Source organism: Zobellia galactanivorans (assembly GCF_000973105.1).
In the GTDB taxonomy this organism is placed as follows: domain Bacteria; phylum Bacteroidota; class Bacteroidia; order Flavobacteriales; family Flavobacteriaceae; genus Zobellia; species Zobellia galactanivorans.
The window spans coordinates 1,400,640-1,515,982 of sequence record NC_015844.1 but is presented as its reverse complement, the minus strand read 5'-3'; the positions used below and the strand labels follow the sequence as shown (position 1 = coordinate 1,515,982).

Genomic DNA, 115,343 nt, shown 5'->3' with positions numbered 1-115,343 from the left:
GTGAAGCTGACCGATGATTACAACACCAATAATTACTTGCCCTTACAAATTCGCAATTCGGTTAATCAAATTATCCCGACTATCGGTTATAATCCTGATGATGGGGTTAAGATCGGGATAAGCGATACGTATACCTTTAACGGTTTTAGGCAGAATCCGTTTTCGCAACGGCATAAGCTAGATGCTTCTTTTTACTTTGCCACAAGCGGGGTGGAATTGGGGTACAGCGGTGAATTTGCCCATATTTTTGAAAATTGGAACCTGCTATTGAACGCACGCTTTACGAGCCCGAATTTTGCGATCAATTTTTTTGATTTTGGAAACAGCACCGAGAATTTTGACGATGATTTGGGAATGGACTACAACCGGGTACGCCTTCAGACCTTAAAGTTCGCACCTGCCTTGGTTTGGCGTGGCCAGTTGGGTGGAAAGTTCAGGGCGGGCGTGTCGTATGAGTCTATAGAGGTAGAGGAGACCGATAATAGGTTTATCAATACGTATTACCAAGCGAACGGAGAGGAGACCGCGAATAAATTCGTTGGTGTAGATGCCGAGTATTCATATGCCAATACCGACAACGAGGCATTCCCTACCATGGGTATGTCGACATCGTTGGTGGCCGGTTATAAGCGTAGTGTCGATAATGGGAATACGTTTGGGTATGTAGTGCCCAGCCTAGGCTTCGATTATAAATTAATACCTAGCGGTAGATTGGTCTTGGCCACGAAATGGAAGGCGCATTTTAATATTGGAGATGATTATGAGTTTTATCAAGCGGCCAGTATAGGTGGTGTAGATGGATTGCGAGGTTTCAGAAACCAGCGTTTTACCGGTAAAAAAGCCTACTACCAAAATACCGATATCCGTTATAGCCTCAGAAAAATAAAAACTCAGTTACTACCCTTGTCAATGGGGCTCTATGGAGGTTTTGACTACGGAAGGGTATGGTTGCCCAAAGAAAATTCCAAAGATTGGCATACCTCCTATGGAGGCGGTTTTTTCCTGAACGGTGCTGACATCGTAACGGCACGTTTGGCACTGTTCAACAGTGATGACGGATTGCGCTTTTCCTTTGGGGTAGGTTTTGGTTTCTGACCCTAACTTATTTGAGAACGTATTTATATAAATTTCTGCCCTGTTTGTTGCTTTGCTCATCGGAAAGCAATAGGGTAACGTTGTCTATAAAACTGACCGATTCCAACTGGGTGCGAACCATTAGGTCGGTTTCTTTTAAACGGCTTTCCGGAAGGTTTTCCAAATCGAAATCAGTGATGGTCCAAATTTTCCCGGAACCCAATAGCACTATGGTCTTTCCGTCAGGTGAAATATCCGCGGAGGTGACCTTACAGCTGTCCCAATCGTCGCAGGTCGTTAACTTGCCCAAATACTCGGCATCGTAATCTCCTTTCCTGTCGGGTACCCGGTAAATGAGTGATTCGCCAGTGAAGGGGTCTGCCCTGTTCTTTGTGAAAATATAGAGGTAATTATTGTAATGGAAAAAGGCCTCGGCGTCGTAAAGGCGTTCGCTTTTTTTGGCAGGAAAGTGTTTTTGTTCAGGATACCTGAAGTTTATTTTTTCTGCGGTGATATGGTCGCCCGACTCCGTTTCCGGATTGGGCAACTTGTAGATGACCAGATTTTTTCGGTCACTATCGTTGTTTCCAAAATCGCCGATATACAGATGGCCCTTTTTGTCTTCGGTCAAATCTTCCCAATCGTGGTTTTTGGCATTTTTGACCTTCAGTTCCCTTAAGATATTTCCTTGGTAATCTACCTTGGTAATGTCGTCGTCGTTGCCGCTATCTTCTATAAACCAGGCCGAATCGTTGTTATAGAGGGCTATTCCGGAGTTTTCCTTTAGGCTTTTTGGCAGTTTGGTCACATAGGTCAGTTGACCGTGGTTGGAGCAGCTATAGAAAAGGAAAACAAATATGAAATGAATCGATAGGTTCTGCCGGCGTATTTTCATCAGGTAAATTTTATTACCTGCAAAGGTAGGCACTATTCCTATTTTTGCTCTTTTATAGGCATGAAAATTTCCGTTTTCCAGTCCAACTCGTTTCCGCCCATATTGGGATTGGAGTGGAAGACTTCCAAAGGCGTTTTTACAAGGGGTATGTCGTTCCGTTCGGCATAATCTAGCAAAGCGTACCAAGCACGATCGGAAGTCAGGTAATTACCGTTATAAATGGCCTTTAGGGCCTTTCTTTCCTTGATTTGTTTATAGATGATACCCTTTTCTTGGGGTAGACTGTCGGTTTTGATGATGGGAAAACAAAAGTTGTAGACGATACTGTCGTTTTCGGTATTCCAGTTTTCGACCTCTACCATGGGGCGGCCATTTGGTTCCATACCGTTCTTGGCCACAAAGTTGCTCAATTTTGAGTAGTACTGCATCATGCCGGTCACCTTCTTTAGCTGGGTGTTCTCCAAGGGCACACAGAGGCAGTATTTTTCAGGGATGACCGCTTCGCCCACAACTTTGGTCTTAAACTCGGAAAGATGTTCCTGTAAAAGCGTGTATACTTCCTTAACGGTGCTTTTGCTCCGCTTTTCAAAATCGGTGTCGGAGAAGGGAAGCCCTATTCTGTTCTTTAAGCTGTGCGCATGGTCGGAAATCTTGACTTTTACAAGGGAAGTCGAGTCGTTTTCCCGGCTTATTTCCCAACGAAAGGTCAGCGTGGTATCCGCCTGGGTAAGTGTACTGGTGAAGTCCCCCAGGCTTTTTTGCTGCACAAAGGAAGCATTCCCCTTTTGGCCGGCCCAGAATTTTACGATCTGGTTTACCGTGCCGGGCAAGGCCTTTGTGTGAAAGCGGACCAGATAATCTTGGGGCATGATAAAAAGATACCAGAGGAGTCCCGCTACCAAAAGGGCGGTTGCGGTCAGAGCTATTTTTTTCGCCATAATACCCTAGTTTTGGGCTACTTTCTTATCGGATAGCATATGTAGTTTGTTTACGACAAAGGTACCTAGGTCCCTGCCTTGTTTTACCCCTACTTCAATAGCTGCACGGTAGTGTATGCCTCCGTACATGCGACTGATCGCTGCTTCGTCGGCAGCTTGCTTAAAGGATTTAAAGCTTCGGATAGGTAGGCCGTAAGGTACTTCCGTATCGTCGTCAAAGGAGAAATTGTCACCAAAGACCTCGGTCAGTACAACCGATGCCGCCCCTGAGACTACACTATGTCCGCTGGTGTACTCTGGAAACGGAGGGGTTTGTAGCACTGGTTTCCAGCTGTCGTCTATATGTTGGTTGATTACGGTTTCCGGACGGATGAGGTTGCTTCTGTACTTTTCGTCCCAACAACTGATAAAGGCATCCGCCATGGCTACCGAGGCCTTGGTATAGGCGAAAAGGGTTTTGGCAAAATCACTGTTGGTTTTACGTGCGGCAATTTTGGCAATTCCCATCCAATGCGCACCTGGGGTTATTTTCTTGGTGGCGAACATCAAGTGGCCACGGGTAACCGATACATAAGGGTTACAATCCCAAAAGCGGGCAATCTGAATTTCTTCGGAACTATCGCCTTCCTCGGTGATTTTGTTCCTTACGTCATAGACTTCTTTTAATTCTTTATAAAACGCGGAGTCTTCTTCAAGGGAATATGCCGGAGGTGGAACGGGCTTGAACTGTGCTGCCGAATCCAATACAAATGGCCTGATTTTATTCCAGTGGGGTTCAATACCGTCCATGTAGGCAGGTGGGGTGGGTTGCCAGCGGCCGGGGTCGTCCGCATCTACCGTAAATTTCGGCATGGTGCGGGTTTGGGCGTAATTGTCCTTGTTCATCCATTCGCCTATATGGTCGGCCACTTGTAGGCCGTAGGCTTTGGAATCGGAGAATAGAACAGGATTTTTCCCTTCCCAAACCATGTATAGGCTATCGCGCAGGGATTCCATTCGGTCTTCTGAGAAAATCAACCTTTTGCTAAGCTCCATATGGGCGACGACGGCTGCAAGCTCGTAGTTGATGGTCTTAGTGGTATCGGGTTCCGGTATGGCGGTCAGCCCGTTCAATTGGCCGGCCAAGGAGTTGTAGTTGTCATTGGTGGCGGCTACAATTTCGTAGGCGGCAACGTTGGGATAGGCAAAGATCCTACTCGCAACGGGAGGGGAAAAGATATCGTGGATCATAATTTCCGTCACCCTGTCTATTGAAGCGTCAAGCTCTTCGGGGGTAATGTTAATAGGTTCTTCTTTTTGTGGAGCTTTGCACGAAACCGCAAAAGCAAACGATATTAGTGCGATAAGAATCTTCTTCATTGATCTTTTATTTTCTTTTTAGCCGATAAATCTGCGCGTTGGAATTATTTAGGGTAATCAAGAGATAATTTTCTCCGTTTATAGGTAAAAGGTTTAAATGTCTAACAGATTTTTGGCTAAGGTCTAAACCGATCCGGGCGCTTAAAATTACATTATTTTCCCCTTTTATCAAGGCGCCGCCAAAAGAATCAAACCTTCCATGATAGGGTTTAACGCCAAAATAGTTTCCGGCCGCCAGCACTTCTTCTTTTCCGTCCCCGTCAAAATCATGGCGAAGCATGGCCATAAGGGGAGAAACTTGTAGTTCGTTCGGAAAAGGGACAAAACTAAATCGTCCGTTTTCGTTTTTTAGGAAGCCGGAACGTAGCTCATGTACTTCCAGTATTTTTGCATTTTTTAGGGCTTCCTTATCAAGGATCGATTCAATGGGGGAACCTGCGAAGGACTTATAGGTGTTGAATTTCTTTTTAAGGGAAACCAACTGGGATGAAAGTCCGTCTAAGCCTTCCAAAGGATAATATTTTCCATCTTTTTCTATGGTCGTGATGGTTTCGGTCTGTCTGTTCTTGTCGAAATCGCCATAGTACATTTTCATCGGGTGTTCTGCCGAGGCCTTGAACTTGGTGTTGCTTCCCCAGTTGCCGAGCAGGTAATCGGTATCTCCATCGTTATCAATATCAAAAGGGACGATACTTTGCCAGAGACCGCTCAGGTTTTTTTGAACCACATCGATCTTGGTAAGTTGTCCTTTGGTATTCTTGAAAAAAGTAGGGGACATCCATTCGCCTACCACAATCAGGTCTTTGGTACCGTCGGCATCAAAATCGTGCCAAATGGCATTGGTGACCATCCCTATGTTCTTAAGGTCGTCTGGGGTTTGGTCTATAAGGCTTCCATTGTCGTTTAAGAGTAGGGCGGACTCTGGAACCTTTCCGAAGTCGTTCGAGATCGCTTGGCTTCCTAGGAACAGGTCAAGGTCTCCATCGCCATCCATATCGTAAGGGGCGAGTACAGAGGTGTTTTGAAAGCTTTCCGGTAGGTTGGCGGCATTGAAACCGGCGTCGTTTTGAACGTAATACGAGTTGAGCAAAGGCTTCATTTTATTGTAAAAGTCCCCTCCGCCGGTGCCTAGGATCAAATCGTTTTTTCCATCCGAATTAAAATCCCCGATTACGGCCGCTACATCTTCCTTGATAGAATCATTGGCAATAGTACTGATGTGCCAAGGGGAAAATGTGGTATCGTTTTGTACAAAGACTTGTGAAGGAATATATTTTGAGCCTCCGAAGAAAATATCCTTCTTTCCGTCACCGTTCAGGTCACCAATGGCAGTAGCGGGGCCACGGTCGGATATTTGGTAGGGAATAAGTTTTTGGCGATTAAAATCAGTGTAGTTGTCTTCAATATGCAGAAAATCGATTCCCAGGTTATTCTCGACCTTTTCAAAAAGAGGCGCTTGCTGTGGCCGTAAATTGGAATAGTTAAACTTTTTGGTGTTTTCGGGTCGTATTTCCAAGCTTTGGTTGGTAGCAATGTCGGTCAGGGTCTGATAGCTTCCATCGGGCCATACTATTCGTAGGGAATCTATTTTTTCAGTCTTTCCATATCCGAAATGGAGTATGGGTTCCGAGGACGCCTGAAATCCTCTCACCGTGTAGAGTTCTTTGTATTGTAATTGGCCTTGGGTATATGAAAAAACCTTGGTTCCCAAACCGAAGTGATTGTGCTGTCCGTACTTTAAACTTATTTTGAGAAAGTTGGCATTTTGGTCGGTTTTGTTAATGTAGAGTGCCGGGGTGCCGTTCAGGTTGTTGGTTATCAGGTCGAGGTCACCGTCGTTGTCAAGGTCGCCCATGGCCGTGGCGCCTGAGACCAAGGTATCTTTTGATATCCATTGGCCCGATTTGTCTTTAAAGGTCAAGTTGTCGGAGCCTTTGAATACGTAATTGTGAATTTTTCCGGCCGGCATTTTGTCCAAGGCTTGCTGATCCATAAGCTTGGTGTTGTTCATCTTGTTCCGGATTTGTTCACTGCTGACAAAATTGATGAAGTCTAGGTCGTTGGGGCGCTTGGGTATCCCGTTGGAGATAAACAGGTCTTGTTCCCCATCTTGGTCATAGTCGCCGAAAAGCGCGCTCCAGCTCCAGTCCGTGGCGGCTACCCCGCTCATTAGGGCCGTTTCTAGAAAGCTGCTGTTTTGTTGGTTGATGTTTAGCATGTTTCGGGTGAACTGATACCCGTATCCATAGCGTTCGGTGCGTAATTTTTGAGTCTGTACGTTATCGTCGCCCTCGGAAGATTTGAGCGTATGTTCGTCTTGCGGAAGCATATCTAGGGAAATAAGGTCGGGCCAACCATCATGGTTGATGTCGGCCACATCGTTACCCATCGAAAAGCGCGAGGTGTGTGCGAAAAATTGCTTTGAGCTTTCGGTAAACGTGCCATCCCCATTGTTGAGATAGTAGTAATCGTCTTCATGAAAATCGTTGCCCACATAAATGTCGGGATAGCCGTCTTGGTTGAAATCTGAAATGGCCAATCCGAGTCCGTAACCGTTTACGCCCCCGTATATACCGGCAGATTCACTGACATCTACAAATTTGTTTCCATCGTTGCGAAGAAGTTTGTCCCCCGTTTGGTAGTTCCGCTTTAGGCGTAGATCTGCCTTGCCAAAAGATTCTTGGGTATGTACCGCATGGTTCAGGAGATAAATGTCTAGATCGCCGTCGAGGTCAAAATCGAGAAAGGCCGCATTGGAGCTGTACGAGTCGAAATCAAGTCCGTATTTGGCGGCGCTTTCGGTAAAGGTGCCGTCACCGTTGTTCAGGAACAGTTCGTTATGTCCGTTGAAACCGTTGATGCCTACAACGGCACACACGTAAATATCCAAAAGCCCGTCTCCGTTTACATCGCCCATTACCGAGCCGGTGTTCCAGGTGCTGTTGCCTTCAATGCCCGCACTTTTACTGATATCCTCAAATTGGAGGTTGCCCTTGTTTCGGTAGAGTTTGTTCTTTACTTGGTTGCCCGAAAAGAAAATATCGGCTAGGCCGTCGTTATCAATATCACCTACGGCCACACCGCCCCCGTTGTAGAAGTAGAGGTAGTCCAAAATATTGAGGTCGTCGGTCTCGGTAAGGGTATTCTCAAAGGTAATGCCCGTTTCCGATGCGGGAAGAAACTGAAATAGCGAACCCTGCTTGTCACCGCAAGCCGTAAGGGTCGATAGGGCAAGGCAAAGCGTAATATACGTGTTCTTTAAATGCACGGGACTATAGGTTTTTCTTGTGGATTCTTGCTTTGGTAATGACATCTAATCTAGCGCATAAATTTTTGGTGTGCCGTTGTTTATGGCGGCAATGAGGTAGCTTTTGCCGTTCTTGTCCTTAAACTGCTTCAGGTGTTTTACTTCCTCTTTAATGAAAAAGCCACTGGTATTGTAGTCTTGCCATTTGAAGTTTAGGTTTCCGTCACCTAAGAGCACATTGCCGTAGCTAGCGTCTAAACGGGAGTATTGTGGCTTGAACTCAAAATTGTTCCCGGCCATAATAAGGTCTAGGTTGCCGTCTTTATCGATGTCGGCACAACTGATGCCGCATACGCAGGAGAGCTGCACCCGTGAGGGCAATTTCTTGATGGTGAACTTGCCACCGCCCTCGTTTATGGCGATTACCGATGCCATGGTATTGGCCTGCTTAACGATACTCCTGTCGAAAATTTCCTTGGGGAAGAGTTCGTCGATGGTCTTTTTTGCGTATTCGGAAGCTTTGAGGCTTTGTTTTTTGAGCGATACAATTTGCTCGGTCAATTCTTTTTTCTGGTGGATGGGATAATCTTTTCCGTCAAATCCACGGGTAGTGATCTGCTCCAAGGTGCCGTTGTTGTCATAATCGTTGATCCATAGCTTCATAGGATGCTCTTCGGAAGCCTCGTAAGGTACGTTGGTGCCTTGGTTGCCCAATACCAAGTCCATGTCGCCATCGTTATCTAGGTCGACGGCTTCTATGGCGTTCCACCAGCCGAATAGGCTATCGAGGTCGGTCGGTAGCCTGCTCAGGCGTCTGCCCGAATTCTTGTAGATATTCGGTCGGCCCCATTCCGATACGGTCAGTAGGTCTTTTTTGTTATCACCGTCAATATCGGCCCAAACGGCACCGGTTATCATACCGGCATCTTTAAGGTCGTAGGCTAATTTTTCGGTGGCATTGACGAATTTTCCATCACCTTTGTTCTCTAAAAACAGATGGTCAGGGTCTATGCCGTAAGTACCCACAACGCTTCTGGAACCGACAAACAAATCAATGTCTCCGTCTTGGTCGAAGTCATAGGGGGAAATAACCGAAATGTTTTTGAATACGGATGGTAGGTCTTCGGTGGTTTTACTGAAGTTCCCCCTGCCATCATTAAGATATAATCGGGGTTTATAAGAGTTTTCTTTGTTGATCCGGTTGCCTCCCGTGCCTACGACCAGGTCTTGGTCTCCATCACCGTCGGCATCAAAGAATGCGGCTGCCGTATCTTCTAGGTCGATATCGAAATCCAATGTTTTTTTCGAAAGCCTTCCATTGCCCGAATGGACGTAGACTATTCCGGGATGGCCGCTGGCTCCTCCTAAAAAGATATCCTCGTTGCCGTCACCGTTTATATCACCCACGGCCAAGGCTGGTCCTTCTTGTGAAACAAGTTTGGAAATTAGGCTTTCGTAATCGAAGTCGGTATAGGTGTCCTCTTTATGGGCCACTAATTTTCCAGCCTCTATTTCCTTGAGTAAGGTTTTGGTATTGGACGGTTTTTTCGGGATGTATTTTTCTGTGGCATCCGACCGTTTTAGGGTCAAAAGTTGATCGGCGGAAACCTTTTCTAGCTTTTGGGTATAGTCATCGGGCCAAATCACCCTAAGGGAATCGATAGTGGTGGTCTGGCCCAGGCCTATGTCCATAATGTAATCGACCGACGATTGAAAGCCCCGAGAAGGAATCAGTTCTTGAAACACGACTTGGTCGTTATAGTACATTTTGATGCTGGCACCCACGGCAAACGGATTCTTTCCTTCTCCTATGAACTTTAATTTGATGTAATGGTTGTCGGTAAGTTCATTGGTCTTGTTTTTGTACACGAAGGATTGCATGTTTACATTGTTTACCACGAGGTCTAGATCGCCGTCATTGTCAAGGTCGCCATAAGCCGCCCCGTTTGAGAGGCTGGGTATTTCAAACCCCCAGTCCACCGCGGCATTGTCGAAAGTGATATCGCCATTGTTGCGGTAGGCGTAGTTGGGTTGTGGTACCACTGGCATTTTGTTGATAATGGAATCAATGGATTCCTTTTTACCCGTAAGGGCCATTTTTTGAATGATTTCATTGGCAAAGAAGTCGACGAAATCAAGGTCGGTAAGGTCGTGGTTTATACCGTTGGTAATATAAATATCACGTAGTCCGTCATTGTCCATGTCGAATAACAGACCGGCCCAGCTCCAGTCGGTTTTTGCCACACCGCTATGGTATGCGATTTCAGAGAAGGAACCATTACCGTTGTTGAGTTGTAGCGTGTTTTGAATGTACTGTTGGTAAAAATCTTTGCTTTGTTTGAGCTTAAAAACATTGTAACCTTCAAATTCCATTACCGATTTTACACGTTGGTCGCCCTCGGGAAGCATATCGGTAATGAAAATATCGGCATTACCGTCATTGTTGATATCGGCCATATCTATACCCATGGCCGAAAGTGATAGGTGGGAGGTCCATTCCTCTATTTCCTCTTTGAAAGTACCGTCTTTTTGATTGATGTAGAGGTAATCGCGCTCATAAAAATCGTTGGAAACATAAATATCGGGCCAGAGGTCGCCGTTAATGTCACTGACCATAACCCCAAGGCCAAAGCCTATCAAACTTCCATAGATACCTGCCTCTTCACTGACATCGGTGAATTTGCCGTTGTCGTTTCGCAAAAGTATATCGCCTACGCCCCTAAAAATATGGGGAACGCCCTCCCAATCTTGGGCCCTAACGCTCCGTTGTTCGGCGTATCCCAAGCTACTGACCGGGATGTTGCTGTTGTTCAAGATGTAGGCATCGAGATCGCCATCTTTGTCGTAATCGAAAAAGGAGGCATGGGTAGAGAAACCGGTCTCGGCAAGGTTGAATTCTTTTGCCCTTTCGGTAAAGGTAAGGTCGCCATTGTTGATGTAAAGGTCGTTGTCATGGTTGTTGCCTTCCATGTTTCCGGCGTTACTAACATAGATGTCCAAGAGTCCGTCGGCATTGATATCGGCCATGACGACCCCGGTAGACCATGGTTTATTGCCCGTAACGCCTGCTTTTTCGGAGATGTCCTCAAACTTAAAATCCCCTTTGTTCAGGTAGAGTTTGTTGGGTCCCATATTGGCGGAAAGATAAATGTCCGCTAGACCATCATTGTTGATGTCCCCTATGGCTACGCCCCCACCGTTATAAAAATTACGGTACTTGAATATGTTGAAATTCTTTTGGTTCTGTACCGAGTTGATAAAATCTATACCGGTTTCTTCCGGAGGAAGCATGCTAAATAGCGTTTCTTTTTTAGGTTCTTTGGAAACTTCTTCCTTAGTTTCGGAATGGCACGAAATCATAAGAATCATCACGGGAAGGAATGCCCGAACCGGGGCAAAAAAAACCTTTTTGACTGTTGATTGCATATTAGTTGTTGCTTTTTCTTGATAAGAAAACCGGAACATCGTTGTTTATACCAACGATATAGACCGGGTGGTTGTTAATTCTAATTTTGGCAATGCTTCTTGCTGACCCTTCAATATTGAAATCTTGGCCGTCTGACCACTCGAAATCGCCCTTGCCATTGTTGCGTAAAATGATACCGTGGGAAGCATCCATTCGGCCTAGTTGGGTACTTATTTCGGTAGAGTTGCCTACAATTAATAGGTCTTTAAAGCCGTCATTGTCAAAGTCATCTACTGCAATATCATGAATTGTGGAGGCTTGTGCAATAGTTGGGAGCGCTTTTATATTAAAATTGCCAACTCCATCGTTTTCGTAAAACGAACTTTGTAATTCGTATACCTTTTTTTGGTCAGATTTTATCAATTTCTCTTTTGAGAAGAGGTCGAAAACCGAAGCTTGGGCAAAGTCTTTATAAGATAAAAACCGTTTGTTCAAATAGGGCAATTGTTTGACGAGTTCGTCTTTTGAGGCAAAGGGGGTTTCTTTGTGGTGATGAAAATAGGTGACTATAGGGTCTATGTTTCCGTTTTCGTCAAAATCGGCATTGTAAAGGGTGATCGCTTCGGTGGCAGATGCCCTGAACTTGCTGTTGAGTCCCCAATTTCCTGCAACAAAATCGATATCGCCGTCATTGTCAAAGTCATCGGCCACAACTACGTTCCACCAGCCATTGGTGTTTTTGAGTGCAGGGTCTTTCCGGGGCTGTAAACTTTTTCCATCATTGTAAAAGATGCTGACCGGCATCCAATGCCCTACGGCTATAAGGTCTTGAAACCCATTTCCGTCCAAATCCGTCCAAATAAAATCTTTTACGTTGCCTACGCCTTTAAACGGCTTTCCGAAGGTGTCGGATACGTCGGTAAAGTTTCCTGAACCATCGTTTTCAAATATATATTGCGAAGGCGTGGTACCGAACTGGTGCGGGACCTGGTCGGAGGCTATGATGAGGTCGAGGTCGCCGTCATTGTCAAAATCTACGGAGCCTACCTTTGAAGCATTGGGAGAAATATTGGAGAACTGCTGGTCTTCTTTTTTGAATTGCCCCTCGTGGTTTCGATAAAACCTTGGCTGTAGGGGCTTTCCCGATTGAAATTCGTTACCGCCACTGACAATGATGAGATCTTGGTCGCCATCGCCGTCGGCGTCAAAAATGAGCTGTGATAGGTCTTCGTTAATGGCGTCTTCCTCAAAGAGCCCCGTTTGCTCTTCTTTGAATACACCGTTCGGTCGTTGCACGAACAAAGCCGTAGCTTGGCCCTTTCCACCACCGATTAAAATATCGTCGAGACCATCTGCATTGATGTCGGCCACTGAAATTTCGGGACCTTCATTGGTATTGGCAAAAGGAACCAAGGGACTTCGGTTGAATTCAAGGGTAGGGCTGTCTTTATGGTAGAAACCAAGGAAGTCGTTTTTGTTGTGTAGTAAGGTGGCCGCAGATGTTTTAGGCGTTTCGTAATAATTTCCACGGGCCTCTGAAATGCTCAGTTCTATTTTTTGGTCGGCCTGCAGGTTTTTTAGGGTTTGAAATTTTCCGCCCGGCCATATCACTTTTACCGAATCGAGAACTGAATCTTTACCTATGCCCAAATGCAGTCGGGGCGGTACCGATGATAAGTATCCCCTGCTGACGAAATTTTCAGCGCTTATGGCCTTATTCTTGCTATAGGCGATGACTTTTGTCCCAATACCGAACAAGTTGCTCGGGGCTCCTTTAAAACCGATATTTAAAAAATGGTTTTCCGCAGTCGTTTCGCTGGTGTTTTCCAGAACAAAGGCCTCTTGGTCGACATTGTTCACTACAATATCTAAGTCGCCGTCATTATCAAGGTCGGCATAAACACTGCCGTTGCTGTAACTTTTTTCTAGGTCGGACCATGTTTTGGATACGTTTTCAAAAGTCAGGTCACCTTTGTTCCTGAAAAAGTAATTCGGTTCTTTTTTATGGGGCATTTCATCAATAAAGGCCATGTCTTCTTCGGTCATGCCTTCTTCAATACGTTTTTGAATATTGTCGTTGGCAATAAAGTTGATGAAGTCCATATCGTTGGTGGCCCCTTTGATTCCGTTTGAAACAAAAAGGTCTTTTAGCCCGTCGTTATCATAGTCCGCCAGCAGGGCTCCCCATGACCATTCGGTAGCGGAAATACCGGCTAAATGGGCTATTTCGCTAAAGTTGCCGTGGCCGAGGTTGAGGTGCAGGGTATTCTGCATGTATTGGGGGGCATAACCGTTCCGTAAGTAGTTTTGATAGGTGGGATAGGGATATTCCAGTCCTGATGTTTTGTAGGTTTCCAGGTTTTCGGGAAGCATATCTAGGGAAACAATATCCGTGAGACCGTCGTTATTGATATCGGCCAGGTCATTGCCCATTGAAAAGTGGGTGGTATGCCCTAACTTCTTGTCGTTTTCAGAGATGATTTCTTTAAAAATGCCGTCTTTTTGATTGATGTAGAGGTAGTCGTTCTCAAAAAAATCATTACCTACGTATACATCGGGATAGCCATCATTGTTGACGTCGCTTATGCCAAGGCCAAGGCCGTATCCGATTTCACCTTGAAAAATATGGGCTTCGGAAGAAACATCTACAAATTTTCCGTTTTCATTTTTGTAAAGTCGATCGCCGGATAAGGGGGCGGTCTTTTTTCTTTTGCTTCCCTTGCCATAGGTGCGGTTGGGGTGTACCGAGTGGTTGAGGAGAAACAGGTCTAGGTCACCATCAAGATCGTAATCGAAAAATGCGGCTTGGGTCGAAAATCCCGAGAAATCAAGTCCGTATTTCTTTGCTTCCTCCTTAAAAACAGGGTTTCCGTCTTTGTCATTACCTTGGTTTACATAGAGCAGGTTCGAGCCTTCCATATGTTTGTACTTGCCGACTTTACAGATGTAGAGGTCTAGCAGTCCGTCATTGTTGATGTCGACATGGGTGACTCCGGTGGTCCATCCCTCGGTATTGTTGATGCCCGCTTTTTGGCTTATTTCCTTGAATTTGAGGCCGCCCTGGTTCAGGTAAAAATGGTCTGCCGCCTCATTGGCCGTAAAGTAGAGGTCTACGCTTCCGTCATTATTAAAATCCGCTGCCGCTATTCCAGCCCCGTTGTAATAGTAGAGATAGTTAAGTATGTTAAGCTCGGGGGTGTTCTTGAGGGCGTTTTTAAAGGTGATTCCCGTCTGGGAATTCTTACGTTTTTGAAATAGGAATGGGGGTTCCTGCTTTTTTTCTGAGCAGGAAAGTATAAAAAAGGACAGCGTCCCGACCCAAATTAAAACCAGTGCTTTTTTCATAGTAAAAATCATCTGCAAGATAATCAAAGCCCAGAGGTATAGAAAATTACAGGCCTGTGAAATTTTATCTTAATTTATGAGGCATATGTGATATCGCATATATTGTCTGTTAAACCTTGAGTTTTTCGCAAATAATCCAATATATTTAGCCGAAATATCAAACCAGTTTATAATGATAGGAATTTTGTCTTTTGTTGGCTTTACCGCTTTGGTGGCCATAATATCTTACTTTGCTACACGAACGACGGATGAGAAATCTTCTGATGGTTATTTTTTGGGAGGAAGGAGCCTTACGGCCGGTGTTATCGCCGGATCCTTATTGTTGACCAACCTTTCTACCGAACAAATTGTAGGTCTTAACGGGCAGGCATATACCGAGGGAATCGTTGTGATGGCCTGGGAAACCTTGGCGGCCATAGCCATGGTAATAACGGCGATTTTTTTGTTGCCCAGATATTTAAAAGGGGGGATTACTACGGTTCCCCAATTTCTAAAAGATCGCTATGATGTTACTACAAAGACCCTTACTTCGGTTTTGTTCCTTACAGGCTATGTGGTGGTATTATTGCCGACCATTCTTTATTCGGGTGCGCTTGCTATTAGCACCATGTTCGATTTGCCCACTATGCTGGGAGTTTCCGATAGTACGGCCCTAAACCTCAGTATTTGGGGAATAGGCATTATCGGTTCTATCTATGCGGTGTTTGGTGGACTTAAGGCGGTTGCCGTTTCAGATACGATAAATGCGGTAGGGTTGTTGATAGGTGGGCTTTTAATACCCGTTTTCGGGCTTATGGCCATTGGGGATGGAAGTGTATTCGGCGGTTTAGACGTACTATATCAGTCCAATCCCGATAAATTCGATTCTACCGGGGAGATTACCAATAGTGTGCCGTTTTCTACCCTTTTTACCGGTATGATGCTGATCAATCTGTTTTATTGGGGTACCAACCAGCAGATTATACAAAGGGCACTGGGGGCGAAGAACCTGGCCGAAGGGCAGAAAGGACTGTTATTGGCCTCCTTTATTAAAATTTTAGGGCCCTTGATCGTAGTGCTTCCGGGTATTATCGCCTTCCATTATTTTCAGGGCGGATTGGAAATGCCGGATCAAGCCTATCCTGCATTGGTAAATGCCGTATTGCCAAAATATTTGGTCGGTTTCTTTGTGGCCGTTCTTTTCGGGGCGATCCTGAGTTCTTTCAACAGTGTATTGAACAGCTCGGTAACCCTTTTCGGTCTTGATGTTTACAAACAACATATCAATCCTGACGCAACGGAGCAAACGGTGGTGCAATACGGTAAGATTTTTGGTATCGTACTGGCCATTGGGGCAATGCTCATCGCTCCTTTGATCTCTAATGCCGGCAGCCTTTTTGCTTACTTGCAAGAGTTGAACGGTATTTATACCATTCCGATATTTACCATAATCGTTGTGGGCTATTTGACCAAGCGTGTACCTGCCATTGCGGCAAAGATCGGTATCATTGCCGGTGTGGTCCTGTATTGTTTCAGCCAGTTCTACTTACAGCCGATGTTCGTTGATGGTGCTTTGGAAGAGGCCGCCGCTGCCGGAATAACCGACCCTGAGGCCTTGGCCTTGATAAAGGCGGAAGCTTACCCTCACTTTATACATATCATGGCCATTCTGTTTGTACTGAATGCGACTATTATGTTGGTTATCGGTAAAATATGGCCGAACGAAAAACCATTTGAACTCGAGTACACGGAACAGGTATCGATTGAGCCTTATAAATATGTAAAACAGATAGGTATCGTTATCTGTTTGATCGTTGTGGCACTGTACGTGTATTTTGCCAAGTAGGATATATTTTTAAAAAGAAAAGGCCTTGCATTAGTTTTAGACGGTGCAAGGCCTTTTTGTTTTAGGAAGATTTTGTTTGCGAAGGAGGGGTATGGCCGACAGGAATAGCTATAAATTACCTTCTTCTATTCGGTAAGAGGGGAGGGGGCTCCCCGGAAAAAGGATTCCATCGGCTGATGCTTTTGGCTTCCATTCCAGCGGCACTGATAACGGAGCGGTCTCCGTAGCGCTCGCGCATTTTGTCTATGGCAAGGCTAAGGCGTATCAGTTTTTCGTTGTCTTCAAATAGGTTGATCTGATGCCCGCCCTCTACCAAATGACTGAACCGAACACCGATTAAACGAACCAGCAGGCGCCTGTTGTAGAGTTTTTCGAACAAGTTCAGAACAACGGGCAATATGCTGCTGTCGAGGGAGCTGTAAGGTATTTTCTGTTGTTGTGTATAGGTTTGAAAATCGGAATAGCGTATTTTAAAGGTGATGCAGGCCGTTAGTTTATTGCCCCTTCTTAACTGATAGGCTAAATTTTCGGCCATGGCTATAGTGATGCTTTTTAGCTTTTTAATGTCTGTGGTGTCTTTGTCGAAGGTGCGTTCCGTAGATATCGATTTTCGTTCGTGATATTGGATTACGGGGCTGTTGTCTATGCCGTTGGCTTTCTTCCAAATACTCAATCCGTTTTTACCCAGTACCTTATGCATTAATTGCATGGGCATTTGTTGTACGGTGACAATTTTTTTGATTCCCAGATCGCATAGCGATTTATAGGTGACCTCGCCGACCATGGGTATTTTTCGTACGGATAGGGGGGCCAAGAAGGGTTTTTCCGTACCCTTGAAAACCCTGATTTGGTTATTGGGCTTGGCCTGTCCCGTGGCTATTTTGGATACGGTCTTATTGGTCGATAGCCCAAAGGAAATCGGCAATCCCGTCTCCCTGATGATCCGTTGCCTAAGTTCGATGGCCATTTGATGGCATCCGAAAAATTTGTCCATTCCCGTTAGGTCTATAAAAAATTCATCTATCGAACTTTTCTCATATAGGGGCACACTGTCTTTGATTACCTCGGTAACCAGGTTTGAATATTTGCTGTAGGTTGTGGCATTGCCTCTTAGCACAATGGCTTCGGGGCAGAGTTGTTTGGCCATACGCATGGGCATGGCCGAATGAATACCGAACTTTCGGGCTTCGTAACTGCATGAGGCTACTACCCCTCGGTCTGATGTGCCCCCTATCAATATGGGCTTGTGGTTTAGACGACTGTCTTGCAAGCGCTCGCATGACACGAAAAACGTATCGAGGTCCATGTGTACTATAGCTCTTTCTTCAGACATGGGACAAGGTTGTATTATGGTTATCCGAATATCTTGGGTCTTCAATAATGGCCTGGCGGTACATGGTCGTTACTTCAATATTGACGCACTCAAATTCTTCCGTTACTTTTCCGGTGATGGAGTAGATGCCCTTTCCCCTAAATGGAAATTTGGCCGCTACGGGAGGAAAGTGAACGGTATCGATAAAGTCGCCGCTTCGGTCTAAAAATGTACCGAAGTACATGGGTTTTCCGTTTGAGGTAGCGGTATTTTTTGTGGCTACCAAATAGCCTTCAATAGTAACGATCTTGCCTTTATAAGAAAGTAGCTCGCTAACCCTCAAAGCATTCTTTTTTGGGGAGGCGAGTAAATCGAACGGATTGCACAATGGAAAGCCTAAAAGTTCATATTCGTCAAAGGCGTTTTCTAGTTCGCTACTTTTTAGTTCAGGGGTTTTATACGATATTTTTTCTGAACGGAACAAGGTGTTGACATGCTCTTCTTTGGGAATCTTGCTTGTTTGTAGGTAGGCAGACCAAAGAAGTTCCCTTTTATTGCTTCCGGTAAAACGAAATGCATTGATTTTAATGAGTATGGCCATCTGTTCTGTTGAAATGGAGACCCTATCGATAAAATCGTCAAGGTTTTTGTAGGTCCCATGTTGTGCCCTGTCGGCAAGTATTTTTTCTACCGTACGGGTTTCCAAATCTTTTAGAAGGCTAAAGCCGAGATAGATTTTTTTCCCTTGTACCCGGGTTAGGTATTCACTATGGTTGATACAGGGCGCTTCAATAAGGGCCCCGTGCATCTTGGCCTCGTGTATGTACAGTTCCCGATTGTAAAAGCCACCGCCATTGTTGAGCGTGGCCACCATGTATTCTATAGGGTAGTATGCCTTTAAGAAAAGGCTCTGATAGCTTTCAACGGCATATGAGGCAGAATGTCCCTTGGCAAAGGCATAGCCGGCAAAACTTTCGATTTGCCTCCAGATATCACGGGTTACCGCATCGGGCTTGCCATCAGCCTTGCAATTGTCGAAAAACCGTTGTTTTACTTTTAGGAACTCGTCTCGGGAGCGAAATTTTCCCGACATCCCCCGACGTAGCATATCGGCCTCGCCCAGTGTTAGCCCGCCAAAGTGGTGTGCCACTTTAATGACGTCTTCTTGGTAGACCATAACGCCAAAAGTTTCGGGCATAATGTGCAATAGAACAGGGTGGGCCTCTTTTCGGCGTTCGGGGTAACGGTAGCGTAAAATATACTCCCGCATCATTCCTGACTTTGCCACTCCCGGTCGAATGACCGAACTTGCGGCGACCAGGCCTAAGTAGTTGTCGACCTGTAATTTTTTTAAAAGCATACGCATGGCGGGCGATTCTACGTAAAAGCAGCCTATGGCCTTGGCATTTTTCAATAAGTGTTTAATACGTTGGTCTTCCTTGAACCGTTTGATGTCATGAATATCTATCGACTTTATGTTCCTGTGGTTTTTTGTTATGATTTCAACGGCGTCCTTAATCTTTCCTAGGCCGCGTTGACTTAGAATGTCGAATTTGTACAGACCGATATCTTCGGCGACCACCATGTCGATTTGTGTGGTGGCGAAGCCTTTGGGAGGCATAAAAGTGGCGCAATAATGGTGTATAGGCTTTTCCGAAATTAAAACACCTCCGGCATGAATGCCCAAGTAATTTGGGAAGCCTTGTATATACCGACTGTATTTTATGACCAGTTGTGAAAGTCTATCGAGCTGGTTGATGTCATATTTGCCTTTGCTAAGTATATCTATCTCTGACTTGGGCAGGCCAAAAACCTTTCCCAGTTCACGTACCGATGCCCTAAACTTAAAAGTATTGTAAACGGTAATGAGGGCGGTATTCTTAAACCGTTCGAACATAAACCGGGTGATGTCATCCCTGTCCGACCAAGAAAAATCAATGTCGAAGTCAGGGGGATTTTGGCGGTATAGGTTGATGAAGCGCTCAAAATACAGGTCAAGCTCTATGGGGTCTACATCGGTTATCCGCAGTAAATAGGCAATGATGCTATTGGCCCCGCTGCCGCGACCTACATAAAAGTAACCTTTGCTTCTTGCGTATTTTAAAATTTTCCAATTGATCAAAAAGTAAGAAACGAAGCCTTTCTCTTTTATAATGTTTAATTCTTTTGACACCCGACTGTATATGGTTTCGTCTACTTTTTTATAACGATAGGGTATGCCTTGATAAGCAAGCTTTTGAAGCAAACGAAAATCCAGTTCTTCGTTTTGGGTATACGAACGCTGGTTGTTGGGCGTGGTTTTTGAAAAATCAAATTTAATATGGCAACTATCGAGTAATCGTTTTGTGTTTTCTGTCAATTCAGGAAAATCGACGGCAATCCGCTCCCTTGCTTCAGCAGTTAAGAAACGGTCGGTTTCACTACCTTGTTCGTGCTCAGGTAATTTGCTCAACAAGGTGTTGTTGTCGATGGCCCGCAAAAGGCGATGGGTGTTGAAGCCTCTTTTGTCGCGAAACGATACTGTGTGCAATAGCACCAATTTATCCGTTTCAAAAGTGCTTTTCGAAAATTTTAAATGGCGTAATTTTTTTGGTGCGACCCCTAGGTATTCGTTTTTGTTCAGAATACGGTCTTTTCCTTTTTCAAAGGGATAGATCACAAAACAGTCCTCCATTTCAATAGGGCTTTCCGGTATGATCGCCCCTGGTCGGTGCAAAAAGGAAGATAGATAGGCATTGATGCGCCTAAAGCCATCATTGTTCTTGGCTAGGATTACAAATTGCTGGTCGACCCCGTTTCTGAAGTCTACACCTAAAACCGGTTTGATACCATAATTCGGGGCCAGACGTACAAAATCGAGGCAGGCTGAGGTATTGTTAATATCGGTCAATGCCAAAACCCCATTGTTGTTCTCGGCCGCCAAAGCCAAAAGTTCTTCTGGTTTTAATGTGCCATAGCGAAGGCTGTAATAAGTATGACAGTTCAAATACATGCGCAAGGGATTTTGAGAAAGGCGGTTGTATCTGTGCTTATGGTAACGGGCAGGTTTGCAGTTGTTTCTGCAGATCTGCTAAAGTGTAAAAGGACGGGCGGTGAGAGTATCTTTTGCATAACTATCCTTTAAAAAATTGGATAGCTAAATTATGGAATAATTCCTAATATATGGATTATATCCAATAAATGATAGTGTTAAAATTGAAAAGCCCTGCGTTACACAGGGCTCTCGGTTATAGATATGTTTTTTTGGTCTTAATGAAGGGGTATATATCTAAAATTCAAAGCTCAGATGTATAGTTATGGGTTCATCGTCGTTTCCAAAGTAGTTTTCCGAATTTCCTTGAGGTCCCATTTTGTCTCCTGTTTGAAATTTGGTTCCAATTGCGGGAATGTTTTTTACGAAGGAAATATCGCCTTCCGGAAAATCTACCGAAACCCTATGGTTGGGATCTTCTTTAGGATGCTGGGGGGTAAGCATGCGCAAAAAGGTATTTTCGGAATTACAATATACCGTAAAACCGTTGTTGTTTTTCCCTTTTACTTTTACCCAATACAGGCTCGAAAAGAATCCTTTAAATTCTGGGTATACAAAACCGGATTCACCGGTGACGGTATTGTTGTAATCGTTTTCCCAAACTTGAAATTTGGTGCCCTTCATTCTGTTCCGCCATACGCGATAGGGGCCATCACCCAGCCATTTCATACCGCTAACTTCAGATTCGGGAAAAGAAAAGGTAATGCCCTTAAACCCCTTTACTATTTTTTTGCCTTTAATTTCTACATGTAGGTCCAACAGGCCGTTGGAGTGTACGGTCCATTTGATGACATCGGAACTATACTCTTTATGGCTGGCCCAACTGGGCGACTTATCCGATGCTTCGAAAACGGTAAGAATCTCTACCTTGCCTTTAAGTTTGTTGATCTTTACGGATTCGATTTTGTCTTTATGGTCAAAAATTATCGGGCCATTATTGAAAGGAATTATTTTACCTGCCTTCTTCACCTCTTCTAACAAAGTTGTTTTTTCTGAAAAGCTATACTGAATCCCATTCGCTACAACCTTTATTCGTCCGGCTTCGGTATGGGTTGAAATTTCCCCTTCTTCCGATAGGTCGATGTAGGTTTCGTTTATTTTCTTAGGAATTTTTATGGGGTAGGACCATGTAAATATTTCGGAGCCATTAGGGGCCGTTGCCGTTAAGTACAAGGCATCTGCGGTTTGCCAGTTATTGGGGAGGTCGACTTTAAACTCGCCTTTTATAACAGGGGCCAGATTTGGTAATGCAACTGTGGTTTCGGATATGGTCTTAATCTTACCCGTTCCTTTGGGGCCGTCGAACCGTACCCATTTAGCCGCCATTTTGATTTCGTTTAAATGGGTAAAGTGATACCTGTTCTCTATTCTAAAAACACCGTTGAAGTCCGGTTTTATATAGCGGTCTTCTATGTATATCGGAGACCAGATTTCCTTAATACTAAAGTAACTGGCCTCTTTTTCGCCATAGGGTCCGACGATACCATCGGCTGCATGGTTGCCATCGGTATCTAGTATTCCTTTTTTATCTGTTCGAACCACGGCCTCATCTGCAAAGTCCCATAAAAACCCTCCGGCAGCTAGGGGCATATTCCACATCTGTTTCCAATAATCGTCTAAGCCCGCGCCGTGTCCACCGTCGTATAGGCCGTGCAAAAACTCGGTAGGGAAGTATATTTTGTCTTTTGCATAGGTGTCGTATGCAAAAACGTGATAGCTGGGGTAGTGCATTGTATTCGTCTTTCTGAAGATGTTCCATGGGTGGATGACTTCCCGTTGTTGGATGTCCCATTTGGCATAATCATCATCGAGGGCGGTGTTCCATCCGGTTTCATTGCCATTGGCCCAAAGGAGAATGGAGGGGTGGTTGACGTCTCGAACCACGGTTTCCTTAACAATTTTTCGGCCCACTTTGGTATCTAGATGGGGCGAATGCCAAGTGCACACTTCATCTATAACAAAAAGGCCTAGTGAATCGGCAACGTCTAAAAAGTGGGTGTCTGGTGGGTAGTGCGACATACGAACGGCATTCATGTTCATGTCTTTCATCATTTTTACATGTTCTATACTTAGTTCTTTAGATGTGGTTCTGCCGGAGGACGGATAGAACGAATGCCTGTTCACCCCTTTGAACTTAATGCGTTGCCCGTTTACGTATATCCCGTCGCCTTCAAGAACTTCAACGGTTCTAAAACCTATGCGTTCTAGGGTCTTGTGTAGAATCTCCCCTTTTTTGTTCAAAAGTTCAATATTCAAGAAGTACAGTTGTGGTGATTCTGGGTTCCATGATTTGATATCATGGGCTTTTGTTGAAACGTGCCATTTTCCTTGTTCCTTGCTGATATCGGTAAGGGGGAGTTCTTGCAGTTTGTTATGGTCGAGGTCTGATAGGGAAAGGCGTAGCGATTGCGCCTTTTTAGATGTTGTAAAGATATCGGCTTCTAGACTTCCGTCGGCTTTGGCGTTGATGGCGACACGTTCTATGTTTTCTTTTGGAAAAGCTTGTAGGTAGACCGGTCTAAAAATTCCACCGAAAATCCAGAAATCGGCTTCACGCTCGGCGTGATTGATGGAGGAGTTGGAAGAAGCCTTGTTGACCTTGACTTCCAACATGTTTTTTTCACCGTATTTCAAAAGGTGTGAAATAGAGTACTTGAATTCATAGAAGGCCCCTTGGTGCACCTCGCCGGCCAATTTTCCGTTGATCTTGACCTCGGCATCGGTCATAACGCCTTCAAATACGATTTTTATTTCCTTGTTCCTCCATTTTTTAGGAAGGTCGAACTGGTATTTGTAGCGTCCGTACTCGTTCTTGCGTACCTTGAAATCGTCCTTGCCGTAGTTGTAGTAACCAAAACCCTGTAATTCCCAACAAGACGGAACACCGATGGTCGTCCATTTGCCGCTGTTCATTCCATCGGAACAGAAGAACTCCCAGTCTACCATATCGTCCTTTCCCGTGCCGGAAAGGTACATTTTTTCGGTTTCGACCTCGTTGGGTTCCGTATTCGATTGCATGGCATTCGCGCCGAACATGCAGAGCAGGGTGAATAGTAATACGCTAGAGCTTATATTCATTTTCATGGCTAGGATGTATTAATGGCATGAATGCCGTGTCGGTTTGTTTTATCGATTGCCTATGCCCTTGCCAAAAGTGTATTGGGGTAGGGAATGGCGTTGAAATCAATGGGGTAAATGTATATTTTACGCTTTATTCTTAGTACTTTAACCCTTCTTTAACGGTAGCTATAACGGTTAAAGCAGATTTGAAACTACCTATTTTATTGTATTCTTCATGCATTTGAGCGAAAAACTTGAACAAGAGATTGTTTCTAAAATTAAGGAAAGTGAAACCTTTAAAAACGCCCCGACCAGCAGAGGGCTACTTCAGTATTTGTACGAGGCGACCAAGAAAGGAACCCATTTAAAGGAAGCCGTAATAGAACTCGAATTCTTTAAGGATAATCAGGTCGAAGAAAAGAACAATCCGAGGGTCAGGGTCAATATATACAACTTGAGAAAAAAGTTACTGGCCTATTACGAGAGCGAGGGCAGTGCCGAAGCTTGGCAGTTAAAAATCGATAAAGGGCAGTATAAAGTGCGGTTTGTCAAGAAACAGGTGTCGGTAGGATGGGCAAAAAAAATAGGCTGGAGGCAAGTACTCCCGTACGGATTGTTGCTTCTTGCGTTGGTAGCCTTGTTGGTGGCCTACATGCCTCCTAAAACACCATCGCTATGGAGGTCTTTTCTCGGTTCCGGTGCTTCTACCAACCTTGTTCTTGGAGATCACTTTGGGGCTATGGGACAAACCTTGACCGGGGGGAAGGGGTGGACCCGTGATTTTGAGATCAACAATATTGATGAATTCTACGATTTATTGGAAAGAAAACCCGAGTTGAAGGGGATGCTCCATCCTGCGAAGTACAGTTACACTACCCGTATGGCGGCAATGGCCTCGCAACGGTTTCAGCAGTTTTTTCAGCGCTATGACAAAGGGTTTTCCATCAGGTTCTCTACCCAGACTACCTTGCCTGAAATCAAAGAGGGAAATGCCATTTATGCCGGGCCTTTGAAAAACGAGAACCAATTCATAGGTTTTTTTAACGATGCTAACCCGTTTTTTACCTTAACATCGCGAACATTGGTGCTTTCGGGGCATCCTAGCCTAGAGGATACCTCGTGGAGCATGGGGTCTACCTTGGTAGATGAAGAATATGCGATTGTCTCAAAATACCCGAGTATTGGCAATACCGAACACTTTGTGTTTTTCTCCCAACACGATATCGGTGTGAGTGCTACTGCGGAATATTTTACGGATAAGGATAGTCTTCAGAAGTTCGAGGCCGATCATCTGAAGGGGAAAAAGTATTTTACGGCCCTGTTCAAGGTCAAAGGACAGCATAGGGTCGACACAGATTTAAAATTGGAAATGGTCGTTGGCTTTTAATAGTTGTGAAAGGCTGTTTTTGAAGTAGGATATATTTGCCTCTGTTATAAAAAAAAAGGCCCCGACTGTTAAGTCGGAGCCTTTTTAAACACTTAAATCGTAAACTCTAGTATCCTGGATTTTGAACTAGGTTGGGATTGGATAGAAGAGCGGTTTCGGGTATCGGAAACAAGTTCGTCGTTTCATCTCCACTAACTTCTTTCAGACTCCATGGAGCGGTGAATTGACCAAAACGAATCAAATCGTTTCTTCTCCAATATTCTAAAAACAATTCTCTTCCGCGTTCGTCTAAAAGTTCTTGTTCATCTACCGAAGTTAAATCAGGAGTATCGGCTCTCTTCTGTCGTAATTCATTGACGGTAGCAGTGGGATCTTGCCCCATGCGCATCATTGCTTCCGCTTTCATCAAATGGGCATCTGCAAATCTGAACATGATTTGATGTTTTCGGAATGAATTGATTTGATCTTCCTCATCGGTAGGGTCGTATGGGTGGTATTTGATGACCCTTACGCCTTCTACCTCGGTGTTACCCACTAGGGCAGGAATTTCTTTGGTAAAGACCAAGGGATCGCCTTGACGATTGGTAAGAGGGTTGCCGTTTTGATCGTATTGCTGACCAATCAGGAAGCCATATCCTATGCCCAAGTTTTGATTGTTGGCGTTATTGGCGTCAGGTACAAAACCTCGTCGTTCTTCTTGTCCATCACCTACGTAGTTTGTATTTGGGGCTCCTTCAAAGCTGTTGTAAAAATCGGAAAGGGTGGTAAACCCGTTCCAACCACCACCATCATTATCAGGTGAATTTTGGCTGTAGTGTAGGGTGTTCCAAATACGTGATGCTACCTCACTGTTCAGATGCCAGATTGTTTCGGTGTCATCTGTGGGTTCAAAAATCTGGAAATATCCTTCTTGCAATGCAAAACCTTTTGCCTGAATCGCATCTACGGCATCGATTACTTTTTGCATATCCGCATTGTCAAATGTTCCGCTACCATTGTATATGGCCGCGTTAAGATAGAGTTTAGCCAATAAGAAATTAGCGGCTTCTTGAGAAGCTTTACCCGTATTTTCGGTGCCGGGCGTAATTGATTCTAGATTGGGTAGGGCTTCGAGTAAATCGGTTTCAACAAAACTGTAAGCTTCGCTTCTACTCATTACTTTTGGATTTACATCCGGACCTTCATCAACACCTCGGAAAGGTACTGACCCGAACAAATCCATAACAAAGAACATGTTAAAGGCACGAAGAAACTTGGCTTCTGCCAATACGGAATTAGAGGGGTTACTTTCTATAATTTCCGTTGCCCTAAAAATATTCTGGTTCAAATTGTTCCAAGAGTTCTTAACGAACAGGTGGGCAGGTGTCCAGGTATGGGTGTGCAACTGTCTCCAGATTCCGTTATCTCCCCAATCCGTTCCCCTTGTAGGTACAAGAAGCTCGTCAGTGGAAACCTCGGATAGGGCATACATGTTTTCTTGGGTTTGAAAATCTCCTCCTACTTTGTTGTAAAGGTCGTTAAGTGAAGACTCCGTGTTGGTTAGTCCTGTAAAGCCGGTGGCTCCCGAATCTTTACTGATTAAAGAGTCCGTCTCCTCTATTTCCAAGTCGGTACAAGAGACCAGCAGGGCGACTGTTAAAGCCGAAAGTAATACGGGCTTGAGTTTTATATATAGTTTCATATCTGTTTTTTTAAAAAGTTACGTTAATTCCAACCGTCAATGTTCTTGGTCTTGGAAAAGAACTGTAATCGATGCCGGCAATAGGCAATCCGTTAAGAAGGTCTGCGCCTGCAGGGCTAACGCTAACTTCAGGGTCAAGACCACTATAACCGGTAATTACGAATAGGTTTTGAGCGTTTAGGCTCAATCTCATAGTGTCGAAACAACCCTCTCCTGATAGAGGTACGTTATAGCCGATAGATGCATTTTGCAGTCTTACGAAATCTCCTTTCTCTAAAAATCGGGTAGAGACCGATGCTTCGGCAAATCGACCTTCTTCGCCTGCAAGTCCTACAACATCTTGGGTTACATTATTTCCACTACCAATAGCCCCACCGGTAAAGAAGGCGTTTGCTGTATTGTTGTAGATATAATTTCCAAACTGACCGTTGAAGTATAAGGAGGCATCCCAGTTTTTATAATTCAAGCTTGTTGAAAAACCACCGGTAAAATCGGGAAGGGCACTTTTACCTACAAATTTTTGATTGTCATTTCCGCCTTCGTGAATAGGGTTTCCATTTTCATCAAAACCTATGAATTCACGTAAATAGAATGAGAACAAAGGTTGACCGGAGGCCAAACGTTGTGCAAAGGCGTTTGAAAGACCTGCACCGCGAATGGTTCCTGCGGCAATCTGTCCATCAAAATCCTGTATCTCATTTTTGTTATATGCTATGTTGAAACCGGCAGACCAATTAAAATCTTCGGATTGTACAAAGTCGTAATTCAAGGAGAATTCAACCCCTTGGTTCAACACCAGTGCATCTAAGTTCTGAAAGAAAGTAGGCTGTGGCGATGGTTGCGCTGCTTCTATGTTCAAGAGCAAATCTTTGGTTTCCTTACGATAGAAATCAAGACTACCGTTTAATCTGTCATTTGCAAAACCGAAGTCGAGACCAACACCATATTGTGTCGTTTCTTCCCATTTTAAATCGGGATTGGCAAATTCAACGGTTGTAATTCCCGGAACATTAATTTCTCCTGCGTCGTTTATGCTGCCAGTCGAATATCTCTCCCTTCGTACGAATCGGCCATAACCAAGACCATCTTGGTTACCGGTAATACCGTAATTCAGTCTAAGTTTTAAGGTAGAGACCGCATCGCCAATGAAATCTTCCTCATTGATTTTCCAGGCAAAGGCTCCGGAAGGGAATATACCGTACTGGTTATTATCTCCGAATTTAGAAGAGCCATCCGCCCTTACTGTGGCGGTAAATAAATACTTATCCGCTATAGTGTAATTGACCCGGGCGAAAAATGATTGCAATTCGTCGGTATTATCAAAGGTGTCGGTAAAAATAGAGCTAACCGGAATGGAAGCGTCCCCTAAAAATTCGGTTTGGGCCGAAGGGAATAAGCGGTTGACAAAAAGACCGTCCGGTACATCGTCGCCTCCTACATCAGCCGCGTAGCCATATTGCTGATAAGAACCTGAAAGTTGCGACTCTAGAATGTCTGAAGCATTCGATAGGTCTCGGGCCATGGAATTCAAATCGGTTGTCGAGTAGCCCCAACCTTCAACATTTCTTCCTCTTACATTAAAGTCTTGGAATGAAAAACCACCCAGTACATCTAAAGTCGAGTTTTCAAACTCCGTTTTGTAGTTTACCGTAAATTCGAACAAACGGTTTTCATTGATAAGGTCGTTTAAAGCGCCACGGCCATTGCCGGCGGCACCTCTTGCTACATTGAAGGAGTTAGCGTTCAATGACGCTTCTCTTGTCGCGTCCGCCTTATCATAACCGAAGGTTGCCTTGGCGGTCAGGTTGTCAAGAATGTCGTACGAGGCGGAGAAGTTGACCAAGTAACGGTTTGTGTTGTTTAAACTTTGCCAGTTTTCAAGTAAGTTCAAGGGGTTGATTCTATCCCCAGGGTTAAAGCTTGAGCTCGCTGGCCAAGTCGGGTTCGCCGAATATGCAGAACCTAAAAGGTCACCGGTAGAGCCGGCACTACCACTTAATGGAGGGGCTTCATCGTTAACCCTTGATATGGTACCTTGTAAATCTAATCTCAATTTATCGTCTAGAAGTCTTTGAGAGATATTCAATCTACCCGTAATACGCTCTTGCGATGATTTTTTGATAACACCGAATTGCTTTCCGTAATTGAAGGTGGCCCTTACGTTACCTGAGCCATAATTTTGGGAATAGGCCAAGTTGTTATTGGTAGAGGCTGCGCTTCTGGTAACCAAATCCTGCCAATCGGTATCATTGCCGTAATCGGTAGCCGATCCGCCGAAAGCGTCTACGGCAGAAAGAAACTGTCTTCTGTTAAGCAGGTCATATTCTTCTGCAGGTTCTGAAAAACTTAGGTCGGAAGAAAATTCCCAAGTTCCACCTTCGGCGCCTCCTTTTCCACTCTTGGTCGTGATAATTACAACACCGTTGGCACCCCTTGAACCATAAATGGCTGTAGCAGAGGCATCTTTCAATACACTCATACTTTCAATATCGTTGGGGTTAAGGAAGCTTAATGGGTTTCTGGCCGAACTGGAACCTACACCAATATTGGTTCCTTCCGAAGAGGTATCCCCAGAGGGCAAGGGAACACCGTCAACAACGAATAATGGGTTGTTGTTCGATCGTACCGAAGAAGTACCTCGAATACGAATCGAGACACCCGAACCAGGTTCACCACTTCCTTGTGAGATTTGTACACCGGCAGTTTTACCTTGGATCAATTGTTCCGGGGAAGAAATAACCCCCTTGTTAAAGTCTTCGGAGGTTACTGAGGCAACCGATCCCGTTGCATCCTTTACGGTTGTTGAACCGTATCCTATAATGACCACTTCGTCCAAAGCTTGGGCGTCTTCCTGTAAAGTTACGTTGATCGTAGATTGGCCGTTTACAGGTATTTCTTGAGAAGCATAACCAATATAGCTGAAAACCAAAGTAGCGTCTTCGGGCACTCCGCTCAAGGTGTAATTTCCATCAAAGTCCGTTTGTGCCCCAGTGGTGGTGCCTTTTACCACAATACTTGCTCCCGGTAAAGGGCCACTGGCATCGGAAACGGTTCCCGATACGTCTTGGGCCTGTGCTATGCCAAAGCTTAAAAAAGCCGCAAGCATAACCAGGTTTTTTAGTAGCGTAATCTTCATAAATGAATTGTTTTAAGTTGAGTTAATTAGAGTCTTAAAAGTTAAATATATGTAAAAACGAGGTTAATTTTCGTACAGGGCGACTCGTCCAGACTACGAAAACGGTTTCGTGTTGATAACTTTTTTATTATTCGATACTAATAATAATTGTATCGAATAAATATCAAATTAATAATAAGTGAAGGTTGAAAACGGGGAGTCGGTATGTGAATCAAAGATACATTTTTCTTTTGAATAGAAAAATGGCCCAAATTAGAGCGTAAATAGTTAAGATTGTTAAAAATTATGGAACATTCTTGTTTGCCCATATTATAGTTTAATTTCACTACATAAAAGTTATTAAGATTTGAAGCGAAAAATCACTCTAAAACAAATAGCAAGAGAATTAGAGGTATCTATCTCCACGGTTTCAAAAGCGTTAAAGGACAGTAACGAGATAAGTAAAGATACCAAACAGAAGATACAGGCCTTTGCCAAACTGTATAATTATAGACCAAACAACATAGCCTTAAGCTTAAAAAATAGAAGGACGAAGAATATAGGGGTCATAATTCCCGATATTGTGCATCACTTTTTTACCACTGTGTTCAGGGGCATAGAAAAGTATGCCAATGCGCGGGGTTACAACGTCATCGTCTGTGTGTCGGACGAATCTTATGATAAGGAGGTGGTAAATATGGAGCTGCTCGCCAATGGGAGTATCGATGGTTTTATAATGTCGATCTCTGCCGGAACACAACAGAAAAACGACTTCCATCATTTAAGGGAGGTCATGGATCAGGGCTTTCCCTTGGTGCTGTTCGATCGGGTCATAGATGGGGTAGAATGCGATAAGGTGGTGATGAACGATGAGGAAATAGCATATGAAGCTACCTGTAAATTTTTGGAAGAAGGAAAAAAGAAAGTAGCTTTGGTGACTACCGAGAGTTATTTTAATGTAAGCGAAAAAAGGGCGGAAGGCTATAGGCGGGCCCTAATTGAACAAGGTGCCCATTACGACCCCAAACTCACTCTTGTGGTGCCTTTTAGGGGCGGGGAAGAATCGTGTATCGAGGCCTTTTTTGTAGAGGAAGAGTTCGATGCCGTATTATGTGTAAACGAGGTCTTTGCGGTTCAGGTTATGGGTATAGCACAAGAAAAAGGATATAGGGTGCCGGAAGATATTTCGGTTATTGGTTTTACCAATGGCCTTTTATCGCGATATTCCTCCCCAACATTGACCACCATAGCGCAGCACGGTGAGCGAATGGGGGAAGTTGCCGCGGAAATGTTGATCGAAAAACTTGAAAATGAAATCGGGTTTGAGGAAGAGGAAACCTATAGGACCGAGATTATAGAGGCTACCCTAATAGAACGAAACTCTACGGGCAAGAAAAAGTAAAATGGCCAGACACCTAACAGTGGCTGGGTCGGGTTGATGTCGGTTGATTTATAATTAAAAACATTAAAATTATATGGGAGCATCAGCGTTTATATTTGATCTTGACGGAGTCATTGTCGACACCGCAAAATATCATTATTTGGCTTGGAAAAAACTGGCCAATGAACTTGGATTTGAATTTACAAAAGAACAGAACGAACTCTTCAAAGGGGTAAGTCGTAAACGATGTCTTGAGATTCTTCTTGATATAGGGGGGATTACCGCTACCCAAGAACAGTTTGATCGATGGATGGTCGAAAAAAATGAGGACTATCTTGAGTATATAGAAAAAATGGACGCTTCGGAAATTTTGCCCGATGTGCCCAAGGTCATAGGTTTTCTGAAGGATAGAAATATTCCCATTGCCCTAGGTTCGGCAAGTAAAAATGCACGCCCTATTTTGGAAAAGGTCAAACTTTTACCTTCTTTTGATGCCATTGTTGATGGTAACGATGTAAGCAAGGCAAAACCGGACCCCGAAGTGTTTTTGATCGCGGCCCGAAAATTGAATGTGGCCCCCGAAAACTGTGTCGTATTTGAAGATGCGGTTGCGGGCATACAGGCGGCCAACAATGCCGATATGATAAGCATTGGTATCGGCGATGCCCAGATTCTTTCTGAGGCGGATTATAATTTCAACGACTTTACCGAAATGAGCCTTGCTTTTCTTGAAAGCTTGACATCGGTTCAAGCTTAAGTTCATCATCTTTTTACCCTTAAAACTTTAATCATATGCAAGAGTATATAAAAGCCGACCCCTGGTCGATAATCGAAGAGGGGTTTGATAAGGAATTGGTCAAGTCTTCCGAAAGTATTTTTAGCATCGGCAACGGGGCTATGGGGCAACGGGCCAACTTTGAGGAACAGTATTCGGGAGAAACCTTTCAAGGTAGTTATATCGCTGGGGTTTACTATCCCGACAAGACCCGTGTCGGGTGGTGGAAAAATGGCTATCCCGAATATTTTGCAAAGGTTTTAAATGCGCCTAGTTGGATTGGTATAGATGTTTATATCAATGGCGAAGCCCTAGATCTGAACACTTGTAAAAAAGTAGACCGATTTAGTCGGGAACTGAATATGAAAGAAGGTTGGTACCTCCGTGTTTTTACCGCTGTGCTGCCCAATGGCACGCAGGTGTCGGTAAAGGTTACCCGTTTCTTGTCACTTGATTTAGATGAGGTAGGGGCCATCAATTATGAAATCACCCCCGAAAATGCCGATGCGGAAATTAAGTTTGTTCCCTATTTAGATAGCGGTATTACCAACGAGGATTCCAATTGGGACGATAAGTTCTGGAACACCACCTCGGTCAGATCCGAAGCGGGTCAGGCCTTCATAGAGGCCCATACAATGAAAACCCATTTCGAGACCTGTACGTTTATGGAAAACAGATTGTTCCTCAATGGCCAGGCCTTGATCGCTAAGCCTGCGGAACATACGGCCGATATGCGCGTGGCCCATGAGTATGTTCAAATGGCCAAGCAAGGTGAGACTTTGTCGCTCCATAAATTCGGAGGGTATACCGTGTCGAGAAATCACCAGGCCTCTGCTTTGGTAGAAGCCTCAAGAACAGCCTTGGGCAAAGCTTTCGAATTGGGTTTCGATACGCTTCTCGAAAAGCAAAAACAGGCATGGGCCAAAATTTGGGAAATGAGCGATATCACGATTGCAGGCGATATTAAGGCGCAACAAGGTATCCGTTTTAATATTTTTCAGTTGAACCAAACCTATCTGGGAAAAGATTCCCGGTTGAATATTGGCCCTAAAGGGTTTACCGGGGAAAAATACGGAGGTAGCACCTATTGGGATACCGAAGCTTATTGTATCCCTTTCTATATGGCCACCAAAGACCAGAACGTTGCCCGGAGTTTGTTGAAATACCGGTACAACCACCTTGAAAAGGCTATCGAGAACGCTCAAAAATTAGGTTTTTCCAATGGCGCCGCCCTTTATCCCATGGTTACCATGAACGGGGAGGAGTGCCATAACGAATGGGAGATTACTTTTGAGGAAATCCACCGTAACGGGGCCATAGCTTTTGCTATTTACAACTACTATCGGTTTACGGGCGACTATTCGTATATCCCTGAAATGGGACTTGAAGTGCTTATTGGCATCGCGCGTTTCTGGCACCAGCGGGCGAGCTTTTCAACCGCAAAGAACAAATACGTTATCTTGGGGGTTACCGGACCCAACGAATACGAGAACAATGTCAACAATAACTGGTATACCAACTATTTGGCCAAGTGGTGCATCGACTTCGCCGTAGAGCAGTTGCAGAAAGTCGAAGACGGCTATAACGATGACTACCGTAGGGTAATAGGAAAGACCAAATTGACCGATAGCGAAGTTTCACAATGGAAGAAGGTGGCCGGTAATATATACTTTCCATATTCCGAGGAAAAAGGCGTGTTTTTGCAACAGGATGGCTTTTTGGACAAGGAGTTGATTACGGTCGACCAGCTTCCTAAAAACCAGAGGCCTATCAATCAAAAATGGAGTTGGGACCGCATTCTTCGCTCCCCATACATCAAACAGGCCGATGTACTTCAAGGCTTCTATTTCTTTGAAGACCATTTTACGGAAGAAGAACTCGAAAAGCATTTTGATTTCTACGAACCTTTTACGGTACACGAATCTTCATTGTCGCCCTGTGTGCATAGTATACAGGCGGCAAAGCTCAATCGTATGCAACAGGCCTATATGTTTTACTTAAGAACATCGCGCCTAGACCTTGATGATTACAACAAAGAAGTGGAAGAAGGCCTGCATATTACCTCTATGGCCGGTACTTGGATGAGTATCGTAGAAGGTTTTGGGGGCATGCGGATCGTAGACGATAAACTTTCGTTTGAGCCGAAAATACCGGAACAGTGGGAAGCCTATTCCTTCAAGATCAACTTTAGAAACCGAATCCTTAAAGTGACGGTAAAAAAGAATAGTACCGAATTCTTATTGAACGGCCAAGATGATATGTCCATTCGCTTAAACGGCGAGCGCGTCGTTCTGAAGCCGAACAAGCTAAAAGTCGTTTAATCCATGGGCGGAAGTAAAAAAAAGGTCGTTTATCAGGTGTTTGCCAGGTTGTTCGGTAATACAAATACCAACAATAAACCATGGGGTACCATTGAAGAGAACGGGGTGGGTAAATTTTCGGATTTCTCAAAAAAGGCCCTGCAAGAGATCAAAAACCTGGGCGTGACGCACATATGGTACACCGGTGTACCCCATCATGCCGTTATCAATGACTATACGGCCTATGGTATTTCAAACGACGACCCCGATGTGGTCAAGGGAAGGGCGGGTTCGCCCTATGCCGTAAAAGATTACTACAACGTCAATCCCGATTTGGCCGATCGGCCTGAAAACAGGTTACAGGAGTTTGTCGATTTGATCGACCGTACGCATAAATCGCAACTTAAAGTGATTATTGATATTGTGCCCAATCACGTGGCGCGAAATTATGAGGGAAAATCTACACCTGAAGGGCAAGAACCCTTTGGGGCCTCCGACGATACTTCGGTAGAATACCACCGGGATAACAATTTTTACTACATCCCCAGCACGCCTTTTCAAGTGCCCGAATGGCGTGATGGTTATTTGCCCTTGGGCGGGGAAAAACATAAGGGGGTCGACCATAAATTTTATGAAAACCCGGCAAAATGGACCGGTAACGGTTCGCGTTTGGCGCAACCCGATTTTAATGATTGGTACGAAACGGTCAAAATAAATTATGGCGTACGACCCGATGGTTCTTACGATTTTGAAGTCTTGGCCGATGATTTTGGGGCAAAAGACCATAAGGCTCATTATGAGTTTTGGCAAAAAAGGTCGGTACCCGATTCTTGGGTGAAATTTAAGGATATAGCGCTGTATTGGATAGATATGGGCGTAGACGGATTTCGTTATGACATGGCGGAAATGGTGCCGGTAGAGTTTTGGAGCTATATGAACTCGAACATCAAGATGAAAAATCCGGAGGCCTTTTTAATGGCTGAGGTCTACAACCCCAACGAATACCGAAATTATATTTTTAAGGGTAAGATGGACTACCTCTACGACAAGGTGGAGATGTACGATTCCCTAAAGCACATCATGCAGGGCAACGGATGGACAGACCATATCCCCGTAGTTAAAAACGGAACCAAGGATATTGAACATCACTTGTTGCATTTCTTGGAAAACCACGATGAGCAGCGTATTGCTTCCCCAGAGTTTGCCGGTGATGCCAGAAAGGGAAAACCGGCCATGGTGGTGTCGGCAACGATGACCACGGCGCCTATCATGGTTTATTTCGGGCAGGAAGTAGGCGAGCCCGCCGCGGAAAAAGCGGGTTTCGGTGGGCCTAGCCGAACGTCCATCTTCGATTATATCGGCGTACCCCACCATCAAAGGTGGTTGAACGATAAAAAGTTCGACGGTGGGCAGCTTTCTGGAAATGAGGCGGAATTACGCGATTTCTATCAACGTTTGTTGACGTTTACGGTCAAGAGTGATGCCTTGATGGGGGCGTACCAAGACATTCATTTTTATAATAAAGACCATACCGAATATTATAACCACCATGTACTTTCCTATGTACGGTGGTCCGAAAACGAGAAGTTGATCATTATCTCTAATTTTGATGCCAACGATTGGTTCGGTTTTGAACTGAAGCTTCCTGAAAATATAGTTCGCGAATGGCAATTGTCAGATGGCGAACATACTATCGTAGATGCGCTTTACGGCGTAGAAAAAATTTTAAGGGTAGAGAATGCCTCCGCCCAGGTGCGTATCGATATCGATCCGTTGGAATCCTTTATTTTCATTGTAAAATAATATATCATGAATAAGTTGTCCGTTCTGGCTATCTTTTGTGTTTTAGTTGTATCGAGTTGTATGGAAAATAAAAAACCGCTTGTTATTGGTCACCGTGGGGCCATGGGGCATGAAACCGAGAATACCATAGCCTCTATTGAAAAAGCCATGGAAATGGGGGTAGATATGTTGGAAATTGATGTTTTCAAGATCAAAAGCGGTGAAATCGTAGTGTTTCACGACGATAGCGTAGAACGCTTGACCGATGGGGAGGGGGCAATAGAGAGCTATAGCCTGGCCGAACTGAAGGCTTTGACCCTAGAAGGTGGGCATAAGATACCCACGCTTCAAGAAGTCTTGGAGGTTATGGGGGGAAGGACCCAGCTCAATATCGAGCTAAAAGGAAGAAACACCGCGGCCGATGTAAATACCATGATGGAAGCCGCTGTAAAGACGGGGAAATGGAAGCTGGACGATTTTATCATTTCCAGTTTTGAGTGGGAGGAACTGCGGGACATGCGCGCTCTGAATACCGATGTCCGTATCGCCATATTGACGGAAGGGAATCCCTTAGGGGGGCTTGTCATTGGTGAGGACTTGAATGCAGAGGCCGTCAACCCTAATTTTAAACGGCTCACGGCTAAGAATACCCAAAAGATAAAGGAAGCAGGCTTCAAGATCTACCCTTGGACGGTAAACGACCCCCAAGATATACTGCAAATGAAACGATTGGGCGTAGATGGTATCATTACCAATTATCCTGAACGCATAGAATAATGTTCGATGTAATAGTCATAGGTGGTGGTGCGGCCGGGTTTTATACAGCAATACATATTGCGGAGGCAAGGCCCCATTTGAAAATTGCGATTCTCGAGCGTGGTAAGGACGTTTTGGGCAAGGTGAAGGTTTCCGGGGGCGGCCGGTGCAATGTAACCCATGCCGAATTTGACCCAAGGGAACTGGTAAAGAACTACCCGAGGGGAGAGAAAGAACTTTTAGGCCCCTTCCATACCTATTGTAGTGGCGATACCGTAGCCTTTTTTGAGGAAAGGGGAATAAACCTAAAAATAGAACCGGACGGGCGTATGTTTCCTACCTCCGATTCATCGCAGACCATTATTGATTGTTTTTTAGGGGAAGCGGCCCGTTTGGGTATTAAGGTTTTAAAACATAGTGCCGTTTCCGCAATTGAGTCCCTTCCCATGGAAAATCATGAAACGGCCTGGCAGATTACCACTATCAAGCATCAATATCAATGTAAAAAAGTTGTGGTCGCTACCGGAAGCAATCCCAAGATATGGAAACTTTTAAAAGATCTTGGCCACTCCCTAGTTCCTGCCGTACCTTCATTGTTCACTTTCAATTGTAAGGACAAGCGTATTTCCGGTATACCCGGGGTAAGTACTATGGCCGAGGTCGAGGTATTCGAAAATCGGGTGTATCAGTCAAAGGTCACCACAAAACTGAAAAGTAACAACGGCAAATCGGCTATTTTAACTTCCGATGGCCCCTTGCTTATAACCCATTGGGGTTTGAGCGGGCCTGCTATTTTAAAACTGTCGGCATGGGGAGCCCGTGTATTGAACGAGATGGAGTACCGCTTTAAGATTCGGGTAAATTGGTTGCCCGAATACAATTTTGAAGGTTTAATGGGGCTCTTCTCTGAAATCAAGGAAATAGAGGCAAAAAAAACTGTGCTACGAACCAAGGCGGTGGAAGTGCCCCGTCGTTTATGGACGAACCTAGTTAGGGCTTCCGATATTTCCGAAACCGATAAATGGGCCGATATCACCAAGAGCCAATTGGAGAAGTTGGCCCGTCAACTTACGGAATGTGAGTTGAAAATTGATGGGAAAAGCACCTTTAAAGAGGAGTTTGTTACGGCCGGGGGAATCGATTTAAAGGAAATCAATTTTAAAACCTACGAGAGTAAAAAATTACCTGGAATGTACTTTGCAGGCGAGGTTATCGATGTAGATGCTATAACAGGGGGCTTCAATTTTCAAAATGCATGGACCGGGGGCTATATTGCCGCACAGGCCATCGCAAATGCTTTTAAATGAAAGTATATATCGCTCTTTTAAGGGGAATAAACGTCGGTGGAAAAAAAAGGCTTCCTATGGCCGACTTGCGCACCATGTTGAATGATATGGGTTTTTTGAATGTAAAAACCTATATACAAAGCGGCAATGTGGTCTTCCAAAGTCATAAAGACGATACAGGCGGCCTTGAAGCTTCAATTACGGAACACATCAAAAGTAGCTTTGGGTTTGAAGTACCCGTTCTCGTGAAAACGAAAAAGGAATTCGAAAACCTTGTTATGGGCAATCCATTTACCGATGCAGGGGCCATTTCAAGGAAACAAGTGTATTTCGTATTGTTGAAAAACCCACCTGAAAAAGAACGGTCGGCGACTTTTGGTAGGGAAACCTATGCCAATGAAGATTTTACAATTACCGATTTTTGTGTATACTTACTTTGTAAAGCCGGGTACGGTAAGGCAAAATTGAATAACAATCGTATCGAAGGAAAATTAAAGGTTGAGGCTACTGCCCGTAATTACGGTACCATGGTCAAGTTACTGGAAATGGCCTCGTAGGGCGATGCTAGTTGAGTTCCCAAAGCTTATAGTTCAGAACGGTGGCAAAGCACACCCACAAGAGGTAGGGTACGAGCAGCCAAGCGGCGGTTTTGCTCACTACCTTGAACCATTTTATGGTCAAGGATAGCACAATGACCAGGGCAATAATTACGAAAAGGGCCCAAAGCGGTTCCTTTAATCCGAAGAAAACAATGCTCCAAGCGGCGTTGAGCAATAGCTGAAACCCGAAATGGTACAATGCCGTCTTTACCCAAAGGTGGTAAAGCCCCTTGGCCCAGACAATGCCGGCGGCCACTCCCATCATGATATAAAGTACCGTCCATACGGGGGCAAAAAGCCAGCTAGGTGGGTTGAAACTCGGTTTGTTGAGCGTAGTGAACCAATCGTTTACCGAACTTTGGGTAGCGAAACTTGATAAAAAGCCAATGGCCAGACAAATACTTATGGCAAAGGTGATATAGAGGGCTTTCTTTTTCAAAACGGGAAGCTTTAAGCTCTAAATTAGTGATTTATTCTTTTGGCTATTACAACATTTGTTGTAAAAACTATCTTTGCACAAAATATTTCCCGATGACCGTAAAAGAATTTATTCCTTCGCCCTATACTAAGCCCGTTGCATCTGGAAACACAAGGTACAAGTCTCCCAGTAACATTGCTTTGGTGAAATATTGGGGAAAAAAGGAAAACCAAATACCCGCTAACCCGTCCATCAGCTTTACATTGAACGAGTGTGCCACGGTAACGACCCTTTCATATAGAAAAGCCGATAGGCCAAACGATGCTTTTTCCTTTGAGATTTCTTTGGACGGTAAGAAAGAGGAAGGCTTCAAGCCAAAAATCAAAACGTTTTTTGAACGGGTATACCCATATCTTCCGTTTTTGAAGGAATATCATTTTGAAATAGAAACGTCCAATTCGTTTCCGCATAGCAGTGGTATTGCATCATCGGCTTCAGGTATGAGCGCCTTGGCGCTGTGCCTTATGGAAATAGAACGGAATTTGGACCCTGGCATGTCGGCCGATTTTTTCAATCGGAAGGCTTCGTTTTTGGCGCGATTGGGTTCGGGAAGTGCCGCCCGCAGTATCAAGGGTAGTTTGGTGCAATGGGGCGAACACGCGGGAACCGAGGGTAGTTCCGATCTGTACGGTATTGAATATCCTTATAAAGTCCATTCGGTTTTTAATGACTATTGCGATACCATTCTTTTGGTCGATAAAGGTCAAAAGCAGGTAAGCAGTACGGTAGGACATGATTTGATGCACAATCACCCGTTTTCAAAACAACGATTTGACCAAGCTCATGAAAACCTTTCGAAACTACGGTCTATTTTTGAGAGTGGTAATCTCGATGAATTTATTGGGCTTGTAGAAAGTGAGGCACTTACGCTTCACGCCATGATGATGACCAGTCGCCCCTACTTTATACTGATGAAGCCGAATACCCTTGAGATCATCAATAGAATATGGGCTTACCGTGAGGCAACCAAGACCCATGTGTGTTTTACCTTAGATGCCGGGGCCAACGTTCATGTGCTTTATCCTAAAAACGAAAAGGCCTTGGTGGAACGCTTTATTGCCGATGAACTGGCGGGCTATTGTCAAAACGGACAGTTCATTCACGACCATGTTGGAAGGGGAGCCCGAAAAATTAATTAAAACTTCATAATTAAAAGCGGCGGTCGCCGTTAGTGCTTTAAGAAGTACGTGCCGCTTTAATCCATAGCGGAGGAAAAAACGTATATAGGGCATGTCTTTATTAAAAGCGGATAACCAATTGGGCCAGTGATAGGTAAGAATTGTTCTTTCGATTCGACTTATTGAAAGCAAGTTGTGGGTTTTAATAGATAAAATTGTAGCTTTAATCGTGTTGTGGGGCAGAATTATAGAAGCATCAAAGGGATATTTCGTATTTTTGCAGCATATCTAATCAACTAGATAATGAAAGGACCATTGTTTTATTCTAAAATACTTCTCTTCGGGGAATATGGGATCATCAAAGATTCGAAAGGACTTTCCATTCCCTATAATTTTTTTAAGGGAGCATTGAAGACCGATGAAAATCCGTCGGATACAGCTAGGAAATCCAACGCAAGCCTTCGTGAGTACGTGGGCTATCTTGAAATGGTGCATAAAAACAGTCCTGATTTGGTTTCTTTTGATTTTGATGCGATGAAAGCCGACGTGGCCAGGGGAATGTATTTTGATAGTTCCATTCCGCAAGGTTATGGTGTGGGCAGTAGTGGTGCGCTCGTGGCGGCTATTTATGACAAATACGCGCAAGATAAGATTACGGTTTTAGAGAACTTGACAAGGGAGAAACTGTTGAGGTTAAAAGATATTTTTGGTAAAATGGAGTCCTTTTTCCACGGAAAATCTTCAGGCCTTGATCCTTTGAACAGCTATTTGAGTATTCCTATCTTGATCAATTCAAAAGACAATATCGAATCAACGAGTATACCTACCCAAAACCCCCAGGGCAAGGGTGCCGTATTCTTGTTGGATAGTGGGTCAACGGGCGAGACTGCGCCCATGGTCCAGATCTTTATGGAAAAGATGAAGCAAGAGGGTTTTCGTAATATGCTCAAAGACCAGTTCATCAAACACACCGATGCCTGCGTAGAAGATTTTGTAAGCGGTAACGTAAAATCACTTTTTGGCAACTTGAAGCAATTGTCTCATGTTGTACTCGATAATTTCAAGCCTATGATACCTGCCAAATTTCATGACTTATGGAAAAAAGGTATCGAGACCAACGACTACTACCTCAAACTTTGTGGTTCCGGTGGCGGTGGTTACATCCTAGGTTTTGCACAAGATTTGGAAAAAGCAAAAAAAGCATTGAAAGGCTATAATTTGGAAGTGGTCTACAACTTCTAAAAAGACATACACATGCTTAGTAGAAAACATAGGCTTTTACTATTAAAGGTATTTGGTCTGTTTTCTGTGGTTCGCGGCTACAATATCTTAATGGTCATTTTAGCCCAGTATTTGGCGTCCATTTACATATTGGCCCACCAATTACCGCTTCGCCAGGTAATTTTTGACCTAAACCTTTTTCTTATTGTCGTATCATCGGCCTTGGTCATTGCCGGAGGCTATATCATCAACAATTTTTACGATGCCGAAAAAGACTTGATCAATAAGCCGAGAAAGAGCATGATCGACCGGTTTATCAGTCAGCAGTTCAAGCTCAGTACTTACTTTATCCTTAACTTCTTGGCGGTCATAGCGGCAAGCTATGTTTCGTTTAAGGCCGTGTTTTTCTTTTCGGCCTATATTTTTGGTATTTGGCTGTATTCGCATAAGTTAAAGCGACTGCCCTTTGTGGGCAATTTTGTTTCCGCAACCTTGGCCATCGCACCCTTTTTTGCGGTATTCGTCTATTACAAGAATTTTGAAACGGTCATATTCGTACATGCCATGTTCTTGTTTCTCCTCATTTTGGCCCGTGAGATGATAAAAGATCTTGAAAATATAAAAGGGGACTTGGTACACAACTATAAGACCATTCCTATTTTATATGGGGGAAAGGTTTCTAAGATACTTATTTCGATTTTGATCTTGCTCACCTTGATCCCTTCCCTGTTATTGATCCTTAAGTTTGATGTAGGGTATATGAATTACTATTTTATGGCCTGTGTGCTCCTTTTGATCCTGTTCTTGGTGCTGTTGGTTAGGTCACAATCAAAGAAAGATTATGTGTGGTTGCACAACATTCTTAAACTGATCATCATCGTAGGTGTTTTTAGCATTCTCTTGATAGATGTCGACTTAGTATTAAATAGGATTTTATAATGGAAAATATACTGAAAGTGGCCATGGCCCAAATCGCCCCGGTGTGGTTGAATAAGGAAGCGACGCTTAAAAAAATAGAGGCTTGCATTCAGGAAGCCGCGGTTGAAAAAGCGGAGCTTGTGGTTTTTGGTGAAGCCCTTTTGCCCGGTTATCCGTTCTGGTTGGCCTTGACCGATGGTGCCGCTTGGGATACCAAGGTCAATAAAGAACTGTATGCCCACTACGCCAGCAATGCCGTACAGGTTGAAACGGGCGAACTTGATTCGGTATGTAAACTGGCGCAAGAGAACAAGATAGCTGTTTATTTGGGAATGATAGAAAGGGCCCGGAATAGGGGAGGACATAGTTTGTACTGTTCCTTGGTATACATTGATGCAAATGGTAAAATCAAGTCGGTACACCGTAAATTGCAGCCTACTTATGACGAACGCCTGACGTGGGCGCCGGGTGATGGAAACGGACTTCAGGTTCATCCCCTAAAGGAATTTACCGTTGGAGGACTCAACTGTTGGGAGAACTGGATGCCATTGCCGAGAACCGCCCTTTACGGACAGGGAGAAAATTTGCATATTGCCGTTTGGCCAGGGAGCGATCACAATACAAGGGATATTACACGTTTTATAGCACGCGAGTCCCGCAGTTTTGTGGTTTCCGTTTCTTCGTTGATGAAAAGGGAAGATTTTCCTGAAACGACCCCGCATTTATCTGAAATATTAAAAAAGGCACCCGAAGTGATGGCCAATGGAGGATCTTGTATAGCGGGTCCTGATGGGGAATGGTTGGTTGAGCCTGTAATAGATAGGGAAGGCCTGTTGTATCACAGCCTCGATTTTAACAGGGTTTACGAAGAACGCCAAAATTTTGATCCCGTAGGGCACTATTCAAGACCGGATGTAACGAAGCTTACCGTAAATCGGGAGCGTCAATCTACCGTAGAGTTCAAAGATTAAAGCTACCTTTGCATAAATTATAGATATGGGCAGATCAGATTCCAACAATGATAAGAGAGCCTCAGGGAGGCAAGGTGGTACTTTTCGAAAGAAGAGTTATGCTCGTGGCAATTCACCTTTAAAAAAGAATACGGAAGCACCTAAGGCGCCATCCGATCCCAACGTGATGCGTTTGAACAAATATGTGGCCAATTCTGGCGTATGTTCACGTAGGGAAGCTGATATTTATATTTCCGCGGGCAGTGTGACCGTAAATGGAAAACCGGTAACCGAGATGGGGTATAAAGTGAAAATTACCGACGAAGTAAAATTCGATGGTCGCTTGTTGAACCCTATTAAAAAAGAGTACGTACTACTGAATAAGCCGAAGGACTTTACTACTGCCAGCAGAAATGAGCAGGGGAGACGTACGGCCCTAGGCCTGATTTCCAAAGCGACAAAAACAGAGCTCAAGCCTGTTGGTAAACTGAGTAAAGATACGACAGGACTCCTGTTGTTTACCAATGACGGCGAATTGACCAAACGTCTGAACAGTCCTAAAAACGGATTGCGAAAGATTTTTCATATCGAATTGAACAAACCTTTGCGTAGTGCGGACATGAAGAAGATCCAAGACGGTCTTACCGTTGACGAGAAAGTGGTGAGGGTACAAGATATCAGTTTTGTAGACAAGGCTCCTAAAACCCAAGTTGGGATGGAGATTTTCAGTACGCGAACCAACATCGTTCAACGTATTTTTGAGACCTTGGGTTATGATATCATAAAACTAGACCGTGTGGTTTATGGAAGTCTTACCAAAAAAGATTTACCTAGGGGACATTGGCGCTACCTGACCGAACAGGAGGTAGTGAATTTGGGTATGATTAAATAATCGAATCGATACTGGAAATAGATTGGATTCGATAACCATAAAGTAAGGTTAAGGTAACTTTTGAAAGTTATAAAAGCTACATCTTTGTGTCATAGTTTATTTGTTTAAGTAAACGGCAACAAGCCTTAAGACCGATATTCGTATCGGTTTTGTCTTTTCTAGAACTTTTTTAACCGAAAATCTAGATTTTATCGTTTCTCTAATCGTTCTTTTCCTCAAACAACAGCCAAGATTCCGGGTCTAGGATTACCTTGTCGGGTTTAGAATCCATTTTTATGGTATGCTTTTTTACGGCCGTATCGATTTCTGTTGTGTAGGTCGTAATCCTACCGTCTTTTATGACCCCTATTTCCAAGGGAAATTTAAAAATGTGATGTTTTTGGAGCTGCGCTATGTTGATTTGTAGCTTTCTCTTGTTGTAACTCCAGTCCCATTTGAGTTCTGGGTGTCCTTTGGTGAAAAGCCATTGCTGAAAGAAGGTCTCTAGGTCTTCTCCGGAAACCTCCTCCATTATTTTCTGGAAGTCGGCCGATATGGCGTTCGAGTTCTGAAAAGCTTTGTAATAGGTCCGTATGCCTTTCCAAAAGCTTTCATCGCCAAGCTTATGGCGTAGCATGTTCAATACCCAACCGCCTTTTTGATAGGTGTTGACACTTAACACTTTCATCGGGTCGGTAATGCTAGGGTCTATAATGGGTGAGGGATGCTTTAGGTAGTAGTCGATGATTTGCTTGCGATCAAGCTCCAATTCTTCTTTTCGCTTCTCATTGCCGTACACACTTTCCTGATAGAGTATAGCAAAGTAGGTAGCAAAACCTTCACTGAGCCACACATGGTTCCAGTCCTTTTCACTGGCCGAATTGCCAAACCATTGGTGGGCGACTTCGTGGGCTATGAGTCCTTCTACCTCGTTTTTTCCGGTAACGGAATTTTCAAAATAGGCAATGGTACCAGCGTTTTCCAATCCGCCCCACTGGGTCTTGGCCTGCATATTGGCGAGTTTGGCGTAGGAATACGGACCAATGTTGTCGATAAAGTATTTTAATACTTTGGTGGCCACCCCGTAATCGGAAAAACCCTCAAGTCGGTTTTCGGGATATACCCAGGCCGAAACGGGAATATCGTAAACCTCGTCCAATAGTTTGCTCGCAAATTTGGTAACCCCAATGGTCACGACTTTCATGGCTACCGGGGCCGGTTCTTTATAGCTGGTGAGCTTTAGGCCGTTGCCCAGGTTGCTTTCCTCTATTTTTTCGCCCGTGGCCACCACGTCGTAATGGGCGGGGGCCGTAATCCGGAACTCTACCGATGCCTTGTCGTAAGGGTGGTCTACCGATGGAAGCCAATGCCTTGCCAAGTTCGGCCAGTTATCGCCAAAGAAGGAACGCTGTCCGAATTTGGTGGTGTCTATAACGAGTCCCCTTTCAGGAATACCTTCATACAGCACTCGGTAGGTGCGGGTTTTTTCTTCGGATGGGCCAGGGGCAATTTTTATTTTATTTCCCTCATAGCTGTAGTTGGCCGGGGTATCACCTTCAAAAACACCGGAAACATCCATACCGTAATTTCCCGATTGGGCAATGAGGTCCAAGGCAAAGGGATTTACCCCGTTTTTAAAGGCCACCGTAATTTCGGCCTCGCCCTTTATCTTGTTTGATTCGTCGGATAGGCGAAGGGCGAACACATAGTTCTGTACATCGGCGGACGTATTCCTTTGATAGGTGTCTTGGGCATTTATACTTGGCGCCACTACCATTACTAAAATCAAAAAAAATAAATGAATGTACTGTTTATGCGTTCTCATGAAGCCTTATTTCTGTGATACCTTGTCCAATTTAAGAAATCTTGTCCATCTTCCCTTTAATTTCCTCCAAACACAAATTTCCTAAACTACCTTCATGGGTATGATGAATGTCGCGTTTAGGGGTAAAGGTGCCTTCCTGGATCTCCATCCCCATTTTTTTATAGGCGTCCCTAAAGGGCATGCCGCTCTGTACGAGTTCGTTCAGTGTATCGACACTAAAGAGATAGTCGTATTTGGGGTCTTCCAGTATGCCTTTGTTCACTTTCATTTCCTTAAGGCTGAAAGTCAATATTTCCAAACAGGCCTTCATGTCCTGAATGGCGGGCACGATGATTTCCTTTACCAATTGCAGGTCCCTGTGGTAGCCACTGGGCAGGTTGTTGATGACCAAGGTCAACTGGTTGGGAATGCTCTGTAGCTTGTTGCACTTGCCTCGAACCAATTCAAAAACATCGGGGTTCTTTTTGTGCGGCATAATGCTACTACCGGTAGTCAGTTCGTCGGGAAAGGACAAAAAGTTGAAATTCTGGCTCATGTACAGGCAGATGTCCATGGCCAGTTTTGATAGGGTAGCGGCAATATTGGCCATCCCGAAGGCTGTAGCTTTTTCCACCTTGCCCCGGCCCATTTGAGCGGCGACTACGTTGTATTTCAGGGTCTCAAAACCCATTTCCTTGGTCGTAAAACTACGGTCTATGGGGAAGGAACTTCCGTAACCCGCAGCGCTTCCCAAGGGGTTTTGGTCGGCCACTTTATAGGCGGCATCGACAAAATACAAATCGTCGATAAGGCTCTCCGCATAGGCCGATAACCATAGGCCAAAAGAAGATGGCATGGCAATTTGTAAGTGGGTATACCCAGGAAGTAATACGTCTTTGTATTTCTCGGCAAGTTCCAATAACAAATCAAACAGTTCCTTGGTTCCCGATTTTATCTCGGTCAGTTCGTTCTTCAGGTAGAGGTGCATGGCCACCAAAACCTGGTCGTTTCGCGATCGGGCCGTATGTATTTTTTTACCGGTGTCCCCTAGTTTTTCGGTGAGTACGTACTCTATTTTGGAGTGCATGTCCTCAAACGAATCCTCGATGGTGAATTCACCCTTTTCAATGGTTTCGGCAATGGCATCCAATTCTTTGACCAAGTCCGAGGTTTCCTCATCGGTCAACAATCCTATTTTACCCAGCATTTTGGCGTGGGCCTGCGAAGCGATCACGTCGTACTTCGCCAAGTGCAGATCGAGTTCGCGGTCGTTTCCCACGGTGAAATGGTCTATTTTTTTGTCGGTGCTAAAGCCTTTGTCCCAGAGTTTCATTTTTATAAGTATTGAGTAATCAGTACGAAGTACAAAGTCTAAGATTAAGTGAAACTTAATACTTTGTACTCAGTACTTAATTCTGTTTTAAGAATCCTTTTAATAAGTTAATGTACAGATCAATTCCCTCTTCAATTTCATGAACGTAAATATATTCATCGGCAGAATGCGAACGGGTACTATCGCCAGGGCCCAATTTCAATGATTGACAGCTCAGGGCCGCTTGATCGGAGAGTGTAGGCGAGCCGTAGGTCTTTCTTCCCAATGCGATTCCCGACTGCACTAAAGGGTGGTTTATATCAATGGCCGAAGAGTTCAGTTTTAAAGAGCGCTCCTTTAGTTCGCAAGGTGCTTCCTTTTTTAAGATTTCGGCAATTTCACTATTCGTGTATTTATCGTTCACCCTTACATCTATAACCAAGTCTACCTGCGCAGGAACGACATTGTGTTGGGAACCTCCGTTAATTTGTGTGACCGTTAATTTTACGGGTCCGAGTGCGTCGGAAACCCTGTCGAACTTATAATTTTTGAACCACTCCAAAACTTCTATGGTGTTGTAAATGGAGTTGTTGTCGTTCGGATGTGCGGCATGCGATGGTGTACCTTTGATGACTGCATCAAAAACAACCAATCCCTTTTCGGCTATGGCCAAATCCAATAACGTAGGTTCGCCCACTATGGCTACGTCAATTTTGGGTAGGTGTGGTAAAAGTCCCCTAAGGCTATTGGGCCCGGAACTTTCTTCTTCCATAGAAGCTACCATCAAAATGTTGTGGTTGAGGTTTTCTTCGGCGTAGTAGTGTGTAAAGGTAGCAATAAGGGAAACCAAGGCGCCACCTGCATCGTTACTGCCCAATCCATAAAGTTTGCCATCCTCGATATGCGGAAGGAAGGGGTCTCGCGTATAGGCCGAATTCGGTTTCACCGTATCGTGGTGCGAATTGAGAAGAAGCGTGGGCTTGCTTTCGTCGAAGTGCTTGTTCACCGCATACACGTTATTAAGGTGTCGTTTAAAGGGAATGTCAAAAGCTTTGAACCAGTTTTCAATGGCGTCGGCAGTTTTGTCTTCCTCCGATGAAAACGATTGTATCGAAATCAGTTCCTTTAGTAATTCTATCGCTTTTTGCGTTAATGCTGCTTGTTCCATTTTTATAGGGTGAGGGTCGTGAATAAAGTAGATTTAGGGTCGAGCATGCCGATATCGCCAATACGTACCTGGTGTACGTTTCGTTTTAGGGCGTGAAAGCAATTTTCCATTTTGGGAAGCATGCCGTCAGCGATGACGTTCTGCTCAAGTAAACTTTGGTACGATTGGCTATCGATGTGTTTTACCACCGATGCGTCATCGTTTACGTCCATTAAAACCCCCTTTTTTTCAAAACAATAATACAGGGTGGTTTCGTAGTTTTCGCTCATGCCAATGGATAGTTCAGAGGCTATGGTATCTGCGTTGGTGTTCAGTAATTGTCCCTTTCCATCATGCGTCATGGCACAGAAAACAGGGGTAAGTCCCGCTTCCAAGAGTTTGGAGACCGTTGGGGCGCTCACGCCGTCAACATCGCCTGCAAAGCCGTAATCGATATCCTTTACGGGTCGTTTGTGGGCTTGAATGGTATTGCCGTCGGCGCCACTGAGTCCAATGGCATTACAGTTAAGGGATTGTAGTTCGGCCACGATGTTCTTGTTTACGAGTCCGCCATAGACCATGGTAATGAGTTCGAGGCTTTGGGCATCGGTAATGCGGCGTCCGCCGATGAGTTTCGATTCTATGCCCAGCCTTTTGCCCAGTTGGGTGGCGAGTTTTCCGCCGCCATGGACCAAGATTTTCGGGCCGTCCAATTCGGAAAACGCCTTTAGGAACTTAGAAAGTTCTTCTTTGTTTTCAATGACGTTACCGCCTATTTTGACAATGGATAATTTCATGGGCTTATTGTTCCAAGATTTTTTTCAGTACGATCTGGGCGGCATAGGTTCGGTTATTGGCCTGTTCGATGACCAGTGATCGGTCGCCGTCTAAAACGGCATCGGCCACCACAACGTTTCTTCGTACCGGTAGACAGTGCATAAATTTGGCCTTACCCACTTTTTCAGGGGTCATCGTCCAATTTTTATCTTGGTTCAGCACCTTTCCGTAGTCGCTATAGCTGCTCCAGTTTTTTACATAGATGAAATCGGCATTTTCGCAAGCCTTTTTCTGGTCGTATTCGATGGTCGCCCCCTTGGTGATCTCGGGATTGAGTTCATAGCCTTCGGGATGGGTGATCACAAAGTCGGCATCCTGTAAATGCATCATTTCTACAAATGAATTGGCTACGGCATGTGGAAGCGCCTTCGGATGCGGGGCCCATGAAAGCACCACTTTAGGACGTGCCTTGGTATTCTGTTCGGCCAGGGTAATGGCATCGGCCAAGGCTTGTAAAGGATGGCCTACCGAACTTTCCATATTCACGATAGGTACGGAAGCGTATTTTTTAAATCCGTTTAGGACTTTCTCGGCCTCATCCTCTTCTTTGTCCTTAAGTCCGGCGAAGGCCCTAATGGCGATAATGTCACAATACTGCGAAACCACTTGCGCGGCCTCCTTGATATGTTCGGAAGTGCCTTGGTCCATAACGGTACCATCGGCGTATTCCAGAGCCCATCCTTCGCTTCCAAAGTTCATGACAATAACTTCCATACCAAGGTTCATAGCGGCTTTTTGGGTGCTTAGGCGGGTACGGAGACTGTTGTTGAAGAACAATAGCCCAATCGTTTTGTCGGAACCTAGGTTCTTGTGCTTTTTGGGATCTTCTTTTAGGTCTCGGGCTTCTTCCACCCAATGGTCCAATGAATCTATGTCTTGTACGGAAAGGTAATGTTTCATTTGTGTTCTGTTTCTCTGGCTGTTCTAATTTTTTTCTATGGATTTGCTTCAGTGGCCTTCTAAAAAGTGGCCGTCCTTGGTTTTGATCTTCGTATGCTTTCCCGATCCCCCAAGGGCATCGCTTATAAAATTGTCGTTAAGGCCGTTGACGATCCAGGTTTCAATGCCGGCCTTTTGGGCAATGGTTGCGGCCTCTACTTTAGATTGCATGCCGCCCGTACCGTGTGACGACTTATGCGAGCTGATCTCTTGTTGCAGGCTATCGATGCCCAAAACTTCAAAAATCGTTTCGGGTTGCCCGTTTTCAATTGAGGTTTTGGTATAGATACCGTTGGTATTGGTCGCGATCAACAAAAGGTCGGCCTTGAGCAATGCCGCGGTCAATGCGGCCAGTTTGTCGTTATCGCCAAATTGGATCTCATCGGCGGCTACCGTATCGTTTTCGTTAATGATCGGAATAAAATTGTTGCTGGCCAAAATATCAATGGTGTTCTTGATGTTTGCCTTTGATTTCGGATTCTCAAAATCGGAGTACGATAAAAGGCATTGGGCCGCAAATAGGCCGAGTTCCCTAAAACTTTCCTGAAACATACGCATCAGGTGGGGCTGGCCAATGGCCGCCAAGGCTTGTTTTACGTTAATGTCCTCTCCGTTGTGCTCCAACTTTACGAACTGTTTGGCGGCGGCAATGGCCCCCGAACTTACGATGATAAATTCATAGTCGTCTTTGAGCGAAGCGATCTGCCTCCCTATATCCTCTATCTTTCCCCTAGAAATCTGATCGGTTTCCTTGGTTAGGGTGTTCGAGCCTATTTTTAATAAGATCCGTTTTTTCATCGGTGTTCTATTTCATCGTTTATGCCGAGGCGCGAATGCTGGTCGAGCCCTCTGGCCGTATTCCTACCTTCGGGTCTGGCCGTCTCCTTTTACATACCATTTATTGGTGACCAAATGCTGAAGTCCGATTGGGCCTCGCTGGTGCAATTTATCGGTGCTGATGGCCAGTTCGCCACCTAGGCCAAATTGGCCCCCGTCGGTAAAACGGGTGGAAGCGTTATGGTATACGGCGGCCGTATCAACATTGTTCATGAAGTATTCGGCCGTTTCGTCGTTGGCCGTGATGATCGCTGCGGAGTGCCCGCCACCATAAGTGTTTATTTTAGATATGGCATCTTCGATATCGGAGCTTTGTCCGATGGCGATCTTATAATCTAAAAATTCCTCGTACCAGATCTGTTCGTCGTCTATGGTCTTTGTGCCTTCCATACCTGAAATGGCCTCGTCGGCCAGAATTTCGACCTTGCTCTTTTGCAACTCTTGGATCAAGTGTTGGAGGAATTGCTGTTTTCGGGGCAAGTCGGAAGAAACAAGTACTTTGTCCAAGGCATTGCAGGCCGATATTTTGGTTGTCTTCGCGTTGATGATGATGTCTATGGCCATCTCTAGGTCGGCCTCATGATCGATGTAAACGAAGTTGTTTCCGCGTCCACTTACGATAACGGGGCAGGTAGCGTGCGCTTTTACGAAGGCGATCAGCCTTTCGCCTCCCCGAGGTACGATAAGGTCTATTTTTTGGTTGGGCTTTTCGAGAAAAGCCTGCGTTTCGGTTCTGTTGAACTGCAAATAAGTCACCCAGTCCGTTTCGGCTCCGTTGGCCTCTAGGGCCTTATGCCATAAATCGACAAGGAATAAATTGCTGTTCAACGATTCCTTTCCTCCCTTTAATAGGATTTTGTTGCCCGATTTAAAAGCGATTCCGGCCGCTTCGATGGTAACATCGGGCCTAGATTCGTAAATAATAAGAATGGTTCCGAAAGGAGCCGTTTTATTGCTTACGTGCATACCGTTATCGTGGGTGAAACTAAAGCGTTCGACACCCAAGGGATCTTCTTGTGCCGCAAGTTGCTGCAGGCTCAAGATCATGCCGTCTATTTTTTCTTGGTCGACCTTAAGGCGGTCCCTCATGGCAAGGTCATCGCCCGAATAGCTGTCCAAATCTATTTTATTGGCCGCCAAGATAGCGGTCCGTTCTTGTTCGAGCAATTGGGCCATGTCGGAAAGTACGGCATTGCGTTGTTTTATGTCCAATAATAAACTCATTACAATTCTGCTTTTAAGGCGGTGAAAAAAGTGTCTAAATGGGCTTTGGTAATATTTAAGGCGGGAAGTACGCGCAACACATGTTTGTCTTTTGCGCCCCCGGTGAATAGTTTTTGGTTGTGGATCAAGTTTTTTCTTAGGCCGGCCACCTCAAAATCGAATTCAAGGCCTAGCATAAGGCCTTTTCCCTTTACTCTTTTGATTTGTGGGATATCTGCGGCCAGGGCCTTGAAGTAGCCTTCCAGATGGGCGGCATTTTCAATGAGCTTTTCGTCTTCCAAGACTTCCAAAACGGCCAATGTGGCCGCACAGGCCAAATGGTTCCCCCCAAAAGTGGTGCCTAGCATTCCGTGGGAAGCCTTAATGTCTTCGTGGATCAAAATGCCGCCTACGGGGAAGCCGTTCCCCATACCTTTGGCAACCGAAATAATATCGGGTTGAATGTCGTGGTGTTGAAAAGCAAAGAATTTACCGCTTCGGCCGAAACCACATTGTACCTCGTCTGCGATCAGTACCGTTTTATTGGCCTTGCAAAGCGATGCCACTTCTTGGTAAAACTCGGTGCTAGGTTCGTCCAATCCGCCAACCCCTTGTATGGTCTCTATGATAACGGCGCAAACATCGCCTTTTTCAATTTCCACCTGAAAGGCCTGTAAGTCGTTAAAGGGGAGAAAGGTAACCTTCTGTTGTAAATTGATCGGTGCGTTTATCTTGGGATTGTCCGTAGCGGCAACAGCCGCGGAAGTACGCCCGTGAAACCCATTGGTGAAGGCAATGACCCTAGATTTTCCGGTGTGGAAAGAAGCCAGTTTTAAGGCGTTTTCATTGGCCTCGGCCCCTGAATTGCACAAAAACAGATTGTAATTTTCACAATTGGAAAGCTGTCCGAGTTTTGTGGCCAATTCCTCCTGCAAGGGATTTTTTACTGAATTGCTGTAAAACCCTATTTTGTTCAACTGCTCGGTGATGCGCTTTACGTAATGCGGGTGGGAGTGGCCAATAGAGATTACGGCGTGACCTCCGTAAAAATCTAAGTATTCCGTTCCCTTGTCATCGGTTACTACTATTCCCTGTGCCGAGACTGGGGTTACATCGTATAATGGGTAAACATCGAATAAATTCATAACTTTTACTAGGGTGCGACGCTTGTGTTCTACACCTAATTTTAGCGAGACGTTCTACAACTGATTCTCTTTGATTCTACTGATTTTTTCATAGGAAGCCACAATCCCTTGGATAAGGGAGGAGCTTAGCCCCTGGTGTTCCATTTCGTTCAAACCTTGAATGGTACAGCCCTTTGGGGTGGTAACCTTGTCGATTTCCGCTTCCGGGTGGCTGCCCGATTCAATTAACAAGCTGGCAGCGCCGTTACAGGTGTGCATGGCCAATTCCTGAGCTTCCTTGGCATCGAAACCCAGTTGGATGGCCCCTTGGGTCGTGGCCCGTATCAAGCGCATCCAAAAGGCAATTCCGCTTGCGCAAATAACCGTAGCGGCCTGCATTTGTGTTTCGGGTATTTCCATGGAATGCCCCATACGGTTGAAAATGGCCTTGGCCAAATCGATTTTCTTTTTGCCTTTTTCGTTACTGCAGATACAGGTCATTGATTGCCCTACCGAAATAGCGGTGTTGGGCATACTTCTGATAATATTGTGGTCGGTACCCAGAATGCTTTCCATTTTTGCAATGCTGAAACCGGTAATGGTAGAGATCACCACATGGTTTTCGGTAAGCAGATCCTTGGTGCTTTCCAGAATATTTTCGAGCTGACTGGGCTGCACGGCCAAAATAAGGATGTCGGAATTCTTAACGGCTTCCCGGTTGTCTGAAGTGATGGTTACATTTCCATACTTTTCATACTCTTCTATCTCGGCAGTGTTTCTCTTCGTGAGATACATGGTCGTGGCACCGTTCGAATTTAAAATTCCCTTCGCAATGGAAAGGCCTAAATTCCCGGCTCCTATGATGGCTATTTTCATTTTTGATATTTTGGTTGTTTCCGCTTTATGGTTGACGTGGACTTTACGCCACGGAGCTTTTTTCTTGTGTTCTAAAATACGCCCGCCTTAAGGTTAAGGCCAATGCCTTCGCCCAATCCGAAAATCAGGTTCATGTTCTGTACCGCCTGGCCCGATGCCCCTTTCAATAGGTTGTCTATGGCCGAGGTGATAAGCAAGGTGTTTTCATGCTTGTGCAAGTGAACGTGGCACTGATTGGTGTTTACGATTTGTTTTAAATGGATGGGCTCTTCGGCTACCTGTGTAAACAGTGCATCTGAGTAAAAGCCTTTGTAGAGGTCGATGGCTTCTTCCAGACTACCGTCGAATTCGGTATAGGCCGTCGCTAAGATTCCCCTTGCGAAATTACCGCGGTTCGGCAGGAAAAACAGCTCTCCAGAATCGGCTTGCAAGAATTTTAAATTCTCGTTGATCTCTCCCAAATGTTGGTGGGTAAAGGGCTTGTACCAGCTAACGTTGTTGTTCCTCCAGCTGAAGTGCGATGTGGCCGACGGACTAACGCCTGCACCCGTACTACCGGTAACGGCATTGATATGTACCGTATGCCCCAGTTTGTTCGCTTTGGCCAAGGGAAGGAGTCCCAATTGAATGGCCGTTGCAAAACAACCGGGGTTGGCAATGTAGTTCGCCTTCTTTATCTCTTCCTTTCTAAGTTCGGGGAGTCCGTAAACAAATTTTTTGCCTTCAAAAACGGCATCGGCCTGCAACCTGAAATCGTTGCTGAGGTCGATGATCTTGGTGTTTTCGGAGAACTGGTTTTCCTGTAGGAACTTAGAGGAATTGCCATGGCCCAGACATAGGAATACAACGTCTACATCGGGATTGATGCTTCCGGTGAATTCCATTTCGGTCGTGCCCAACAGATCGGCATGGGCCGTTGTAATTTTCTTGCCCGCCCGGGTAGTGCTGAAAACAAAATCTATTTCGGCCTCGGGGTGGTGCAGTAGAATTCGTATTAATTCCCCACCTGTATAACCCGAACCGCCTATAATACCTGCTTTAATCATCACTTGGGTTTACGTGGTTGTATATTTTTCCGGCGTTGGACTGTATTTTGATAAAGCCCTTGGCCTCGTCGGCCGTCCAGCCTTTGTTCATTTCGCCATAGCTTCCGAAGGAGGCGTTCATTAAATCGTGTTTCGAGGAAATACCGTTCAATCGGAACTGGAAGGGGTACAATCCTACGAAAACGTCGCCCGAAACCGTTTTTTGGGTGTCGGTCAAAAAGGCTTCGATATTTCTCATTACGGCATCGAGGTAATTGCCTTCATGCAATAGCATGCCGTAGAAGTTGCCCTGCTGTTCTTTTTGGAACTGTTGCCACTTGGTCAAGGTGTGTTTTTCCAGAAGGTGGTGGGCTTTGATAATGATCAAGGAAGCAGGAGCTTCAAAACCTACCCGACCTTTGATCCCGATAATGGTATCGCCCACATGGATGTCGCGTCCGATGGCGTATTTAGAGGCCAGGGCGTCGAGTTTAATGATATTGTTTACGGGAGTGTCTTCTTTGCCGTCTATGGCCACAAGCTCGCCCTTTTTGAAGGTGAGTTTCACTTCGGTCGGGTTCTTTTCCTGTAACTGGCTCGGGTAAGCCGAATCGGGCAATGGTTTTTCCGAGGTCAGGGTTTCTTCCCCTCCAACGGAAGTACCCCAAAGTCCCCTGTTGATAGAGTATTTTGCCTTTTCCCAAGAATATTCGACACCGTTTTGTTTCAGGTATTCAATTTCTTCCTCTCGGGCCAGTTTCTCGTCCCTGATCGGGGTGATGATCTCAATCTCGGGGGCAATGATCTGAAAGATCATATCAAAACGTACTTGGTCGTTTCCTGCACCCGTACTACCATGGGCAATATATTCCGCGCCTATTTTTTTGGCATAGTTTACAATTTCAATGGCCTGTACGATGCGTTCGGCACTTACCGAAAGCGGATAGGTGTTGTTCTTTAGAACATTGCCAAAGATGAGGTATTTTACCACCTTGTCGTAAAAGGTTTGAACGGCGTCTATGGAAGTATATGAACTAGCACCCAATTGAAGGGCCTTTTCTTCGATTTCGGCTATTTCTTCCTTGGAGAAACCTCCGGTATTTACGCTTACCGCGTGTACGTCAAAACCTTTTTCCTGTGATAGATATTTAGCGCAGTACGAAGTGTCTAATCCGCCGCTGTATGCTAAAACTAATTTTTTCATATTAAAAGATGTATTGTCTGGGCCATAATCGTATGATTTGCTGGCCTATTATGATTATTGGTTCGTTTTCTTTTTTAGAAAAAGCGATTCTTTAATGCTTTTGAGTCTTTTGAACGCTTTGCTGTTCACTTCCTTTTTGATCACTTTTTTTTCTTTATCCCCATCGTAGAGCATGCCGGTACAGAGGCACATTTTGCGTTCGGTACGGGTAAGGATGTCAAAATTTTTGCAGGTCTGGCAGCCTTTCCAGAATTCGGGATCATCGGTCAGTTCAGAAAATGTAACCGGTTTGTATCCGAGTTCGTAATTCATTTTCATTACGGCCAGTCCCGTGGTTATGCCGAAAATTTTGGCATCGGGGAACTTTTCCCTCGAAAGCTCGAAGATTCTTTTTTTGATTTTTTTTGCCAATCCTTGATTTCTATAATCGGGATGGACAATAAGGCCAGAGTTGGCTACGAATTTTTCGTGCCCCCATACTTCTATATAACAGAAGCCAGCAAACTTGTCTCCGTCTAAAGCAATAACGGCATTGCCGTTTTCCAAACGTTTCTGAATATATTCCGGTGTACGCTTGGCTATGCCTGTGCCTCTTACCTTAGCAGATTCCGTAATGGTATCGCTAATGATCTGGGCGTATTTAACATGTGACTTGTTAGCAATAATTAATTTCATTGCCAAAAGGATTTAAACTGTAAAAAATAATGAATTGTTGGTTGTTGTGCGGAAATGGACTCACCTATTCCCATGAAATATGAAACACCCTTACGGGCGACGGCGACGAGAAAACGGGCGAACGGGAGCAAGGTTGCTCAAGGTATTAGATATGTGTCTTTGTCCTTTCATGGAAGGTCAAATGTACAAGTTTAGGTCGAAAGTATAACGTTTACGGCTTATTTTTTACGAAAAAAAGGTATTTGCCTCTTTGAATTAAGAATTTCATAAATCAAAAACACATATACGGAAATATATTCAACGGCAATTAGCCCTAGGTTTTCCTTGAAGTCTGCCTTAGAATACGCATAATAACTGAGAGCGACCGTTGCTGACCAAAGTAGGGCATATCTGTAGGGACTAAAGACGCCCAGTACCAACAAAAATATAATGTACCATGGGTGAACCGTAGCCGACATAAAATAGTACAAGGTGAGTACGGCAAGCATTGAAGTTATGAGTACGGATATTTTTTGGTTGTCCCTGAAAAAAGTAAACAAGAGCACCGCTATAACGGTAATGATCGGTGTTATTTTTCCATAGATCTTTATGAGTTCCCAAGGTTTGCCATCAAATTGGATGGCCATCTGTTTGATCGCATTGTATAGCCCGGCGTTGAATTCAAAATTCGAAAACCAAAGGCCAACGGTCTTTGAATAGTTTACAATAAACTCGGCGGAATAAAAAGGAAGGAAGAGCAGCAAACAGCTCAGTCCGATCAAGGCATAGAACCCGGTACTTTTTTTTAGACCCAAGTGTTTTAGGAAAAGGGGAAGGAAAAGCAAGGGCACCAGTTTTACGCAAATGGATAAGGCGTAAGGAATGGCGGCCAATCCCCATTTTTTTTCAGACAGCAGGTAAAGGGCCCAAACGAAAAAGAAGAGCATGACGCCTTCAAAATGCAGATTTCCCGTAAGTTCGATAATGACCAAGGGGTTCAGGAAGTACCAAAAAATAAGATGGGGCGAACGGTTCAGCTTCTTCAAGAGCTTTCTTCCAAAATAGAAAATACCGATATCCGATAAGATGATCATGGTTTTCATGACGAGTACGGATCCCATGATGCTCTTACCGCCCAAGAGCGCCGCAATGGCAAAAAGCAACTGGTTCAAAGGGGGGTAGTTGCTGAAGTGTTTGGCGCTTAGGTCGCCCATGCCGTCGTAAAGCAACTGGGCATTGGGTATGGCCAGGTCGCTTTGTAAGATAAGGGCGTTAGGTACCGCTAAATAGGGATTGATAAAATTGCCGACCAAGTGCCCGTCCCAAATAAATCGATAGTAATCTTGAGAGAGGTTGGGCTCTGCGGCCAAGAAGATCAGCCGAAAAAGAATACCTGTAATGATCAGAAACTTGAAGTTCCATTTTTCGAACTGTATGAGTTTGTAACAGATAAAAAAGGAAGCGGCAAAGAGCGTCAATAGCTTAATGAAGTCCGTTCGCTCAAGTTGATAGGCAAAGGTGTAATATAAAAATGCACTCAATAGGGCCAAGATAATGGGCACCTTGTGCAATTTTAAATATGTAGTAGGCTGGTTGGGCATTTATCGGTGTGTTCTTGCAACCGAAAAAATAAGAAAATTAAATGACTTGTAGGTATGAATTATTTCTTTAGGCCCGAGCTGTTAAAGATTTGGTAAAAACAAATCCAAAGCCCACAAAAAGCATAAAGTGAAACGGAAACAGTCCGAAATCGTTCAAAGGAATGGCGCTATACATTCCGAATAGGAAGTAGACCATAAGAACGGCTTCAAGAATCATGTTCGGCGACAATTTTTTGGTCAGGTACTTGTTCCCTTTCCAAGAGTCGGTAAGACTGTTCAAGTTGAATTTCGGTGTACGTACAAATTCACTACGCTTGCCCATATGCCCTTCAAGAACGGCAATTGAGTTGTGTAAGGAAAAGCCTAAGGCCACCGAAAAGAAGGTAAAGAACAATTTTATATAATCTACAAAATTGTCAAAGCTGCTACCCTGTATGCTCTTATAGGTGAACCAATAACAGACAAAGAGTATAATCGTACTCAGAACAAAGAAGCTCAACATGGTAAAGACGATATCCAGTTGTGGGAAAATGGCCTTGATGTACATGGCGGGAATGCTCAATAGCGAGACCAAGAATACACAAAGGAACATAGAGCTGTTCAGCAAATGCATAACCCCGTGAAATTTCGTCTTGAACGAAATGTTCTTGGCGGTAATAACGCTCCATACCGTTTTTCTGAAGTTTTCGGCCCCTCCCTTGTTCCAGCGGAATTGTTGTGAACGGGCGGCACTTATAACCACAGGCAGTTCTGCAGGGGTCTCAACGTCTTCAAGGTATTTGAATTTCCAGTTCTTCAGCTGGGCGCGGTAACTGAGGTCAAGGTCTTCGGTCAAGGTATCGCCTTCCCAGTTTCCGGCATCGAGAATACATTGCTTTCGCCATATACCGGCAGTACCGTTAAAATTGATAAAGTGACCTTTTGCGTTTCTTCCGACTTGCTCAAGGGTAAAATGGGCATCCAAGGCAAAGGCTTGGATACGGGTCAATGTTGAATATTCGCGGTTGATATGTCCCCAACGGGTCTGTACGACCCCTATTTCGGGATCTTTAAAGTAAATAACGGTTTTTTTCAGCCAGTCGGCGGAAGGCATAAAATCGGCATCGAAAATGGCAATGAACTCACCTTTGGCTATTTCCAAGCCCTCTTTTAAGGCACCGGCCTTAAAGCCTTGGCGGTTTTCACGCCGTATGTGCTGAATATCGAGACCGGTTTCCTGTAGGGCTTTTACCCGTGCCGCCGTATCGATTACCGAGTCGTCGGTAGAGTCGTCAAGCACTTGGATCTCAAGCTTACTTTTGGGGTATTCTATTTTTGCAATGTTTTCCAATAAGCGCTCCATAACGTATTCTTCGTTATAGACAGGCAGCTGAATGGTTACGTAAGGAATTTCTTTCGGATCTAGAAGATTGAACTTTGGTGCTATTTGGTTGCGTCTTTTGTAGCCCAAGTAGTTCACCAAGAGGTTGAGTTGTGCTAAACTGTAAAAAAATATCAACAATAGCGCGATACTGTAGATTGCGATAATAATGTAAGCGATCAATAAACCCATATTATTTTATGCTATATTTAAAAATCCAACCTAATATTTTTATGCCCGCAAATATACTACCTTTTACGGTTCCCGATACTTTTGACACACCAATTCTTTTTTTGTAACGTACTGGTACTTCGGTGTATGTCAATTTTTTCTTTAAAGCCTTCAATTGCATCTCTACCGTCCATCCGTAAGTTTTATCCTCCATGTTGAGTTTTAATAACTTATCATAGGCTATTGCTCTAAACGGACCAAGGTCGGTAAATGTTGCCCCAAAAAACAATTTCATTAAAAAAGTAGCCAACCAATTGCCAAAAATCTGCTGTGGCGTCATGCTTCCCTCTTCTCTAAGTCGCTTTACGCGGGCGCCAATTACAAAATCAAATTCTTTATTGCGTATCGGAGCTACAAGTTTATCAAGTTCTTCAGGATAATCGGAATAGTCTCCGTCAACAAATACGATAATATCGGGTGCTTTGGATTGTTTAGCGATATAGTCCATTCCTTTTAAACAGGCATATCCATACCCCATCTTGCTCTCAGTCAATACGGTAGCTCCGGCATCAGCGGCATTTTTAGCCGTATTATCGGTAGAATTGTTATTAACAACGATGATTTCAGAGACCGATTTCGGAATTTCGGCAATTACCGAAGCTATGGAATCGGCCTCGTTAAAGGCGGGAATTATGACTTTAATGTCTGTTGTTGGCATTATTGAGACTTATTTTAGAATGTAGGTATGTTGGCCGTGTTTTAAAGGGATGTGTTTTTCGTTCCAAACCAGTTCGCCGGACATTTCCTTAGGAACTATAATTTCTGCTGAAAGCTTTGATCTTATTTTTTTTAGATGGAAAAGGATGTTTCCTTTTGAGGTAGGAAGCAATCCTTCCATATCTTCGAGAATGCCGAAAACGGGAGCTATTTCAATTTCCTGAAAATCGTTCTTTACCGATTTTATTCCCGCTAAATAATTAAAATAAAAATAGGCAGGGGAAGCACTCCATGGGTGTACTTCAGAGCGTGTGGGCTTTTTATCGCTTTCAAAACGTTCAAGGGTAGTGGTCATATGGTTGTCGATCATGGCTTGCCAGGGGCGTTGGGCAAGGTCGAAGAGCTCGGGTGCCCCAACTTTTTTTATGGCTTCGAATAAATAGTAGCGGTAATAATAAGTGGCCTGCAACAATTTGGGGTCGTTCAATATGTTTGACAACAGTGCCTTTTGTTCGCTTTCGGCAATGGCATCGGTGAGTACGGCCATGATATTGGTGTGCTGGTCGTAAACGGTCTTGTCGGGCCGTTCCGCAAAAATATTTTTGTTCGGGTCAAAACAGAGTTTATAGACCGAGCTTTTAATGGCTGTCGCGCGGTCGAGGTAAGTGTCGGCGGTGTGTTTGTCCCCTATGGCCTTGAATAGGCGCGCGGCATTTTGAAGTGCATGTACATAATGAAGGCTTACCACGGCGGAATTCTTGCCATTGTTCTTGGTGGCCGTGCCGCCTCCGTTGTTGGGGCCGGTATACCAATCTACAAAATAGCGGTACTGGGTTTCGTTCACCAAATTCAGCTCGTTCATGTTCTTTTCAAAACCGGCCAAGGTGTGTATTATACCGTCTTTATAGGTGTTGATAAAATCGGTGTCGTTCGTAAGTTGGTAATAGTCATAGACCATATCTACCCAAACCAAGGAATAGGTGGGGTAAATAAAGGTTGATCGCAGGGGATAGGCACCCAAGATATTGCCGTCGGCATCTCGTGACCGATGGAACTGTTCAATGGCGTTCTTGGTATGTGCGAGGTTGCCGCTCATAGCCTGCCAAAGAAGCGCGTGGATCTTGGTGTCGCCTACATATTGCATGGTCTCGTAATAGGCATCGCTCAAGAAATAATCTTGGGTACAGATGTCTACCGTTCTTTTACAGATGTCGAAGATGGCATTGTACGTTTCGTTGTTCGATGAAAACCGGGCTATGGAGGGGATGTGGGTCCGTGACCGGTAGTTGCTAAAACTGTCGAGTACCAATTCTTGCCCCTTGGTTTCTATCTCAAATTCCACAAAGCGGAAGGTACGCATCCAATTGGGGGTGAATTTCTGTCGTTCTTTTCCGTTGGAGACGACATGGTCGTAATACCCTAGCAGCTCCTTTCCTTTTATAATATTTCGGTCTCCCTTGGTGTTCTTGGGTCCAAATAGGTTTTCGGCGTATTTGATTTTGATATGGGCGTTTTTTCCTTTACTGAAAATAAGCTCGGGAAAACCATTGGTGACATACTTCTGGTCGATGAGAAAGCGTATTTTTTTATGCTCGGGAACCACGGTTTTGCCTGAAACCGGAAATTCGGAAACGTCAATGTCGGAGGTTCTTACGGTATGTCCTATGCCTTCTTTTTCCCAAGTGAGCAAGGGTAGGTTTCTCGGTTCAAGCAAATAGGCCATGGATCCGCCCATACTGCTCGCCCCTTCAAAAAATTGGGTGTCAACCCAGTCGGAATCATCAAAATCGGGTTGTTCCCAGTCGGTAGGATAGTGGTTTTTGTCTACAAAATCAGTGGGGTTGTTTGCGTAAAAACCACCTACGATAGATTTAGGGCCGCCACCTCTCCAATTTACTTCCAAGGCTCGGTACGAATCGTCTATGGAGCATTTCCATCCATCGTCTGTGCCCGAGGTGTTGAGTACTTTTGCATTTTCGGTCGCCCCGTTTACCATAAGTGAGGTAAAAATCGATTGCATACCGTAAAATCTGCGTTTACCATAATTGACCACCTTTATGGCGATCAGGTTTTTGCCGGTCTTGAGATAGGTCTTGAGGTCTATGGTTTCGTATTTCCAATGGCGTATATCGCTCAATTGGGGCCCATGCGTCACCAAATTGCCGTTTACGTACAAGAAGTAATGGTTGTCCGCTGAAATATTTATAATGAATGCTTCCGAAGGGTCGTCTACCATCCATTCGTTTCGGAACAATACAATACGGTCTTCCCCACCCTGAATATCGGGATGGCTCACCCAATTGGCCTTGATGGCCTGAGGTGGATATAGCAGCTCCGGATAGTTAAGTTCGCTTTGTCCTAAGAGGAATAGAGGCGAGCAAAAAAGAAAGATGGAAAGGAATAGGTTCATTTTAGGTCGGAGAGCTTGTTTTCGCGTCTAAAGCTACTAAAACTAAACCACTCGTTGATTTTTTTGCCATTTCTGTATTTTTCTGCGGAAGTTAGTTTTTCGTTGATATACTTAAGGCAATATCCGTTTTTCAGGCCGTTGCTCAGCTGACATTTATGGTTGACTTTGCCTTGGGCATCGTAGAACAACCACCAGTCCCATTTCTTGCCATTTTTAAAATGTCCTTCTTGAACCGATTTTCCGTTACGGTCAAAAAAGTGCCAGTAGCCGGTACGTTGGTCGTTTTGATAGTGCCCCTGTTCGGCAATCCGTCCATTGTTGTGGTAAAACTTCCAATAATCGACTTTTTTTCCGTTTTGTAGCCAACCTTCGGCCTTTAAGGTTCCGTTCTGAAAATACGCTTTATGGTATGTGCCGTCCTTATCGGGTGTAAGCCCCGACAGCACTAGAAGAGCCATGACAAAGAGTTTTACGAACATTTTCTATAGTGTTGGTAATTGGTCGCTAACGCAGGGTAGTACTTACGTCTTAGGGCAATTTCATTTAGGGACTTCTTGTTTTGTCCTAACGGATTATTTTTTGTTGACCAGTTCCATTAAATCAACATCATTGCCCAATAGTACTTCGGTTGGATTGATACGTCCTTCTTCCGGGCCATTCTCCAATTTTAGTACGCCTCTCGGGCATACGGCGGAACATATACCACAGCCTACACAGCTAGAGCGTACGATATTCTCGCCTTTTTGGGCATAGGCACGTACGTCAATACCTTGTTCGCAATAGGTGGAACAATTTCCGCAAGAGATACATTGTCCGCCATTGGTCGTAATTCTAAAACGTGATTTAAAACGTTGTACGAAGCCAAGGTATGCGGCTAAGGGGCATCCGAACCTACACCATACGCGGTTACCGAAAATAGGGTAGAACCCAGTGCCGATAACCCCCGCGAAAATAGCTCCGATCATAAGGCTATAGGTGTTTTGAACACTTTGGGTCTTTATGCCGAATATGGTGCTAGACTCCGTAAAGAAACTATATAGCGTCATACCGGTCATCACTATGGCAAAAAGCAAAACACCGTGTATCAGCCAACGCTCTACCTTCCAAGAAAACAATGATTTACTCGAATGCTGACGGTAAGGGTCGCCTAAGGTTTCGGCCAGTCCTCCACAGCCACAGACCCAAGAACAGTACCATCTTTTTCCAAAGAAATAAACCATTACGGGCACGATAACCAAGGTGAGGACAATGCCCCAAACTAGAATGAACAAACCAATGCCTCCGCTATTGAGGAGTTCTTTTAAATTCCACTGAAAAAAGAAATCATAATCTAGGGGAAAGGCATTCTTGAAATCGTAATAGGGCATTTGTAAACGCACCATTATTTCAGGAATCAAGAAGGCAAAGACAATTTGAAAGAAGAGTACCGATGTGGTCCGAACCACTTGGTACATATTATGTCGGTATTTGATGTACATACGAACGGCCATTACCGTCATGACTACACAGTACATAAAGCCATATACAAACCAATGTCCCGCAGGGTTTCCACTTAGGCTTTCACTTATGGGGTCTACGAGAAAGGTCCAGTTTACGGCAAATTCGGGCCTGAAATATAGAACGAGGTAAAACGAGACCAGAAATATAAAGACCATCCACGCGATCCAACCTCGGTTCGTGGCGCTCTCATGGTAGACGCCGTTGTTCTTGATTCCCTTTTTGCCCAATAAAACAACATTGGGCAGAATGAACATTAGTGCACCGATAATGCCCAGGCCAAAGGTAAAGAACCACATGAGGCCTTTGTTTTGGGCAATAAACCCGGTTCCGGATTTCTTGCCGACCAAGGCGGCCATATCATGACCGGAGGTATAGATTACCTTGTTGTATTCTTTGTTTTTTCTGTGCTGGCTATTGGCTGCATCTATGGCGGAACTGACTACTGGCGATAGGCTTAGCATGCCCTTGAAATCTTTGCCGACTACATTTTCGTTTATAGATTGAATAAAAACATCACTTTTAATGTTCTTTTCCTTTATGATTTCGTCAAAGGTGCTTTGGTCTAATCTGAACGTGCCTAATACAGGAACGGCAGTAAAAATGGCAAGTCCTATTAAGAAGATAACTAGGCCTAAGTTTTTTATTGCTTTCATTTTTTATTTCGGGTTAAGCTTTGCTCGATAATCGAGATTAAATGCTCCGAGGTTCGCCTCGAAATTTCCAAGTTATTCCTTTACGATTGCCTCATGGGCTCGCTTCTTGTTGGTTTACTAAAAATTCGTTTCCAGCTCTTTTTCTTTACGGATAGGCTGGTTTGCATTACCGAGTTGTATTTTGAGATGATCTGCTCTTCGTAATGCGAATAGAATTCTGGGTCGAAATTGGCGTCTTTTAGGTATTGCATTACGTAATCGACGTCACGTTCTTCGGTGAGCCATCGGTCAAATATTTCGTGACGCATGCGAATACCGAAGGTGTTGATGCCAAGGAATTTTTTGGAATCTTTATCGTAGGCTACGGTAATACATATTTTTTCGGAAGGATGGCGCCAGTGAAAATGACTTTCGTGTTCTTTTTTTGTTCTTTCGCTAAAGACCCACCCATAAGTTTGGTATTCGATGTCGAGAAACTTGGCGGAATTGAACCAATGGCCCGGGCTATATTTTCGGGGTTTACCGCAAATGGTCTGTGCCAATGCCTCGCCCATCATTCGTCCGGTATACCAAACGGCCTCTATGGGGCGTCGGTTTCCTATGGGTTCGTGCTGTTCCGCACAATCGCCGATCGCGTAGATTCCCTTTATATTGGTCTCAAGAAAGCGGTCGACTTTTACGCCTCTTCCCAGTGCAATGCCCGAATCTTTCAAGAAATCGATATTGGGGGTCACACCGGCCGTCAAGCCTACCAGGTTGCAAGCTATGGTTTCTCCCTTGTCGGTAACTACGGCCTTGGCCCGACCGTTTTCATCGGGCAGGATTTCAACAAGATTGGTGCCTAACTTAAGGTCGATATGGTGTTCTTTAATATGTTCATTGATCATCTGAGATTCACCCTTGGGTAAAACCCCGTTCCAAAAACTTTCCTCACGGACCAAAAAGGTTACCGGTATTTCCCGACTTCTGAGCATTTCGGCCAATTCTATACCGATCAATCCCCCGCCGACGATTACGGCACGGTTGCAAGCATCTTTGTTTGGGGCATCGGCTTCGAGCTGATCAAGGTCTTGCTTGGAGTATAGCCCTTGAACCCCCTTCAGATCTTGCCCTTTCCAACCGAACTTATTAGGTTTTGAACCCGTAGCAATTATCAACTTGTCAAAGTCCATGGTTTTCCCTTCGGTAAGGACCAAACGTTTGTTCTCGGGGTCGACTTGGGTGACGTAGTCTTTTACCAATTCGATTCGGTTCTTTTTCCAGAACCAGTTCTCGTAGGGCTGGGTGTGTTCGAACTTCATATGGCCCATGTATACATACATTAAGGCCGTTCGCGAAAAGAAATAATCGGTCTCTGCCGACATGATGGTAATTTTCTTGTCCGAGAGTTTACGAATGTGCCTTGCGGCCGTTACGCCCGAAATTCCGTTGCCAATGATGACGATATGCTCCATATTATTCTGATAATTGTGTGTTCTGTCGTTTTTAAAGATAACTACTTAACCTACCTTTCTAATTTAGAATCATTTTAAATTTTTATTTTTCTGTAAGGTTTTGAGATGAAAATCGAACATGTAATGCCTTGATTTCTAAAATTTTGAACAATATGTGAAAAAGGGTTCTTTTTTGTATGGATGTCGAAATTGTCTCGACGAAGCCTCAAGTATAACAACGAAACTATCAAATCATGAAGTATTCAATTTTGGCCTTGGCATTTTCCTTGGCCACCATATCGGGGGCTTTCGGACAAAGCACTACTGATTTTTTTACAAAGGCGGATGCCTTCTTTCGGGCCAATGTTTCAAATGGTCGGGTTCATTATCGGGCGATAAAGGAAAATCCATCGGACTTGAACGAACTACTCGAAGAGGCTCAACACATAAGCGTGTCGAAAGCCAATGCCAACGAATACCAAGCGTTTTATATTAATGGCTACAACTTACTTGTAATCAAGGGTGTAGTGGATAACTACCCGTTGAGGTCGCCTTTGGATGTAGGCGGGTTTTTCGATGGGAAGAAATACGAAATAGGGGGTAAAAAGACTACCCTTAACGATATTGAGAACAAATTGTTACGTGCAAAATTCCCTGAAGAGGCACGCTTTCATTTTGTGCTGGTATGCGGCGGTCTGGGATGTCCTCCGATTATAGCTGAAGCCTATCTTCCCGCAACTTTGGATGCACAACTTGATAGGCAGACCCGCTTGGCACTGAATGACCCGCAGTTCATTCAATTGAATAAGAACAAAGTAAAGGTTTCCCAGATTTTTGAATGGTACAAGGGCGATTTTACACAAAACGGCCAAGGCTTGATAGACTTTATAAACAAGTATAAAGCTGAACCGCTTCCTGAAAAAACAAAGGTTTCTTATTATCCATACGACTGGACATTGAACGAAGCCAAATAATATCGACCAACTTTTAACTATAAACTACATTTTATGAAATCAATACAAAGAAACCTTGTTCTTTCCGCCCTGCTTTTGACTACGGGTATAGCCTTTTCCCAAGACGATAAGGAAGACGAAAGCACGCAGAGCAATATTCAACAATATACGCCCTCTAAACTAATAGGTAAGGGACAGATAGACCTCAAGTGGTTCAATAACCTCTATACACAAACGGAAAGTACTTTTACCGATGGAAAAGAACCACGGCAGACGTTTTTTACTTCTACCTTGGAAGCTTACACGGGAGTGGGACAGAACAAACGATGGAACCTAGGCGCCATTTTCGAATTTCGTTCGAACGTTATAGGAGACCGCTCGGCCCTTGATGTGTTTTCGTTCGACGGTGACCGTGATACGGCCCGTTCAGGACTTACCTCTATAGCGCCATCGGTCAAATTTGTACCCTTTAGATCGATCAGTAACTTTTCGATCCAGAGTTCCTTCTTTATTCCCTTGGTAGACAATGAAACCGAAAACGGGGTTTTTCTGGATCAGAAAGGGTATGTGTGGCAGAACCGTTTTTTCTACGATTATACCTTTCCGGGAAATAAATGGCAATTGTTCAGTGAACTGAATTCGGAACTGAGTTTCGGCGATAAGGAAGAAAGTTTTGCCAATAACAGCCTGAACTTGACCCCTGGGGTTTTCCTGAGTTATTTCCCCAGTGCAAAATTTACCGTCTTGGCCTTGGCCCAACATTCGCAACGCATCGATTTGGGCAATGACTTTTCACAAGACTTTACGGCTTTGGGCGGAGGTGCCAAGTATCAATTGACCCAAGCCCTAAACCTAGAGGCGCTATATACCAACTTTGTACGTGGTAGCAATACAGGGCTCGGACAAACCTTTAATTTGGGCTTAAGGGCGATTTTTTAAAAGCTGATCATAAATACCGTATTTTAGGAGTCTTATTCAGTGATACATGCGTATAGTAAGACTCCTTTTTTTATGTTTTCTCCAGTTTTCGTGTACGAGCCAAGCCCCCGAAAAAATAAACGGGGTAAGTTTCGTGGCTTCTAGAAGTGAAGCTTTGCAAACCCACCTTGAAGAGGTAAAACAGGTGTATGCCAATCATGCCGCCGTAATGCCTTTTGGTTTTATCAGGGATGTCAATTCGCCCGAAATCATCTTCAATACCGATAGACAGTGGTTCGGCGAGACCAAGAAAGGGGCCATGCAGTATATTGGACTTTTGCATAAAAATGGCATAAAGACTATGGTGAAGCCCCAAATATGGATATGGCGTGGCGAATTTACCGGAACCCTACACATGAATTCCGAAGTGCACTGGCAAGAACTCGAAGCTTCTTACGAAAAATTTATAATGACCTACGCCGAAATGGCGCAAGAAACGGGCACGGAAATATTCTGTATCGGTACCGAACTTGAAAAATTTGTGACGAATAGGCCCGAATACTGGCATAAACTGATTTCAAAAATTAGAACGGTCTATAAGGGAAAACTGACGTATGCGGCCAATTGGGACGAGTATCCGAGGGTGCCTTTTTGGAAAGATTTGGATTATATAGGAATAGATGCGTATTTTCCGCTGTCGGATGAGAAGACCCCTTCGGTCAAGCAGTTACGTGAGGGCTGGCAACGTTGGAAACCTGATATGGCAGCCTTGGTCAAAAAAACCGGAAGACCTGTACTCTTTACCGAATTTGGGTATAGAAGTATGGACTATACGGCAAAGAAGCCGTGGCTGGTGGATCGTAACCAAGAAAACGTAAACCTAAAAGCGCAAGTCAATGCCAAACGGGCATTATTTGATGAGTTTTGGGGGGAAGACTGGTTCGCGGGCGGTTATGTCTGGAAATGGTTTATCGATCATGATAAGGCAGGTGGGGAAAACGATAATCGATTTACACCACAGAACAAACCGGCACAAGAGGTGATTAAAGAAGTCTATAAAAAGTATTGATATGCGTTCCCTTGTTCTTTTTGCTTTTTTGGGATTGATTGTCGGATGCTCTTCCGATCTTGAGAATCAAGACGTAACCCTTAGCGATGCCCTAAAGCAAGACGCTCCCGTACTCGATAATGTAATCGCATGCGCCGCCAGTAATGAGAACGACCATATGGTAAGCGTTTTTTTCTATCCGCGGGACGGGGCGAGCAACGTACGTTATTATGAGACCGAAAACATAAAGGTATCAAAGGATGACTTTGAACAGTATTACCGTATAGACAACCCTGTGTTCGACGTTTTTAACGGATATCTCAAAAAGTTCGAAGTAGTGGTGACCGAGGAAAAATGGGCCATTGTTTCCTTTGAAGAAGGAGGTAAGATCCATTTGTCAAACCCCATCCGGATAAAACATCATACGAAGCCTACGGAATATACCGAACAGAGTATTGTTGTTGATTCGGCGGATACGGGCTCGCCCCTTTTTCATTGGACCGATGGAAAATATACGGATTCAAGGATTTACTTTGGAGTCGTTTCCGATAGCGATGATAATTTTATTTCAGGAACCTATACCCATGAGCATCGGTTTCAATATTATGATCTTGAAAACGTGGTGGTGAACATTACTAAAGGTACCCCTCCGACATTGAAAGCCGATAATACCTATAGTTTTACTTTGATGGCAGTAAGTGAAGATAATTGGGTGAACCTTTTTTCTGAAATAGAATTCTAAAAAAATAAACCGACCCCTATCGCCTACTGTGATAATTTTATGAAGAATACAATTTACATTTATGGCGTTACACACTAGGGCATGGTCTTAAGAATACTCGTTTTTCTTCTTGTTATCCTCTTAGGATGGCCTTCTAGGGCGCAAGAAGGAAGGGTGCTCGAGGTCAATATCAAGGGGACTAAACGAACTAAGGTCTCTTTTTTGAAAAAATTGATCGGACTTCAACCGGGTATGCCCTTAGATTCTATACTATTGAAAGAAGATGTGGCGCGCCTTCAAAGGCTTCCGTCTATTTCACATGCTTATTATCAAGTGGCCGTATCTCGGAACAATGGGTATGAGGTGTCTTATAACGTAGAGGAAAATTTCACTTTGATCCCCTATGCCAATCTCTTTTCCTCCTCTAATGATGCCTTTGCATTTAGAGTGGGACTTCAGGAGTTTAATTTTTTGGGAAGGGGTATTACCATAGGAGGCTTCTATCAGTATGATACTTTTAATTCTTTTGGTGTGGGATTGAGGGCTCCTCATCTATTTAGTAGAACTACAGGCTTATCGGTCAGTTATAACGATTTTACTACCCAAGAGCCCGTTTTTTTTGAAAATACCACGGCCGATTATCGGTACAATAACACGGGTTTTGAGCTTATGGGATTGCATGAGTTCAATTTTAACCATCGGATAGAGCTGGGTGGAAGTCTTTTTTCGGAAGATTACACCTATCTGTCGGGGGCGACCAGTACGAGTGTACCACAGGCCTTAAAAGTAGACAAACATCTTATGAAGTTTATCTACAACTACGAGAACATCGTCTATTATTTCTATTATTTAGAGGGGTTTAAAAGTACCCTTAACTTTCAATATGTGGGCAGTAGCAATAGCAAGCTGCCCGAATTTTTGATAGGCTTCAACGATTTTGTTTACTACAAGCGGGTAGGGAAAAAAGGCAATTGGGCAAATCGGTTGCGACTGGGGCTGGCCAGTAACGTAAATAGTCCCTTTGCACCGTTTACGGTCGATAATAACCTGAATATTCGTGGGGTGGGCAATACCATTGACCGCGGTACGGGGGCCATTGTTTTTAATACCGAATACCGGCATACGCTGATCGACGAAAATTGGTTCGTACTACAGGGCAATTTTTTTGTCGATGGGGGGTCTTGGCGTAACCCTGGCGGTAGTTTTAGCGATTTTTCAGATGACCGAAACATTCGTGTCTACCCTGGGATAGGACTTCGATTGATGCACAAGCGCATCTTTAATGCTATTTTTAGGATCGATTATGGCTATGGCATTACCAAAGATGCTTCAAGGGGATTTGTATTCGGAATCGGGCAGTACTTTTGATCAGACGTTCCAATAGGTGTCGTACTCTTCTTGAAAGCTAAGGGTTTCCATAGAAGGCATACGGTCGATCAATAGTACTCCGTTGAGGTGGTCGAGTTCATGTTGGGCCACTATGGCCGAAAAATCGTCAAGAACCTTCTCGAACCTATTTCCTTTTATATCGTATCCGCTGAGTTTTACGGTTTTGTAGCGTTTTAACCGGCCGCGTATTCCCGGTATGGAAAGGCAGCCTTCCCAACTATCTACCATTTCATCCGATAAGGTTTCGATCCTAGGGTTGATCACTACCGATAAAGGAAAGGACTTTTTGTCGGGATAGCGCTCGTTCTTTTTCGCTTCCATGGTAAACACCCGTTTAAGGACGCCCACCTGCGGAGCTGCTATACCTACGCCCGATTTATTGCGCATGGTAGCGATCAGGTCATCTACAAAGCCTTGGAAATCATCGGACTTTATTTCATCGATGTCTACCGCTTCCGATACTTTCCGCAATAGGGGGTTGCCCATTTTAATTACCTCAAGAACTGCCATGTTTTATTTTTTTACCCGATAATCGAGATTAAATGCTCCGAGGTTGGTCTCGAAATCAAGGTGTATTTCTTTTAATGCCTCGCGGGCTTGCCCGGAGGTAGTTTACTGGGCTAAATTTACAACCTTCTCCGTTTCTATTTTAGATAGCTCTTCTAGTGCTCCCTTTTCGTAGAGCTCGGGCAGTTGTTTTAAGGGAGTGCCTATTGGAGCCTTGTAGTTGATGTAGTCTTGAAATACGATTCCGTCTATGTTTCTTCGGTTATAGGCGCTTCTAAAGCGTACTCCCCTGTTATTGGTGCTGTATTTATAGGCCAAATAGTCTACGGTCTTTGTTTTTGAGTTGATCCAATACATAAAGACGTCATCATGGTCGGTGCCGCCCCCATTTTGGTCAAAGTTGATTTTTACGGCCTTGTAATCTTCGCCCTTGACTTTTGTTGGCCCTATTAGGGTTTTATTGACGGCCTTGTCTTTTAGTTTGTGCGGCAGGGTTGCAAAATAGATGACCGAGTTTAAGGCTTCGGTATGTTTTATGACGTCTTTTTCCGAAAGCCTTATAGGCTTGCCGTTCACTTTACGGACGAACTGTCCGTTGTCAAGAACGTCTAAAGTGTCTTGTCCGTTTTTCCCAAATGTAACCGAGTAGGTATATGCTTTTCCCTTGTTGTGAAAAGTGTATTCCTTTTCCCTGAAGGTAAATCTGTAGTGGGCCGTGTCATAAGCTTGGCCCCCATGGGTATCAATGGCTTCGTTGACCACGGTATCGGCCTTGTTTATTTCCCTAAGGGTGCCACGGTCGACCGGTTGTATGGTTTTCGCCTTTGTTTCTTCTTTTTTAACCTCCTGCTTACAGGAAGATAGGCCTATCAAAAGGCTCAGACTTAAAAAATAGAGGGAATTCTTCATATTCGAAATTAAATTTCAACAATGCCCTTAGGGCTTTGTATAATCGCTTTTAGACTTATATTTTTATTACGTTCTATTCGGAACCGTACACCCAATTCCGTAAATATATTTGCTAATAAGTCGGGGTTTGGGTGATTACCATACAGTTCGATCAATTTACAGCCCATCTGGGGCAAGGCCTTATGGGGATGTGTTTCTGTTTGGCTCCAGTCTACCATAAAGGGCACAAGTTCTACTTCAGGTGATGGCAAAGGTAATATGAGTTGCCATTTTAATAGGGATCCTTCTGCCGTATGGCGGCTTCCCGCGCTAATATTTCCCATTTTCGCGTTGTATTGGCTCAAAATATTGGCATCTTTTTTAAGCTGCTCCGACTTTAGTGCCCAACGGGTGATTTGGTCCTTACTTAGCATATCTACGCCCATCCATCTTGGAGGTGGTATTTTTTTGTTGGTGTCATCGGCGACTAGCAGTTCAAGATAAGTTCCATTGTCTAGATTTATAAGTGCGTTTTTAGTGCCTTGCGTGGCATGGTATCCTCCAAAAATTGCTTGAACGCCTAGTTTCTTTTCCAAAGTTAGAATTGCAGCGTCCAAATCCCGCACGGTATAAACGATATGGTCTAATAAGCCATGATTCATATATGTTCACTTTATAGCCTAAAGATATTTGAAAAGTAGGGAGATTTTGCTATCTGTTTCCGAAAATTACCATGGATTCTCCTTATTGTGCCGTTCCGGCCTGTAGAACCGAAATACCTTTGTATCAACAAAACATATAAAAAAGTAAACTATGAAACGAGCATTGATTATAGGAGGTAGTAGCGGAATTGGAAAAGCAACGGCCCAAAACCTATTAAACGAAGGAGTAGAGGTACATGTGGTTGGTACGAACCCTGAAAAACTTGGGGCTTTTAAAGAAGAGGCCACAGGAAGTTTGCTTACTTATAAGGTTGATATTACGAGTGCAAGCGAATTGGACGGCTTAAACGCGGAAATAAATGGTTGGGATAATTTAGATTACTTAGTGAATGCTTCAGGTATTTTTGGCCCCAAACCATTTTTAGACCATACCGTGGCAGATTATGATTCGTATATGGATTTGAATAGGGGGTTCTATTTTATTACTCAGAATGCAGCTAAAAAGATGGCGGATACAGGTGGTGGGTCTATTGTAAATGTGGGCTCTATGTGGGCCAAACAAGCTGTGAAAGCAACTCCTTCAACGGCATATTCTATGCAAAAGGCAGGTTTACATTCGCTAACACAACATTTGGCAATGGAGTTGGCAGATTTTAAAATTCGTGTGAATGCCGTATCTCCGGCGGTAGTTCAAACTCCGGTTTATGATAGTGTTTTTGGAGGAAAAGAAGAGGCAAAAGAGGCTTTGCAAGGTTTTCATGGTTTTCACCCTATTGGACGGTATGGGAAACCGGAAGATGTCGCCAATACCATATCTTTTTTGCTTTCGGAAAAGGCTTCTTGGGTGACTGGTGCGATTTGGGATACAGATGGTGGTGTAATGTCAGGAAGAAATTAAACGTAATAAGCCCTAGGGAAGATTGAGGCAATTTATGGTTTAATAAATAAATGAAGTGCTTCATTTTTCTTCCCCTCTAAAAAAATCTTGAAGATATGTATGATATGAAGAATCTTGAGAATTTAAAAACTCTAGGAAAAGAATCGGAAAAAACAATGAAAGCTTTTTGGGCTTTTGATCAAGCGGCTTTGGCCGAGGGTGCCATACCAAAAAAGTATAAAGAATTAATGGCAATTGCTGTAGCTTTGACAACACAATGCCCTTATTGTCTTGAGATACATAAAGACGCTGCAATAAAGGCAGGAGCCGCTCAAGAGGAGTTGGCGGAAGTTACTATGGTTTCTGCCGTATTAAGAGCGGGAGCAGCAGTAGTACACGGAACACATTTAATGAAATAAGTTTGAAAGGGAATTTTTCTAAATATATTATCATAGGTGCAGGGCTTTCAGGTCTTACATCTGCATATAAGTTATTTAATAAAGGTGAAACCAGTTTTACGGTTCTTGAATCTCGAGACCGCATAGGAGGGCGAATCGTAACCCGAGACAGGATTGATTATGGAGCTACGTGGTTCCAGACGCACCATGAAGAGGTTATAGCGCTTTTGAACGAGCTTGGCGTTGAGAAATACCACCAGTATAACAAAGGGAAGAGTATATTGGTCTATAGCACCATGGCGCCCGAACATTATTTTGAAAACGACCCGGATACCCCATCTGCTTATCGTATTAAAGGCAATTCACAAGCTTTGATTCACGCATTGGCTAAAACGGTATCGGATAAAATAAAAACAGAAACTAAGGTTTTGAGTATCCATGAGACGGAAAATGGAATGCAGGTAGCAACTGATAATGGGGTATTTTTTGGGGAGAAGGTAATCGTTACCATTCCTCCAAAAATAGCAACTCGTATTTCATTTTCTCCCGAATTACCTGTTGAGGTTGGGGCGGTGATGGATAAGACCCATACTTGGATGAGCAATGCCATAAAAGTAGGGTTAACGTTTAAAGAGCCATTTTGGAGAAACAATGATTTTTCAGGAATGATCATTGGTCAAGTGGGGGCCGTTACTGAACTTTATGACCATAATGATGCCGAAAACGAACATTATGCATTGATGGGTTTTGTAAACGAAGGGCTTCGCGATACATCGGCCGAGAATAGGAAGCAGCGTATTTTGGGTTATTTGTCCCAATATCTGGGAACTGAAATCTTAGACTACCTTTCCTATGAAGAAAAAGATTGGTCTCAAGATTGGCATACCTCATGTGAAAATATCAAATCTATTTATATGAGCCCGTCTTATGGAAACCCCGTTTTTAACAGAAACTATATGAACGGTAAATTACGGTTCTCGGGGGCGGAAACGTCCCCTGTTCATGGCGGATATATGGACGGTGCCATTTATAGCGGAATTCAAACGGTGGAAAAATTATAAATTGGGACGTTAGTGATGCATCTTTTTATCGACGAATAGGTTAACCGGTTACAAACGAATTGAATGCGCCATTCAAAATATCAAATTGAGCAGTACCATTTGCATAAAAGGCAGCCTGGAAAGCTTCAGTTTGAGCTGTACGATTTAAATGCGTATAGGAAAAAAAGTGGTGATTTGGCTGCCGTGCCCCACTCACATAGTTATTATCAAATTATATGGTTCATTAATGAAGGAGGAACGCATGTAGTAGATTTTAAGAAGTATGATATAAAGAAGAACACCGTGCTTTTTATTACCAAAGATCAAGTGCATGCTTTTGATGATAATGAAGATGTGCAGGGGTGGCTTATTCACTTTAACGAAAGCTTTTTTAAACATACAGATGTAGATATGTTTCTGAAATTCAACATTTTTCACATGTTGGATAAACCTTGTTATACTATTGAAAAGGGAGTTCTTAACGTTGCATCAGCTTACATCACTCTAATACAGAGTGAATTGGAGCAGCGTGATAGGTTTGGATATGAAGATATTATCCGTTTTTTGTTGAAGTCCTTTTTAATTCAATTAGAGCGTATTCATCAAAAAAATGATAGTGCGCCTATTCAGCTTAATAGTCTCTATAAAAGGCAGTTTTTTGAATTTAAAGAACTCATAGAGGTACATTTTAAAAAAGGACTATCGGTGGGTGATTATGCTAGTTTGCTGCATATTTCCTCCAAAACATTATCTACACTTACAAATACTGTCATTGGCAAGTCTCCTTCTCAGGTTATTTCAGAACGCACCGTTTTAGAGGCCAAACGCCTCGTGCGGTTTACGAGTCTGCAAATCAATGAAATCGCGTTCCGGCTAGGTTTTGAAGATGCTTCCTACTTTGTAAAATACTTTAAAAGGCATTTAGGGCAATCGCCCAAAAGCTATCGCCAAAGTCAATTGGCGTAAAGAAAAAGGGGATATGGGCCGACTGTTGAAGAAATCGTTAACTAAATTGTTCAAGGTCTTGCTGTTTTATTCTTTGGTTCTTTAATTTTGTAGCGGATTCCCATAATTTTAGGCATTGTTTTTGATTTTCAAGGAAAGAACGGTTTTTCGTTGAAGCTCATGAATGTCGATTTTTGATACAGATCATTGAATGGATTATAGTTTTTCTTATCGCTTAAAGATGGCAGGTTTCCTCATTGCTGCCATCGGTTATACAATATCGTCTTTTTCCCAAGATACGGTACAGACCGTTGTTGCCGAAAAGGGAGATGGCATACTCTCCTTACTGAGAAAGCAAGGTGTAAACCCGTATGAGCACTACGACGATTTTGTTTCCATGAATATTGAAAACCTACGCGATAGTATTCATTTATATGCGGGAAGGACGTATCGGATACCCGTAGCGGATCTTGATACGGTGAAGGTGGTAGATTCCATCCAAAGAAAAACCAAGGAAATCAAGAAGATCGAAGGAAAGCGATATGCCATTTTTGGAAAAGACCATGAAATGGTACTGCCGAATAGTGAAAAACTCAAAGGTGCGGTCTATTACCTGGTTTCGGGGCACGGTGGTCCTGATCCGGGGGCGATGGCCACTTATGGGGGAAAATCTATTGCCGAAGATGAATATGCGTATGATATAACACTGCGTTTGGCCAAAGAGTTATTGTCGCACGGGGCTACGGTCTATATTATCATAAGGGATGAGAACGATGGGATCAGGGATGAACGTATACTCGAAATCGACCATGACGAAGTAGCTTACCCGAATAAAACCATTCCGCTCAACCAAGTGGCCCGGTTAAGACAACGGGTAGATATTGTAAACAATCTTTACAAAAAAAATAGGGGCAAGTATCAACGCCTTATTGTGACCCACATAGACAGTCGTAGCGTGGGGCAGAACATCGATGTGTTTTTCTACCATCACGAAAAGAGCAAGAACGGTAAAAAGTTGGCCGAAAGCATACACAAGACCTTTCAGAAAAAATACAAAAAATACCAACCGAACCGAACGTATTCAGGCACTTTTGAAGATAGAACTTCCTTGTATCTCGTAAAAAAGACCCATCCGGCCATGACCTTCATAGAAGTCGGAAATATTAGGAACAAGAAAGACCAAAGGCGCATTCTTGAGCCCGAAAACCGACAGGCATTGGCCAAGTGGATAAGCGAGGGTATTCTGCTCGACTATAAGTTGGGGGAAATCGGGCCTATTCGCTAAACGGAGATTTTGCGTTTGTAATAATCGTACAACTGCTCGGGCCCGGCGCCCAAATAGTTTTTTAGGTGCATGATGCCGAAGTGGTACTGTAGTTTTATCATGCCCTGTTCTTCATACCTCCTAGCCGAGGTCTTTACATGTCGAGGTAAGACCTTAAAAAACGTGCTTTTGTAAAGTCGGCCGATAAACTCATTGTCTTCGTAAACTACGTAGGCCTCGTTAAAGCCTCCGGTGTCTTCAAACAGCTCTTTTGTGATGAATAAGGATTGGTCACCACCACGGCACAATTGATGGTTCAAGCGTGTAAACCAAGCGAAAAATCGTAAAAAGGCGCTGTTACTGTCGAATTTCATTTGAAAGCATCCTGTCTTAAACCCCTCTTCAACGGCCTTGATGATCGATAGATCAAAATGTTTGGGAGGAAGGGTGTCTGCATGTAGAAAATAGAGAATATCACCTTTTGCGTGTTTTGCCCCAAGGTTCATCTGTCTTGCGCGGCCTTTGGGGGAAAGCACGGTCTTGGCGCCGTTCTTTTCGGCAATAGAGGGGGTGTTGTCTGAGCTTCCACCGTCTATGACCAAGATCTCCTCGATGTTTTCGGGTGAGCTGTTAGCGGTCAGGTACTGAAGTACCTTGGCAATGCACTCGGCCTCGTTCAAGACCGGAATTACGATACTGATGCGAAGTTTATTTTTTTTCATTTAGGCTCCAATCATAAGTAAGGTATTCAATATCGGCCTTTGCGTCAATGTCTATCTTGCTATAGGGCCTTATGTATTCTATGAGGTTGCCGTGGGTGGTAAAATCGCTTTTATACCATTTGAAGATATTGGAAAGCTGTAATTTTTCTTTTGAAATGATATTCCTGGTGGGGTCGTTCACAAAATCTTCGGATGCTTTTTGCAGCTGACGCTCGAGTTGTGATGCCGTATAGGCCTCGTTGAGCAATTTCGGACACGAAAATGAGGCGCAATTAATAGCGAAATGAATACGGGGTTCGTCCATTTTGCGAAGTATTTTGTGTTCAATGTCTCCTAGGGAGTATGTTTTTTCACCGATTTTTACCCAATCGTTGCTCCAAGGTCTTTTAATGTCCTTGATGCTCTTGGTGGGGTAATGGTTCAATATCAATTGAACGGTGGCCGCGTTGTAGAGGTTGATGTAATAGGCTAGGCCTTCCTCCTTGGTCCAATTGTCAGACGGGGCATTATTGGCCAAATGGTCAAGATATGCCGTTAACGATTGCTGTTCGTTTTTGAAGTTCTTGTAGTCGACGTCGCCGCTGAGGTCTACATATTTTTTGAGCAAGGCGTTCCAAGCTGAATGGTCTAAGGTGTTGCTTTGAACCTTACTCTCAAATTGATGCTTGGGCATTTCCTTTCTTCCGAAAAAAGAACAAAGGCCAGCCAGTGAAAAAAGTGAAAAAACAGCCGTTTTTGCCATTAGTTTAAATTGCATAGAACAAAAGGTTTCCTAATAAGTAGCGCCTTTTGGTCAAAACTTACACATTACTCCCTGTCATTTTTTAAGAAAAAGAAAGCCTAGGTCTATAAAGTCTTGATCAGTTCTTTAAAGAGTTTGACCATTTTTGGTTCCGCTACTTCCGCCGTTTTTATGATCCGATCGATATCTACGGGCTTCAGGTTTTCCGGGTTGCATTCGTCGGTAATTACCGAGACGGCGACTATGGGAAGGTTTAAGTGGTTTGCAACGATGACCTCCGGTACGGTACTCATTCCTACGGCATCGGCACCGATAATTTTAAGCATGCGGTATTCCGCTTTGGTCTCTAGTTGAGGTCCCACTACGGAAACGTAAACGCCTTGGCGAAGGGTGATGTTTTCTTTGTTCGCAATTTTCATCAAGCTTTCGCGCATGGGTACATCATAGGGTTCTGACATGTCGGCAAAGCGTTCGCCGAACTGGGCAACGCTTTTGAAGGCCAAAGGCGATCCGCCTTGAAGGTTGATATGGTCTTCAATGAGCATTAAATCACCTTCCTTATAGTTTAGGTTGATCGCACCGGCCGCATTCGAGATAAAGAGCTTTGTTATTCCCAATTGGTGCATGACCCGAATAGGGTAAGTGATGTCTAGAAAATCATAGCCTTCGTACAAATGAAAGCGTCCTTTCATGACTACCGCTTTTTTGCCTTCCAGTGTGCCATATATAAGTTTTCCGGAATGGAATTCTACCGTGGCAAGGGGAAAAAAGGGAATATGGTTGTAGTGTGCCTCAATGGGGTTTTCTATCTGATCGGCCAATTTGCCCAGACCTGTGCCGAGTACGATACCGATTTCGGGTTGGTCAAATCCTTTACTTTGTAAATAGGCGACGGATTCGTCTAATTGTTTTCGCATCATGATGTTAAATGTTTTAAGTAAGGGCGAAACGCATCGATATGTTGTATGTCTTCGTAAACATCGACATCGTTTCGCTCGTCTAAAATATGATGTTTTTCGTTTTTTAGGTTTTCCAGCGTATCGGCCAAGACACTTTCTTGGCCCCAAGCCTTGTTGGAGAACAGTTCGGGTTTAAAACGGTTCATGCCCAGCAGGTAATAGCCTCCATCTTGGGCCGGCCCAATAACAAAATCGTTTTTTTTCAATTCGGAAAAAGCCTGTTGCAGGTCATTTTGGTCGAGGTCGTACATATCGCTTCCTATTACGATAATACGCTCGAAACCCGAAGCGAATCCCTCTTGAAAAGCATGGGCCATACGCACGCCCAAATCAGGGCCTTGCTGTAATTTTTTATCGAATATGATCGGACTCCAAATATCATCGGTCCAAATTTCCTCAGAATACCAGACCTGCTTGGCCGTGTTCAGGTTTTCGGTGGTTTTTACGGTATGGCCGAGCAAAAACCTGTAAATGTCCAAGGCCGCCTGGTCGCCAATGGTAGCGGCCAAACGGGTCTTGCATTTTCCCAATTGGGGGTTTCGCGTAAAAATGAGCAGTAGCTCTTTGGAGGCTATATTGGTATAATTGACCGTTGCGTCCTCTTTTTGTTTTTCGTTAGGGGTTATAAAACTCAAATAGCTATAGTTTTAAGGTTCTGGGTTTGGTGAAAAAGGCATAGGGGAAAGGTTGCTGAATTACGGTCCGTATACTTTCTTGCCGTTTTTTAGCAATTTGCCCCACTGCTTGTTAAAGGCGTGTACTTGTTCGGTTTCGTTACCTGACGAATCGAAGACGGGGTTTCCGCGGTTTTTCCATTCGAATATACCTCCGTAAAGGTTTTTGACCTTGGTGTAACCTGCCTGTTGTAACTTTTCCCCAATATCTTCGGAGCGTACGCCTATGGAACAGTAAACGACTATTTCACTGTTTTTATTTTTAATTTTTTGAACAATGGAATCGAGTTCGAACGTATCGTAGCCGACCCACATGGCATTTTTTAAATGACTGACCTCGTATTCTGATCTCTCACGGGCATCGAGCAGCACTACGTTCGACCCGTTTTTAAGGGAGTCGGCATGAATATAGTCTACCGATGCTTCGTTCAGCTTTTTTAAGGTCTTGTCAATTTTGCTCTGGGCGAACGAAATCGAAGTAAGCCAAAGAAATAAAAAGACGTTTAAGGTAGTTCTCATGGGTATGCTGCGTATGGCGCAATTACAAATATACTATTTTAAATAGCCTTGGTTTGTTAAGTAAAAACTAAGGCTTGACTGAATTAGGATACTTTTTTTCGGTAATCTCACGGGCAAGCGCTTCGAGGTCGATTCCCATATTTTCCTTGTTGACCTTAAGGGCTTGGGCGCGGAGCGATACGGGTAGTCGTGAGTAGCCGTCCTTGGCGCCTAGTATCATTCCGGCCACGGCGGCCACGGTGTCGTTGTCACGACCGTAGTTTACTATAAACTGTAAAGTCTTTTCAAAATCGCCTTCCCCATACTTCAGGGCCGTAATCAATATTTGATAGATTTCCCCGGAGTGAAAGGGTATAGCCTTTTTGTGCTCCTCCAAAAAGGCATAGGCCATTTCTTGGCGCATCCACTCTTTCTGGTTTCCTTGGAATCCTGAGGGAATCTTATAGAGCAAGCTGTCTTTTGTCGTTAAGGAGTCGGGTAGGCTGCGTTGTTTTATTTGCAATATCGTTTTGACCGAAGCATCTGCCATTTGGTAAGCAATACGCCCTACCAATCTGCTGTCTTGATAACCTAATGGGTCAACAAAGGTGGTGGTATTGATAATGGAATCGATGTCTTGGGTGCGAAGGGCCATATGGGTCATAGCCGAAACCAAGGCCGAAATGTCTTTGGCGTAGCCCAAATCGAACAAGCTGTGCTCGTAAGCGAGCTCATAGGCCGCTTCGGGCGTTTCGGTTATCAGTCCGAACATTGGGGTGTACAATTGTCCCGCGCATGACATTTCTCCCCCGTAAAAGCGGTTCATGGCTTTTAGGTAAGCCTCGGGGCTTTCTTGATAGGCCATAGAGACCCGTGCCCATTCTTTGATCCAGTCTATTTTTTCGATTTGGGTATCTAGAAAATCGGTGTCGGGAACCTTTTTTCCATCACTTATGGTTCGGGTTAAGGTAGAATAATAGGAGGTTATAAAATCGGCGAAACGGTCAGCGGTCAGGTTTCCCTCATTTTCTGAAAGGTATTTGACCATGGTGTACTTCCATCGGGTGTCATCGGTGGTCGCGCCTGCATTAAGGTTGTGGCCCCATGTACCTTCGGGCGATTGTTGGCGTACCGCCGGGGTCAAGGTGTTTATGTAGCCGTATTTGAGCTGAATGTCTTTTCGGTGCCACATTTCGGTGGAAGCTCCCATGGCGTCACCTATGGCGGAACCTACCAGTGCTCCTAAAACCTTATCGTAGTATCTGGCTTCCGAAAGTTGCAATGTATCGGTGGTGTAAGTGTTTTTTTCGGGTGCCGGTAAATCTACAGGGGAAGTCGTCTCTTTGCAGGCTAGAGAGAGGAAAACCAAAAACCAAACTAATAGGCGTTTCATGGGTTTAAAATGAGTTTACGTGCCTTTTTCAAAAGTTTGCCCTTTTCTTTTAGGGAGCGGTCCAAGGGAAGTTGGGCAAGTCCGATCAACCGGCGCATAATTTCTATACCGGCCACTTGCGACATTAATTCAAGGTTGGCTTCGCCCTGATAGGCCCCGTGAATACGTTTTATGTATCCTTTTTTGCCCGTAGCAATAATAATATGGGCCGCCATGACGCCCAAATCGAATTCGGGAAAGCCTACAAAGCCGAATTCAGGGTCTATAATATAAAGGTTTTCGGCTTCGGTCATCCAACTTCCAGGGTAGTAGTCGCCATGCAAGAGGGTGTTTCCTGGGGCCAAATATTTCTTGCCTATTTTCTTAACGACCTTCCTGATTTTTTTGTCTTGTTTGTAGGGCAGGGAAAGTTCTTGGAGTCCGGGCTGTATATCGTCAAGTTGAAAACCCTTGTCTTCCATGAAGGGAAGTACAAAAATATGTTGGTGGTTCAATTGGCGCATTTCTAGGTTCTCTGGAAAATCGCTTGAAACTTTTTTTCTATGGATCAGGCCCAGAATAAAAATGAGAAGATTTAGCTGTTTGTTTGAAATTTCTCTTTGTTGATAGATGAGGGTCATGTCTTCACAATGGCCCAAATCTTCTAGGAGCAAGAGGTTTTCTTCAACGTCAAAGCCCAAAATTGTGGGAATATGGGCATGAACGGCATTGTCTTGAACCGCTTGATAGAAGTTTTTTTCTACCGCAATCCGGTTTAAGGGGGCCTTTATTTCTTGGTATTTTTCAACGTAGGGCCTAGACTGTTTCAAGATGAAGGAACGCTGGTCGGTAATAACGCGAATGACTACGTTCATGTTGCCATCACCGGGTTTTTCTATGGATACGATTTTTTCTCCATAACGCAACCATTCTTTAGATTGCAGGAAATTTTGAAGCTCCTCTAGTGACGTATTGGTATCTATAATGGTCAAAACAGTAGTTTTTTGCAAGATAGGTCCAAAAACAAAAAAATCCTTACAGATTGTAAGGATTTTTTGTGGTGCCTCCAGGAATCGAACCAGGGACACATGGATTTTCAGTCCATTGCTCTACCAACTGAGCTAAGGCACCATACCCGTTTGCGGGGTGCAAATATAATTTCAAATTTGCGATATGCAAACAAATTTCGAAAAAAAGATGTTTGTTAGGCTGCATTTTTTGATCTTTGTATCTATGAACCTAGTAATCGATGCCGGTAATACTTGTGTGAAACTCGCCGTGTTCGAGGGAGATACCCTCGTTTTCAGGCAGAATTCAGAGGTGGGTGATGTAGCCAGGGAAATAAAGGAGATTTGTGACCACTATCCGAGAATTAAACATGGAATAATCGCTTCGGTTGGAAATTTAGACCGAAAAGTGATGGCTGTTTTGACGGTTTTCTGCGAGGTACACGAATTGACGCCCATGAGTAAGTTGCCTTTTAAGAACTCATATGCTACGCCTCAGACTTTGGGGGTAGACCGTATTGCCTTGGCCACGGCGGCATTTTACCGTTACCCGAAAAAAAATGTATTGATCATTGATGCGGGAACCTGTGTTACCTACGATATGGTCAATGACTATGGTGAGTATTTGGGCGGGGCTATTTCGCCGGGACTACATATGCGATATAAGGCCTTGCACGACCAAACTTCAAAATTACCCTTGTTACAACCCAAAGAATTTTTAGATTATATTGGAAATTCTACCGAAACCAGTATCCACAGTGGTGTGGTGAACGGTATTTGCCAGGAAATTGACGGTGTAATCGACCAATATGGATCCCGTTTTGCAGATTTAACAGTTATTTTAACAGGCGGTGATGCGCTATTTTTGTCTAAACGGTTAAAAAATACCATATTTGCGGACTCCAAATTTCTCCTTGTAGGATTAAATTATCTGTTGGAATACAACAAACGCTAATGATCAAAAAAATAGGTTTTGCCATAATTTGCCTTTTAGTAACAGGCACATACGCTCAAGATGGTTCGGTTTCCCCATATTCATATTTTGGTTTAGGAGAGTTAAGAAGCGGTTCCACCGTAGAAAACCAAATGATGGGAGGGATAGCTATGTATGCCGATAGTATACATGTCAACCTTCAAAACCCCGCCGCATATAGCCAGTTGGGCGTGCAGATGCGGGAAGATTTTGGTATAACGACCTATACTGCGGGTATCTCGTATAAGCAATCGCGATTGAAGAGCTTTACCGAAGAGCAGAGTAGTGCTGTATCTAATTTGGATTACCTGGCATTGGGGCTCAGTTTGAAAAAAGGCCTTGGCCTTGGTTTTGGTATTCGGCCCTATTCCTCGGTCGGATATAATTTTCAAGATCAAATCGGTGCCGAGGGGTCTCGTGAGATCAATCAGTATTCAGGTGATGGTGGCCTCAACAAGGTATACGTGTCTATGGGCTACGAGTTTGCTAAAAACTTTAGTGCAGGGGTTACGGTAAACTATAACTTTGGTAGGATTGAAACCTTAAAGGTTCAAAGTACCGAAAATGTTCTCCTTGGGTCTAAAGACGAAAGGGTTTCGAAAATAGGTGGTATAGACCTTAACTATGCCTTGAGCTATACGCCTGCGATAGGCGAAAATCATAGGTTGCATACCTCCGTACGGGTCAATACCCAGGCCAATCTTTCGTCCAGAAATACGCAAAGAATCGGATCTTTTATCGGTTCGCCCGATTTGGAACGCTTTGTAAATGACGTTGATTTGTATGCCCAGGGCTTAAAGGAAACAGAAGTAACCATTCCTACGATCACCACCTTGGGTGTAGGTTATGGAAAAGATATGCAATGGTTTTTAGGGGTTGAATACAGTTTTCAAAAGCTTGGGAATTTCTCTAATGAGTTCTTGGAATTGGACAATTTAATCTATAAAGACGCGAGTACACTGGCCTTGGGAGGTTTTTATACCCCCGAGCGAAACTCTTTTGGAAGCTATCTCAAGAGGGTAACCTATAGGGCGGGGGTACGCCTTGAGAAGACCGGAATGTACGTTAATGATAAAGACATAAATAACTTTGGCATAACTTTTGGACTAGGCCTACCACTGGGAAACAATCTCTCAAATTTGAATCTTGGTTTTGAGCTTGGTAAAAAAGGAACCACCTCGGCCGATTTAATTGAAGAGAGCTATTTTAAAGTTAATGTAGGATTGTCTCTTAGTGATCAGTGGTTTCAAAAAAGAAAGATTTATTAAACGTTGTGGGATATTGAATATTTGCTAGAATTTACCTTGGTAGATAGCGAATTTTTCAATTAACGTAAAAATAAACTGTTGTGCAGGAGATTTCTAATTCTTACCGTAGATGTCTTGGTAAAAAATTAGTACATTACCCCTCCAAAAAATTGGAACACTAAATAAGCCATAACAATTCTGGGCACTAACCGAAATTTTGATTGGCAATTTGTAATTTCAAAAAACAAGTAAAAATTAAAAAATGAAAACGAAACTTTACTTCACGGCGATTATGCTTTTAGGGTTTATGGGAGTAAGTAATGCCCAAGCTCAAAATCAAGAATGTATGACCAACTTATCTATATATGTTGAGCATGCTAAAGTGAAAAATTATGAGGCGGCATATACACCTTGGAAAATGGTTTATGACAACTGTCCTGATATCAATAGGGCTAACTTTATTTATGGCGAAAAAATATTGGCCGATAAAATAGAAAAATCTTCCGGGGCCGAAAAAGACGGCTATGTGAAAGATATGTTGGCTTTGTACGATAATAGCGCTAAGTATTTTCCTAAAAAATACTCGCCAGCAACAGTTGCTATAGACAAGGCTTTGTTTTTGTACGATAATAAGATGGCTTCCGATAGCGAATTGTACGATATGTTAGGTGGGGCTTTCGAAAACGATGCCAAAAACTTCAAGAACCCCAAGGCTCTTTATCTTTACTTTTCTAGTTTGGTAGACTTGCATAAGGCGGGAAAGAAAGATTTGCAAGAGGTTTTTGATGTATACGATAACGTAAACGATAAAATTGAGGAAGAGAACAAAAAGCTTACCGATGTAATTACCAAGTTGCTTCCTAAAGATTCGACCGGAACCATTACATCAAAGGAGAAAAGAACTTTGAAAATCGCTACGACCAACTCTACCTCTTATGGTAAGATTGCCGGTAGTGTAGATTCTAAGCTTGGGGCCTTGGCCGATTGTGACAACCTTATTCCTTTGTACGAAAAGAGTTTCGAAGAGAAGAAGGGTGATGTAAACTGGGTAAAGAGAGCTGTGGGTAGAATGTTCAACAAAGAATGTACTGACGATCCATTGTTCCAGAAATTGTTCGAAGCTCAGTTGGCCTTAGATCCTTCGGCAAGTGCCTACGTTTACGGTGGTACCTTGAAAATGAAGAATGGCGATTCAAAAGGGGCCTTGGCCGATTTTGATAAGGCAATGAGCTTGGAGACCGATAACTATAAAAAATCAAATATCGCTTATAAGGTTGCGGTTATCAACAAAAGAAAAGGTAGTAAGTCTACCGCTAGGAAATATGCCCAAATGGCCATTAACGCCAATAAAGCGAATGGTAAGGCGTATTTGTTGATTGCCAACCTATATGCTTCTAGTGCCAATGATTGTGGTAGTAGTGCTTTTGAAAAGCGTGCTATTTACTGGAAAGCTGCAGATATGGCCCGTCAGGCCGGACGAGTGGATCCATCCATTAGCTCTAGTGCCAATCAGGCTGCCCAAAGCTACGCTGCCAAGGCGCCTTCAAAAACAGACATATTCAACTCGGGTATGGCAGGTAAGACTGTTAGCTTCAACTGTTGGGTTGGGGGTAGTGTAAAAGTACCGAACTTATAGAGAGATGATTTCATCTTACGGATATAATCTTAAAAGTATTGCCATGGTTTGTACCATGGCAATACTTTTTTTTTCTTGTCAGGACAACTATAAAAGGTCTGGGGAAGAAAAGGTGCCTTTGGTATACCCCATGGGTATAGCCGAGAATTTTACGGCTACCTATACCGAGGCAAGGGAGATGCTAGAGAGTGAAGACTCTACTTCTACTAGGGTCATAGCGGTATTGACCAGTCCGCTAAACGAAGATTATAACAATCTTAAGTTTCCCCATCGCATCTTTCCAAAGGGGCTATTGGTCAATTATTATAATGAAGAAGGGCAGAAGAGCATTATTAAGGCCGATTACGGCATTATTTATTCTGCTACAAATGTGATAGATTTACAGGGAAATGTGGTTATAGAAAGCCATGATGGTAAAAAGCTTGAGACCCCTCAGTTGTATTGGGATCAAGATGACAACTGGATTTTTACACAAGAAAAGTTTAAGTTTACCAATCCGGAAGACGGTACTATTATGGACGGTGAAGGCATGGATTTTAATCGGGATCTAAGTTTTTTTATTGCCCATAAGACCTATGGTTTAATGACTATTAAAGAAGAGTCTGATGATTAAAATTTTAAAGTATACCGAATATTTGTACTTGGCGGTAGCCTTTTTTTCGCTTTACAGGATATTTACGGATTGGAATACAAACCGTGAAGGCACCTATCTTTTTATCTTTTTTGCCTTAGTTTCTATTGGTATGTTTTTGTTCAGAAGAAACTATCGGAAGAAATTTGAACAGCGCAAGCAAGATAACCAACAGTAATTTTGGAGGCTTCCATTTTTATTATCGTTTTATCGCTGATATTTTCGGCCTTCTTTTCGGGCATGGAAATTGCATTTATTTCCGCCAACAAAATTCATATTGAAATAGAAAAAAAGCAAGAGGGCTTTTTGGCTAAAGTGCTCACGCGTTTGACCAAAAAACCATCGAAATTTATTGCCACCATGCTTATCGGCAATAATATCGCCTTGGTCATATACGGACTGTTCATGGGCGATTTGCTTATGCTTTGGTTTAAGGGCATGGTGCCTTCGGGCAGTGAGTTCCTCAATCTCTTGTTGGGCGACTTTAGTTTGGTCACCCAAACGGTGATATCTACCTTGGTCATTCTTTTTACCGCGGAGTTTCTTCCTAAGGTGCTCTTTCAGATCTATGCCAATAAGTTGTTGAAATTTTTGGCCATACCGGCCTATTTTTTCTATGTGGTATTCTCGGTAATCTCCGAATTTGTAATTTGGATTTCCGATGCTATACTCAAGGCTTTTTTCAAGACAGATGGCGATGAAGTCCAGTTGGCCTTTAGTAAGATTGAACTTGGTGATTATATTACCGAACAGATGGAAACCGTTGAGGAGGAAGATGAAGTGGATTCGGAGATTCAGATCTTTCAGAACGCCCTTGAGTTTGCCGCTGTCAAGGCGCGTGAGGTTATGGTGCCCAGAACCGAGATAATGGCCGTAGAGCTTCATGAGACCCCTAAGAACCTTGCCAAGCTCTTTACCGATACCGGATATTCGAAAATCTTGGTCTATAAAGATACCATCGATAATATCATCGGCTATGTGCATTCCTATGAACTCTTTAAAAAACCAAAGACCATAAAGAGCATTTTGTTACCGGTGGAATTTGTGCCCGAAACCATGCTTATACAAGATATTTTGAACGTTTTGACCAAAAAACGCAAGAGTATAGCTGTCGTTTTGGATGAATACGGAGGTACCTCGGGTATTGTAACCGTTGAAGATATTGTTGAGGAACTTTTTGGGGAAATAGAAGACGAACACGATACTACCGATCTTATTGAGGAGCAACTCGAGGATGGAAGTTATAAATTTTCGGCCCGGCTTGAGGTCGATTACATTAACGAGGTGTATCGGTTGGAACTTCCAAAAAGTGAAGAGTATGAGACACTTGGTGGTTTGATCGTCAATGAGACCGGGGAAATACCCGAAAAAGATTCTGAAATACGGGTCGAAAATTTTTTATTTAAAATAATTGAGGTTTCAAATACTAAAATCGATTTGGTATCCATGCAAATCGTTGAAAAAGAATAGTTTTTCAATTCTTTTATAATTTGATGGAAAATGGTAATTTCGCAAACTGATTTAAAAAAATCCTAATTAATGGCAATTTTAGAAAACATACGAAAACGGACAACCGTTCTAATACTGATTATTGGCTTGGCCCTTTTCGCATTTGTAATTTCCGGGGTGTTTACCAATGGAGATGTTAGCGGGGGAAAAGTAGGCTCTAGTATAGCTGAAATCAATGGAGAGGAAATTTCAATTGACGCATTCCGTCAAAAAGTGGATGTCGCTTCCCGAAGGTCGGCGAATCCTTCTACCATGCAAACAGTGAACCAAGTTTACGAACAAGAGGTTCGCAATGCCATTTTAGGGCAACAGTTCGAAGAGTTGGGCGTTGATATCGAGCAAGATCAAATCTTGAATTATATCGGTACCATTCCTTCTTATTCACAGAGCCCTCAATTTCAAAACGAGAGCGGTGTGTTCGACCAGAACAAGTTCAGGAACTTTATTGCGGAACTTAAGACAAACAATCCCGAACAATACAATTTGTGGTTGCAAGATGAGCAGGCCATTATTCAGAGCGCCAAACAACAAACATATTTTAACCTTATCAGGGCAGGGATAGGGGCAACCTTGAAAGAAGGGGAGTTCGATTATAAGTTGGCCAACGATAAGATGGATATCAAATATGTCCGTATTCCGTTTACTAGCATTGCCGATAGTACCATCGCGGTGTCAAAAAGTGAAATCCAATCGTATATCAACGAACATAAGAAAGATTTTAGGCAAGAGCCCGCTAGGGATATTCAGTTTGTCTATTTTCAGGAAAAGCCTTCTGTCGAAGACGAGAATGCGGTAAAAGAGGAAATAGCCAAGTTGATCGAAGATGCCGTAGAATACAATGAGCAGACCGATAAGACCGATACCATTGCCGGTTTTAGGACTACCAATGATATAGCCGCTTTCTTAGACCGTAATTCCGATATCAAATTCGATACGATCTATAAATCGAAAAGGGAATTGCCCGCCAAATTTGCCGATACCTTGATGAGTTTAAAGGTTGGCGATCTTTATGGTCCGTATAGGGATGGCGATTACTTCAAGGTTTCCAGAATGGTGGGAAGAAAACCTAATGGGTCGGTAAAGGCCAGCCACATTCTTATTACATACGAAGGGGCGGATCGTGCCAATCCTGATATTACCCGTACCAAAGAGGAAGCTGAGGCTGAAGCCAAGCGTTTGCTTGCGGAAGCCCGAAAGAAAGATGCCAAATTTGTTGAGTTGGCCCGCGATAACTCTGATGGTCCTTCAGCGCCCAACGGTGGCGATCTTGGATATTTCCAAGAAGGAAGAATGGTGCCTGAGTTTAATGATTTCGCCTTTCAGAACAGCGTAGGAACCATTGGTATGGTAGAAACCAGCTTTGGTTTTCACGTGATAAAAATCGACGATAAGCAAGATATTGTTCAGATAGCTACCTTGGCCCGTGAAATCGAGCCATCTGAAGAAACGACCAGCAAATTGTTTACCGATGCTACCAAATTTGAAATGAATTCAATAGAGTCCGATAAGGCTTTTGGTGATTTGGCAAAGGAAAACAAATACGTTGTTCGCCCAGTGAACAAGGTCAAGGCTACCGATGAAAACTTGCCAGGTCTTGGTGAGCAAAGAAGTATCGTACAATGGGCCTTTAATGAAGAAACCCAAATTGGTGATATCAAGCGTTTTGATTTGGTAGGTGGATACGCCGTGGTGCAATTGACCAAGACATACGACGAAGGTTTGATGTCGGTAGAGGATGCATCGGCAATCGTACTGCCTAAAATCAGAAAAGAAAGAAAAGCCGAGCAAATTATCGCCGCTAATAAAGGCAAGTCTATCGATGATTTGGCCAAGGACAACAATGTGAGCGTTTCAACGGCTACCGCTTTGACCGTAAAGTCACCGACTATTCCAGGTGCAGGTTCGGAACCGGCAGTTGTAGGTACCGCCTTTGCCATGAAAGAAGGAACTACTTCAGGTTTGATAGAGGGCAATACCGGGGTTTATATGTTGACCGTGACCAAAAGGACCGAAGCGCCTAAATTGGACAACTATAGTACATATGCGAATGCTGTAAAGTCTTCTCGTGAAGCTAGGGTAAGTACAGCGGTTTATCAAGCCTTGAAAGATGCTGCCGAAGTTGAGGATAACCGAGCGGTTTTCTATTAAGAAAATACGCTTATCGATATAATAAAAAAGGCCTTTCTCAAGAAAGGCCTTTTTTTTGTATTACAAAACCATTTGGGCGTAAGTCAAGGTCGTAGGATATCCTTTTTTCTTGAAGTATTCGGGAGTGTTTTGGTTTCCCGATACGAGAACAAAGTCACCGCCCCATGCCCCTAAGCTTTTTACGGTTCCGGGATAGTCGCGAAAAAGTTGTTGTTTGATCGTTGGTGTCTGAAGTGTTCGTGATAATAGGGCTTCATGGCGCTCCATAAGGGTCTCAAAAGTGGCTAAGTCTTCGCACTTCAATACTTCTTGGGTGAGTCGTGTCACGCTCTCGGTCAGCCTAAGGGAGTCGAATTCCATCTTTCGGTATTGGGAGATCCCCTCGCGGCTGTTCTGTTTTTTATCCAAATGCACGAAAAAAAGGCGGTCGGTAAATTTCGGATTGAATTCAACGGGCTTCACCGTAGCTTTTTTTTCTTTTACTTGGTAGAGGATCGGACTGTTGTTTTGGGCACAGGCAATGTCATATCCACTTCCTGAAAAAGCATTCCACAACAGTTGAAAGGCATCCACTTTGGCCCATTGGGCTATGTTGTTGATTAGGGTAGACGAAGAACCGAGTCCCCAATCCCTTGGGAAATCCAGTCGGGTCTCTACTTTAAACCCTTGGCTTCCTGAAAGAAAATCAGGGTTCAGTTGATTTGCTTCCTGCAAAAGCCCGATCAATACCCCATCTACCGATTCGTCAGATGGTCTGTTTTTAGGGTTCATTACTTTGTCGATGTCCAAGGTGGTTTTGAACCAAGGGTTTCCCTTTTCATCGAGACTCTTCCATGAAAGTTCACGGGTGGTGTTCGGACTGATTTTTAGGCTCTGTCCGAATTTTGTGGGCACGGCCAGTCCCCATGCGCCGTCAAGTATGGCATATTCGCCGGTTAAAAGCAGTTTTCCGTTACTGTAGAACTCTTTTGTCATTTGGTGCTCCTCAGCTTTTCAAAGGCCTCTACTACTGCATTGTGTGTGGCCGAGTGTTTTTTAAAATGGTGGGTCAAGGTTTTCTTTTCATCTTCTGTGGCCCCTAGCTGGTTCAAGATGTTCAATAGGTGCATTTTCATATGGCCTTCTTGAATACCGGTGGTGACCAAAGAGCGTACTGCCGCAAAATTTTGCGCTAGGCCCGCAACGGCCACGATCTGCATCAACTCTTGGGCCGATGGTTTTCCTAATATTTCCATGGCCAATTTTACCAATGGGTGAAGGCTTGTGAGTCCGCCAATGGTACCGAGTGCCAGGGGCAGTTCGATCCAGAATTTGAAGGTTCCGTTTTCGATGGCGGCATGGGTAAGGCTTGTGTATGGTCCGTCTTTTGAGGCGTAGGCGTGTATGCCCGCTTCAACGGCCCTAAAATCGTTGCCTGTGGCAAGAACAACGGCATCTATACCGTTCATAATACCCTTGTTGTGGGTCACGGCCCTATGGGGTTCTACCTTGGCAATATTGACGGCCTGCACCATTTTTTCGGCAAATTGCCGTGACGATTCGCTGCTTCCGCCTTTCAATTCGTCTACCGGGCAGCTTACTTCCGCACGTACCAAACAATCGGGGACATAGTTCGATAAGATGCTCATCACAATTTCAATCGCTTTTTCTTCCTCCGAAAAAAGAGGGAAGGATTGGGCTTCGGCCTTCAAGGTCTTGGCAAACTGCTCTAGGCAAGAATTGATGAAGTTGGCCCCCATGGCATCGAGGGTCTCAAAGGTGCAGTGCAACTGATAATAGTGGTCGAGGGCTTCGGTTTTGTCACGTAGCTCGATCTTGTTGATGCCGCCGCCCCTTTTTTCCATGTTCTTGGTAATGGCCGAAGCATCGGAAAGAAGCTTTGGGCGTACCTGCTCAAAGAAAGCGGTAAGCCGCTCCTTATTGCCGTGGTACATAAAGTGTACCTGTCCAATTTTCTCCGTTCCTAGAACCTGGGTTTTAAACCCGCCCTTGTCGAGCCAGAATTTGGCCGCCTTGCTAGCTGCCGCTACAACCGAACTTTCTTCTATGGCCATCGGAATGGCGTAAAGCTTGTTGTTGATCAGAAAATTGGGGGCGATACCAAGGGGAAGGTAGTAGTTGGTAATGGTGTTTTCTATAAATTCGTCGTGCAATTGCTGAACGTCCTCGGCAACATTCCAGTACCTTTTAAGCAGTGCTTTTGCCGCTTCCGGGTCTGTTGTGTAATGGGTCGTTAGCCAATCTATTTTTTGCTCTTTCGTCAGTTTTGAGAATCCCTCTATGGGCTGGGTCATAGCTTTTGGTTTCGGTCGGTAAAGATAATGATAATGGTTTATACCTGAGATTGAGATTAAGCACGATAAAACAAGGGATTTTTATGATTTAAAGTTTAAATCTTTGTAAAATTATCACTAAACTTGGGCGATTTAATCTTTTTATAACATTCTATGCAGAAATTAGTTTTAAGCGTCTCTTTTGTCTTCGCCTTTTTGGCGTTTTCATATGCTCAAGAGAAACAAGTTATTACAGTAGAGGCAGTATATGGTGGGGAATTTTCTATTGAAAGGCTTGATGTCCTTAGGTCAATGAAAAATGGGAAGCAATACACCATTTTGAACAGAGGGGCGAATGGGGCTACCACCATTGACAAGTTTGATTATGCCAGTCAGAAAAAAGTGGAGACCATCGTCAGTTCGGCGGATTTGTCGGGAATAGATGGTTTTAGCTCGTACCAGTTTAGTGATGACGAATCACAAGTGCTCTTGGCTACGGAACTAGAGTCCATTTTTAGACGCTCTACCCTTGGTGTTTTTTATGTATATGACCTAAAGTCAAAAAAGTTGACCAAGGTTTCAGATACCAAGATACAAGAGCCTAAGCTATCGCCTGACGGAACAAAAGTGGCCTATGTGAGCAAGAACAACCTGTATTTGTTCGATTTGCTTTCGGGAAATACAAAGCAACTCACAACGGACGGGGAGAAGAACAAGATTATTAACGGGGTTACCGATTGGGTCTATGAAGAGGAGTTTGCCTTTGTCCGTGCTTTTGATTGGAATACCGATGGAAGCAAAATAGCCTTCTTGCGTTTCGATGAAAGCGAGGTGCCCGAGTTTTCCATGGATGTATTTGGAACCGACCTGTACCCAAGCCAAGAAACGTTCAAATACCCTAAGGCCGGTGAGGCCAATGCCAAGGTGAGTTTGCATTTGTACGATGTGAAGTCCGGAAGCACGGCAGCGGTAGATTTAAACGACCCCTATTACATTCCGCGTATCAAGTGGATGAACAACCCGAACTATCTTAGCGTCCAGACCCTGAACCGTCATCAGAACGATTTGAAGCTTTATTCGGTAAACGCAAAGAACAATACGGCTTCGGTCTTGCTCGAAGAAAAAGACAAGGCCTATGTCGATATCACCGATAACCTTACTTTTTTGGCGGACGATAGCTTTATCTGGACCAGTGAGAAAGACGGATATAACCATATTTACCTTCATGATCAAGACGGGCGTCTTGTAAATCAGATAACCAAAGGCCCGTGGGAGGTCACCCGATACTATGGGTATGACCAAAAGGAAGACAAGGTATATTATCAATCTACCGAGAACGGTTCTATCAATAGGGGCGTCTACAGTATTGAAAGTAATGGAAAGAAGAAAAAGGCCTTGGCTGTCGAAGCTGGTACGAACTCGGCCGACTTCAGTGCTGATTTCACTTATTTTATCCATACCTATTCCAATGCCAAAACCCCGCCTGTATATACCTTGCGAAAAGCACTTAGCGGTAAGGAGGTGAAGGAAATAAAGAACAATGAGGCCTTAATGACAAAATTGAAGGCTTATGAACTTAGTGAGAAAGAGTTTTCCACCATAAACATCAATGGTAACGAGTTGAATATGTATATGGTGAAACCAAAAGATTTCGACCCTTCTAAAAAATACCCCTTATTGATGTACCAGTACAGTGGCCCAGGGTCGCAGAGCGTTTCCAACAGTTGGTTGGATGCCCGTGATCTATGGCACCAACAATTGGCTTCCCAAGGTTATGTGGTGGCCTGTGTAGATGGTAGGGGAACAGGCTTTAAGGGGGCCGACTTTAAAAAATCGACCTACCTAAACTTGGTGAAGTATGAAACGGAAGACCAAATCGCAGCCGCTAGGGAGCTGAGTAAATTGCCTTATATAGATGAAGACAGAACCGGAATTTGGGGCTGGAGCTTTGGGGGACACATGGCTACGAACTGTATTCTGAAAGGAAACGATGTCTTTGAAACGGCCATAGCCGTAGCGCCCGTTACTACTTGGCGTTTTTACGATACCATTTATACGGAGCGCTTTTTGCGTACGCCTGCGGAAAATCCGGCAGGTTACGATGAAAACTCCCCGTTGAACTATCCTGAAATGTTAAAAGGTGATTTTTTGTTGGTTCACGGATCGGGTGATGATAACGTACATGTGCAGAATTCAATGCGTATGATAGAAGCCCTGGTACAGGCCAACAAACAGTTTGACTGGGCCATTTATCCCGATAAAAACCACGGAATTTACGGAGGGAATACCCGAGTACATCTTTTTAATAAAATGACAAACTTTTTGGGCGAGCACCTTTTGCACCCCAAAAAATAAACGACCAAAGCAACAAAGATTAGTGAAGGAAGTTCTTTCGACAAGAAGGAGGACCCGAAAAAAAGAGTATTTTAATCGACTTTTAAGCTAATCTCGATAGAAATCAATTTAACAAATAACAAATTTTATGGCATTAGTAGAAAAGGCACCGCATGAAAAAGAGCTGTTCGGGCATCCGGTAGGTTTATACATCCTGTTTTTCACTGAAATGTGGGAACGGTTTTCGTATTATGGAATGCGGGCTATTTTGGTTTTGTATCTGGTAACGAAGACCTCTGAGGTAAATCCTGGTTTGGGTTGGACCAATAATGAGGCTTTGGCGCTTTACGGTTGGTACACCATGTTGGTTTATGTGGCCTCTATACCAGGCGGAATTATTGCGGATAGGATCCTTGGGCAAAAGAAGGCCGTAATTCTAGGGGCGATTCTTCTTGTTATTGGCCATAGTATTTTGGCTATTGAGGAAATGTGGGCGTTTTACACGGGTCTGGGATTCATTATTTCAGGTGTTGGTATGCTAAAGCCTAATATTTCCACTATGGTAGGAGGCTTGTACAAAAAGGATGATATAAGAAGGGATAAGGGATTTACCATTTTTTATATCGGTATCAATATCGGGGCATTTCTTTCTAGTTTAATAGTGGGATATGTAGGCGAGGTCTATGGCTGGCACTACGGTTTTGGACTGGCGGGAATTTGTATGTTCTTTGGCTTGGTTCAATTCGTTCTTGGTCAAAAATACCTCTACGGCGTTGGTGACTATTTAGGGAAATCGAAAAATGTAGAGGATCGCGAGTCCTTGAAAAGGCCCTTGACCAAAATTGAAAAGGATAGGGTTGTCGTTTTGATCATATCTTTCTTAATGGTAATCGTATTTTTTGGCGCCTTCGAGCAGGCAGGGGGCTTAATGAACCTGTATGCCAAGGATTATACGGATAGAATGTTGTTCGGATGGGAAGTTCCGGCTTCATGGTTTCAGGCCGCTAATTCCTTTTTTATTATTACCCTCGGAACTGCGGTTGCCGGCTATTGGGCCAAACGAAAGTTGAAGGGCAAACATGCTTCCTCGCTATTTAAAATGATAATGGGTCTTATTATCATGGGTACGGGATTTTTGTTTATGACAGCGGCAACGGCACAATATCAAAGTACGGGATCATCAGCTATGTACTGGTTGGTTTTGGCCTATTTGTTCCATACCGTTGGCGAATTGAGCTTGTCGCCGGTATCGCTTTCATTCGTGACCAAATTGGCTCCGGCAAAATATGCTTCCTTAATGATGGGACTATACTTTGCAACTACGGGCTTTGGAAATAAATTGGCAGGTATTTTAGGGGAGTCCGCATCTCAATTTGGAGAATATAAGGTGTTTACGGGTATTGCTATTTTCTGTATCCTATTCGGTGCTTTGGTATGGTTGTTTTTGAGCAAACTAAAAGCTTTGACACATGGGGCGGAAGATAACGAAAGGAAAATGACAAGTGCCGATGCTTCATAGGTAATTGAGACACGGGTAATGTCAATCGAAATAATAGGCTCCCTTTTCGCCAGTAGCGTGAAAAGGGAGTTTTCTTTTTAGGCAGGTCTGCTTCCACCGGTCGATATAGCTTTTGTAGTTGCTGCCATCGGCAATAATACACCGCGGCTCCAATTTGGCGATGACCCTTTCAAGATTGAGTTTGGGCGATTGGGTAAGGATAAGGTAATCGACCTGCCTATTGTTTCCGGGATAGACGGCAAGACTGTCGATGACCAAAAGCTTTTTATCCTTCCATACATAGCTGTTCTTGAGGTTGGGGTAGGAGATGTCGGAAATTCGCTCAGCAACGCTGTAATCGCGGATAATTGTGCCTAGGCGGGCTGTGTCCCTGCTTATGCCCTGCAGTTCTTTTCCCATTTGGTGAATGAGGGCGGTGTTCTTGGTTTGATGGACCAGAAGCAGTACATTTTTTTCTGAAGCTTCGTAATGGCAATATAGAAGCCACAACTGAAATGTTATGACCGTCATGGCAAGGGCAAGCACCTTTTTGAAATTTGGACGGCCGATCAGTAAGGCGAGGCAAAAAAGACCGGCATAGGCCAGTGCCATTTGAACCCCGTCGAATGGGATGTTCTTGAAAACAAAGGCTTCTTGTTGTGCTACCCAGGCAATGATGGAGTTCATCCACCCGATCAGGGTGTCGTAAGAGCTGATCAGTAGGTTAGGATAGACGTCTGCCAAGGCCAATAGAATGATCAAGATACCGATTCCCAATAGGGCGCCCAGTGCAGGAACGATCAGCAGGTTGCTTATGAAGAACAAAGCCGGAAATTGATGGAAATAGAATAGGCTTATCGGGAGAACGCCCAACTGTGCGGCTATACTTACCGATAGTAGCTCCCAGGCCTTGCGAACGACCAGGTTTTTGGGGAGCCACAACTTCTGTATCCGTGGATAGAACCAAACGATGGCGAGCACTGCCGTATAGCTCATTTGAAAACCTACCTGAAAGAGCAGGTTCGGGTCAATGGCCAATAGAATGAAGAACATGGATAGGGCCAAAATGTTGAACGTATTGTTCGGTCGGTTGAGATACATGCTATAGGCCAAGAAGGAAAACATGGTCACCGCCCTTACGACCGAGGCCGATAGGCCCGAAAGAAAGGCAAAGCCCCATAGTAAAATCACGGTCATGGCCAGTTTTACGCTTTTGCCCTTAGGAAGCCGCTCAATGGGGCGTAAAAGAAACTGTAGCAATAGCAACAAAATACCAATGTGTAGTCCTGAAACCGCTAGAATATGAACGGCGCCCGCGTTTTTGTAATCTGTGTAGGTTTCTTCGGAAATATCGTTGCGTTGCCCAAGGAGCAAGGCTTGGATAATGCTTAGTTCGTCTTTGCCAAAACGGGCTTTCCGTAGTTGGGAGATGATGTGGTTACGTGTCTTTGCGGCTAGACCGTATAGGCTTGAAGAGGTCTTTTCAAGGGAGATAAATGCTTTGGGCGCCATCTGTATTTGATGGGATATGCCCAGTCCGTTTAGGTATGCTTTGTAATTGAACTGATGCGGATTCAAAGCCTCCCTTGTTTTTGTAATGCTTCCGTACCATACCAATTCGTCATCGACTTGAAATTTTTGAAGAGTGGAATCAGGAGTAAGGTTGAGCAATACCTTACCAGTGGCCCTTTGTTGGTCGAGCCCTCGGATTTCGCCAATATATCTATCGGAAAAGGACGTGGGCTTCAATACCCTTGAAATCTTGATGTGCCAAGTGTGGTTTCCCTTAAAATCGTGGTTGAGATAGTGGTTTGCCTGGTTTTCAGGGTGAGCCAGTGACGTGGCGAAAATACCGGTGGATAGTGTGGTCAAAACAGCTAGATAGCCAAATAGATGCGATTCGTTCCATTTATCATTGAAACGTAGTATGCCTAAAGCCACGAGAAGGGCTAGACAAGTTGCCATAGGGTAAGGAACGGGAAGCTGAAGATAATTGCCCACTATAATACCCAAAATCAAAACCAGTGTCAGTTTAATGGGTATGAAGCGAAGCAACTTCATCGTTTAGAGACTATAGAATTCGATTGGCTTTTATGAATGCACTGCTCCAATAACCTTCCCTGAGGGAGGAAACGATTACGCCCCTAGACGTCGAGGCATGTACAAATTTGATATCGTTGTTCTTTACCGAAACCACCATGCCCACGTGGTTAATACGCTTGCTCCGCTTACTGGTCTTAAAAAAGAGGAGGTCTCCCTTCTCAATATTGCCCTTACGTATGGTCTTGCCTTCTTCGGCCATGTGATAAGAGGTACGGGGCAGTTTTATGTCGTTTTCGCCAAAAGCCACGTAAAGCAGGCCAGAGCAGTCCATTCCTTTTTTTGTGGTACCGCCATATTTGTAACGGACACCTGAAAATTTAAGGGCCGTGTCGATAATGTCATCGGCTTTCGAGCGCTTGGACGCAGCAGTTTTTTTAACGGGCCTAGATTCTCTTTTAGGGGCTTCCGTGGTTTTGGCCGCTACGGTTATTTTGCGCGGCTCCCTTTGGGCGGCTTTCTTTTTTGAGCTGCCACAACTGGCAAGCAAACAGATGAATAGAATGAAGAAAATTTTACGAAGCATGAACACAAATCCTTTTCTTGATGGGGTACCAAGGGTATACCCAAATTTAAACATTTTCTATTATACGGGTAGCGGCATTCTCACTTGCGCCTTTGCCGCCCAGTTTTTTTTCAAGCTCATCATAGGCTTGAATTTGTGCCGTACGGGCCGGCCCTTTAAGTATTTTGTTCAGTTCGGTTTGGATATTCTTGGTGGTCAAATCGTTTTGGATCAGCTCTTTTACGACCTCTTTGCCCATGATCAGGTTTACGAGCGAAATGTATTCAAGGGTAATGATACGTTTGGCAATCTGATAGGAGAGCCAGTTGGCCCGATAGCAAACCACTTGGGGGACTTTGAAAATCGCGGTTTCCAAGGTGGCGGTTCCGCTGGTGACCAAGGCGGCATAGGCTATGCTCAAAAGGTCGTAGGTTTTATTGGCCACAAAACTTACGTTCGGGTTTTTGAGAAAGGGCTGGTAAAAATCGCGGTCGAGACTGGGCGCCCCGGCAATTACGAATTGATAGTCGGAAAAATCCTTGATGACCGATAACATTAAGGTCAGCATCTTTTGAACCTCTTGTTTCCGGCTTCCGGGCAATAGGGCGATAATCTGTTTATCGGGATCTAAATTGTTTTCCTTTCGGAAATTTTGCTCGTTAACGGGGCTCCGGTCGCTAATGGCATCTATAAGTGGATGTCCCACAAAGTTCACCGGATAGCCGTGCTTCTTTTCATAGAAATCTTTTTCAAACGGAAGAATAACGTGCATGGCGTCAATATCCCGTTTGATGTCTTTGATACGTCCTTCCCTAGAGGCCCAGATTTGAGGGGAAATATAGTAATTGGTCTTAAAGCCCAGTGCTTTCGCCCACTTGGCTATGCGAAGGTTAAAACCCGAATAGTCGATAAAGACAATGATGTCGGGCTGAAATTCCTGGATGTCGGCCTTACAGAATTTAATGGCTTTTGCGATGGTACCTAAGTTCATCAGCACCTCTAAAAACCCCATAAAGGCCATTTCCTTGTAATGTCGCACCAAAGTGCCTCCGGCTTGTTGCATAAGGTCGCCTCCCCAAAACCGGATGTCCGCGTTCGGGTCTTTGGCCTTAAGGGCCTTCATCAGATTCGACCCGTGAAGATCGCCCGACGCCTCGCCTGCAATTATATAGTACTTCATTACAAATTGAATACAGTTAATACCTGCCCTGTAAAAGAGAGAACTCGGTTAAGGTAAAATTCGTATACCCTGGCCCGAGTAATTTTTATCGTTTAAAAAACTTTATAGTAAAGAATGGCCAGTGCCGTTAGGATCGTGGCGATAAGAACACCCTTGGCCCTGTTGTCACGCCTAATGCGAAGAAAACCAAAAAAAGCGATAAGGTTTAAAATAGCGCCCAAGGCCAAAAGGCTGCCAATGTGGCCTTGTTGTATTGCTGCCTCAAAAGTTTCGGCTATACCGAAATCTGAAAACAGTAGAATGTAGAGCAAGGTGCCGATGGTATTAGCTATAATTCCTACCAAAAAACCTATGGCAAGTTCTTTTTTAACGTTCATGCTTGTTTAGTTTAGTCGATTCTTTTCGGTGGTGCAAAGGTATACTTCTTTAACGTTCTTTTGGTTATTGGTCAAAATGCCAGCCGTTCAGTTGCTGGATGACATGGTGGGCCGTAAGGTCGAATTGGGTGGGCACTACCGATACATAGTTGTGCGCCAAGGCCCATTCGTCGGTATCTTCCCCTTTGTCGAGCAATTCAAATTCACCGGTCAACCAGTAGTAATCCTTGCCTCCGGGACTTTTGCGTTTATCGAATTTTTCTTTCCAGTTTGCACGGGCCTGCCTGCAGATTTTTATTCCTTTGATATCCTCCTTCTTCGCTTTCGGGATGTTTACATTTAAAACCACACCTTTAGGAATGCCGTTGGCCAAAGATTCACTCACGATTTTTTTGATGATATCGCCGGCAGGTTCAAAGTCGGCATGCCATGAATAGTCGCAGAGCGAAAAGCCTATGGCGGGAATACCTTCGATTCCGGCCTCTATGGCAGCACTCATGGTTCCTGAGTAGATTACGTTAATAGATGAGTTGGATCCGTGGTTTATGCCACTGACACAGATGTCGGGTTTGCGGTCGAGCAATTCTTGAAGTGCCATTTTCACACAATCCGCAGGGGTGCCGCTACAGCTGTATTCTTCTCGGGCGCCATGCTCCTTGTCGACCACAATTTTTGCCGAAAATAGGGTGTTGTCTATGGTTATGGCGTGTCCTTGGCCCGATTGGGGGCCGTCGGGAGCTACCACCACTACGTCGCCCAGTTCTTTCATGTAACGAATTAAGGCCCGTATTCCCGGAGCGGTAATGCCGTCGTCGTTCGTTACTAAAATCAAAGGTTTTTTCATGCGGAATACTTTATAGCGCAAAAATACGTTTTACAGAACATATCGGCCTAAGTTCGTTTAACAAAAAATTAGTGCCTTTGCTCAAAGGGTGGCATGGTTTTTTCAGTATCTTAGGGAATTCATTACTTTTAAGTGTGAAAAGTACAATCTTCACCCTCTACCAGGGTTGGTTATTAAAAATAAAACGAAAATAGAATATATGAAAAGGAATCTTGCCTATTCACTTTTGGTAATGCTCATATCCGTTGCCTCATGTAGCTTTACCAATAAGTCTTTTGAGAATGACGATAAAGACAAATTGCTTTTAGATCTTATTACCTATGTCTTGGAAAAAGGGCACTACGAACCTAAGAACATCGATGACGATTTTTCGGTCAGTGTATTTGAGGATTTTATAGATGTTCTTGACCCTACCAAAAGATATTTTTTGGAGGAAGACATCAAGGAGTTTGAGCAATACAAATTTCAACTTGACGACCAGATCAAGAGTACCGATATCTCTTTTTTCAATTTGGTCTATGGAAGGTTAAGGCAACGCATGACCGAGGCGGAAGCTTTGTACAAGGAAGTATTGGAGAAACCTTTTGACTATTCAAAAAATGAGAGCATCAATATCGATTACGAGAAGATGACCTTTGCCAGTTCAAAAAAGGAACTAAGGGAGCGTTGGAGGCAACAATTAAAGTACGCCACCTTGGGAACATACGATTCTAAGATGAAACTGGTAGGCGAAAAGCCGGAAGATGGCGGAAAGCCATTGACACAAAAGGAAGCTGAAAAGTCCGCTAGGGAATCTACCAAGAAAACCTTGGACGAGTTTTTTGATTTTGTCAACGACCTACAACGTAAAGATTGGTTCGTACAATACATCAATACCATTGTTGATGAGTTCGATCCGCATACCTACTATTTTGCTCCCGATGAAAAGGATAAGTTCGATACCAGTATGTCGGGTAAGTTTGAAGGTATAGGCGCACGATTGCAAAAAAAGCCCGAAGGGGCCAAGATTGTCGACATTATCTCTGGAGGACCTGTCTGGCGTGATGCACGTTTGGAAGTCGGAGACCAAATCATAAAAGTGGGTCAAGAAGGTGAAGAGCCTATCAATATTGTAGGTATGCGTTTAGACGATGCCATTAAATTGATCAAGGGGCCTAAAGGTACCGTGGTTGAATTAACAGTACGTAAAATAGACGGTTCATTGGAAACCGTACAACTTACCAGGGATGTGGTAGAGCTTGAAGAGTCTTTTGCCAAGTCGGCGAATATTATCAAGGACGACCGTAAGTACGGAATCATCGATTTGCCCAAGTTCTATGTAGATTTTGACGATTATACCGAGAGAAACGCGGCTACCGATGTGGCCAAAGAAGTTGAGCGCTTGAAACAAGAAGGGGCAGAAGGACTTATTCTTGATTTGAGGGACAATGGTGGCGGATCTCTAAAGACCGTAGTTGAAATGGCCGGACTCTTTATTAAAGACGGTCCGATCGTTCAGGTAAGGTCTTCGGGCAAGGGCAAGGATGTTTATGATGACAAAGACGAACGTATTCAATGGGATGGACCTTTGGTTATCTTGGTGAACGAACTTTCGGCTTCAGCCTCTGAAATTTTGGCCGCAGCCATGCAAGATTATAAAAGGGCCATTGTTATAGGAAGCAAGCAGACCTTTGGAAAAGGTACCGTACAGAACGTCATTCCACTTGATAACATCGTACGCAGTAATGAGCATGGCGATTTAGGGGCCATAAAAATCACGACCCAAAAATTCTACCGTATCAACGGAGGCTCTACTCAGCTCGAAGGGGTAAAGAGTGATGTGGTGGTTCCGGACAAATATAGCTATATCGACCTAGGGGAAAGGGATCAAGCGAATCCATTGAAATGGGATAAGATCTCACCGGCCGATTATAAGCCATGGGATGGTTATATCGATTACGAGAAGACCATTGCCAATAGTACCAAAAGAATGGCCAACAACCCACAGATCAAGTTGATCGAAGAAAATGCGAAATGGTTGAAGTTGGAAAGTGATGAAACCGAAATTTCTTTGAACTACGATGCGTACAGAGAAGAAGAAAAGGAACACAAGAAAAAGTCCGATTACTTTAAGGCGATAAGCGAATACGATTCTAAATTGGCTTTCGAGTCATTGAAGTATGAAGAGCAATTGTTTACAAAAGATTCGGTCTTGCGTGAAAAGCGTGACAGATGGCACAAGGCCTTGGCTAAAGATGTGTATGTTGAGGAAGCCGTGAATGTTTTGGAGGACTTACAAAAGAATAATATAGAGCACGGTAAATTGGCCGCTGTAAAAGGATAATAAGAAGAGTTTATATTGAAAAGCCCTGATGTCAGTACATCAGGGCTTTTTTTATTTAAGGGTAGGCCGCCCATCGTAAAAAAATAGAGGTAGTAGCTTTGGGGCTACTACCTCTCGCAAACAAAGGGGGTTAAAGCTTCTTAATTGTGGGTTACGCTTAGGTTTTTGATACGAACCAAACCGTAGGATCCCGTATAACTTGCGCCTTTAACGGATTGCAAGTAGTTACCGACTTTAAAATAGTTTTCAGATAGATCGTCAACTTCCATTTTCTTTCTGAATACGCTAGAGCCGTTCATAAAGAGTTCTACGTAACCTCCGGAATATACCAGTTTACAGTTGTAAGTGGTGTCAAGACTGTAGCCGCTGAAGGTTTGGCTGCCTCCTTGTTCTTCGGTAACATAGCCGCTGATCTTTAGTTTTACCGATCCCGATGATTGGTTTTCTTCACCAATGAACTGAACCCTTACTACATCATCGACTTCAACGCCGTCTGAATTTTTACTTGGCCCATGTATTTGACCAAAGCAGAGTACCCCGCCATCGCCGTCGGTATCTTGTGGGAGCTGGTTTACCTGTACGGTCCATTCCATGGTATGGGTGCCGCTATCGCCGGTCCAACTTGCCAAGTTGCCGTTGTCCATCTCACGTAGCTCTACCCTTGGGTTTTGTGAATTGGCCGAACCGCCCAAACCTCTGTAGCATTTAAAGTATACCCATTCGCCATCGGTATAGAAGTAATTGTCATCGGAATAGGTATTGTACGAAATGCCACTGGCATCGGTAATGTCATCGTAATAGGTGGCAGATGAGCCTGGACTTCCTATAAAACTGTTTATTTTCCAAGTGTTTGCCGTGATTCCTAGAACTGAGGCAGGTGAGTTTCCGCTAATGGGAAGGGTGGACGAACCACCGGAGCCCCATGCTTGGAATTTGGTAATGCTGTTCCATAAAACGGTGCTTCCACCGCTGTTAAGTACATAGCCCTTACCGACAATCCTAATATAACGGGCGGTAGAGTTGGGGAGGTCAATAGTTTCGTAATCTGAAGTAGAACCTGAACTGGTTTTCGATTTGATTTTCGTTAGGCTAGAAGTAGAATTACCTACCCAAACTTCATACTTGGTCTTTCTGCTGTCTCCTTTATAGAAAGCGATTTTCACGTAATCAATATTGGCCGAACTGCCAAGGTCGTATGTGATGGAAGCCCCATCACCATAACCTGACCAACGGGTAGACGTAGATCCGTCTAGGGTATTACTGGCTACATTCGGTGATTGTGAGGTGCTGGCCGAGACCGAAGAAATTCCAATGGCCGTTGAATTGGCGGAAAGTTTGGTAAGGACCGCTTCTTCCTCTGGGTCGACTGGTTCTTCCGAACAACTTCCTAGGCATAAGGCCAAGAAAAATACGGGAATAAGTTTCCACATAATGTCTCCGTTGACGACCGTGCGAAGCGTCGTAAATACATTTTTTTTCATAATAGTTCAATATTAAATTTAGGGTTATTGGTTATCCACTTTGGTTAACCAGTTGTGTAATGTTAGAAATTAATTTCATATTAACAAAATATTAGTAGGTAAATTCGATAAAAAGATAAAGTTTTGTCTGTTTGTTTTGTTGATTAATTTTGTAGGTAATTTCTTTGGAATCAATGTTTTGTAAGGGGGTATTCTTTTTTGGTTTCTTGTAAGAAAAGTGAAGGGGAGGGTGAGGAGTAGATACTGATATGCAGCAACACTTCTTTTAAGAATAGCGGAACGAGGGTATGTTTTTAGAAAAGGTAAATAGGAGTTTTTCGGTCTAAGTCCTTTTAGTCGATCGAGGTTACCAAGGTTCTAAACTGGCTTAAGAGCAATTGTAGTTTAGGGGCGATATACGCTTTACAAAATGGTTTTTCAGGGTTGCTGATGTAATAATTTTGAAAGCGGGCTTCTGAAGGTTTAAATGAAACAAAAGGTAGAACCTGGGTTATTAATGGGGCGCTAAAATCTTTTTGCAATAGTTTTAGAAGGCCGATGACATCACGGTGCTGTTGCTGCGAAAAGCTGTAGACTGCCGAGCGATACTTATCGCGCATACTATGGTACGAAGTGCTTTTATGGGTGTGGAGGTGAATTTCGACCAGGTCTTTTAGAGTAATGCTTTCTGGCTTGAAATGTACAATGATGGCTTCTGAGAAAGTGCTATGGCTTCCCGTTGATGCCACAAAGCCCTGCTCTACCTTGTCGACTCCCCTTAAGGATCGAAAAACGGCTTCCGTACACCAGTGGCAACCTCCGCCCAAAGCTATTTTTTCCATATAACACATTTGTATCGTTCCTGTTTTGTCGCTGTATGGGGCCAATACTTGCTAGGGGTTAAAATAAAAAGACCCACTGGGAAAGTAGGTCTTTAAATCGCGAATGTAAAGCTGTAGCGCCCAAATCATGCTACAGTTTCTAGCCTAGGTCGAGTTTGAATAGCGTTTATGGCCAATTTGTTTTGTTCGTTCAGTTTTCTGTTCTGTATGTAGGTTATATAAAGGGCTACGATACAGAAAACGGCAGCTGCGCCATTGCCATCCTTGACCAATAGGTGGGCAATGATTCCGAAAGTAAGGTTGAGGAAAAATCCGGCATAGGCCCATTCGCGGACCCAGCCACTTTTATTGAAAACAAGAACGGCCAGCCCCAATAATTGGGCGCTTCCTAAAACAAATATTAAGTAGGGTGGGTATCCTAATTCTTCAAATTTGAGAACTACGGCCTCGTAGTTGAAGAAAGAATTGGCTACGGCATAAATGATAGCCAAAGAAAAAAAGGAGAGGGCAATGCGGTAGTAAAGCTTTGTGGTTTTCATAGAAATGGGTTTTAAGAGAGTCTACCGAAGTTACTTTCTTAAAACCCAATTTCTTATGTGTGATAGCTCAATTGCAATTTACCGTAGATTAATGGCAAGAATCTGGTTACGAGCTCGTTTGCCCCTGTTTTAACTTGTCGGCGTGCATTTTTCTTAACTTGGCCAACTTTGGGGTTATTACGGCGCTACAGTAACCTTGAGAGGTATTGTTGCGGTAATAGTCTTGGTGATAATCCTCGGCGTCGTAAAACGTGGGAAGCGGGCTCAATTCGGTAACGATCGGGTCTTCAAAGTAAGACGATAGTTCCTGTATTACGGATTCGGTCACCGTTTTTTGGGTATCGTTGTGGTAGAAGATTACCGAACGGTATTGGGTGCCCACATCGCCGCCTTGTCGGTTGAGGGAGGTGGGGTCGTGGCTTGTCATAAATACGATCAATAGATCTTGATATGAGATGACCGAAGGGTCAAAACTGACCTGTACTACTTCGGCATGGCCTGTAAGGCCCGAACAGACCTCTTTGTAGGTAGGTTTTCCGGGTGCATTGCCCCCGGCATAGCCAGAAACGAGTTTTTCAACCCCTTTCAATTCTTGTAATACTGCTTCTATACACCAAAAACAGCCACCGCCTAGGGTAGCAATTTCTAAATTTTTCTCGCTCATTTTTTAACGCTTTCTTTTTGTAGTTGCATTGATTCCGAATTGACACAGTAGCGGAGGCCACTCGGTGGAGGGCCGTCTGGAAATACATGGCCCAAATGCGCATCGCAAGTATTGCACATGACTTCAACCCGTATCATACCAAAGGAAGAATCTTTTTCGTATTTGATGGCATTTTCCTTTATGGGTTGTGTAAAACTGGGCCAACCTGTGCCCGATTCAAATTTAATGGTGGAGTCGAACAAAGGCGTATCGCAACAGATGCAGTTGTATTTTCCGGCTTCGTGGGCACTACATAGGGCCCCGGAATGCGCACGTTCGGTTCCTTTTTGACGGGTAATCCTAAATTGTTCGGCCGTGAGAAGCTCACGCCATTCGGCCTCGGTCTTCTCGACCCTTCGGTCGGGCTCCGGATTTCCCTTTACACTAAAATTGATTACATCTTTCCATGTAAGCATAACGTTCCTTTCTATTTAAACTAATTCATTCTAAATTAGATAGTACAAAATAAATACATTGTACTATAGCAAATGTTCTTCTTCGTCGAAATTTTTAGCCCTTACTTACATTGGGGTACCAAAAGCCCGACCGGTGTATTGGCCTTACTTTGATTACTGTTCTAAGTTTTGTTTTCGGTATTGGGGTATAAGGGCGTCCATAATGAATCGCGCGTCCGTTCTATCGGTCTAAACCTAAAATTTACCCTATTTTTGAGGTGCATGAATAGAAAAACAATTTATACCATTTTAACCATCTGCTGCGTGGTCGGCTTTTGGTTGTTCGATAATTTTTATACGCCCGCAACCTATTCGGATACGTCAGGGGATGGGCCTAAAACTGCGATTGCCTCCAGTTTGATGCCCAGCTCCACAACGGGGGAAATTGTCGAGCACAGCCATTTTACCCTTTCCTATAACGAGCCTTATGAGCAGGCGGAATGGGTGGCCTATACTTTAAAAAAAGAGCACCTGACGAACGATGATCGTAAAAGGCCCTACTTTATCGAAGACCCCAAGGTGCGCACCAAATCTGCCGACTGGCGAAATTATAAAGGTTCGGGATATGATAGGGGGCATTTGTGCCCTGCAGGTGATCGAAGGTTTAGCAAACAAGCGTATAACGAGACGTTTTATACGAGTAATATCAGTCCCCAAGACCGTGATTTCAATGCCGGGATTTGGAATGAATTGGAGAAGCAGGTTCGTATATGGGCCAAGCGACATGGGGAAATTTTTGTAGTTACGGGGGGAGTTTTGGAAGAAGGGCTTGACGAGATCGGTGAAGAAGATGTAGATGTGCCAAAGTACTATTATAAAGTAATAGCCCGGGGCGATGGTGATGAAATAAGGATGCTGGCTTTTTTGATGGAAGGAAAAGAGTCTTCGAAACCTTTGAAGCAATTTAGTGTTTCCGTCGACGAAGTTGAAAAACGCACGGGAATCGATTTTTTCCGGAAGCTTCCTAAAAAATTACAAGATCAAAAGGAAAGCAAGGTCGATACCGGAAGCTGGAAGTTCAGTTTTTAGCCATCCAAAGCAATAGTCCTAATAAACAGGCATGGGCCTATCGTCTTAGATACCTTCCTTAAGACGGTTGGCATCCAATTTTAGGAAAATAAAAAGTAGGGCCGTAAAAAATAGGAGTCCCGATCCACCATAACTAAAGAAGGGCAGGGGAATACCAATGGTAGGCAATACGCCTATCACCATGCCGATGTTTATAAAATAGTGTACCAATAGGATGGATATAACGCCGTAACCATACATGCGTGCAAAGCCCGTTTTCTGACGTTCGGAAAGGTAGACCAGCCGTAATAATAGAAAGGTAAAGAGCAATACCACGGTAGCGGTGCCCAAAAAGCCCCATTCTTCACCAACCGTACTGAAGATATAGTCAGTATGTTGCTCAGGTACGAAGTCGCCTTTGGTTCGTGTTCCTTCCAAGAAACCCTTTCCCCAGAAACCACCCGATTCAATGGCTTTTTCAGATTGATAGGTGTTGTAGCCAATGGTTTTTCGGATCTGCTCCAATTTAGCAGGGTCTTTCTCCAATCGTAACCACAGGCTGAATCGGTCTCGGTGACGTTGTTCAAAAACGTTGTTGAAGACAAAATCAACGGAGAGCGAAAACAAGATGGTCAGCATCACGGCTATGGCCGTAGGGATGACCGGAACCTTGAATTTCTTCTTTTTGAGCAAAAAGAAGAGTATTAAGATAAGGGCGATACCGATGGTGATCCAAATCGTACCGAACATTAGGGTCGTCACAAAAATAAGAATGGCAAAGAAGGCAATTCCCAAATAGTATATAGGAAGCCCTTCCCTAAAGATAACAAAGGATAGGGAGAAAAAGACCAAGGCACTACCGGGATCCGGTTGAGGGATGATCAGTATGGCCGGAATCAAGATGATCAAGAAAGCATAGAGCTGATCTTTGTTGCGTTTGATGTCGGTTTGAATATCACTGAGATATTTGGCCAAGGCCAAGGCCGTAGCTACTTTGGCGAGCTCAGAGGGTTGAAGGTTAAAAAAACCGAGGTCGTACCATGAGGTAGCTCCGGCAATGGTCTTTCCGAAAGCGAAAAGGCCGAGCAGCAGCACCATGGAGATGATATAGAGTACACTGGAGAAGCGTTCGTAAAAATTAGCTTCAAGGGCCAGCAAGATTACAATCGATGCAAAACTGGTAAGGATAAAGAAAAGTTGTTTACCGTGAAGGGTGCTGAAATCGAATATAGACGAATCGCTTTCGGAAAAAGTACTCGAATAGATATTGACCCATCCAATGGTCAGTAGCAATACATAAAAGAGAACGGAGAGCCAATCGATACGTTTGAGGACGCTTTTACCAGACATACTCGTTTATCTTGAATTCTTTGCCGCTATAAGGTTTGGCATATTCCTTTTCCAAAGTTTTTTCTAACATACGTTTTTCAAGGTCTTTTCTAGTAATTTCTCCCTTGATGTATTTTTCGATCATAAGCGAAGCTATGTGGCCCGCATACCGAGATCCGTAGTAGCCGTTTTCGATGTATACGGCAATTGCTATCTTAGGGTCTTCTACTGGGGCGAAAGCAACAAATACCGAGTGGTCGGTAAGCTGCACGCGAACACTGTCTATTTTGGTATAATTTTCGACCGTACCGGTTTTTCCGGCAATTTTGACACCAGGAATCTGAAGCCATCGGGCCGTTCCTTTTTCGTAAACGTCGGCCATACCTTGAACGACCGGTTCAAAATATTTTTTGTCGATCGTAGTATGTTTCGGCTCTACAAAATCGGGTATGCTAATGTCTTTTCCGTCAACTTTCTTTAGGATGTGCGGGGTAAAATAGTGTCCGCGGTTGGCAATGGCTGCCGTCATATTGGCCAATTGTATGGGGGTTGCGGCTACCTCGCCCTGGCCTATGGAGTTGGATATGATATATGAAGAAGACCATCGGTTGTCTCCGTACCATTTGTCGTAATACTCCTTGCTGGGGATCCTCCCTTTCTTTCCTGTCGGCAGATCATAGCCCAAGTATTGGCCTAGGCCAAAACTCTTCATGTGTTTTTCCCAGACGTCCATACCCTCGTCAGTGGTCTCGAATTTGTCGTATATCTTCCGGAAGGTCGCGGCAAAATAGGCGTTACAGGATTTGTAGATTCCGTCGTTCAGTTTGCGCAGGCCGCCTCCACAGTGGCATCCTCTTTTTTTTCTTCCAACATAAAAACCGTTGTAGCATTGTACCGTTGTGTTCGGGGTAATCACACCTTCCTGTAGTGCGACCAAGGCGTTTAGGGTCTTAAAAGGGGAACCGGGCGAGCCTTCGGCCAAAATAGATCGGTCGAACAAAGGTTTTGATATAGAATCGTAATGTAGTTTGCTGTAATTTTTTGAACGTTCCCTGCCTACCAATAAGGAGGGGTCGTAAGTAGGGCCGGATATCATGGCCAAAATCTCCCCAGAGGAAGGTTCTAAAGCGACAATGCCCCCACGCTTACCGTTCATGAGAAGTTCTCCGTATTCTTGAAGGGTTTTGTCTATGGTGATGTTTATTTCTAGGCCTTGTTCGGGAAGGGTGTCCATTATACCCCCTTTATACTTGCCTATATCGCGATTGTAGCGGTCTTTCTGAATGTACTGCACCCCTTTTCGGCCACGAAGGATGTCTTCGTATTGTTTTTCCACGCCGGTACGTCCGGTGAGCTCACCCTGTACGTAGTACGGGTTTTTGGCCAGGTCGCGATCGTTTACCTCACTGATATATCCAAGTACATTGGCGGCACTCTTGGTGTCGTAATAGCGCAAGGAGCGTTTTTGAATATAGAATCCGCGATAGTGCCTCATTTTTTCTTGAAGCCTGGCGTAATCTTCTTTTGAAAGTTGGGGGACAAAAACTGAGGGCAACCTAGGGGAATAAACCCGTGCTTTGTGCAGTTCTTTTTTGAACTTGGCCTTGTCGATGCCAAGTAGGCCACAGAATTCAAGGGTGTCGAGTTCCCTTACTTCCCTGGGAATTACCATCACATCATAAGCAGGATCGTTACCCACAAGTAGCTTTCCGTTTCTATCGTAAATATAGCCGCGCTCAGGATAATCGTAGACCCTTTTTATGGCGGGATCTTCCAAGACCTGGTCGGGCGAGAAACTGAATATCTGTAGATAAGACAGTCTGCCGAGAAACGTAATACCAATGATTACGATTATAGATGATAATAGCAACTTTTTCATCTAAGATGAAATTTATGATTAAAGAAGTTCAAATTAGCGATTTGATCTATTCTTTCTTTACACTAAAAAGTGAGCCAAAAAGCAAGCAAAGAATTAGGGTTCCAGTACCTGTAGCCAATACTTTCTTCAAAATTAAGAGGAAATTGGCCAAACTAAAAATTTCCAACGTAAAGAAAACAAAGTGATGTACTATAATCAATAACGCTAAAAACGTAATTTGTTGTACCCTAGTGGTATTACTTAGTTTAAAACTTTGAAATTCAAAATTCACCCCAAAAACAAAACGCATAATCGCCGGTCTCATATAGGCGATCGTAATGGTCGATGCGGCGTGAATGGCCATGGTGTCGGAAAAGAAATCTATGGCTATACCGAGTAAAAAACCGAGTCCGATAAAGGCGGCCCTATTTTCTTTAATAGGGTACCAATAAAGAAACAGAATGTACACCATGGGGTTGATAAACCCGAAAAAGTTCAGCTTGTTGAAGACCAGCACCTGAACGAGTACCAGAAGCAGAAAACGAACGACATTTAAAAAATAGTAGTTACTGACCATTCGTCTCCGTTTGTTTTTCGAGTTCTAAAATTTCTTCGCGATAGGTGTTTTTTACAATATAGACATTTTTGATATTCGTCATATCGTTAAATAGGGCCACGTCTATATTGTAAAAACTTTTAGAGGTGTTGAGGTCAAACTTCCGAATGGTCCCTATAGGTATGCCTTCTGGGAAAATACTGCTCATTCCGCCCGTAACAATGGTATCGCCGATCGTAAGCGGTACCAATCGTGGGATGTCGACCAATTGCACTATGTTGTATTGTTTCATATTCCAGACCAAGGAGCCGAAATGGTCGGTGTTCTTGATCTTGGCGTTGATGTTCGATTTCTCGTTCAGGATAGATTGTACGGTAGAGAAATTGTTGGAGGTGTTCTCTATGATACCTAAAATACCCTTACTGGTAATTACTCCCATATCGGGTTGAACGCTATCTTTTCGCCCCTTGTCTATGGTGATGTAATTGCGGGGGTCGGCAAAGCTGTTTTTTAT

The 115,343-nt window shown here is 43.9% G+C and carries 93 protein-coding genes and 1 tRNA gene (2 of these 94 cut by a window edge); 36 read left to right on the top strand and 58 right to left on the bottom strand.

What is annotated here, in order from left to right:
• Positions 1-1,095, top strand: partial view of a metallophosphoesterase gene (locus ZOBGAL_RS05990; RefSeq protein WP_046287793.1) — the end only. Its footprint begins 2,631 nt before the window's first position; the window shows 1,095 of its 3,726 coding nt (coding positions 2,632-3,726); its start codon lies off the left edge, out of view; it ends in the stop codon at positions 1,093-1,095.
• Between the two features lie 7 nt (positions 1,096-1,102).
• On the opposite strand, the gene ZOBGAL_RS05985 is transcribed toward ZOBGAL_RS05990, so the two are convergent.
• Genes ZOBGAL_RS05985 through ZOBGAL_RS05960 form a run of 6 tightly spaced genes read right to left on the bottom strand, consistent with a single transcriptional unit; the run spans position 1,103 to position 14,264 of the window.
• Complete coding sequence (locus ZOBGAL_RS05985; RefSeq protein ID WP_013992629.1) at positions 1,103-1,969, bottom strand: hypothetical protein; 867 nt, start codon at positions 1,967-1,969, stop codon at positions 1,103-1,105.
• Positions 1,970-2,007: 38 nt separating this feature from the next.
• Positions 2,008-2,907, bottom strand: a complete 900-nt coding sequence (locus tag ZOBGAL_RS05980; RefSeq protein ID WP_013992628.1) for a GyrI-like domain-containing protein — start codon at positions 2,905-2,907, stop codon at positions 2,008-2,010.
• 6 nt (positions 2,908-2,913) lie between these two features.
• Positions 2,914-4,266: a phosphatase PAP2 family protein gene (locus ZOBGAL_RS05975; protein WP_013992627.1), complete on the bottom strand. Its 1,353-nt coding sequence runs from the start codon at positions 4,264-4,266 to the stop codon at positions 2,914-2,916.
• A gap of 7 nt (positions 4,267-4,273) precedes the next feature.
• Positions 4,274-7,579: a VCBS repeat-containing protein gene (locus ZOBGAL_RS05970; RefSeq protein WP_013992626.1), complete on the bottom strand. Its 3,306-nt coding sequence runs from the start codon at positions 7,577-7,579 to the stop codon at positions 4,274-4,276.
• On the bottom strand, positions 7,580-10,939 hold the full coding sequence (locus tag ZOBGAL_RS05965; protein ID WP_013992625.1) for a VCBS repeat-containing protein: 3,360 nt from the start codon (positions 10,937-10,939) through the stop codon (positions 7,580-7,582).
• 1 nt (position 10,940) lies between these two features.
• A complete protein-coding gene (locus ZOBGAL_RS05960) occupies positions 10,941-14,264 on the bottom strand; it encodes a VCBS repeat-containing protein (RefSeq protein WP_013992624.1) in 3,324 nt (1,107 codons plus the stop codon).
• A gap of 172 nt (positions 14,265-14,436) precedes the next feature.
• Between ZOBGAL_RS05960 and ZOBGAL_RS05955 the strand changes: the two genes are divergently transcribed.
• Entirely contained in the window at positions 14,437-16,089 is a 1,653-nt protein-coding gene (locus tag ZOBGAL_RS05955; protein ID WP_013992623.1) for a solute:sodium symporter family transporter, read from the top strand.
• 115 nt (positions 16,090-16,204) lie between these two features.
• Here ZOBGAL_RS05955 and dinB read toward each other — a convergent pair whose 3' ends face one another.
• From dinB to ZOBGAL_RS05940, 3 genes are all read right to left on the bottom strand, one after another.
• A complete protein-coding gene (gene dinB, locus ZOBGAL_RS05950; RefSeq protein ID WP_013992622.1) occupies positions 16,205-17,422 on the bottom strand; it encodes a DNA polymerase IV in 1,218 nt (405 codons plus the stop codon).
• A complete protein-coding gene (locus ZOBGAL_RS05945) occupies positions 17,415-20,393 on the bottom strand; it encodes a DNA polymerase III subunit alpha (RefSeq protein WP_013992621.1) in 2,979 nt (992 codons plus the stop codon). Before ZOBGAL_RS05945 ends, dinB begins: the two co-directional genes overlap by 8 nt.
• A gap of 276 nt (positions 20,394-20,669) precedes the next feature.
• Positions 20,670-23,516 (bottom strand): glycoside hydrolase family 2 protein, encoded by a 2,847-nt coding sequence (locus ZOBGAL_RS05940; protein WP_013992620.1) that lies wholly within the window; start codon positions 23,514-23,516, stop codon positions 20,670-20,672.
• 217 nt (positions 23,517-23,733) lie between these two features.
• Between ZOBGAL_RS05940 and ZOBGAL_RS05935 the strand changes: the two genes are divergently transcribed.
• Entirely contained in the window at positions 23,734-24,879 is a 1,146-nt protein-coding gene (locus tag ZOBGAL_RS05935; protein ID WP_046287792.1) for a hypothetical protein, read from the top strand.
• 106 nt (positions 24,880-24,985) lie between these two features.
• On the opposite strand, the gene ZOBGAL_RS05930 is transcribed toward ZOBGAL_RS05935, so the two are convergent.
• Positions 24,986-26,560: a RagB/SusD family nutrient uptake outer membrane protein gene (locus tag ZOBGAL_RS05930; RefSeq protein WP_013992618.1), complete on the bottom strand. Its 1,575-nt coding sequence runs from the start codon at positions 26,558-26,560 to the stop codon at positions 24,986-24,988.
• 10 nt (positions 26,561-26,570) lie between these two features.
• Positions 26,571-29,696 (bottom strand): SusC/RagA family TonB-linked outer membrane protein, encoded by a 3,126-nt coding sequence (locus ZOBGAL_RS05925; protein WP_013992617.1) that lies wholly within the window; start codon positions 29,694-29,696, stop codon positions 26,571-26,573.
• Positions 29,697-30,042: 346 nt separating this feature from the next.
• Here ZOBGAL_RS05925 and ZOBGAL_RS05920 point away from each other — a divergent pair, with 346 nt between their 5' ends.
• The 7 genes from ZOBGAL_RS05920 (at position 30,043) to ZOBGAL_RS05890 (ending at position 38,512) form a co-directional block, all read left to right on the top strand.
• Entirely contained in the window at positions 30,043-31,077 is a 1,035-nt protein-coding gene (locus ZOBGAL_RS05920) for a LacI family DNA-binding transcriptional regulator (protein ID WP_013992616.1), read from the top strand.
• Between the two features lie 73 nt (positions 31,078-31,150).
• Positions 31,151-31,813, top strand: a complete 663-nt coding sequence (gene pgmB, locus ZOBGAL_RS05915) for a beta-phosphoglucomutase (RefSeq protein WP_013992615.1) — start codon at positions 31,151-31,153, stop codon at positions 31,811-31,813.
• A 35-nt stretch (positions 31,814-31,848) separates the two neighbouring features.
• Positions 31,849-34,152 carry a glycoside hydrolase family 65 protein gene (locus tag ZOBGAL_RS05910; protein ID WP_013992614.1) on the top strand — a complete coding sequence of 768 codons (2,304 nt, stop codon included), beginning with the start codon at positions 31,849-31,851 and terminating at the stop codon, positions 34,150-34,152.
• 3 nt (positions 34,153-34,155) lie between these two features.
• On the top strand, positions 34,156-35,934 hold the full coding sequence (locus tag ZOBGAL_RS05905) for an alpha-amylase family protein (protein WP_013992613.1): 1,779 nt from the start codon (positions 34,156-34,158) through the stop codon (positions 35,932-35,934).
• Positions 35,935-35,994: 60 nt separating this feature from the next.
• Positions 35,995-36,690 (top strand): glycerophosphodiester phosphodiesterase, encoded by a 696-nt coding sequence (locus ZOBGAL_RS05900; protein WP_084724339.1) that lies wholly within the window; start codon positions 35,995-35,997, stop codon positions 36,688-36,690.
• A complete protein-coding gene (locus tag ZOBGAL_RS05895) occupies positions 36,690-37,976 on the top strand; it encodes a BaiN/RdsA family NAD(P)/FAD-dependent oxidoreductase (protein ID WP_013992611.1) in 1,287 nt (428 codons plus the stop codon). The genes ZOBGAL_RS05900 and ZOBGAL_RS05895 overlap by 1 nt, the downstream gene beginning before the upstream one ends.
• A complete protein-coding gene (locus tag ZOBGAL_RS05890) occupies positions 37,973-38,512 on the top strand; it encodes a DUF1697 domain-containing protein (protein ID WP_013992610.1) in 540 nt (179 codons plus the stop codon). The genes ZOBGAL_RS05895 and ZOBGAL_RS05890 overlap by 4 nt, the downstream gene beginning before the upstream one ends.
• Positions 38,513-38,519: 7 nt before the next feature.
• On the opposite strand, the gene ZOBGAL_RS05885 is transcribed toward ZOBGAL_RS05890, so the two are convergent.
• Positions 38,520-38,993: a TspO/MBR family protein gene (locus tag ZOBGAL_RS05885; protein ID WP_013992609.1), complete on the bottom strand. Its 474-nt coding sequence runs from the start codon at positions 38,991-38,993 to the stop codon at positions 38,520-38,522.
• Positions 38,994-39,085: 92 nt separating this feature from the next.
• Here ZOBGAL_RS05885 and ZOBGAL_RS05880 point away from each other — a divergent pair, with 92 nt between their 5' ends.
• The 5 genes from ZOBGAL_RS05880 to ZOBGAL_RS05860 all read left to right on the top strand — a co-directional run bounded on the left by ZOBGAL_RS05880 (position 39,086) and on the right by ZOBGAL_RS05860 (position 44,131).
• On the top strand, positions 39,086-40,171 hold the full coding sequence (locus tag ZOBGAL_RS05880) for a diphosphomevalonate/mevalonate 3,5-bisphosphate decarboxylase family protein (protein WP_013992608.1): 1,086 nt from the start codon (positions 39,086-39,088) through the stop codon (positions 40,169-40,171).
• Positions 40,172-40,453: 282 nt separating this feature from the next.
• A complete protein-coding gene (locus tag ZOBGAL_RS05875) occupies positions 40,454-41,392 on the top strand; it encodes a mevalonate kinase family protein (RefSeq protein ID WP_013992607.1) in 939 nt (312 codons plus the stop codon).
• Positions 41,393-41,404: 12 nt separating this feature from the next.
• Entirely contained in the window at positions 41,405-42,310 is a 906-nt protein-coding gene (locus ZOBGAL_RS05870) for a geranylgeranylglycerol-phosphate geranylgeranyltransferase (RefSeq protein WP_013992606.1), read from the top strand.
• Positions 42,310-43,260 (top strand): carbon-nitrogen hydrolase family protein, encoded by a 951-nt coding sequence (locus tag ZOBGAL_RS05865; protein ID WP_013992605.1) that lies wholly within the window; start codon positions 42,310-42,312, stop codon positions 43,258-43,260. Before ZOBGAL_RS05870 ends, ZOBGAL_RS05865 begins: the two co-directional genes overlap by 1 nt.
• A 25-nt stretch (positions 43,261-43,285) precedes the next feature.
• Positions 43,286-44,131 (top strand): pseudouridine synthase, encoded by an 846-nt coding sequence (locus ZOBGAL_RS05860; RefSeq protein ID WP_046287369.1) that lies wholly within the window; start codon positions 43,286-43,288, stop codon positions 44,129-44,131.
• A gap of 199 nt (positions 44,132-44,330) precedes the next feature.
• Here the strand turns inward: ZOBGAL_RS05860 and ZOBGAL_RS05855 are convergent, their stop codons facing one another.
• From ZOBGAL_RS05855 to ZOBGAL_RS05765, 19 genes are all read right to left on the bottom strand, one after another.
• On the bottom strand, positions 44,331-45,935 hold the full coding sequence (locus ZOBGAL_RS05855; RefSeq protein ID WP_013992603.1) for a M1 family metallopeptidase: 1,605 nt from the start codon (positions 45,933-45,935) through the stop codon (positions 44,331-44,333).
• Between the two features lie 31 nt (positions 45,936-45,966).
• Positions 45,967-47,247, bottom strand: a complete 1,281-nt coding sequence (argH, locus tag ZOBGAL_RS05850) for an argininosuccinate lyase (RefSeq protein ID WP_013992602.1) — start codon at positions 47,245-47,247, stop codon at positions 45,967-45,969.
• Between the two features lie 76 nt (positions 47,248-47,323).
• Positions 47,324-48,394 carry a M20 family metallo-hydrolase gene (locus ZOBGAL_RS05845; RefSeq protein ID WP_013992601.1) on the bottom strand — a complete coding sequence of 357 codons (1,071 nt, stop codon included), beginning with the start codon at positions 48,392-48,394 and terminating at the stop codon, positions 47,324-47,326.
• A gap of 2 nt (positions 48,395-48,396) precedes the next feature.
• The gene (argB, locus tag ZOBGAL_RS05840; RefSeq protein WP_013992600.1) at positions 48,397-49,170 is read right to left on the bottom strand and encodes an acetylglutamate kinase; all 774 of its coding nucleotides are present in this window, start codon (positions 49,168-49,170) and stop codon (positions 48,397-48,399) included.
• Positions 49,171-49,174: 4 nt separating this feature from the next.
• Positions 49,175-50,110 (bottom strand): N-acetylornithine carbamoyltransferase, encoded by a 936-nt coding sequence (locus ZOBGAL_RS05835; RefSeq protein ID WP_013992599.1) that lies wholly within the window; start codon positions 50,108-50,110, stop codon positions 49,175-49,177.
• A 48-nt stretch (positions 50,111-50,158) separates the two neighbouring features.
• Positions 50,159-50,947, bottom strand: coding sequence for a glutamate 5-kinase (proB, locus tag ZOBGAL_RS05830; RefSeq protein ID WP_013992598.1), 789 nt, complete (start codon positions 50,945-50,947; stop codon positions 50,159-50,161).
• Positions 50,948-51,010: 63 nt separating this feature from the next.
• Positions 51,011-52,210 carry a glutamate-5-semialdehyde dehydrogenase gene (locus tag ZOBGAL_RS05825; RefSeq protein WP_013992597.1) on the bottom strand — a complete coding sequence of 400 codons (1,200 nt, stop codon included), beginning with the start codon at positions 52,208-52,210 and terminating at the stop codon, positions 51,011-51,013.
• Positions 52,210-53,334, bottom strand: a complete 1,125-nt coding sequence (locus tag ZOBGAL_RS05820; RefSeq protein ID WP_013992596.1) for an aspartate aminotransferase family protein — start codon at positions 53,332-53,334, stop codon at positions 52,210-52,212. Before ZOBGAL_RS05820 ends, ZOBGAL_RS05825 begins: the two co-directional genes overlap by 1 nt.
• Before the next feature lie 54 nt (positions 53,335-53,388).
• The gene (proC, locus tag ZOBGAL_RS05815) at positions 53,389-54,189 is read right to left on the bottom strand and encodes a pyrroline-5-carboxylate reductase (protein WP_013992595.1); all 801 of its coding nucleotides are present in this window, start codon (positions 54,187-54,189) and stop codon (positions 53,389-53,391) included.
• 71 nt (positions 54,190-54,260) lie between these two features.
• A complete protein-coding gene (argC, locus tag ZOBGAL_RS05810; RefSeq protein ID WP_013992594.1) occupies positions 54,261-55,235 on the bottom strand; it encodes an N-acetyl-gamma-glutamyl-phosphate reductase in 975 nt (324 codons plus the stop codon).
• Positions 55,228-56,418 (bottom strand): argininosuccinate synthase, encoded by a 1,191-nt coding sequence (gene argG / locus ZOBGAL_RS05805; RefSeq protein ID WP_013992593.1) that lies wholly within the window; start codon positions 56,416-56,418, stop codon positions 55,228-55,230. Before argG ends, argC begins: the two co-directional genes overlap by 8 nt.
• Before the next feature lie 54 nt (positions 56,419-56,472).
• The gene (locus ZOBGAL_RS05800) at positions 56,473-57,093 is read right to left on the bottom strand and encodes a GNAT family N-acetyltransferase (RefSeq protein WP_013992592.1); all 621 of its coding nucleotides are present in this window, start codon (positions 57,091-57,093) and stop codon (positions 56,473-56,475) included.
• A 218-nt stretch (positions 57,094-57,311) separates the two neighbouring features.
• Positions 57,312-58,673 carry a hypothetical protein gene (locus ZOBGAL_RS05795; RefSeq protein ID WP_013992591.1) on the bottom strand — a complete coding sequence of 454 codons (1,362 nt, stop codon included), beginning with the start codon at positions 58,671-58,673 and terminating at the stop codon, positions 57,312-57,314.
• A 67-nt stretch (positions 58,674-58,740) separates the two neighbouring features.
• Positions 58,741-60,225, bottom strand: coding sequence for a cellulose synthase family protein (locus ZOBGAL_RS05790; RefSeq protein WP_013992590.1), 1,485 nt, complete (start codon positions 60,223-60,225; stop codon positions 58,741-58,743).
• A 1-nt stretch (position 60,226) separates the two neighbouring features.
• A complete protein-coding gene (locus ZOBGAL_RS05785; RefSeq protein WP_013992589.1) occupies positions 60,227-60,922 on the bottom strand; it encodes a glycosyltransferase family 2 protein in 696 nt (231 codons plus the stop codon).
• A gap of 9 nt (positions 60,923-60,931) precedes the next feature.
• Positions 60,932-63,331, bottom strand: coding sequence for an alpha-L-rhamnosidase-related protein (locus ZOBGAL_RS05780; protein WP_013992588.1), 2,400 nt, complete (start codon positions 63,329-63,331; stop codon positions 60,932-60,934).
• Positions 63,328-63,789: a toxin-antitoxin system YwqK family antitoxin gene (locus ZOBGAL_RS05775; RefSeq protein WP_231854800.1), complete on the bottom strand. Its 462-nt coding sequence runs from the start codon at positions 63,787-63,789 to the stop codon at positions 63,328-63,330. The genes ZOBGAL_RS05780 and ZOBGAL_RS05775 overlap by 4 nt, the downstream gene beginning before the upstream one ends.
• Before the next feature lie 114 nt (positions 63,790-63,903).
• A complete protein-coding gene (locus ZOBGAL_RS05770; protein ID WP_013992586.1) occupies positions 63,904-65,484 on the bottom strand; it encodes a 4Fe-4S binding protein in 1,581 nt (526 codons plus the stop codon).
• Between the two features lie 80 nt (positions 65,485-65,564).
• Positions 65,565-66,938 (bottom strand): NAD(P)/FAD-dependent oxidoreductase, encoded by a 1,374-nt coding sequence (locus ZOBGAL_RS05765; protein WP_013992585.1) that lies wholly within the window; start codon positions 66,936-66,938, stop codon positions 65,565-65,567.
• A gap of 233 nt (positions 66,939-67,171) precedes the next feature.
• On the opposite strand from ZOBGAL_RS05765, the gene ZOBGAL_RS05760 reads away from it, so the two are divergent.
• The 5 genes from ZOBGAL_RS05760 to ZOBGAL_RS05740 all read left to right on the top strand — a co-directional run bounded on the left by ZOBGAL_RS05760 (position 67,172) and on the right by ZOBGAL_RS05740 (position 71,925).
• On the top strand, positions 67,172-67,891 hold the full coding sequence (locus ZOBGAL_RS05760) for a DUF547 domain-containing protein (RefSeq protein WP_013992584.1): 720 nt from the start codon (positions 67,172-67,174) through the stop codon (positions 67,889-67,891).
• Positions 67,892-67,924: 33 nt separating this feature from the next.
• Positions 67,925-68,809 (top strand): hypothetical protein, encoded by an 885-nt coding sequence (locus ZOBGAL_RS05755; RefSeq protein ID WP_013992583.1) that lies wholly within the window; start codon positions 67,925-67,927, stop codon positions 68,807-68,809.
• Positions 68,810-68,855: 46 nt separating this feature from the next.
• Complete coding sequence (locus ZOBGAL_RS05750) at positions 68,856-69,857, top strand: glycoside hydrolase family 113 (RefSeq protein WP_013992582.1); 1,002 nt, start codon at positions 68,856-68,858, stop codon at positions 69,855-69,857.
• A gap of 1 nt (position 69,858) precedes the next feature.
• Positions 69,859-70,578, top strand: coding sequence for a hypothetical protein (locus ZOBGAL_RS05745; RefSeq protein WP_013992581.1), 720 nt, complete (start codon positions 69,859-69,861; stop codon positions 70,576-70,578).
• Positions 70,579-70,659: 81 nt separating this feature from the next.
• Positions 70,660-71,925 carry a POTRA domain-containing protein gene (locus ZOBGAL_RS05740; RefSeq protein ID WP_013992580.1) on the top strand — a complete coding sequence of 422 codons (1,266 nt, stop codon included), beginning with the start codon at positions 70,660-70,662 and terminating at the stop codon, positions 71,923-71,925.
• On the opposite strand, the gene def is transcribed toward ZOBGAL_RS05740, so the two are convergent.
• The 3 genes from def to ZOBGAL_RS05725 all read right to left on the bottom strand — a co-directional run bounded on the left by def (position 71,926) and on the right by ZOBGAL_RS05725 (position 74,003).
• Positions 71,926-72,456 (bottom strand): peptide deformylase, encoded by a 531-nt coding sequence (gene def, locus ZOBGAL_RS05735; protein ID WP_013992579.1) that lies wholly within the window; start codon positions 72,454-72,456, stop codon positions 71,926-71,928.
• Positions 72,457-72,558: 102 nt separating this feature from the next.
• Entirely contained in the window at positions 72,559-73,362 is an 804-nt protein-coding gene (locus ZOBGAL_RS05730) for a DUF6503 family protein (protein ID WP_013992578.1), read from the bottom strand.
• A gap of 8 nt (positions 73,363-73,370) precedes the next feature.
• Positions 73,371-74,003, bottom strand: a complete 633-nt coding sequence (locus ZOBGAL_RS05725) for a VOC family protein (protein ID WP_013992577.1) — start codon at positions 74,001-74,003, stop codon at positions 73,371-73,373.
• Positions 74,004-74,154: 151 nt separating this feature from the next.
• Here ZOBGAL_RS05725 and ZOBGAL_RS05720 point away from each other — a divergent pair, with 151 nt between their 5' ends.
• From ZOBGAL_RS05720 to ZOBGAL_RS05700, 5 genes are all read left to right on the top strand, one after another.
• A complete protein-coding gene (locus ZOBGAL_RS05720; RefSeq protein ID WP_013992576.1) occupies positions 74,155-74,901 on the top strand; it encodes an SDR family NAD(P)-dependent oxidoreductase in 747 nt (248 codons plus the stop codon).
• A gap of 104 nt (positions 74,902-75,005) precedes the next feature.
• Positions 75,006-75,299 carry a carboxymuconolactone decarboxylase family protein gene (locus ZOBGAL_RS05715; protein WP_231854799.1) on the top strand — a complete coding sequence of 98 codons (294 nt, stop codon included), beginning with the start codon at positions 75,006-75,008 and terminating at the stop codon, positions 75,297-75,299.
• A gap of 2 nt (positions 75,300-75,301) precedes the next feature.
• Entirely contained in the window at positions 75,302-76,339 is a 1,038-nt protein-coding gene (locus ZOBGAL_RS05710; protein WP_013992574.1) for a flavin monoamine oxidase family protein, read from the top strand.
• 63 nt (positions 76,340-76,402) lie between these two features.
• Positions 76,403-77,284, top strand: a complete 882-nt coding sequence (locus ZOBGAL_RS05705) for an AraC family transcriptional regulator (RefSeq protein WP_013992573.1) — start codon at positions 76,403-76,405, stop codon at positions 77,282-77,284.
• Positions 77,285-77,474: 190 nt separating this feature from the next.
• Positions 77,475-78,548: an N-acetylmuramoyl-L-alanine amidase family protein gene (locus ZOBGAL_RS05700; protein WP_013992572.1), complete on the top strand. Its 1,074-nt coding sequence runs from the start codon at positions 77,475-77,477 to the stop codon at positions 78,546-78,548.
• On the opposite strand, the gene ZOBGAL_RS05695 is transcribed toward ZOBGAL_RS05700, so the two are convergent.
• The 8 genes from ZOBGAL_RS05695 to ZOBGAL_RS05660 all read right to left on the bottom strand — a co-directional run bounded on the left by ZOBGAL_RS05695 (position 78,545) and on the right by ZOBGAL_RS05660 (position 84,625).
• Entirely contained in the window at positions 78,545-79,249 is a 705-nt protein-coding gene (locus ZOBGAL_RS05695) for a TIGR04283 family arsenosugar biosynthesis glycosyltransferase (protein ID WP_013992571.1), read from the bottom strand. The genes ZOBGAL_RS05700 and ZOBGAL_RS05695 overlap by 4 nt on opposite strands.
• A complete protein-coding gene (locus ZOBGAL_RS05690; RefSeq protein WP_013992570.1) occupies positions 79,236-80,006 on the bottom strand; it encodes a DUF547 domain-containing protein in 771 nt (256 codons plus the stop codon). The genes ZOBGAL_RS05695 and ZOBGAL_RS05690 overlap by 14 nt, the downstream gene beginning before the upstream one ends.
• An 89-nt stretch (positions 80,007-80,095) precedes the next feature.
• Positions 80,096-80,911, bottom strand: coding sequence for a purine-nucleoside phosphorylase (locus ZOBGAL_RS05685; protein WP_013992569.1), 816 nt, complete (start codon positions 80,909-80,911; stop codon positions 80,096-80,098).
• The gene (locus tag ZOBGAL_RS05680; RefSeq protein ID WP_013992568.1) at positions 80,908-81,585 is read right to left on the bottom strand and encodes a TIGR04282 family arsenosugar biosynthesis glycosyltransferase; all 678 of its coding nucleotides are present in this window, start codon (positions 81,583-81,585) and stop codon (positions 80,908-80,910) included. The genes ZOBGAL_RS05685 and ZOBGAL_RS05680 overlap by 4 nt, the downstream gene beginning before the upstream one ends.
• A 60-nt stretch (positions 81,586-81,645) precedes the next feature.
• Entirely contained in the window at positions 81,646-82,143 is a 498-nt protein-coding gene (locus ZOBGAL_RS05675) for a rhodanese-like domain-containing protein (protein ID WP_013992567.1), read from the bottom strand.
• Between the two features lie 67 nt (positions 82,144-82,210).
• Positions 82,211-83,515, bottom strand: coding sequence for an ADP-ribosylglycohydrolase family protein (locus ZOBGAL_RS05670; RefSeq protein WP_013992566.1), 1,305 nt, complete (start codon positions 83,513-83,515; stop codon positions 82,211-82,213).
• Positions 83,512-84,486 (bottom strand): phosphotransferase, encoded by a 975-nt coding sequence (locus tag ZOBGAL_RS05665; RefSeq protein WP_046287789.1) that lies wholly within the window; start codon positions 84,484-84,486, stop codon positions 83,512-83,514. The genes ZOBGAL_RS05670 and ZOBGAL_RS05665 overlap by 4 nt, the downstream gene beginning before the upstream one ends.
• A 66-nt stretch (positions 84,487-84,552) precedes the next feature.
• Positions 84,553-84,625: transfer RNA gene (locus ZOBGAL_RS05660), tRNA-Phe, on the bottom strand.
• Positions 84,626-84,727: 102 nt separating this feature from the next.
• Here ZOBGAL_RS05660 and ZOBGAL_RS05655 point away from each other — a divergent pair.
• The 7 genes from ZOBGAL_RS05655 to ZOBGAL_RS05625 all read left to right on the top strand — a co-directional run bounded on the left by ZOBGAL_RS05655 (position 84,728) and on the right by ZOBGAL_RS05625 (position 92,645).
• Positions 84,728-85,456: a type III pantothenate kinase gene (locus ZOBGAL_RS05655; protein WP_046287788.1), complete on the top strand. Its 729-nt coding sequence runs from the start codon at positions 84,728-84,730 to the stop codon at positions 85,454-85,456.
• On the top strand, positions 85,456-86,742 hold the full coding sequence (locus ZOBGAL_RS05650; protein ID WP_013992564.1) for a membrane protein: 1,287 nt from the start codon (positions 85,456-85,458) through the stop codon (positions 86,740-86,742). Before ZOBGAL_RS05655 ends, ZOBGAL_RS05650 begins: the two co-directional genes overlap by 1 nt.
• A gap of 241 nt (positions 86,743-86,983) precedes the next feature.
• Entirely contained in the window at positions 86,984-88,357 is a 1,374-nt protein-coding gene (locus ZOBGAL_RS05645; protein WP_013992563.1) for a tetratricopeptide repeat protein, read from the top strand.
• Between the two features lie 4 nt (positions 88,358-88,361).
• A complete protein-coding gene (gene lptC, locus ZOBGAL_RS05640) occupies positions 88,362-88,970 on the top strand; it encodes an LPS export ABC transporter periplasmic protein LptC (RefSeq protein ID WP_013992562.1) in 609 nt (202 codons plus the stop codon).
• Positions 88,963-89,166, top strand: a complete 204-nt coding sequence (locus ZOBGAL_RS05635) for a hypothetical protein (RefSeq protein ID WP_013992561.1) — start codon at positions 88,963-88,965, stop codon at positions 89,164-89,166. Before lptC ends, ZOBGAL_RS05635 begins: the two co-directional genes overlap by 8 nt.
• Before the next feature lie 2 nt (positions 89,167-89,168).
• Positions 89,169-90,458 (top strand): hemolysin family protein, encoded by a 1,290-nt coding sequence (locus ZOBGAL_RS05630; RefSeq protein WP_013992560.1) that lies wholly within the window; start codon positions 89,169-89,171, stop codon positions 90,456-90,458.
• 69 nt (positions 90,459-90,527) lie between these two features.
• On the top strand, positions 90,528-92,645 hold the full coding sequence (locus ZOBGAL_RS05625; RefSeq protein ID WP_013992559.1) for a peptidylprolyl isomerase: 2,118 nt from the start codon (positions 90,528-90,530) through the stop codon (positions 92,643-92,645).
• 60 nt (positions 92,646-92,705) lie between these two features.
• On the opposite strand, the gene ZOBGAL_RS05620 is transcribed toward ZOBGAL_RS05625, so the two are convergent.
• Entirely contained in the window at positions 92,706-93,620 is a 915-nt protein-coding gene (locus ZOBGAL_RS05620) for a GYDIA family GHMP kinase (protein WP_013992558.1), read from the bottom strand.
• On the bottom strand, positions 93,617-94,981 hold the full coding sequence (locus tag ZOBGAL_RS05615) for a hydroxymethylglutaryl-CoA reductase, degradative (RefSeq protein WP_262507933.1): 1,365 nt from the start codon (positions 94,979-94,981) through the stop codon (positions 93,617-93,619). Before ZOBGAL_RS05615 ends, ZOBGAL_RS05620 begins: the two co-directional genes overlap by 4 nt.
• 111 nt (positions 94,982-95,092) lie before the next feature.
• Here ZOBGAL_RS05615 and ZOBGAL_RS05610 point away from each other — a divergent pair, with 111 nt between their 5' ends.
• Positions 95,093-97,273, top strand: a complete 2,181-nt coding sequence (locus tag ZOBGAL_RS05610; protein WP_013992556.1) for a S9 family peptidase — start codon at positions 95,093-95,095, stop codon at positions 97,271-97,273.
• Positions 97,274-97,400: 127 nt separating this feature from the next.
• Positions 97,401-98,771, top strand: a complete 1,371-nt coding sequence (locus ZOBGAL_RS05605) for a peptide MFS transporter (RefSeq protein WP_013992555.1) — start codon at positions 97,401-97,403, stop codon at positions 98,769-98,771.
• Positions 98,772-98,792: 21 nt separating this feature from the next.
• Here the strand turns inward: ZOBGAL_RS05605 and ZOBGAL_RS05600 are convergent, their stop codons facing one another.
• The 5 genes from ZOBGAL_RS05600 to surE all read right to left on the bottom strand — a co-directional run bounded on the left by ZOBGAL_RS05600 (position 98,793) and on the right by surE (position 103,756).
• Positions 98,793-100,811, bottom strand: coding sequence for a ComEC/Rec2 family competence protein (locus tag ZOBGAL_RS05600; protein ID WP_013992554.1), 2,019 nt, complete (start codon positions 100,809-100,811; stop codon positions 98,793-98,795).
• Positions 100,812-100,821: 10 nt separating this feature from the next.
• Positions 100,822-101,376 (bottom strand): C40 family peptidase, encoded by a 555-nt coding sequence (locus ZOBGAL_RS05595; protein WP_046287786.1) that lies wholly within the window; start codon positions 101,374-101,376, stop codon positions 100,822-100,824.
• 46 nt (positions 101,377-101,422) lie between these two features.
• Positions 101,423-102,535, bottom strand: a complete 1,113-nt coding sequence (lpxB, locus tag ZOBGAL_RS05590) for a lipid-A-disaccharide synthase (protein ID WP_013992552.1) — start codon at positions 102,533-102,535, stop codon at positions 101,423-101,425.
• A gap of 92 nt (positions 102,536-102,627) precedes the next feature.
• Positions 102,628-102,912 carry a hypothetical protein gene (locus ZOBGAL_RS05585; RefSeq protein WP_013992551.1) on the bottom strand — a complete coding sequence of 95 codons (285 nt, stop codon included), beginning with the start codon at positions 102,910-102,912 and terminating at the stop codon, positions 102,628-102,630.
• 64 nt (positions 102,913-102,976) lie between these two features.
• The gene (gene surE, locus ZOBGAL_RS05580; protein WP_013992550.1) at positions 102,977-103,756 is read right to left on the bottom strand and encodes a 5'/3'-nucleotidase SurE; all 780 of its coding nucleotides are present in this window, start codon (positions 103,754-103,756) and stop codon (positions 102,977-102,979) included.
• Positions 103,757-103,955: 199 nt separating this feature from the next.
• Between surE and ZOBGAL_RS05575 the strand changes: the two genes are divergently transcribed.
• A complete protein-coding gene (locus ZOBGAL_RS05575; RefSeq protein ID WP_013992549.1) occupies positions 103,956-106,079 on the top strand; it encodes a carboxy terminal-processing peptidase in 2,124 nt (707 codons plus the stop codon).
• A gap of 140 nt (positions 106,080-106,219) precedes the next feature.
• Here the strand turns inward: ZOBGAL_RS05575 and ZOBGAL_RS05570 are convergent, their stop codons facing one another.
• The 5 genes from ZOBGAL_RS05570 to msrB all read right to left on the bottom strand — a co-directional run bounded on the left by ZOBGAL_RS05570 (position 106,220) and on the right by msrB (position 110,039).
• On the bottom strand, positions 106,220-107,560 hold the full coding sequence (locus ZOBGAL_RS05570) for a polysaccharide lyase family 7 protein (RefSeq protein ID WP_013992548.1): 1,341 nt from the start codon (positions 107,558-107,560) through the stop codon (positions 106,220-106,222).
• Positions 107,561-107,892: 332 nt separating this feature from the next.
• Positions 107,893-108,390, bottom strand: a complete 498-nt coding sequence (locus ZOBGAL_RS05565; protein WP_046287785.1) for a peptide-methionine (S)-S-oxide reductase — start codon at positions 108,388-108,390, stop codon at positions 107,893-107,895.
• A 116-nt stretch (positions 108,391-108,506) separates the two neighbouring features.
• Positions 108,507-108,920: a DoxX family protein gene (locus ZOBGAL_RS22620; protein ID WP_013992546.1), complete on the bottom strand. Its 414-nt coding sequence runs from the start codon at positions 108,918-108,920 to the stop codon at positions 108,507-108,509.
• 106 nt (positions 108,921-109,026) lie between these two features.
• The gene (gene msrA, locus ZOBGAL_RS05555) at positions 109,027-109,584 is read right to left on the bottom strand and encodes a peptide-methionine (S)-S-oxide reductase MsrA (protein ID WP_013992545.1); all 558 of its coding nucleotides are present in this window, start codon (positions 109,582-109,584) and stop codon (positions 109,027-109,029) included.
• Entirely contained in the window at positions 109,581-110,039 is a 459-nt protein-coding gene (gene msrB, locus ZOBGAL_RS05550) for a peptide-methionine (R)-S-oxide reductase MsrB (RefSeq protein ID WP_013992544.1), read from the bottom strand. The genes msrA and msrB overlap by 4 nt, the downstream gene beginning before the upstream one ends.
• 261 nt (positions 110,040-110,300) lie before the next feature.
• Here msrB and ZOBGAL_RS05545 point away from each other — a divergent pair, with 261 nt between their 5' ends.
• Positions 110,301-111,107 (top strand): DNA/RNA non-specific endonuclease, encoded by an 807-nt coding sequence (locus ZOBGAL_RS05545; protein WP_013992543.1) that lies wholly within the window; start codon positions 110,301-110,303, stop codon positions 111,105-111,107.
• A gap of 45 nt (positions 111,108-111,152) precedes the next feature.
• Here ZOBGAL_RS05545 and rodA read toward each other — a convergent pair whose 3' ends face one another.
• The 4 genes in view from rodA to mreC are tightly spaced (at most 46 nt apart) and all read right to left on the bottom strand, a layout consistent with a single transcriptional unit that may run on beyond the window.
• On the bottom strand, positions 111,153-112,436 hold the full coding sequence (rodA, locus tag ZOBGAL_RS05540; protein WP_013992542.1) for a rod shape-determining protein RodA: 1,284 nt from the start codon (positions 112,434-112,436) through the stop codon (positions 111,153-111,155).
• Positions 112,426-114,294, bottom strand: coding sequence for a penicillin-binding protein 2 (mrdA, locus tag ZOBGAL_RS05535; protein ID WP_013992541.1), 1,869 nt, complete (start codon positions 114,292-114,294; stop codon positions 112,426-112,428). Before mrdA ends, rodA begins: the two co-directional genes overlap by 11 nt.
• Before the next feature lie 46 nt (positions 114,295-114,340).
• Positions 114,341-114,850 (bottom strand): hypothetical protein, encoded by a 510-nt coding sequence (locus ZOBGAL_RS05530; protein WP_013992540.1) that lies wholly within the window; start codon positions 114,848-114,850, stop codon positions 114,341-114,343.
• On the bottom strand, positions 114,840-115,343 hold the 3' portion of the coding sequence (mreC, locus tag ZOBGAL_RS05525; protein WP_013992539.1) for a rod shape-determining protein MreC. It continues 318 nt past the right edge of the window; only the last 504 of its 822 coding nucleotides appear in the window; its start codon lies beyond the right edge, outside the window — the gene reads right to left on this strand; it ends in the stop codon at positions 114,840-114,842. The genes ZOBGAL_RS05530 and mreC overlap by 11 nt, the downstream gene beginning before the upstream one ends.

Coding starts and splice junctions, on each gene's coding strand:
- ZOBGAL_RS05985 (WP_013992629.1), bottom strand. CDS start 1,969: ATGAAAATACGCCGGCAGAACCTATCGATTCATTTCATATTTGTTTTC.
- ZOBGAL_RS05980 (WP_013992628.1), bottom strand. CDS start 2,907: ATGGCGAAAAAAATAGCTCTGACCGCAACCGCCCTTTTGGTAGCGGGA.
- ZOBGAL_RS05975 (WP_013992627.1), bottom strand. CDS start 4,266: ATGAAGAAGATTCTTATCGCACTAATATCGTTTGCTTTTGCGGTTTCG.
- ZOBGAL_RS05970 (WP_013992626.1), bottom strand. CDS start 7,579: ATGTCATTACCAAAGCAAGAATCCACAAGAAAAACCTATAGTCCCGTG.
- ZOBGAL_RS05965 (WP_013992625.1), bottom strand. CDS start 10,939: ATGCAATCAACAGTCAAAAAGGTTTTTTTTGCCCCGGTTCGGGCATTC.
- ZOBGAL_RS05960 (WP_013992624.1), bottom strand. CDS start 14,264: ATGAAAAAAGCACTGGTTTTAATTTGGGTCGGGACGCTGTCCTTTTTT.
- ZOBGAL_RS05955 (WP_013992623.1), top strand. CDS start 14,437: ATGATAGGAATTTTGTCTTTTGTTGGCTTTACCGCTTTGGTGGCCATA.
- dinB (WP_013992622.1), bottom strand. CDS start 17,422: ATGTCTGAAGAAAGAGCTATAGTACACATGGACCTCGATACGTTTTTC.
- ZOBGAL_RS05945 (WP_013992621.1), bottom strand. CDS start 20,393: ATGTATTTGAACTGTCATACTTATTACAGCCTTCGCTATGGCACATTA.
- ZOBGAL_RS05940 (WP_013992620.1), bottom strand. CDS start 23,516: ATGAAAATGAATATAAGCTCTAGCGTATTACTATTCACCCTGCTCTGC.
- ZOBGAL_RS05930 (WP_013992618.1), bottom strand. CDS start 26,560: ATGAAACTATATATAAAACTCAAGCCCGTATTACTTTCGGCTTTAACA.
- ZOBGAL_RS05925 (WP_013992617.1), bottom strand. CDS start 29,696: ATGAAGATTACGCTACTAAAAAACCTGGTTATGCTTGCGGCTTTTTTA.
- pgmB (WP_013992615.1), top strand. CDS start 31,151: ATGGGAGCATCAGCGTTTATATTTGATCTTGACGGAGTCATTGTCGAC.
- ZOBGAL_RS05910 (WP_013992614.1), top strand. CDS start 31,849: ATGCAAGAGTATATAAAAGCCGACCCCTGGTCGATAATCGAAGAGGGG.
- ZOBGAL_RS05905 (WP_013992613.1), top strand. CDS start 34,156: ATGGGCGGAAGTAAAAAAAAGGTCGTTTATCAGGTGTTTGCCAGGTTG.
- ZOBGAL_RS05900 (WP_084724339.1), top strand. CDS start 35,995: ATGGAAAATAAAAAACCGCTTGTTATTGGTCACCGTGGGGCCATGGGG.
- ZOBGAL_RS05895 (WP_013992611.1), top strand. CDS start 36,690: ATGTTCGATGTAATAGTCATAGGTGGTGGTGCGGCCGGGTTTTATACA.
- ZOBGAL_RS05890 (WP_013992610.1), top strand. CDS start 37,973: ATGAAAGTATATATCGCTCTTTTAAGGGGAATAAACGTCGGTGGAAAA.
- ZOBGAL_RS05880 (WP_013992608.1), top strand. CDS start 39,086: ATGACCGTAAAAGAATTTATTCCTTCGCCCTATACTAAGCCCGTTGCA.
- ZOBGAL_RS05875 (WP_013992607.1), top strand. CDS start 40,454: ATGAAAGGACCATTGTTTTATTCTAAAATACTTCTCTTCGGGGAATAT.
- ZOBGAL_RS05870 (WP_013992606.1), top strand. CDS start 41,405: ATGCTTAGTAGAAAACATAGGCTTTTACTATTAAAGGTATTTGGTCTG.
- ZOBGAL_RS05865 (WP_013992605.1), top strand. CDS start 42,310: ATGGAAAATATACTGAAAGTGGCCATGGCCCAAATCGCCCCGGTGTGG.
- ZOBGAL_RS05860 (WP_046287369.1), top strand. CDS start 43,286: ATGGGCAGATCAGATTCCAACAATGATAAGAGAGCCTCAGGGAGGCAA.
- ZOBGAL_RS05855 (WP_013992603.1), bottom strand. CDS start 45,935: ATGAGAACGCATAAACAGTACATTCATTTATTTTTTTTGATTTTAGTA.
- argH (WP_013992602.1), bottom strand. CDS start 47,247: ATGAAACTCTGGGACAAAGGCTTTAGCACCGACAAAAAAATAGACCAT.
- ZOBGAL_RS05845 (WP_013992601.1), bottom strand. CDS start 48,394: ATGGAACAAGCAGCATTAACGCAAAAAGCGATAGAATTACTAAAGGAA.
- argB (WP_013992600.1), bottom strand. CDS start 49,170: ATGAAATTATCCATTGTCAAAATAGGCGGTAACGTCATTGAAAACAAA.
- ZOBGAL_RS05835 (WP_013992599.1), bottom strand. CDS start 50,110: ATGAAACATTACCTTTCCGTACAAGACATAGATTCATTGGACCATTGG.
- proB (WP_013992598.1), bottom strand. CDS start 50,947: ATGAAAAAACGGATCTTATTAAAAATAGGCTCGAACACCCTAACCAAG.
- ZOBGAL_RS05825 (WP_013992597.1), bottom strand. CDS start 52,210: ATGAGTTTATTATTGGACATAAAACAACGCAATGCCGTACTTTCCGAC.
- ZOBGAL_RS05820 (WP_013992596.1), bottom strand. CDS start 53,334: ATGAATTTATTCGATGTTTACCCATTATACGATGTAACCCCAGTCTCG.
- proC (WP_013992595.1), bottom strand. CDS start 54,189: ATGAAAATAGCCATCATAGGAGCCGGGAATTTAGGCCTTTCCATTGCG.
- argC (WP_013992594.1), bottom strand. CDS start 55,235: ATGATTAAAGCAGGTATTATAGGCGGTTCGGGTTATACAGGTGGGGAA.
- argG (WP_013992593.1), bottom strand. CDS start 56,418: ATGAAAAAATTAGTTTTAGCATACAGCGGCGGATTAGACACTTCGTAC.
- ZOBGAL_RS05800 (WP_013992592.1), bottom strand. CDS start 57,093: ATGAAATTAATTATTGCTAACAAGTCACATGTTAAATACGCCCAGATC.
- ZOBGAL_RS05795 (WP_013992591.1), bottom strand. CDS start 58,673: ATGCCCAACCAGCCTACTACATATTTAAAATTGCACAAGGTGCCCATT.
- ZOBGAL_RS05790 (WP_013992590.1), bottom strand. CDS start 60,225: ATGGGTTTATTGATCGCTTACATTATTATCGCAATCTACAGTATCGCG.
- ZOBGAL_RS05785 (WP_013992589.1), bottom strand. CDS start 60,922: ATGCCAACAACAGACATTAAAGTCATAATTCCCGCCTTTAACGAGGCC.
- ZOBGAL_RS05780 (WP_013992588.1), bottom strand. CDS start 63,331: ATGAACCTATTCCTTTCCATCTTTCTTTTTTGCTCGCCTCTATTCCTC.
- ZOBGAL_RS05775 (WP_231854800.1), bottom strand. CDS start 63,789: ATGGCTCTTCTAGTGCTGTCGGGGCTTACACCCGATAAGGACGGCACA.
- ZOBGAL_RS05770 (WP_013992586.1), bottom strand. CDS start 65,484: ATGAAAGCAATAAAAAACTTAGGCCTAGTTATCTTCTTAATAGGACTT.
- ZOBGAL_RS05765 (WP_013992585.1), bottom strand. CDS start 66,938: ATGGAGCATATCGTCATCATTGGCAACGGAATTTCGGGCGTAACGGCC.
- ZOBGAL_RS05760 (WP_013992584.1), top strand. CDS start 67,172: ATGAAGTATTCAATTTTGGCCTTGGCATTTTCCTTGGCCACCATATCG.
- ZOBGAL_RS05755 (WP_013992583.1), top strand. CDS start 67,925: ATGAAATCAATACAAAGAAACCTTGTTCTTTCCGCCCTGCTTTTGACT.
- ZOBGAL_RS05750 (WP_013992582.1), top strand. CDS start 68,856: ATGCGTATAGTAAGACTCCTTTTTTTATGTTTTCTCCAGTTTTCGTGT.
- ZOBGAL_RS05745 (WP_013992581.1), top strand. CDS start 69,859: ATGCGTTCCCTTGTTCTTTTTGCTTTTTTGGGATTGATTGTCGGATGC.
- ZOBGAL_RS05740 (WP_013992580.1), top strand. CDS start 70,660: ATGGTCTTAAGAATACTCGTTTTTCTTCTTGTTATCCTCTTAGGATGG.
- def (WP_013992579.1), bottom strand. CDS start 72,456: ATGGCAGTTCTTGAGGTAATTAAAATGGGCAACCCCCTATTGCGGAAA.
- ZOBGAL_RS05730 (WP_013992578.1), bottom strand. CDS start 73,362: ATGAAGAATTCCCTCTATTTTTTAAGTCTGAGCCTTTTGATAGGCCTA.
- ZOBGAL_RS05725 (WP_013992577.1), bottom strand. CDS start 74,003: ATGAATCATGGCTTATTAGACCATATCGTTTATACCGTGCGGGATTTG.
- ZOBGAL_RS05720 (WP_013992576.1), top strand. CDS start 74,155: ATGAAACGAGCATTGATTATAGGAGGTAGTAGCGGAATTGGAAAAGCA.
- ZOBGAL_RS05715 (WP_231854799.1), top strand. CDS start 75,006: ATGAAGAATCTTGAGAATTTAAAAACTCTAGGAAAAGAATCGGAAAAA.
- ZOBGAL_RS05705 (WP_013992573.1), top strand. CDS start 76,403: ATGCGCCATTCAAAATATCAAATTGAGCAGTACCATTTGCATAAAAGG.
- ZOBGAL_RS05700 (WP_013992572.1), top strand. CDS start 77,475: ATGGATTATAGTTTTTCTTATCGCTTAAAGATGGCAGGTTTCCTCATT.
- ZOBGAL_RS05695 (WP_013992571.1), bottom strand. CDS start 79,249: ATGAAAAAAAATAAACTTCGCATCAGTATCGTAATTCCGGTCTTGAAC.
- ZOBGAL_RS05690 (WP_013992570.1), bottom strand. CDS start 80,006: ATGCAATTTAAACTAATGGCAAAAACGGCTGTTTTTTCACTTTTTTCA.
- ZOBGAL_RS05685 (WP_013992569.1), bottom strand. CDS start 80,911: ATGATGCGAAAACAATTAGACGAATCCGTCGCCTATTTACAAAGTAAA.
- ZOBGAL_RS05675 (WP_013992567.1), bottom strand. CDS start 82,143: ATGAGAACTACCTTAAACGTCTTTTTATTTCTTTGGCTTACTTCGATT.
- ZOBGAL_RS05670 (WP_013992566.1), bottom strand. CDS start 83,515: ATGAAACGCCTATTAGTTTGGTTTTTGGTTTTCCTCTCTCTAGCCTGC.
- ZOBGAL_RS05655 (WP_046287788.1), top strand. CDS start 84,728: ATGAACCTAGTAATCGATGCCGGTAATACTTGTGTGAAACTCGCCGTG.
- ZOBGAL_RS05650 (WP_013992564.1), top strand. CDS start 85,456: ATGATCAAAAAAATAGGTTTTGCCATAATTTGCCTTTTAGTAACAGGC.
- ZOBGAL_RS05645 (WP_013992563.1), top strand. CDS start 86,984: ATGAAAACGAAACTTTACTTCACGGCGATTATGCTTTTAGGGTTTATG.
- lptC (WP_013992562.1), top strand. CDS start 88,362: ATGATTTCATCTTACGGATATAATCTTAAAAGTATTGCCATGGTTTGT.
- ZOBGAL_RS05635 (WP_013992561.1), top strand. CDS start 88,963: ATGATTAAAATTTTAAAGTATACCGAATATTTGTACTTGGCGGTAGCC.
- ZOBGAL_RS05625 (WP_013992559.1), top strand. CDS start 90,528: ATGGCAATTTTAGAAAACATACGAAAACGGACAACCGTTCTAATACTG.
- ZOBGAL_RS05620 (WP_013992558.1), bottom strand. CDS start 93,620: ATGACAAAAGAGTTCTACAGTAACGGAAAACTGCTTTTAACCGGCGAA.
- ZOBGAL_RS05610 (WP_013992556.1), top strand. CDS start 95,093: ATGCAGAAATTAGTTTTAAGCGTCTCTTTTGTCTTCGCCTTTTTGGCG.
- ZOBGAL_RS05605 (WP_013992555.1), top strand. CDS start 97,401: ATGGCATTAGTAGAAAAGGCACCGCATGAAAAAGAGCTGTTCGGGCAT.
- ZOBGAL_RS05600 (WP_013992554.1), bottom strand. CDS start 100,811: ATGAAGTTGCTTCGCTTCATACCCATTAAACTGACACTGGTTTTGATT.
- ZOBGAL_RS05595 (WP_046287786.1), bottom strand. CDS start 101,376: ATGCTTCGTAAAATTTTCTTCATTCTATTCATCTGTTTGCTTGCCAGT.
- lpxB (WP_013992552.1), bottom strand. CDS start 102,535: ATGAAGTACTATATAATTGCAGGCGAGGCGTCGGGCGATCTTCACGGG.
- ZOBGAL_RS05585 (WP_013992551.1), bottom strand. CDS start 102,912: ATGAACGTTAAAAAAGAACTTGCCATAGGTTTTTTGGTAGGAATTATA.
- surE (WP_013992550.1), bottom strand. CDS start 103,756: ATGAAAAAACCTTTGATTTTAGTAACGAACGACGACGGCATTACCGCT.
- ZOBGAL_RS05575 (WP_013992549.1), top strand. CDS start 103,956: ATGAAAAGGAATCTTGCCTATTCACTTTTGGTAATGCTCATATCCGTT.
- ZOBGAL_RS05570 (WP_013992548.1), bottom strand. CDS start 107,560: ATGAAAAAAAATGTATTTACGACGCTTCGCACGGTCGTCAACGGAGAC.
- ZOBGAL_RS05565 (WP_046287785.1), bottom strand. CDS start 108,390: ATGTGTTATATGGAAAAAATAGCTTTGGGCGGAGGTTGCCACTGGTGT.
- ZOBGAL_RS22620 (WP_013992546.1), bottom strand. CDS start 108,920: ATGAAAACCACAAAGCTTTACTACCGCATTGCCCTCTCCTTTTTTTCT.
- msrA (WP_013992545.1), bottom strand. CDS start 109,584: ATGAGCGAGAAAAATTTAGAAATTGCTACCCTAGGCGGTGGCTGTTTT.
- msrB (WP_013992544.1), bottom strand. CDS start 110,039: ATGCTTACATGGAAAGATGTAATCAATTTTAGTGTAAAGGGAAATCCG.
- ZOBGAL_RS05545 (WP_013992543.1), top strand. CDS start 110,301: ATGAATAGAAAAACAATTTATACCATTTTAACCATCTGCTGCGTGGTC.
- rodA (WP_013992542.1), bottom strand. CDS start 112,436: ATGTCTGGTAAAAGCGTCCTCAAACGTATCGATTGGCTCTCCGTTCTC.
- mrdA (WP_013992541.1), bottom strand. CDS start 114,294: ATGAAAAAGTTGCTATTATCATCTATAATCGTAATCATTGGTATTACG.
- ZOBGAL_RS05530 (WP_013992540.1), bottom strand. CDS start 114,850: ATGGTCAGTAACTACTATTTTTTAAATGTCGTTCGTTTTCTGCTTCTG.